Annotated in this window: 92 protein-coding genes (2 of these 92 running past the window's edge); 61 read left to right on the forward strand and 31 right to left on the reverse strand. The window is 71.0% G+C overall.

What is annotated here, in order from left to right:
• Both AC07C1_RS16550 and AC07C1_RS16555 read left to right on the forward strand, forming a co-directional pair.
• Positions 1-370, forward strand: the 3' portion of a protein-coding gene (locus tag AC07C1_RS16550) for a hypothetical protein (RefSeq protein WP_478939569.1). Its footprint begins 212 nt before the window's first position; the window shows 370 of its 582 coding nt (coding positions 213-582); the start codon falls outside the window, past its left edge; the stop codon is at positions 368-370.
• Between the two features lie 7 nt (positions 371-377).
• A complete protein-coding gene (locus AC07C1_RS16555) occupies positions 378-1,010 on the forward strand; it encodes an OmpA family protein (protein WP_478939571.1) in 633 nt (210 codons plus the stop codon).
• An 88-nt stretch (positions 1,011-1,098) separates the two neighbouring features.
• Here the strand turns inward: AC07C1_RS16555 and AC07C1_RS16560 are convergent, their stop codons facing one another.
• The gene (locus AC07C1_RS16560; protein ID WP_478939573.1) at positions 1,099-1,488 is read right to left on the reverse strand and encodes a DUF192 domain-containing protein; all 390 of its coding nucleotides are present in this window, start codon (positions 1,486-1,488) and stop codon (positions 1,099-1,101) included.
• 101 nt (positions 1,489-1,589) lie between these two features.
• Between AC07C1_RS16560 and AC07C1_RS16565 the strand changes: the two genes are divergently transcribed.
• Positions 1,590-2,477, forward strand: a complete 888-nt coding sequence (locus tag AC07C1_RS16565) for an LLM class flavin-dependent oxidoreductase (protein WP_478939575.1) — start codon at positions 1,590-1,592, stop codon at positions 2,475-2,477.
• A gap of 95 nt (positions 2,478-2,572) precedes the next feature.
• On the opposite strand, the gene AC07C1_RS16570 is transcribed toward AC07C1_RS16565, so the two are convergent.
• A complete protein-coding gene (locus tag AC07C1_RS16570) occupies positions 2,573-3,115 on the reverse strand; it encodes a DinB family protein (RefSeq protein WP_478939945.1) in 543 nt (180 codons plus the stop codon).
• A gap of 7 nt (positions 3,116-3,122) precedes the next feature.
• Here AC07C1_RS16570 and AC07C1_RS16575 point away from each other — a divergent pair, with 7 nt between their 5' ends.
• The 5 genes from AC07C1_RS16575 to AC07C1_RS16595 all read left to right on the forward strand — a co-directional run bounded on the left by AC07C1_RS16575 (position 3,123) and on the right by AC07C1_RS16595 (position 9,598).
• Positions 3,123-3,908 (forward strand): class I SAM-dependent methyltransferase, encoded by a 786-nt coding sequence (locus tag AC07C1_RS16575; protein ID WP_478939576.1) that lies wholly within the window; start codon positions 3,123-3,125, stop codon positions 3,906-3,908.
• A 660-nt stretch (positions 3,909-4,568) separates the two neighbouring features.
• Positions 4,569-5,342 (forward strand): isoprenyl transferase, encoded by a 774-nt coding sequence (locus AC07C1_RS16580; protein WP_478939578.1) that lies wholly within the window; start codon positions 4,569-4,571, stop codon positions 5,340-5,342.
• Between the two features lie 374 nt (positions 5,343-5,716).
• Positions 5,717-7,042 (forward strand): PhoH family protein, encoded by a 1,326-nt coding sequence (locus tag AC07C1_RS16585; protein ID WP_478939579.1) that lies wholly within the window; start codon positions 5,717-5,719, stop codon positions 7,040-7,042.
• Between the two features lie 377 nt (positions 7,043-7,419).
• On the forward strand, positions 7,420-8,145 hold the full coding sequence (locus tag AC07C1_RS16590) for an aggregation-promoting factor C-terminal-like domain-containing protein (RefSeq protein ID WP_478939581.1): 726 nt from the start codon (positions 7,420-7,422) through the stop codon (positions 8,143-8,145).
• Positions 8,146-8,284: 139 nt separating this feature from the next.
• A complete protein-coding gene (locus AC07C1_RS16595; protein WP_478939583.1) occupies positions 8,285-9,598 on the forward strand; it encodes an AI-2E family transporter in 1,314 nt (437 codons plus the stop codon).
• 21 nt (positions 9,599-9,619) lie between these two features.
• On the opposite strand, the gene AC07C1_RS16600 is transcribed toward AC07C1_RS16595, so the two are convergent.
• Entirely contained in the window at positions 9,620-10,153 is a 534-nt protein-coding gene (locus tag AC07C1_RS16600) for an alkyl hydroperoxide reductase (protein WP_478939584.1), read from the reverse strand.
• A gap of 3 nt (positions 10,154-10,156) precedes the next feature.
• Positions 10,157-10,711, reverse strand: coding sequence for a peroxiredoxin (locus tag AC07C1_RS16605; protein WP_478939586.1), 555 nt, complete (start codon positions 10,709-10,711; stop codon positions 10,157-10,159).
• A gap of 133 nt (positions 10,712-10,844) precedes the next feature.
• Here AC07C1_RS16605 and AC07C1_RS16610 point away from each other — a divergent pair, with 133 nt between their 5' ends.
• A complete protein-coding gene (locus AC07C1_RS16610; RefSeq protein ID WP_478939588.1) occupies positions 10,845-11,798 on the forward strand; it encodes a LysR substrate-binding domain-containing protein in 954 nt (317 codons plus the stop codon).
• 80 nt (positions 11,799-11,878) lie between these two features.
• On the opposite strand, the gene AC07C1_RS16615 is transcribed toward AC07C1_RS16610, so the two are convergent.
• The 5 genes from AC07C1_RS16615 to AC07C1_RS16635 form a co-directional block, all read right to left on the reverse strand.
• Positions 11,879-14,212, reverse strand: a complete 2,334-nt coding sequence (locus AC07C1_RS16615) for an ABC transporter permease (RefSeq protein ID WP_478939590.1) — start codon at positions 14,210-14,212, stop codon at positions 11,879-11,881.
• Positions 14,209-14,904: an ABC transporter ATP-binding protein gene (locus AC07C1_RS16620; RefSeq protein WP_478939591.1), complete on the reverse strand. Its 696-nt coding sequence runs from the start codon at positions 14,902-14,904 to the stop codon at positions 14,209-14,211. Before AC07C1_RS16620 ends, AC07C1_RS16615 begins: the two co-directional genes overlap by 4 nt.
• On the reverse strand, positions 14,901-15,425 hold the full coding sequence (locus AC07C1_RS16625; protein WP_478939593.1) for a PadR family transcriptional regulator: 525 nt from the start codon (positions 15,423-15,425) through the stop codon (positions 14,901-14,903). The genes AC07C1_RS16620 and AC07C1_RS16625 overlap by 4 nt, the downstream gene beginning before the upstream one ends.
• A 94-nt stretch (positions 15,426-15,519) precedes the next feature.
• Positions 15,520-15,753 carry a type II toxin-antitoxin system antitoxin gene (locus AC07C1_RS16630; RefSeq protein ID WP_478939595.1) on the reverse strand — a complete coding sequence of 78 codons (234 nt, stop codon included), beginning with the start codon at positions 15,751-15,753 and terminating at the stop codon, positions 15,520-15,522.
• Complete coding sequence (locus AC07C1_RS16635) at positions 15,750-16,709, reverse strand: SPFH domain-containing protein (RefSeq protein ID WP_478939597.1); 960 nt, start codon at positions 16,707-16,709, stop codon at positions 15,750-15,752. The genes AC07C1_RS16630 and AC07C1_RS16635 overlap by 4 nt, the downstream gene beginning before the upstream one ends.
• A gap of 229 nt (positions 16,710-16,938) precedes the next feature.
• Here AC07C1_RS16635 and AC07C1_RS16640 point away from each other — a divergent pair, with 229 nt between their 5' ends.
• Positions 16,939-19,353 carry a transglycosylase domain-containing protein gene (locus AC07C1_RS16640; RefSeq protein WP_478939599.1) on the forward strand — a complete coding sequence of 805 codons (2,415 nt, stop codon included), beginning with the start codon at positions 16,939-16,941 and terminating at the stop codon, positions 19,351-19,353.
• Between the two features lie 65 nt (positions 19,354-19,418).
• On the opposite strand, the gene AC07C1_RS16645 is transcribed toward AC07C1_RS16640, so the two are convergent.
• The 4 genes from AC07C1_RS16645 to AC07C1_RS16660 form a co-directional block, all read right to left on the reverse strand.
• Positions 19,419-21,512, reverse strand: a complete 2,094-nt coding sequence (locus tag AC07C1_RS16645; protein WP_478939601.1) for a SpoIIE family protein phosphatase — start codon at positions 21,510-21,512, stop codon at positions 19,419-19,421.
• A gap of 295 nt (positions 21,513-21,807) precedes the next feature.
• On the reverse strand, positions 21,808-22,497 hold the full coding sequence (fomD, locus tag AC07C1_RS16650) for a cytidylyl-2-hydroxypropylphosphonate hydrolase (protein WP_478939603.1): 690 nt from the start codon (positions 22,495-22,497) through the stop codon (positions 21,808-21,810).
• An 84-nt stretch (positions 22,498-22,581) separates the two neighbouring features.
• Positions 22,582-23,979 (reverse strand): class II fumarate hydratase, encoded by a 1,398-nt coding sequence (locus AC07C1_RS16655; RefSeq protein ID WP_478939605.1) that lies wholly within the window; start codon positions 23,977-23,979, stop codon positions 22,582-22,584.
• A 224-nt stretch (positions 23,980-24,203) separates the two neighbouring features.
• The gene (locus AC07C1_RS16660; protein WP_478939607.1) at positions 24,204-25,874 is read right to left on the reverse strand and encodes a fumarate hydratase; all 1,671 of its coding nucleotides are present in this window, start codon (positions 25,872-25,874) and stop codon (positions 24,204-24,206) included.
• A 167-nt stretch (positions 25,875-26,041) separates the two neighbouring features.
• On the opposite strand from AC07C1_RS16660, the gene AC07C1_RS16665 reads away from it, so the two are divergent.
• Positions 26,042-26,743 (forward strand): DUF1707 SHOCT-like domain-containing protein, encoded by a 702-nt coding sequence (locus AC07C1_RS16665; RefSeq protein WP_478939609.1) that lies wholly within the window; start codon positions 26,042-26,044, stop codon positions 26,741-26,743.
• Between the two features lie 174 nt (positions 26,744-26,917).
• Positions 26,918-27,292: a WhiB family transcriptional regulator gene (locus AC07C1_RS16670; RefSeq protein ID WP_478939611.1), complete on the forward strand. Its 375-nt coding sequence runs from the start codon at positions 26,918-26,920 to the stop codon at positions 27,290-27,292.
• Positions 27,293-27,450: 158 nt separating this feature from the next.
• Here AC07C1_RS16670 and glpX read toward each other — a convergent pair whose 3' ends face one another.
• Positions 27,451-28,485, reverse strand: a complete 1,035-nt coding sequence (glpX, locus tag AC07C1_RS16675; RefSeq protein WP_478939612.1) for a class II fructose-bisphosphatase — start codon at positions 28,483-28,485, stop codon at positions 27,451-27,453.
• A gap of 128 nt (positions 28,486-28,613) precedes the next feature.
• Between glpX and AC07C1_RS16680 the strand changes: the two genes are divergently transcribed.
• A complete protein-coding gene (locus AC07C1_RS16680; protein WP_478939614.1) occupies positions 28,614-29,141 on the forward strand; it encodes a DUF4245 domain-containing protein in 528 nt (175 codons plus the stop codon).
• Positions 29,142-29,215: 74 nt separating this feature from the next.
• Here the strand turns inward: AC07C1_RS16680 and AC07C1_RS16685 are convergent, their stop codons facing one another.
• The 3 genes from AC07C1_RS16685 to xseA form a co-directional block, all read right to left on the reverse strand.
• Positions 29,216-29,806, reverse strand: coding sequence for a malonic semialdehyde reductase (locus tag AC07C1_RS16685; RefSeq protein WP_478939615.1), 591 nt, complete (start codon positions 29,804-29,806; stop codon positions 29,216-29,218).
• 136 nt (positions 29,807-29,942) lie between these two features.
• Complete coding sequence (locus tag AC07C1_RS16690) at positions 29,943-30,167, reverse strand: exodeoxyribonuclease VII small subunit (RefSeq protein ID WP_478939617.1); 225 nt, start codon at positions 30,165-30,167, stop codon at positions 29,943-29,945.
• The gene (xseA, locus tag AC07C1_RS16695) at positions 30,164-31,372 is read right to left on the reverse strand and encodes an exodeoxyribonuclease VII large subunit (protein ID WP_478939619.1); all 1,209 of its coding nucleotides are present in this window, start codon (positions 31,370-31,372) and stop codon (positions 30,164-30,166) included. The genes AC07C1_RS16690 and xseA overlap by 4 nt, the downstream gene beginning before the upstream one ends.
• Before the next feature lie 370 nt (positions 31,373-31,742).
• Here xseA and AC07C1_RS16700 point away from each other — a divergent pair, with 370 nt between their 5' ends.
• Positions 31,743-32,759 (forward strand): 4-hydroxy-3-methylbut-2-enyl diphosphate reductase, encoded by a 1,017-nt coding sequence (locus AC07C1_RS16700; RefSeq protein WP_478939621.1) that lies wholly within the window; start codon positions 31,743-31,745, stop codon positions 32,757-32,759.
• A gap of 46 nt (positions 32,760-32,805) precedes the next feature.
• Entirely contained in the window at positions 32,806-33,552 is a 747-nt protein-coding gene (ppgK, locus tag AC07C1_RS16705; protein ID WP_478939623.1) for a polyphosphate--glucose phosphotransferase, read from the forward strand.
• A gap of 4 nt (positions 33,553-33,556) precedes the next feature.
• Here ppgK and AC07C1_RS16710 read toward each other — a convergent pair whose 3' ends face one another.
• Positions 33,557-33,955, reverse strand: a complete 399-nt coding sequence (locus AC07C1_RS16710; RefSeq protein WP_478939624.1) for a DUF6542 domain-containing protein — start codon at positions 33,953-33,955, stop codon at positions 33,557-33,559.
• 333 nt (positions 33,956-34,288) lie between these two features.
• Between AC07C1_RS16710 and ychF the strand changes: the two genes are divergently transcribed.
• On the forward strand, positions 34,289-35,377 hold the full coding sequence (ychF, locus tag AC07C1_RS16715; RefSeq protein ID WP_478939626.1) for a redox-regulated ATPase YchF: 1,089 nt from the start codon (positions 34,289-34,291) through the stop codon (positions 35,375-35,377).
• Positions 35,378-35,899: 522 nt separating this feature from the next.
• Complete coding sequence (locus AC07C1_RS16720; protein WP_478939628.1) at positions 35,900-36,466, forward strand: hypothetical protein; 567 nt, start codon at positions 35,900-35,902, stop codon at positions 36,464-36,466.
• A gap of 151 nt (positions 36,467-36,617) precedes the next feature.
• Here the strand turns inward: AC07C1_RS16720 and AC07C1_RS16725 are convergent, their stop codons facing one another.
• The 3 genes from AC07C1_RS16725 to AC07C1_RS16735 all read right to left on the reverse strand — a co-directional run bounded on the left by AC07C1_RS16725 (position 36,618) and on the right by AC07C1_RS16735 (position 39,131).
• Entirely contained in the window at positions 36,618-37,514 is an 897-nt protein-coding gene (locus tag AC07C1_RS16725; RefSeq protein WP_478939629.1) for a helix-turn-helix transcriptional regulator, read from the reverse strand.
• Between the two features lie 264 nt (positions 37,515-37,778).
• Positions 37,779-38,264 (reverse strand): hypothetical protein, encoded by a 486-nt coding sequence (locus tag AC07C1_RS16730; RefSeq protein WP_478939631.1) that lies wholly within the window; start codon positions 38,262-38,264, stop codon positions 37,779-37,781.
• Positions 38,265-38,417: 153 nt separating this feature from the next.
• Positions 38,418-39,131 (reverse strand): TetR/AcrR family transcriptional regulator, encoded by a 714-nt coding sequence (locus AC07C1_RS16735; protein WP_478939633.1) that lies wholly within the window; start codon positions 39,129-39,131, stop codon positions 38,418-38,420.
• 217 nt (positions 39,132-39,348) lie between these two features.
• Here AC07C1_RS16735 and AC07C1_RS16740 point away from each other — a divergent pair, with 217 nt between their 5' ends.
• From AC07C1_RS16740 to AC07C1_RS16825, 18 genes are all read left to right on the forward strand, one after another.
• Entirely contained in the window at positions 39,349-40,752 is a 1,404-nt protein-coding gene (locus AC07C1_RS16740) for an MFS transporter (RefSeq protein WP_478939635.1), read from the forward strand.
• 360 nt (positions 40,753-41,112) lie between these two features.
• Positions 41,113-43,281: a YcaO-like family protein gene (locus AC07C1_RS16745; RefSeq protein WP_478939637.1), complete on the forward strand. Its 2,169-nt coding sequence runs from the start codon at positions 41,113-41,115 to the stop codon at positions 43,279-43,281.
• Between the two features lie 8 nt (positions 43,282-43,289).
• Positions 43,290-44,552 carry an MDR family MFS transporter gene (locus tag AC07C1_RS16750; RefSeq protein ID WP_478939639.1) on the forward strand — a complete coding sequence of 421 codons (1,263 nt, stop codon included), beginning with the start codon at positions 43,290-43,292 and terminating at the stop codon, positions 44,550-44,552.
• On the forward strand, positions 44,545-45,069 hold the full coding sequence (locus AC07C1_RS16755) for a GNAT family N-acetyltransferase (RefSeq protein WP_478939640.1): 525 nt from the start codon (positions 44,545-44,547) through the stop codon (positions 45,067-45,069). The genes AC07C1_RS16750 and AC07C1_RS16755 overlap by 8 nt, the downstream gene beginning before the upstream one ends.
• A 312-nt stretch (positions 45,070-45,381) precedes the next feature.
• Positions 45,382-46,980: a (2,3-dihydroxybenzoyl)adenylate synthase gene (locus tag AC07C1_RS16760; RefSeq protein ID WP_478939642.1), complete on the forward strand. Its 1,599-nt coding sequence runs from the start codon at positions 45,382-45,384 to the stop codon at positions 46,978-46,980.
• 149 nt (positions 46,981-47,129) lie between these two features.
• A complete protein-coding gene (locus tag AC07C1_RS16765) occupies positions 47,130-47,735 on the forward strand; it encodes a response regulator transcription factor (protein ID WP_478939644.1) in 606 nt (201 codons plus the stop codon).
• Positions 47,736-48,126: 391 nt separating this feature from the next.
• A complete protein-coding gene (locus tag AC07C1_RS16770) occupies positions 48,127-49,071 on the forward strand; it encodes a hypothetical protein (protein WP_478939646.1) in 945 nt (314 codons plus the stop codon).
• Between the two features lie 42 nt (positions 49,072-49,113).
• Positions 49,114-49,992 carry a diiron oxygenase gene (locus AC07C1_RS16775; protein WP_478939648.1) on the forward strand — a complete coding sequence of 293 codons (879 nt, stop codon included), beginning with the start codon at positions 49,114-49,116 and terminating at the stop codon, positions 49,990-49,992.
• Positions 49,989-50,234 carry an acyl carrier protein gene (locus tag AC07C1_RS16780; RefSeq protein ID WP_478939650.1) on the forward strand — a complete coding sequence of 82 codons (246 nt, stop codon included), beginning with the start codon at positions 49,989-49,991 and terminating at the stop codon, positions 50,232-50,234. The genes AC07C1_RS16775 and AC07C1_RS16780 overlap by 4 nt, the downstream gene beginning before the upstream one ends.
• Positions 50,231-51,058: a class-II aminoacyl-tRNA synthetase family protein gene (locus tag AC07C1_RS16785; protein ID WP_478939652.1), complete on the forward strand. Its 828-nt coding sequence runs from the start codon at positions 50,231-50,233 to the stop codon at positions 51,056-51,058. Before AC07C1_RS16780 ends, AC07C1_RS16785 begins: the two co-directional genes overlap by 4 nt.
• On the forward strand, positions 51,058-52,059 hold the full coding sequence (locus AC07C1_RS16790) for an NAD(P)H-dependent flavin oxidoreductase (protein ID WP_478939654.1): 1,002 nt from the start codon (positions 51,058-51,060) through the stop codon (positions 52,057-52,059). Before AC07C1_RS16785 ends, AC07C1_RS16790 begins: the two co-directional genes overlap by 1 nt.
• Complete coding sequence (locus AC07C1_RS16795; RefSeq protein ID WP_478939655.1) at positions 52,049-52,912, forward strand: alpha/beta fold hydrolase; 864 nt, start codon at positions 52,049-52,051, stop codon at positions 52,910-52,912. The genes AC07C1_RS16790 and AC07C1_RS16795 overlap by 11 nt, the downstream gene beginning before the upstream one ends.
• Entirely contained in the window at positions 52,905-53,159 is a 255-nt protein-coding gene (locus tag AC07C1_RS16800) for a phosphopantetheine-binding protein (RefSeq protein ID WP_478939657.1), read from the forward strand. Before AC07C1_RS16795 ends, AC07C1_RS16800 begins: the two co-directional genes overlap by 8 nt.
• 10 nt (positions 53,160-53,169) lie before the next feature.
• Positions 53,170-53,736, forward strand: coding sequence for a 4'-phosphopantetheinyl transferase superfamily protein (locus tag AC07C1_RS16805; RefSeq protein ID WP_478939659.1), 567 nt, complete (start codon positions 53,170-53,172; stop codon positions 53,734-53,736).
• Between the two features lie 34 nt (positions 53,737-53,770).
• Positions 53,771-54,031, forward strand: a complete 261-nt coding sequence (locus AC07C1_RS16810) for an acyl carrier protein (RefSeq protein ID WP_478939661.1) — start codon at positions 53,771-53,773, stop codon at positions 54,029-54,031.
• Positions 54,028-56,763, forward strand: a complete 2,736-nt coding sequence (locus AC07C1_RS16815; protein WP_478939662.1) for an aminotransferase class III-fold pyridoxal phosphate-dependent enzyme — start codon at positions 54,028-54,030, stop codon at positions 56,761-56,763. Before AC07C1_RS16810 ends, AC07C1_RS16815 begins: the two co-directional genes overlap by 4 nt.
• Positions 56,760-58,466, forward strand: coding sequence for a fatty acyl-AMP ligase (locus AC07C1_RS16820; protein ID WP_478939664.1), 1,707 nt, complete (start codon positions 56,760-56,762; stop codon positions 58,464-58,466). The genes AC07C1_RS16815 and AC07C1_RS16820 overlap by 4 nt, the downstream gene beginning before the upstream one ends.
• Positions 58,467-58,631: 165 nt before the next feature.
• Positions 58,632-60,383 carry a fatty acyl-AMP ligase gene (locus AC07C1_RS16825; RefSeq protein ID WP_478939666.1) on the forward strand — a complete coding sequence of 584 codons (1,752 nt, stop codon included), beginning with the start codon at positions 58,632-58,634 and terminating at the stop codon, positions 60,381-60,383.
• 58 nt (positions 60,384-60,441) lie between these two features.
• Here the strand turns inward: AC07C1_RS16825 and AC07C1_RS16830 are convergent, their stop codons facing one another.
• Complete coding sequence (locus AC07C1_RS16830; RefSeq protein ID WP_478939668.1) at positions 60,442-61,422, reverse strand: alpha/beta hydrolase; 981 nt, start codon at positions 61,420-61,422, stop codon at positions 60,442-60,444.
• Between the two features lie 359 nt (positions 61,423-61,781).
• On the opposite strand from AC07C1_RS16830, the gene AC07C1_RS16835 reads away from it, so the two are divergent.
• The 10 genes from AC07C1_RS16835 to AC07C1_RS16880 all read left to right on the forward strand — a co-directional run bounded on the left by AC07C1_RS16835 (position 61,782) and on the right by AC07C1_RS16880 (position 82,940).
• The gene (locus AC07C1_RS16835) at positions 61,782-63,581 is read left to right on the forward strand and encodes a carbamoyltransferase family protein (RefSeq protein WP_478939670.1); all 1,800 of its coding nucleotides are present in this window, start codon (positions 61,782-61,784) and stop codon (positions 63,579-63,581) included.
• A 72-nt stretch (positions 63,582-63,653) separates the two neighbouring features.
• Positions 63,654-63,953, forward strand: a complete 300-nt coding sequence (locus AC07C1_RS16840) for a hypothetical protein (protein ID WP_478939671.1) — start codon at positions 63,654-63,656, stop codon at positions 63,951-63,953.
• A gap of 281 nt (positions 63,954-64,234) precedes the next feature.
• Positions 64,235-68,803: a non-ribosomal peptide synthetase gene (locus tag AC07C1_RS16845; RefSeq protein WP_478939673.1), complete on the forward strand. Its 4,569-nt coding sequence runs from the start codon at positions 64,235-64,237 to the stop codon at positions 68,801-68,803.
• Complete coding sequence (locus AC07C1_RS16850) at positions 68,800-74,328, forward strand: non-ribosomal peptide synthetase (RefSeq protein ID WP_478939675.1); 5,529 nt, start codon at positions 68,800-68,802, stop codon at positions 74,326-74,328. Before AC07C1_RS16845 ends, AC07C1_RS16850 begins: the two co-directional genes overlap by 4 nt.
• On the forward strand, positions 74,325-75,389 hold the full coding sequence (locus AC07C1_RS16855) for a Gfo/Idh/MocA family oxidoreductase (RefSeq protein ID WP_478939677.1): 1,065 nt from the start codon (positions 74,325-74,327) through the stop codon (positions 75,387-75,389). Before AC07C1_RS16850 ends, AC07C1_RS16855 begins: the two co-directional genes overlap by 4 nt.
• Before the next feature lie 70 nt (positions 75,390-75,459).
• Positions 75,460-76,923 (forward strand): MFS transporter, encoded by a 1,464-nt coding sequence (locus tag AC07C1_RS16860; protein ID WP_478939679.1) that lies wholly within the window; start codon positions 75,460-75,462, stop codon positions 76,921-76,923.
• On the forward strand, positions 76,920-78,713 hold the full coding sequence (locus tag AC07C1_RS16865) for an ABC transporter ATP-binding protein (protein WP_478939680.1): 1,794 nt from the start codon (positions 76,920-76,922) through the stop codon (positions 78,711-78,713). Before AC07C1_RS16860 ends, AC07C1_RS16865 begins: the two co-directional genes overlap by 4 nt.
• On the forward strand, positions 78,710-80,425 hold the full coding sequence (locus AC07C1_RS16870; RefSeq protein ID WP_478939682.1) for an ABC transporter ATP-binding protein: 1,716 nt from the start codon (positions 78,710-78,712) through the stop codon (positions 80,423-80,425). Before AC07C1_RS16865 ends, AC07C1_RS16870 begins: the two co-directional genes overlap by 4 nt.
• A 7-nt stretch (positions 80,426-80,432) precedes the next feature.
• Complete coding sequence (locus tag AC07C1_RS16875; protein ID WP_478939683.1) at positions 80,433-81,239, forward strand: thioesterase II family protein; 807 nt, start codon at positions 80,433-80,435, stop codon at positions 81,237-81,239.
• 87 nt (positions 81,240-81,326) lie between these two features.
• Entirely contained in the window at positions 81,327-82,940 is a 1,614-nt protein-coding gene (locus tag AC07C1_RS16880; protein ID WP_478939685.1) for a (2,3-dihydroxybenzoyl)adenylate synthase, read from the forward strand.
• Between the two features lie 78 nt (positions 82,941-83,018).
• Here AC07C1_RS16880 and AC07C1_RS16885 read toward each other — a convergent pair whose 3' ends face one another.
• Both AC07C1_RS16885 and AC07C1_RS16890 read right to left on the reverse strand, forming a co-directional pair.
• A complete protein-coding gene (locus tag AC07C1_RS16885) occupies positions 83,019-83,684 on the reverse strand; it encodes a TetR/AcrR family transcriptional regulator (protein WP_478939687.1) in 666 nt (221 codons plus the stop codon).
• Positions 83,685-84,112: 428 nt separating this feature from the next.
• Positions 84,113-85,807: a DUF885 domain-containing protein gene (locus AC07C1_RS16890; RefSeq protein WP_478939688.1), complete on the reverse strand. Its 1,695-nt coding sequence runs from the start codon at positions 85,805-85,807 to the stop codon at positions 84,113-84,115.
• An 897-nt stretch (positions 85,808-86,704) separates the two neighbouring features.
• Here AC07C1_RS16890 and AC07C1_RS16895 point away from each other — a divergent pair.
• Together AC07C1_RS16895 and AC07C1_RS16900 are read left to right on the forward strand one after the other, a co-directional pair.
• A complete protein-coding gene (locus AC07C1_RS16895; protein ID WP_478939690.1) occupies positions 86,705-88,078 on the forward strand; it encodes a salicylate synthase in 1,374 nt (457 codons plus the stop codon).
• A 54-nt stretch (positions 88,079-88,132) separates the two neighbouring features.
• Positions 88,133-90,244 (forward strand): AfsR/SARP family transcriptional regulator, encoded by a 2,112-nt coding sequence (locus tag AC07C1_RS16900; protein WP_478939692.1) that lies wholly within the window; start codon positions 88,133-88,135, stop codon positions 90,242-90,244.
• Positions 90,245-90,284: 40 nt separating this feature from the next.
• Here AC07C1_RS16900 and AC07C1_RS16905 read toward each other — a convergent pair whose 3' ends face one another.
• The gene (locus AC07C1_RS16905; RefSeq protein ID WP_478939694.1) at positions 90,285-91,271 is read right to left on the reverse strand and encodes an SMP-30/gluconolactonase/LRE family protein; all 987 of its coding nucleotides are present in this window, start codon (positions 91,269-91,271) and stop codon (positions 90,285-90,287) included.
• A gap of 143 nt (positions 91,272-91,414) precedes the next feature.
• Between AC07C1_RS16905 and AC07C1_RS16910 the strand changes: the two genes are divergently transcribed.
• Together AC07C1_RS16910 and AC07C1_RS16915 are read left to right on the forward strand one after the other, a co-directional pair.
• Complete coding sequence (locus AC07C1_RS16910) at positions 91,415-91,849, forward strand: MarR family winged helix-turn-helix transcriptional regulator (protein ID WP_478939946.1); 435 nt, start codon at positions 91,415-91,417, stop codon at positions 91,847-91,849.
• 42 nt (positions 91,850-91,891) lie between these two features.
• Positions 91,892-92,425 (forward strand): hypothetical protein, encoded by a 534-nt coding sequence (locus AC07C1_RS16915; RefSeq protein WP_478939695.1) that lies wholly within the window; start codon positions 91,892-91,894, stop codon positions 92,423-92,425.
• On the opposite strand, the gene AC07C1_RS16920 is transcribed toward AC07C1_RS16915, so the two are convergent.
• Complete coding sequence (locus AC07C1_RS16920; protein ID WP_478939697.1) at positions 92,419-93,693, reverse strand: serpin family protein; 1,275 nt, start codon at positions 93,691-93,693, stop codon at positions 92,419-92,421. The genes AC07C1_RS16915 and AC07C1_RS16920 overlap by 7 nt on opposite strands.
• A 111-nt stretch (positions 93,694-93,804) precedes the next feature.
• Between AC07C1_RS16920 and AC07C1_RS16925 the strand changes: the two genes are divergently transcribed.
• The 6 genes from AC07C1_RS16925 to AC07C1_RS16950 all read left to right on the forward strand — a co-directional run bounded on the left by AC07C1_RS16925 (position 93,805) and on the right by AC07C1_RS16950 (position 100,422).
• A complete protein-coding gene (locus AC07C1_RS16925) occupies positions 93,805-94,995 on the forward strand; it encodes a DUF4190 domain-containing protein (protein ID WP_478939698.1) in 1,191 nt (396 codons plus the stop codon).
• A 163-nt stretch (positions 94,996-95,158) separates the two neighbouring features.
• Positions 95,159-95,911, forward strand: coding sequence for a GntR family transcriptional regulator (locus AC07C1_RS16930; RefSeq protein WP_478939700.1), 753 nt, complete (start codon positions 95,159-95,161; stop codon positions 95,909-95,911).
• A 417-nt stretch (positions 95,912-96,328) separates the two neighbouring features.
• Complete coding sequence (locus AC07C1_RS16935) at positions 96,329-96,514, forward strand: SPOR domain-containing protein (protein ID WP_478939702.1); 186 nt, start codon at positions 96,329-96,331, stop codon at positions 96,512-96,514.
• A 30-nt stretch (positions 96,515-96,544) separates the two neighbouring features.
• A complete protein-coding gene (locus AC07C1_RS16940) occupies positions 96,545-96,955 on the forward strand; it encodes a (deoxy)nucleoside triphosphate pyrophosphohydrolase (RefSeq protein ID WP_478939704.1) in 411 nt (136 codons plus the stop codon).
• Positions 96,956-97,130: 175 nt separating this feature from the next.
• Positions 97,131-97,559 (forward strand): ATP-binding protein, encoded by a 429-nt coding sequence (locus AC07C1_RS16945; RefSeq protein WP_478939706.1) that lies wholly within the window; start codon positions 97,131-97,133, stop codon positions 97,557-97,559.
• 274 nt (positions 97,560-97,833) lie between these two features.
• Positions 97,834-100,422, forward strand: coding sequence for a SpoIIE family protein phosphatase (locus AC07C1_RS16950; protein WP_478939707.1), 2,589 nt, complete (start codon positions 97,834-97,836; stop codon positions 100,420-100,422).
• Positions 100,423-100,457: 35 nt separating this feature from the next.
• On the opposite strand, the gene AC07C1_RS16955 is transcribed toward AC07C1_RS16950, so the two are convergent.
• Positions 100,458-102,047 carry a hypothetical protein gene (locus AC07C1_RS16955; protein ID WP_478939709.1) on the reverse strand — a complete coding sequence of 530 codons (1,590 nt, stop codon included), beginning with the start codon at positions 102,045-102,047 and terminating at the stop codon, positions 100,458-100,460.
• A gap of 80 nt (positions 102,048-102,127) precedes the next feature.
• Between AC07C1_RS16955 and AC07C1_RS16960 the strand changes: the two genes are divergently transcribed.
• A complete protein-coding gene (locus AC07C1_RS16960; RefSeq protein ID WP_478939711.1) occupies positions 102,128-103,315 on the forward strand; it encodes a hypothetical protein in 1,188 nt (395 codons plus the stop codon).
• Positions 103,316-103,384: 69 nt separating this feature from the next.
• A complete protein-coding gene (locus tag AC07C1_RS16965; protein WP_478939712.1) occupies positions 103,385-103,690 on the forward strand; it encodes a hypothetical protein in 306 nt (101 codons plus the stop codon).
• Here the strand turns inward: AC07C1_RS16965 and AC07C1_RS16970 are convergent.
• The 4 genes from AC07C1_RS16970 to AC07C1_RS16985 are packed head-to-tail and all read right to left on the reverse strand — an operon-like array spanning position 103,671 to position 107,531.
• Positions 103,671-104,441, reverse strand: a complete 771-nt coding sequence (locus AC07C1_RS16970; RefSeq protein WP_478939714.1) for a succinate dehydrogenase/fumarate reductase iron-sulfur subunit — start codon at positions 104,439-104,441, stop codon at positions 103,671-103,673. The two genes, AC07C1_RS16965 and AC07C1_RS16970, sit on opposite strands and share 20 nt — an antisense overlap.
• Positions 104,438-106,369 carry a fumarate reductase/succinate dehydrogenase flavoprotein subunit gene (locus AC07C1_RS16975; RefSeq protein ID WP_478939716.1) on the reverse strand — a complete coding sequence of 644 codons (1,932 nt, stop codon included), beginning with the start codon at positions 106,367-106,369 and terminating at the stop codon, positions 104,438-104,440. The genes AC07C1_RS16970 and AC07C1_RS16975 overlap by 4 nt, the downstream gene beginning before the upstream one ends.
• A gap of 23 nt (positions 106,370-106,392) precedes the next feature.
• Complete coding sequence (locus tag AC07C1_RS16980; RefSeq protein WP_478939718.1) at positions 106,393-107,214, reverse strand: hypothetical protein; 822 nt, start codon at positions 107,212-107,214, stop codon at positions 106,393-106,395.
• Positions 107,215-107,240: 26 nt separating this feature from the next.
• Positions 107,241-107,531 (reverse strand): hypothetical protein, encoded by a 291-nt coding sequence (locus AC07C1_RS16985; RefSeq protein ID WP_478939720.1) that lies wholly within the window; start codon positions 107,529-107,531, stop codon positions 107,241-107,243.
• Between the two features lie 326 nt (positions 107,532-107,857).
• Between AC07C1_RS16985 and AC07C1_RS16990 the strand changes: the two genes are divergently transcribed.
• The 4 genes from AC07C1_RS16990 to AC07C1_RS17005 all read left to right on the forward strand — a co-directional run.
• Entirely contained in the window at positions 107,858-110,017 is a 2,160-nt protein-coding gene (locus AC07C1_RS16990; RefSeq protein WP_478939722.1) for an ABC transporter family substrate-binding protein, read from the forward strand.
• 256 nt (positions 110,018-110,273) lie between these two features.
• Positions 110,274-112,190, forward strand: coding sequence for a translational GTPase TypA (gene typA, locus AC07C1_RS16995; protein ID WP_478939723.1), 1,917 nt, complete (start codon positions 110,274-110,276; stop codon positions 112,188-112,190).
• A gap of 565 nt (positions 112,191-112,755) precedes the next feature.
• Positions 112,756-113,790 (forward strand): ABC transporter permease, encoded by a 1,035-nt coding sequence (locus AC07C1_RS17000; protein WP_478939725.1) that lies wholly within the window; start codon positions 112,756-112,758, stop codon positions 113,788-113,790.
• Positions 113,791-113,913: 123 nt separating this feature from the next.
• Positions 113,914-115,343: the 5' portion of an ABC transporter substrate-binding protein gene (locus AC07C1_RS17005; RefSeq protein WP_478939727.1), read on the forward strand. The gene runs 379 nt beyond the window's last position; only the first 1,430 of its 1,809 coding nucleotides appear in the window; it begins with the start codon at positions 113,914-113,916; its stop codon lies off the right edge, out of view.

Consider the following 115,343-nt stretch of genomic DNA (forward strand, 5'->3'; position numbering starts at 1 on the left):
TGGCCTGCTTCTGCAGATCACCTCCGCACAGCGCGACTCCGGTGGCTTCGTCACTGTGAACGGCACGCTGAAGAACGACGGGTCCAAGAGTCTCCTCATCCCGTCCGCCCTGAGCGGCAACGAAACCGAGATCATCCGGAACGGCACGTCCCTGGGTGGAGCCACCCTGGTCGACCCGCAGGGCAAGAAGCGGTACTACGTGCTGCGGGACACGGAGGGCCGTCCGCTGACGACCACTGGCTTCTCGACGCTCAAGGCCGGTGACAGCCTGGCCGTCTTCATGCAGTTCCCGGCCCCCCCCGGAAACACGAGCGACGTGGACATCCAGCTGCCCACGTTCTCCAGTGCCGGCATTCAGATCTCCGGGTGAGGCCCAAGTGACCACCACGCCCCGTCTCACCGTCACCCTCGCGGCCGCCGGCCTCCTGTTCGCCGCCGGTCTGCACGGCGCCCCCGCAGCCCGCGCCGGCGACACCGGCCCCAGTGAGCCCCCCGGCAGCGAACCGTCCGCCACCGCGCCGGTGAGGGTCGACCCCACCGACCCGGATCTGAAGCTGCCCGAGGGCGCCACCCTGGCGGACCCCAAGGTGCTGGACATCAAGTCGGTCGTGGAGGACCAGAGCGGCGACGAGCGCAGGGAGGACACCAACGCCGACGTGACCTTCGCCCTGCAGGCCGAGGTGCTGTTCGGCAAGGACAGCGCCGAGCTTGGCGCGGAGGCGAAGGCCCGCATCGCGGTCATCGCCCAGGAGATCAAGAAGCAGAACGCGGCCCAGGTCCGCGTCTTCGGCTTCACCGACAACCTCGGCTCCTCCGCCCACGGCGACATCCTGTCCAAGCAGCGCGCCAACGCCGTCCAGGCCGTTCTGAACCAGGACCTGAACGACCCGGCTGTCACCTTCGAGGTCCGCGGCTACGGCGAGCAGTACCCGATCGCCGACAACTCCACCGAGGCCGGACGGAAGAAGAACCGCCGGGTGGAGGTCTCCTTCCCCCGAACCCAGGAGTGAGACGGGGCCCGAACCCGAGCCCGGAGACCGGGCGAACAGCTCAGTCGGCCCCACGGCCAGTACCGCGCCACACCCACGCCCGAAAACTTCAGGCCGGCACCTCCGCCCGCACCTCCACCCGCGCTCCCACCCGCACCCCCCACCCCGCCATCACGCCCGCCTGCGCCTCGAGCACATGCCGGGCCCGCCACCGGGGCAGGCCCAGCCGGCCCGGCTTCACGGTGTGGACGGCGACGACGGTCAGCCGACGGTCCAGGTAGGCGACGTCGATCGGCATCCGCATCCGGAAGGTGTGCACTCCGCTCGCCGGTGACAGCAGCATCGCCCCGTCGATCGAGTCCCGGCCCAGCAGCCCTCGGGTGCGGGCCCGGTAGGACGTCGAGATCTCCAAGGGGACGGTGACGACCGCCGCGTCCCCGGAGGACCCCCGCACGATCAGCTTTCCCCGTCCGTCCGGCCAGCGCCCTCGTCGTCGCATTCCCCGTCCTCCCACTCCACCGAAACCGCCACCGGAACCGCCAACACACCGGATGGGTAAACATGTTGTCTCATCGCGTCCTCCCCACTAGGAAGGGCGACATGACTCGACTCGGCGCCGTGTTCCGCCCCCAGCTTCCTCCCGAGCGGCTGCGGGCCGTCGCCCGGACGGCGGACGAAGCGGGGCTCGAAGAGCTGTGGCTGTGGGAGGACTGTTTCCGGGAGGGCGGCATCGCGACGGCCGCGGCGGCGCTCGCCTGGACCGAGCGGCTGCGGGTCGGTGTGGGGCTGCTGCCCGTACCCCTTCGGAACGTGGCCCTCACCGCGATGGAGGCCGCGTCCCTGCACCGGATGTTCCCCGGCCGCGCGACACTCGTCGTCGGACACGGCGTGCAGGACTGGATGGGACAGGTCGGCGCCCGCGCCGCCTCCCCGCTCACCCTCCTCGGTGAGCACCTCGACTGCCTGCGCGCGCTGTTGCGCGGGGAACGGCTCACCGCCCGGGGCCGGTACGTGACCCTGGACGACGTCGGCCTCGACTGGCCACCGCATCGTACGGAGGGGGCCGGAGCCGTGGACGTGCTCGCCGGTGCCACCGGGCCCCGGACGCTGCGCCTCTCCGGCGCCAAGGCCGACGGCACCGTCCTCACCGCCTCCACCTCGCCGGACGGCGTACGACAGGCCCGGCAGCTCATCGACGAAGGGCGGCGGGAGGCGGGCCGCACCGAGCCGCACACGGTGGTCGTGTACCTGCTCGCCGCGACGGGGGCCGACACCGAGGCCCGGCTGCGCGCGGAACTCGCCGCCGAGGGGCTGGAGTCGGTGCCGGACGTGGGGGTCGCCGGAGACGCGGGTGCCGTGGCCGAGGCCGTGCGGCGGCTGGCGGAGGCCGGTGCGGACACGGTCGTCCTCCAGCCGACCGGGGACGACCCCGACCCGGAGGGCTTCGTGCGCTTCGCCGCGCAGGAGGTACGGCCTCTGGTGCCGTAGCGACCGGCTTCGAGCCGTTGTCGGTGCCGACTGCCGCACTTCTCCGCATGACCGAGCACGATCCGGACGCCCTTCGGCGGTCGAGGCTCACCCGCTCACCCCGTCCCCCCGCCCCGCGGACGGTCGCCGGTCGACCCGTCGATCAGCTCGCGCAGGATGTCCATGTGCCCGGCGTGCCGTGCGGTCTCCTCGACCATGTGGACCAGGGTCCAGCGCAGCGAGACGCGGTCGTCCCGCCAGGACGGACGGCCCTCCGCGTCCAGGGGCAGCGCGGCGATTGTGCGGTCGGCGGCGGCGCGGGCGCGGCCGTAGAAGGCGACGATCCGTTCCGTCGTCTCGTCGGGGGTGACCCGCATGTCGTCGTGCGGATCGAACCAGAACGGCTCCGCCTCGCCGCCGAACGTCTCCACGAACCAGCCGTACTCGACCGAGGCCAGGTGCTTGACCAGGCCCAGCAGATTGGTGCCGGTCGGTGTCATCGGGCGGCGCAGCTGCTCGTCGTCGAGGCCGGCCAGCTTCCAGAGCACGGCGTCCCGGTGCCGGTCCAGGCTCGCGTGCAGCGTGTCCTTCTCGCCGGCGAAGTAAGTCGTCATGCGGGCGGAAACTAGCAGCAGCCACTGACGCCGCCCTGCGATCATGAGTGTCATGACAGGGAACCGAACCTTCGAAGCCCTCGTGGCGGAGGGCGCCGCCGTGCCCACCGGGGGATGGGACTTCTCCTGGTTCGACGGGCGGGCCACCGAGGCGCGGCCCTCCTGGGGGTACGCCCGGTCGGCGGGGGAGCGGCTGACCGGTGCCGAGGCCGCGCTCGACATCCAGACCGGCGGCGGTGAGGTGCTGGACGCCGCGCTGAGCAGGGCGGAGCCGGCCCGGCCGCTGTCGATCGCCGCCACGGAGGGATGGCCGCCGAACGTCGCCAAGGCCACCGCGCTGCTGCGGCCCCGCGGTGTGGTGGTGGTCGCCGCGCCGGACGACGCGCCGTTGCCGTTCGCCGACGCGGCGTTCGACCTGGTCCTCAGCCGGCACCCGGTGCGTCCGCACTGGGACGAGATCGCCCGGGTGCTGCGGCCCGGCGGCACGTATTTCGCTCAGCACGTCGGCCCGGCCAGTGTCTTCGAGCTGGTCGAGTACTTCCTCGGACCGCAGCCGGACGAGGTGCGCGGGGCCCGGGACCCCGAGCGTGAGCGGGCCGACGCCGAGGCGGCGGGTCTGGAGGCGGTCGATCTGCGGGCGGAGCGGCTGCGGATGGAGTTCCACGACGTCGGCGCGGTCGTCCACTTCCTGCGCAAGGTCGTCTGGATGGTCCCCGGTTTCACGGTCGAGGCGTACGAGCCCCGGCTCCGCGCGCTGCACGAGCGGATCGAGCGGGAGGGGCCGTTCGTCGCCCACAGCAGCCGGCACCTCTTCGACGCTCGCAAGCAGGGCGGCTGACGAACCGGGCAGAGCAGGGGGAAACGGTCGCTGTTCACCCCGGGTTTCCCCGTGGTTTTCACATTGTTATCGAAGGTGCGGTTCACATCTGTCTCACTGGCCACGTAGGTTCAGACCAAGGTAATTCGCGCCAGCAAAGCTGTGCGGGCGGCGCCGCGCAGCGGAGGGGGCTGCGCGGCGCCGTGGGCCGAGGTAATCCATCCGGCGCCCCGTAGTGGAATCGTCAAGTCCACCGTTCGCCGGCCGGGTAGCCCATCGGGGGGACCCTCGGACAACTCGCCAAGGTGCCCCGAAGGTGGCGTAAAACCCCAGGATTCATTCGTATCCGGCCGCATTTCCCTGGGATTCCGCTGTGAATCGGCCACGAAACGTCCCTGAATCAAGCCTTCCGTCACCACCGTGGCGTCGCCGGGTGATTCCGGAGAGTAGTTGTGTCGCGCCAATGCACCCGCGATCCCTCACGAAGGGTTATGGTGGAAACCCCCCCTCGGGCCGGTCCGTCTCCCCCCCACGGACCGGCCCGTTTTTTTGTCGGCAGCACCGGGACGGTCTCCCTGTCCAGGGGCGGGGACCGTGCCCGGCTTGCGGTTGCCGCCGCGTCGCAGCGGTAGGCTCGACGGCTCCGGCACCCGACCCCGCGCCATATCCCCGGAGGGCCACGTGAACCTGCGCGACAAGCTGCGCGGCCTGCTCGTCAGGCTCTACGCACGCCGGGTGGAAGGTCACCTGGATCCCGCTCAGGTGCCCAAGCACATCGGCGTCATCATGGACGGCAACCGCCGCTGGGCGAAGGCGTCCGGCTCCACCACCGTCCACGGCCACCGCGCCGGTGCCGAAAAGATCGAGGAATTCCTCGGCTGGTGCACCGAGATCGACGTCGAGGTCGTCACCCTGTGGCTGCTGTCCACGGACAATTTCGAGCGCCCGCAGGAGGAGCTGGTCCCCCTGCTCGGCATCGTCGAGGACGTCGTCCGCACCCTCGGCGCCGACGGCCGCTGGCGTGTGCACCACGTCGGCACGCGCGACCTGCTGCCGTCCCGGTTGCAGACGGCGCTGAAGGAGGCCGAGGAGGGCACCGCTCACGTCGACGGGATACTCGTCAACGTGGCCATCGGCTACGGAGGCCGCCAGGAGATCGCCGACGCCGTGCGCTCCATGCTGTTCGACGCCCACGACAAGGGGGTGCCGATGGCGGAACTCGCCGAATCCGTCGACATCGACATGATCGGGCGTCACCTCTACACCGGCGACCAGCCCGACCCGGACCTCGTGATCCGCACCAGCGGCGAACAGCGGTTGTCCGGATTCATGCTCTGGCAGACCGCGCACGCCGAGTACTACTTCTGCGAAGTCTTCTGGCCGGCCTTCCGCAAAGTCGACTTCCTGCGCGCCCTGCGCGACTACGCCGCACGTCACCGCCGCTACGGCGGCTGACCGCATGTCACACCGCCCCGTCGCCACCCGGTGACGGGGCGGTTCCCGTATACCCCGGTTCGGGCGGAAGTAACAAGGAGTTCACCGGTGCGCCGTTGGCTGCTTCTGCATGGCGGCGCGAGTTAGAGGGCATAAGGCAAGCAGGTCGACACCCGAACCACGGGTGTCGGATCTCAGCGGGCGGCAGGGGTCGTCCGCCCGGGAGGCCCTTTGCACCAGCCCGACCGTGCGGTCACCGCACGGAAGCAGCCGCGGAGGGCCGGTATCCGGCCCGCCCTGCGCGGGGGCCGGGGACCGGCCGCAATGCTCCCGCCCTCCCGGCCCGGCTTCCACCTCGTCGCTCCCCGACCTCATCCGAGGGGGTACGTCCTTCCGTGGTGACCAGCGCAAAGCGCCACAAGCCAGACCGGCGCACCTATGTTCTCGACACCAGCGTCCTGCTGGCCGATCCGAACGCCCTGACCCGCTTCGACGAGCACGAGGTCGTGCTCCCCATCGTCGTGGTCACGGAACTGGAGGCCAAGCGGCACCATCCGGAACTCGGCTACTTCGCCCGACAGGCCCTGCGCCTGCTGGACGACTACCGGGTGAAGAACGGTCGCCTCGACGCCCCCATCCCGATCGGGGAACTCGGCGGAACGGTCCGTGTCGAGCTCAACCACTCGGACCCCAGCGTGCTGCCCAGTGGCTACCGCCTGGGGGACAACGACTCCCGCATCCTCGCGGTGGCCCGCAATCTGCAGGCCGAGGGGTTCGACGTCACCGTCGTGTCGAAGGACCTGCCCCTGCGGATCAAGGCATCGTCCGTGGGCCTGCTGGCCGAGGAGTACCGGGCCGAACTGGCCATCACGGAGAACTCCGGCTGGACCGGGATGTCCGAACTGGTGCTCTCCGGGGAGCAGGTGGACCTCCTCTTCGAGGAAGGGCACGTGCACGTCCCGGAGGTCTCCGACCTCCCCGTGCACACCGGCCTGACCATCCAGTCCGAGCGCGGCAAGGCGCTCGGCCGGATCTCCGCCGAGGGCAATGTCCGCCTGGTGCGCGGCGACCGGGAGGCGTTCGGCATCAAGGGCCGCAGCGCCGAACAGCGCATCGCGCTCGACCTGCTGCTCGACCCGGACATCGGCATCGTCTCGATGGGCGGCCGGGCCGGCACCGGCAAGTCGGCGCTGGCGCTGTGCGCGGGCCTGGAGGCGGTCCTGGAGCGCCGCCAGCACCAGAAGGTGATGGTCTTCCGGCCGCTGTACGCGGTCGGCGGGCAGGAGTTGGGCTATCTGCCGGGCAGTGAGGCGGAGAAGATGAGCCCGTGGGCGCAGGCCGTCTTCGACACCCTCTCGGCGGTCACCAGCCGGGAGGTCATCGAGGAGGTCACCTCGCGCGGGATGCTGGAGGTGCTCCCGCTCACGCACATCCGCGGCCGCTCGCTGCACGACGCGTTCGTGATCGTGGACGAGGCGCAGTCCCTCGAGCGGAATGTCCTGCTGACCGTTCTGTCCCGCATCGGCGCCAATTCACGGGTCGTTCTGACCCATGACGTGGCACAGCGGGACAATCTGCGCGTCGGGCGCTACGACGGTGTGGTGGCCGTCGTGGAGAAGCTGAAGGGGCACCCGCTCTTCGCGCACGTCACGCTGACTCGGTCCGAGAGGTCCCAGATCGCCGCCCTTGTGACCGAAATGCTTGAGGAAGGGCATATCTGAGCTGAATCAGCGCAGTTGGCGCCGTCCGGCAAAGGCCATGAGCCTAGCGGGGCGGCGCCTTCGCGTGTGCCGGTTTCCTGAAATCACGCGGGCGAAACGGGATGTGAGCTTTCACACGTGACTCAGAATTGCCACCGCCGTCCGGTTACGGCAGAGTCTCAGTCCTGTCAGGCCCCGCATACGGCACACGTGTACCCCCAGCGGTACGGCACCACAGCAGCATCACCAACTCCATAGCGCCGCCGTATGCCGCCCGAGCACCACGCGGCGCTCCCCTCGGGGGAGTTGCCCACCGGGCCCGTGCCTCCCGTGACCCCGCAGTTGGGAGGCCAGTGCCAGGGGCACGATTGCGTCCGCCAGGGTCACCGAAGCGGGCGATGCTGGAAGGAAACCGTGTGAGCCGGATTTCGGTCCGGGGATTCGCAGTGGCCTCGGCCACCGCGGTCACCGCTGTCGGAAGCGTCGTCGGTGTTGCCTCGGGCAGCACCGCGCAGCCCAACGACGCCGAGGCGACGGCAGCCGACACCACGCTTCTCGCGGACATACCCGCGGGTCAGCAGGCGCAGGTACAGACCGCGTCCCTGACGCAGCAGGCCGACGCACAGGCCATCGCCGCGGACACGAGCGCCAAGAAGGACGCCGAGGCAGCAGCCCGCAAGGCCGCCGCCGAGACTGCGATCGCGAAGAAGGACGCCGCTGAGAAGGCGGCGGCCAAGGCGGCCGAGGCGGCCAAGGAGCGCGCCGAGACGAAGGCAGCGGCCAGCCGCGACGACGTCCGCGACTCCTCCAGCTTCCCGGCCCAGGGCAGCTACACCGTGGCGCAGATCCAGGCGATGGCGCGTCAGATGGTGGGCGCCGGCCAGTTCCAGTGCTTCAGCAACATCGTGGACCACGAGTCCAGCTGGAACTACCACGCGGTCAACGCCTCCTCCGGCGCCTACGGCCTCTTCCAGGCCCTGCCTGGTTCCAAGATGTCCTCCGCCGGTGCCGACTGGCAGACCAACCCGGCGACCCAGATCAAGTGGGGCCTCAGCTACATGAACAGCCGCTACGGCAGCCCCTGCCAGGCGTGGTCGTTCTGGCAGGCCAACCACTGGTACTAGGCAGCTCGGTTCCGCTCGATCTTGCGCAGCCCCTCCCCGTTCCCAGGGGAGGGGCTTTCGCCCTGTACGGTCGTATCCGAACGGCTCCCCGGGGGGAGTGGTGGCCAGCACCCGGGGACGCGGGGGAAGAGGACGGATCATGTCGCGAGTGCCAGGGTGGCTCGGTCGGCTCGGGGCCGGCCTCACCGAGATGAGTGAGCGCCTGAACGAGCGCCGTGCCGAGGTGGCGAAGGAGCACGCCGAGTCCGAACCGGCCGACGCGCCTGCGGCCGCCGCCCCGGCGCCGCCGGCCCGACGGCCCGCGCCGCCGGCCGGTCCCCGCCCCGACCCCGCCGAGGCCGTGCCCTGGGGTGTCCGGGTCGCGGCCGAGGCCGGCTGGCGCCTGCTGGTCCTCGCCGGCACCGTGTGGGTTCTGATGCGGGTCATCAGCGCCGTCCAGCTGGTGGTGTTCACCTTCGTCATCGCCCTGCTGGTCACCGCGCTGCTGCAGCCGACGGTCGCCCGGCTCACCCGCCGGGGGGTGCCGCGGGGCCCGGCCACCGCGCTCACCGCCATCAGCGGGTTCGTCGTCATCGGCCTGATGGGCTGGTTCGTGACCTGGCAGGTCATGGAGAACATCGACACGCTCTCCAGCCAGATCCAGAACGGCATCGACGACCTGCGCAACTGGCTGCTGAAGAGCCCCTTCCACGTCACCGACAAGCAGATCAACCAGATCGCCAAGAACCTCCGCGAGGCGATCGGCGCCAACGCCGACCAGATAACGTCCGCGGGCCTGGAGGGCGTTCAGGTCATCGTCGAGGCCCTGACCGGCATCCTGCTGGTGTTCTTCTCGACGCTGTTCCTGCTCTACGACGGTGAGCGCATCTGGCAGTGGTTCCTGCGGCTGGTGCCCTCCGCCGCCCGCCCGGGCGTGGCCGGCGCCGGCCCGCGTGCCTGGCGCACCCTGACCGCCTACGTCCGCGGCACGGTCCTGGTCGCCCTCATCGACGCGATCTTCATCGGCATCGGCATCTACTTCCTCGACGTGCCGATGGCCGTCCCGCTGGCCGTCTTCATCTTCCTGTTCTCCTTCATCCCCCTGGTCGGCGCGGTCGCCTCGGGTGCGCTGGCGGTGATCGTGGCGCTCGTCACCCAGGGCGTCTTCACGGCGGTCATGACCCTCTTGGTCGTCCTCGCGGTCCAGCAGATCGAGGGCCACGTCCTGCAGCCGTTCATCCTCGGCCGCGCGGTCCGCGTCCACCCGCTGGCGGTCGTACTGACGGTGGCGGCCGGCGGCATGGTGGCCGGCATCGGCGGCGCGGTGGTGGCCGTACCGCTGGTGGCGGTGACGAACACGGTGGTGGGGTATCTGCGGCAGTACTCGCTGGGTATCCAGGAGCAGCACAGCTCGGCGGAGCCCGCGGACGAGGCCGGGCCGGAGAACGCGGAAGACCCCGCCCACCAGGAGTGAGCGGGGTCCCGGCGAAACGGCCTACTCGGCCAGCACGGCCTCGGCGTCGAGGGTGACGCCGACCGCCTGAACCACAGAGGCGATCTTGAACGCCTCCTGGATCACCTCGCGCTCCACGCCGGCCTTGCGCAGCACCTGCTCGTGCGAGTCAAGGCACATGCCACAGCCGTTGATCGCGGAGACCGCGAAGGACCACAGCTCGAAGTCGGCCTTGTCCACGCCCGGGTTGCCGATGACGTTCATCCGCAGACCCGCGCGCAGGGTGCCGTACTCGTGGTCGGACAGCAGGTGCCGGGTGCGGTAGAAGACGTTGTTCATCGCCATCACCGCGGCGGCGGCCTTGGCGGCCGTGTACGCCTCCGGCGTCAGGTTCGCCTTCGCCTCCGGCTCCAGCTCACGCAGCACGATCGGGGACCGGGAGGCGATCGCGGTCGCCAGCACCGTGCCCCACAGCTGCTGCGCCGGCAGCTCGGAGTTGCCGATGACCGAGCCCAGGTTGAGCTTCAGGTCCTTGGCGTAGTCCGGGACGCGGGACTTCAGGGAGTCGAGCGACATGGGTCACTCACCAGCCAGCAGCGCGACCGGGTCGAGGGTGTCCTCACCCTTGCTCCAGTTGCACGGGCACAGCTCGTCGGTCTGCAGGGCGTCCAGGACCCGCAGGACCTCCTTGGGGTTACGGCCCACGGAACCGGCGGTGACCATGGTGAACTGGATCTCACGGTTCGGGTCGACGACGAAGACGGCGCGCTGCGCGAAGCCGTCCTCCCCCTCGATGCCGAGGTCGCGCATCAGCTCGTGCTTGGAGTCGGCCATCATCGGGAAGGGCAGGTCGGTCAGGTCCGGGTGGTCCTTGCGCCAGGCGTGGTGGACGAACTCGGAGTCACCGGAGAAGCCGAGGATCTGGGCGTCGCGGTCGGCGAACTCGTCGTTCAGCTTCCCGAACGCGGCGATCTCGGTCGGGCAGACGAAGGTGAAGTCCTTCGGCCATGCGAACACGACCAGCCACTTGCCCTCGTAGGACTTGTGGTGGATCTGCTCGAACTCCTGGCCCTTCTCCAGCGAGACGCAGGCGGTCAGTTCGAACTCGGGGAACTTGTCACCGACAGTGAGCACAGGCTCTCCTTGCAGCGAAGAAACACCCCTTTTGAGGGTCTTTCCCATGGGTTGGACGTTGACGATGTTGGCACAGGGTGGATTGATTAGGGAAATAGCTACACTCGGTCATGTTGATCGGAGGTAGTTATCAGTGACCATCAGTAACGGCAAGCGGAGGCAGCCGAGCCTCGCGCAGCTGCGTGCCTTCGCCGCCGTCGCCGAGCATCTGCACTTCCGGGACGCGGCCGCCGCCATCGGCATGAGCCAGCCCGCCCTGTCCGGCGCGGTCTCGGCGCTGGAGGAGACCCTCGGGGTGACCCTCCTCGAGCGTACGACCCGCAAGGTGCTGCTCTCGCCCGCGGGGGAGCGCCTCGCCGTCCGGGCGAAGGCGGTGCTGGAGGCGGTCGGGGCACTGCTGGAGGAGGCCGAGGCGGTCCGGGCGCCCTTCACGGGGGCGCTGCGGCTCGGGGTCATCCCGACCGTCGCGCCGTATCTGCTGCCCACCGTGCTGCGGCTGGTGCACGAACGGTACCCGCACCTCGACCTGCAGGTGCACGAGGAGCAGACCGCCAACCTGATCGACGGCCTGAACTCCGGCCGGCTCGACCTGTTGTTGCTGGCGGTGCCGCTGGGTGTGCCGGGAATCGTGGAACTCCCCCTGTTCGACGAGGACTTCGTGCTCGTCACCCCGCTCGACCACTGGCTCGGCGGCCGCGAGGGCATCCCGCGCGAGGCACTGAAGGAACTCAACCTGCTGCTCCTGGACGAGGGACACTGCCTGCGCGACCAGGCCCTGGACATCTGCCGGGAGGCCGGCCGGGAGGACGCGCCGGTCACCACCACGGCCGCCGGCCTGTCCACACTGGTCCAGCTCGTCGCGGGCGGTCTCGGCTGCACCCTGCTCCCGCGCACCGCAATGAAGTTGGAGACCACCCGCAGCAGTCAGCTCCTCACCGGCTACTTCGCCGAGCCCGCGCCCAGTCGCCGTGTCGCCCTGGCGATGCGGGCGGGAGCGGCGCGCGGCGCGGAGTACGAAGAGCTGGCGGCGGCCCTGCGCGAGGCCCTGCGTTCACTGCCGGTGCGGGTGCTGGAGCAGGACGCCTGAAGGGCCCCTCCCGGCGGGAAGGGCCCCTCCCGGCGGGAAGGGCCCCTCCCGGCGGGAAGGGCCCCTGGCGCACCACGCCGTTACTCCGTACGCAGCCCCTCCGGCCGCATCATCCGCAGCAGGGGCGGCAGGCTGAGCAGGGTGACGGTGAGGACCACCGCCGCGCCGGCGCCGGTCATGGACAGCACGCTCGCCCAGTCGACGGTCACCGGGGTGGCCGCCATCTTCAGCAGCACCGCGCCGAGGGCGAGGCCCACCGCCGAGGCCAGCAGCAGGCCGAGGGTGATCGGGACGGCCGTCTGCCAGAGCACCGACAGGCCCAGCGTGCGGCGCCGGGTGCCGAAGGCGACCAGCGCCGACAGCAGCTTGCGCCGCTCCCGCAACTGCTCCAGCTGGGAGACCAGCAGGCTCGCCCCGATCAGCGCCAGTACCCCGATCGCGCCGACGAACAGGCCGGTGCGCAGGGAGGTGTACCTGGAGAACTGTTCGGTCGACGCCCAGTTCCAGGCGTTGGAGAGCGGGTCGATCCGCGCGGCCGTGTTCCGCACATACTCCTCCGCGTCCGGCACCGACGGGTCGAGGCGGACGTAGACCTGGCTGTACAGCGTCGGCACGGCCTGCGTGGGCAGTACGGACGGGGTGACCAGCAGACCGCTGATGGAACCCTGCAGCGAGTCCTTGCGGGGGGTCGCCCGGCGCGTGCCGGCCGGTACCGTCCAGGGCAGCTCCCGGCCGTGGTTGGCAGCCGAGTAGGTCGGGTCGAGGAAGGCGTGCCGGCCCGGTCGCAGCAGCGCGCGCAGGGCGGGGTTGTCGTCCTCGCCGGACACCACGAACGCGTCGCCGTCCCGGCAGGACGGCAGATGGGCCAGCTCACGCAGCGCGGCGCAGTCACCGGCGACGACACTCGCCGTCGTGTCCGGGTCGCGGCGCTTGTCGCCGAGCGACCCGGTGGACGTCGCCACCACCGCCCGTACGCCCTTGGTGCCGGCGAAGTCCCGGCCCACGAGCGACATACGGGGCTGGTCGGGCAGGTCGATCTCCATCTGCGCCCGGTGGGGGTCCCGGCCGGTGTCCTTGGTGTACTGGCTCTCCACGCCCGCGAACAGCATCTGCAGCGCGATCGCCCCGGCCACCGCCACCGCGATGCCGTTGACCATGCGGGCCGCTGTACCGCTGCTCAACTGCAGCCGTCGCACAGCCAGTTGCCAGGACACCGCACCGGCTCCGAGCCGGACGACGACTGCCTCCACGAGCCACGGCAGCAGCGCGGTCACACCGACCAGCAGCAGCATCACACCGCCGACGACCAGGTACTGGTTGAAGTCGCCGTGCGAGCGGCCGTTGCCGATCATCGGGTACAGCATCGCCAGGCCCGCCAACGGCAGCAGCAGCCGCCACCACAGGCGGCGCCGGGCCTGCTTGGCCGCGCGCACCACCCCGAGGGGTTCGACGACCACCCCCCGCATGGCGAACAGCGTCACCAGCACGGCGGCCGACGGGACCGCCACCGCGACCAGGGCCACCAGCGCAGGGGAGGGGTTCAGATAGCTGGGGAAGAAACTCTCGCCCAGCACCTCGACGGAGCCGGCCGCCTGCCGCCCGATCAGGAAGAACACGGTACCCACGACCAGCCCGAGCAGCGCCCCGGCCAGCGCCTCGCCCGCCGCGATCCGCCGGGTCATCCGGCTGTCGGAACCCACCAGTCGCAGCGCGGCCAGCCGGCGGTCGCGCCGCTCGCCGCCGAACCGTACGGCCGCGGCGATGAAGACGGCGACCGGCATCAGCAGCGCGACGAAGACGACCAGCATCATCAGGATCAGCACCGGGTCGGCCCGTTCGGTCGTCGGGTGCGGATCACCGAACGCGGTCAGCCGCACCACACGCGTGCTGTCCGGCGTCGCCTTCAGCCCCCTCTTACCGGCGTAGTAGACGAGTTCGTGCGAGCCGATCAGCCCGGCCTCGCCGATCGTCCCGGTGATCCGGTAAGCGAGACGCTCGCGCAGCAGCTTCGCCCCGTCCGAGGAGAGCAACTCCTTCAGCGCGGGTGAGACGACCATCTCGCCGTCCGCCGGGAAGCGGCCCACACCGGGCGGCAGCGGCGCACGCGGCCCCTCGGGGTCAAGGAGCCGGCCACGGATGTCCTTGGAATGCCACAGAGTGTCGGCCGAACCGACCAGCACCGTGTTGTCGCCCTTCCGCGGCATGGCCGCGCCGAACGTGACGTCCTGACGAGCCTCCTCGCGCTGGTGCCGCACGCTCAGCACATGGGGCAGCGCCGTCGTCAGCAGCAACAGGGCCACGCCCAGGCCGACGCCGACCGCCGTCAGCAGCATCCGGACCCAGCCCTCGCGCCCGCCCGTGACGGCGAACCGGACCCCCATGCCCAGATCCCTGGACCACTGCCGCAGGTTCATATCGCCCGCTCCATGTCCCGGGACCTGCCGTCGCGTACGACGATCTCCCGGTCGGAGTAGGCGGCCACCCGGGCCTCGTGCGTGACCAGCACGACGGCCGCGTTGGTGGAGCGGGCCGCGTCGGTCAGCAGCTCCATCACGCGCTCGCCGTTGAGGGAGTCCAGCGCGCCGGTCGGCTCGTCGGCGAACAGCACCCGCGGCCCGGTGACCAGCGCCCGCGCCACCGCGACGCGCTGCCCCTGGCCGCCGGAGACCTCGCCGGGCCGCTTGCCCTTGAGGTCGTCCACCTCCAGGCGCTCCATCCAGCCGAGCGCGGCCCGCTCGGCCTCCTTGCGGGAGGTGCCGTTCAGCCTGAGCGGCAGGGCCACGTTCTCCACGCAGGTCAGCTCGGGGACGAGCTGGCCGAACTGGAAGACGAACCCGAACTCGCTGCGGCGCAGCGCGCTGCGCTCGGCGTCGCGCATGGTCGCCAGCTCGCGGCCGGCGTAGGTGATCGAGCCGGAGTCGGGCGGCACGATGCCGGCGAGGCAGTGCAGCAGCGTCGACTTGCCGGAGCCGGAGGGGCCCATCACGGCGACGACCTCACCGGGGTGGATGGAGAACCCGGCGCCGTCGAGGGCGACCGTCGGGCCGTAGGCCTTGCGCAGGTTCTCGGCGGTGAGCAGGGAGCCGGGAGGGGGAACGCTGGTCATTCGGTCACCGCCGTACGGAGCTTGTCCAGGCGCGCCGCGGTCAGTTCCAGCCAGCGCACGTCGGCCTCCAGGTGGAACAGGGCGTGGTCGCAGATCAGCTGGTCTGCGAGATCGCCCTTGCGCTTGCGGTCGGTCAGGATCCGCATGCTGCGCAGGTGTTCGGCGCGCTGGGTGTCCAGGATGTCGGCCGCGTTCCGGTGGGTGAGGAGCGCGAGGACGACCTTGGTGTAGAGGGTCGACTGGAGGTACTCCTCCGGCTTCTCCGGGGTGGCGAGCCAGCGCTCCACATCGGTGACGCCGGCGTCGGTGATGGCGTACCGCTTGCGCTCGGGGCCGCCGCCCGCCTCGATCCCGTCGACTTCCACGAGGCCGTGCTTCAGCAGCCGGGACATCGTGGAGTAGACCTGGCCGTAGTGCAGCGGCCGGTCGTGACCGAACTTCTCGTCGAAGGCCCGCTTGAGGTCGTAGCCGTGGCGCGGGCCGGACTCCAGGAGTCCTAGGAGGGTGTGACCGATGGACATGCCGACCACACTACACACGGTGTATACGCGGGGTGTATACGCCGAGTGTGGAGATCATGGCAGGGCGTACACTCTCGCAGGTGGAGGCCTATTGTCACTGTTCCGATACAGGCGGCCGTCCCCTGCGGGGCAGCGGTCCGGTGTCCTTCGGCAGGCGTCCCGCCTCGGCCAGCGCCCTGCGCAGCAGGAACTCGATCTGTGCGTTTGCCGACCGCAGTTCGTCCCCGGCCCACCGGGCGAGCGCCTCGTACACCGACGGGTCCAGCCGCAGCAGCACCTGCTTGCGCTGCTGCGGTCGGCGCTTCGGAGCCTCCGGAGAGTCCGTCACTGGTAAAGCGTCCCGGTGTTGAGGACCGGCTGCGGGGCCCGGTCACCGCACAGCACCACCATCAGGTTCGACACCATCGCCGCCTTCCGTTCCTCGTCCAGCTCCACGATGTCCCGCTCGGCGATCCGGGCGAGTGCCGCCTCGACCATTCCGACGGCACCGTCCACGATCTGCCGGCGGGCCGCGACGACCGCCCCCGCCTGCTGCCGCTGGAGCATTGCCGAGGCGATCTCGGGAGCGTACGCGAGGTGCGTGAAGCGTGACTCGACGATCCGTACCCCGGCCGCCTCCACCCGCGCCTGCAGTTCGACGGCCAGCTTCTCGGTGATCTCCTCGGCGTTGCCACGCAGCGACAGGCCGTCCTCGTCGTGCGCGTCGTACGGGTACTCGATCGCGATGTGCCGTACGGCCGTCTCGGTCTGCGTGGCGACGAACTCGACGTAGTCGTCCACCTCGAAGACCGCCTGGGCGGTGTCCTGGACCTTCCAGACCACGACCGCGGCCAGCTCGATCGGGTTGCCGTAGGCGTCGTTGACCTTGAGGACGGCGGTCTCGTGGTTGCGCACCCGGGTGGAGATCTTCGTCCGGGAGGTGAAGGGGTTCACCCAGCGCAGGCCGTCCTGCCGGATCGTGCCCCGGTAGCGCCCGAAGAGCTGCACGACCCGCGCCTCGCCGGGGGCGACGGTGTTCAGGCCGCGCATCCCCATGACCGCGGCGAGGAAGACGAGCACGCCGGCTATGACCAGCCCGGCCTTGGCGCCGGCGACGGAGATCGCGGCGGCGGCGGCGAACAGCGCGCCGGCGGCGCCGAGGCCGATCAGTCCGAGCAGCAGGGCGAGCCCGCCGCCGATGCTGTGCGCGGGGAACTCCCGCACTCGCGGGGCGGGCATCTCGGGCACGTCGGCGGTGGCGGCCGCCTCCTGGGCGGGGTCGGGCGCGGGGTCGGGTGCGGACATGGGTGATCCCCCGTTCTCGGTGGCGCCCATCCGGAGCGCCTAGCTTCGTTCTAGCTAAGAGATATCACTTTAATCTGTCAAGCAACCTTACGGCGCTCATATCCGTCGGTTCCCTTGGGGCGGGTGCTGATTGTCACGTCCGTAAAAGAGCGGATCGGACGCCCTTTGTCATATAGACGGGTGTTAGCTTTCGGAGCTGACCCCCAGACGGAAGCGAGCGTAGGGACCCATGGGACGAGCGGAAGAAAGACGAGCGCGGCAGCGCGGTGGCCACCGCGCGGCGCCCAAGCGCCGCCGCTCCGCACCCACGGCCGGCAGCGCACCCACCGCGGCCGGTACCGCGTCCACCGCGGCCGGTACCGCGTCCACCGCGGCCGGTACCGCGTCCACCGCGGCCGGCGGCAAGCCCGCCAAGAGCCTCATACGCCGGATATTCAGCTGGAAGAAGATCCTCGGGACCTTCTTCGGGGTGTGCCTGCTGGGCATAGCGGCCTTCATCGGCCTCTACCTGTACGTGGACGTCCCCGAGGGCAACGCCGCCGCACAACGGCAGAGCAACGTCTACAAGTTCAGCGACGGAACGGTCCTGGCCCGCGACGGCAAGGTCAACCGGGAGATCGTCGACCTGTCCAGGGTGCCGCGCGAGGTCCAGCTGACCTTCGTCGCGGCGGAGAACAAGAGCTTCTACCACGACGCCGGAGTCGACTTCAAAGGCACCGCCCGCGGCCTGCTCAACACGCTGGCCGGCAAGGGCAAGCAGGGCGGTTCGACGATCACCCAGCAGTACGTCAAGAACTACTACCTCAACCAGGACCAGACCGTCACGCGCAAGCTGAAGGAACTGGTCATCTCGTTGAAGGTGGACCGCGAGAAGTCCAAGGACGACATCCTCGCCGGCTACATCAACACCAGCTACTACGGCCGCAACGCCTACGGCATCCAGGCCGCCGCGCAGGCCTACTACCACGTCGACGCCGAAAAGCTCTCGGTCCAGCAGGGCGCCTACCTGGCCTCCCTGCTGCAGGCGCCCAGCCAGTACGACTGGGCGGTCGCCACGCCCACCGGCAAGCGGCTGGTCCAGGAACGCTGGAACTACGTCCTGAACAACATGGTCGAGGAGCACTGGCTGCCCAAGGCGAAGCGCGACGAGATGAAGTTCCCGAAGCCCAAGGAGCCCAAGGGCGCCCCGGGCCTCGGCGGGCAGAAGGGCTACCTCGTCGAGCTGGCCAACCAGCAGCTGGAGCGGCAGCTGATGGACCAGGAGGGGCTGAGCCAGGGCCAGGCGGAGAACGCGGTCATCGGCCAGGGCTGGACCATCACCCTCAATGTCGACCGCAAGAAGCAGGCCGCCCTGGAGCAGGCCGTCAAGTCGGAGCTGACGAGCAGGCTCGACAAGAAGAAGCGCAAGGTCGACCGCGACGTCCAGGCCGGTGCCGTCTCCGTCGATCCCAAGACGGGCAAGATCCTCGCGCTGTACGGCGGCGTGGACTATTACAAGCACTACTACAGCAACGCCACCCGCACGGACTACCAGCCGGCCTCGACGTTCAAGCCGGTCATCCTCGCCGCCGCGCTGGAGCAGGACGCCACCACGCAGGACGGCAAGCCGATCACCGCCGACACGATCTACGACGGCACCAGCCGCCGCCAGGTGCTGGACCACGGCTCCAGGGTCGGCTTCGCCCCGCCGAACGAGGACAACCAGGACTACGACAAGATCACCGTCCAGAACGCGATGAACGCGTCCGTGAACTCCGTCTTCGCGCAGATGGGCGTGGACGTCGGCATGGACAAGGTCATGGGCACGGCGAACAAGCTCGGCATGGACACCAAGGGCATGCAGGCCGTACCGGCGCAGACGCTGGGCTCCATGGGCGCCAGCCCGCTGGAGATGGCCGGGATCTACGCCACCCTCGACAACCACGGCTACAAGGTCACCCCGACCCTCATCAAGTCCGCCGAGACCAAGGGCCGTTCCGTGCACATGCCGGACCCCGTCGGCGGTTCGGTGCTCAGCAGGACGGCCGCCGACACGGTGACCTCCGTGCTCACCGGCGTGGTCGACGACGGCACGGCCAAGATCTCGGTGGCGAGCAACCCGCTGCGCAACGGCCGGCAGGTGGCGGGCAAGACGGGTACGTCCGACTGCAACCGCTCGGCCTGGTTCACCGGATACACGCCCGACCTGGTCACCTCCGTCGGTCTGTTCGGCGAGGCGGACAAGGCCGGCGGCACCGGCTGTGACGGCGTACCGATCAAGAAGGGCGCCCATGTGTCGCTGAAGGGCGCGATGGGCGGCGGCCGAGTGAACGGTGGCGGACCCCCGGCGAAGATCTGGGCCGCGTACACCTTCGGCGTGACGGACAAGTCCAGGTTCGATCTGAACACCACCCAGGGCGCGGCCGTCGAGCCGACCCCGAGCTGGACGAAGCCGTCCTCCCCCACGCCGTCCCCGACGCCGTCGCAGACGCCGAGCAGCGAGCCGCCGACATCCCAGTCGGCGTCGCCGACGCCGTCCCAGACCCCGTCGCAGACGCCGTCGCAGACCCCGTCGCAGACGCCGTCCCCCACTCCCACCACCGGGCCGCCGACGGCTCCCGTCACGGAGGACCCGCTCGATCCCCAGAGCGACTTCAACCAGTAGACGCGCGCAAGAAGGGGCGCCCGGATTCCTCCGGGCGCCCCTTCGCCGTCGTCACGCGGCGGGACTCAGCCCCGGTTCAGCTCGAACCAGACCACCTTGCCGGTGCTCAGCCGGGTCGCGCCCCAGCGCCGGGCCAGCCTGTTGACCAGATACAGACCCCGCCCGCCCTCGTCCGTGGCCCGAGCCTGCCGCAGACGCGGCAGCTGCGGCACGTCGTCGCCGACCTCGCAGCGCAGCACGTCCGTGCGCAGCAGGCGCAGCGTCACCGGCCGGGACGCGTACCGTACGGCGTTCGTCACGACCTCGCTGACCAGCAGCTCCACCGAGTCCGTCAGGTCCTCCAGGTCCCAGCGGGCGAGCGCGCGCCGGGCCAGCCGACGGGCCTGGCCGGGGGCGGAGTCCTCGGGCTCCAGCGTCCAGTACGCGACATCGCTCGGCGCGATCCCGTCGAAGCGAGCCGCGAGCAGCGCGATGTCGTCGTCCCGGTCGCCCGGGCCCAGCATGTCCAGCACCTCGTCGCACAGCGCTTCCAGCGGCGGTGGATGGTCCGGCCCGGTCAGCTGCGCGGTCGCGGCGAGCTTCTCCCGCAACTGCTCTATCCCGGTCCACACGTCCCGCAGCCGGGACTCCACCAGCCCGTCCGTGTACAGGAGCAGGGTGGCCCCGGCCGGCGCGTCCAGCTCGACCGCCTCGAAGTCGACCCCGCCGACCCCGATCGGCGCGCCCGGCGGCACCCGCAGCACCTCGGCCCGCCCGCCCAGGTGCAGCAGCACGGGCGGCGGATGGCCGGCGTTGGCGATGGTGATGCGGTGCGTGACCGGGTCGTAGACCGCGTACAGGCAGGTCGCCATGCGGTCGGTGCCCAGGCGCTGCGCCTGCTCGTCCAGGTGGTGCAGCACCTCCTGCGGCGGCAGGTCGAGCCCGGCCAGCGTCTGGGCCGTCGTACGCAGCTGGCCCATGATCGCCGCCGACGTCATGGAGTGGCCCATGACGTCACCGACCACCAGCGCGACCCGGCTGCCGGGCAGCGGGATCGCGTCGTACCAGTCGCCGCCGACCCGCGCGGTCTCCGCGGCCGGCAGATACCGGGAGGCCAGCCGCACACCCGTCGGGCGGGGCAGGGTCTCGGGCAGCATGGTGCGCTGCAGCTCGTCCGCGATGTAGGCCTCCCGGCCGTACAGCACCGCCTTGTCGATGCCGAGCGCGCTGTGCGTGGCCAGCTGCGCGGCCACCAGCAGATCGTCCGCCTCGAACGCCGGCCGCTCCGGGCGGCGCAGGAACAGGGCCGCGCCGATCACCCGGCGCCGGCCGCGCAGCGGCGCGAGGATCGCGTGCCGCCCCTCCGGTACGACCGCCTCGCCGCCCTCGCCGAGCAGCTCGGGCAACGCGGCCCGGGCGGCGGGCGCGTCGGCGAACACCGGCCGCACCCCGCGCAGCACCTCGTTCAGGGCACCGCCGGGACGCACCTCGCACAGCTCGGTCGTCAGCGCGGACAGATCCGCCAGCGCGGTCGGCTCCGGCTCCGGCTCGAAGGCCGCCGGCAGCAGCACCCCGTCGGTGTCCCGCTCCTCCGGTATGCGGTCGGTCCGGCGCAGCCGCAGCACCACCGGTCCGGTGGGCCGCTCGTCACCGACCGGCAGCGGGTCGCGCAGATAGACCAGGATCGCGTCCGAGAAGGTCGGCACGGTGGCCCGGCACAGCCCCATCACGATCTCGTCCAGGTCGAGCCCGCGGGCGATCCGCCGGGTGGCCGCGCCGACGAAACGCAGCCGGTCACCGTCACGCCGCATGGGCATCGGCCGCCCAGGTGGCAACCCCCGCCCGGTACGGCGTTCCGGACCGCCCGGCGCCCGCTCCTGCTCGGCACCGGGCTGGGGCGGAATGGCCTCCGGCGCCGGGCGCGGGCGGTGTGCGCCGGGTTCGGCGGTGGCGGGCTGGGAGTGCTCGGGGCCGTCGACTGGGGGCTCCTTTCCCTTGCCGTCCTTTCCCTTGCCACAGGGCGTGGCCGTCCCCGGGCCGGAGGGCGTCCCGTCGGCCCGGGCCTGCACCGGTAACCCCGAGCTGCCGGGCGGTTTCGGGGTACGCAAGAGCGCCCCGCGGGCCTCCGCGGGGTCGCCGCCCGGCTGGGGGCGCTCGAAGGAGGTGGGCTGCTCCGTCACGCGTGTCGCATCCATCCGTCCGGGGCTGCGCGCCGGGCGCGCAGTCGGTCCCGCAGAAATCCCGATACCCGCAATACGTGCCCCAGGAACGGAATTCCCGCATGCTCAGCGGTTGTCGCCGTGCCACCGGCGGGGCCGTGGCGGCCGGCGGTGGTGTTCCCCTGGTACCCCTCGCTCACGTCCTGCCGCCCCTCGGTGACGATCGGTCAAGCCCGGCGCATGCTCCGGGAGTTGCACTAACGCGCCCTTGCGGAGGACGATCCTACGTTTCTTGCCTGGGGGCGCATCAAGGGTCTCATGAGGACACGTGCGCGGGGGTACGGTCCCAGTCATCGGGAAGTGACGGTACCGCCCAGGACGGGTCCGGGCGCCAGCGCGGCCAGCCGTCCGGGAACGGCGACTCCCAGGCCTCGATGACCGCCACCGCGTCACGCCCGGCCGCACGCACCCGCTCGGCGGTCGCCTCGTCCATCAGCCCGTCCCGCTGGGCCTGCGCGAACTCGTCCTCGTCCCGCCAGTGCCATGTGCGGTCCGGGTGCACGGAGATGTCCAGGAAGTAGTCCTCGGAGTCCACCCCGCCCGACCAACGGGACAGGGGCTGCTCGAGGTTGACGTACCAGTTCTTGAACCGCCAGCCCGGCTCCCAGAACAGCCACACCGACCAGGGCCGGCCGGGCTCGGCGAGCTTCAGCACACCCGTGCCGAACCACCGGTCCCGCTGGACCGCGCGCGGCTTGGTGTAGCGGGACTCCAGCGGCTCCAGGTGCACGGGGGTGCCGTCGGCCAGGACCGGCCGCAGGCACTCGGTGCCGGGCGCCAGCCACACCGCGAGCAGCTCCGCGTCGTCGCGTACGACGGTGACGGGCCGGGCGATGTGGACGTGCTCGCCGGCGTTCTCCCGGTAGCGCCACAGGATCTGCGTTCCGGGGGTCCAGTACGTGGCAGGTCCCGCTTCCACTCGTGTCACCGCTCCGTCGTCCGTCATGCACAGATATTAGGTGCCGTAGGCATACGACGCTGCGGTGCGTGTCACGGTTGTACAGCGGTGGCCGGAAAGGTTCGCTCGCGGTTACGGGCGTGTCATCCGCAGGACATCCAGGGCCTCGTCGAGCTGCTCCAGCGTCAGATCGCCGCGCTCCACGTACCCGCTCTCCAGGACGACCTCGCGGATCGTCCTGCGCTCCGCGAGGGACTTCTTGGCGACCTTCGCGGCCTCCTCGTAGCCGATGTACTTGTTGAGCGGGGTGACCACGGAGGGGGAGGACTCGGCGTACTCGCGGGCGCGTTCGCGGTCCGCGGTGATGCCGTCGACGGTCCGGTCGGCCAGCAGCCGCGAGGCGTTGGCGAGCAGCCGCACGGATTCCAGCACGTTCTTGGCGATGACCGGAAGCATCACGTTCAGTTCGAAGTTCCCGGCGGCACCGGCGGTGGTGATGGTGGCGTCGTTGCCGATGACCTGCGCGGCGACCATCAGCACGGCCTCGGGGACGACCGGGTTGACCTTGCCCGGCATGATCGACGAGCCGGGCTGGAGGTCGGGCAGCCGGATCTCGGCGAGACCGGTGCGCGGCCCGGAGGACATCCAGCGCAGATCGTTGGCGATCTTCGTCAGGCCGACGGCGATGGTCTTGAGCTGGCCGCTGGCCTCCACGATCCCGTCCCGGGCGCCCTGCGCCTCGAAGTGGTCGCGGGCCTCGGTGAGCGGCAGCCCGGTGGTCCGGGCGACCTCCTCGATGACGGCGGCGGAGAACCCCGGCGGGGTGTTGATGCCGGTACCGACCGCCGTGCCGCCGAGCGGCAGCTCCGCCAGCCGGGGCAGCGAGGCGCGCAACCGCTCTACGCCGTACCGCACCTGGGCCGCATACCCGCCGAACTCCTGCCCGAGCGTCACCGGCGTCGCGTCCATCAGATGCGTCCGGCCGGACTTCACCACGTCGGCGAACTCCCCGGACTTGCGCTCGAGGGAGGCGGCGAGGTGCTCGAGTGCCGGGACCAGGTCATGGGTGACCGCGGCGGTGGCCGCGATGTGGATGGAGGACGGGAAGACGTCGTTGGACGACTGCGAGGCGTTGACGTGGTCGTTGGGGTGCACGTCCCGGCCGAGCCGCTCGGTGGCGAGGGTGGCGATGACCTCGTTGGCGTTCATGTTGGAGGAGGTCCCCGAGCCCGTCTGGAACACGTCCACCGGGAAGTGCTCGTCCCACTTCCCCGCGGCGACCTCGCCGGCCGCCTCCTGGATCGCCTCCGCGACCTCCTTGTCCAGCACCCCGAGTTCGGCGTTCACCTTCGCCGCGGCCGCCTTGACGCGCGCCAGCGCCTCGATGTGGGCCCGCTCGATCCGCTGCCCGGAGACGGGGAAGTTCTCGACGGCACGCTGGGTCTGCGCCCGCCACTTGGCATGGGCCGGGACCCGGACCTCGCCCATCGAGTCGTGCTCGATCCGGTACTGCGGCTCTTCGGTCGTCATCGTCGTACCTCCGAAAACGTGAGCACTTGTCGTGGCGCCCGTATTCCCATCTAACTACCCGCCAGTACACACCGGCGGTGACACCCGCTCCGGGGAGGCGTCACGCAACGCGCCGGATCCAGGATCGGATGCACGGCCGTCGCCGTCGCGGCAGCCGCCACCGTGAGACGACGAGAGCCCCCGGCCGCTCGGGCCAGGGGCTCTGCACGGGTACCGCTACCGGGTCAGCCGAGGCCGGGCCCGCGCACCGGGATCGACGTGAACGTCGGCTGTGGGGCGGGGTCCTGGAAGAAGTCGTTGCCCTTGTCGTCCACCACGATGAACGCCGGGAAGTCCTCGACCTCGATCTTCCAGACGGCCTCCATGCCCAGCTCCTCGTACTCGAGGACCTCGACCTTCTTGATGCAGTCCTGGGCGAGGCGGGCGGCCGGGCCGCCGATGGAGCCGAGGTAGAAGCCGCCGTGGGCGTCGCACGCGTCGGTGACCTGCTTGCTGCGGTTGCCCTTGGCGAGCATCACCTTCGAGCCGCCCGCCGCCTGGAACTGCTCGACGTAGGAGTCCATGCGGCCGGCCGTCGTCGGGCCGAAGGAGCCGGAGGCGTAGCCCTCGGGGGTCTTCGCCGGGCCCGCGTAGTACACCGGGTGGTCCTTCAGGTACTGCGGCATCTCCTCGCCCGCGTCCAGCCGCTCCTTGATCTTGGCGTGCGCGATGTCACGCGCCACCACCAGCGGGCCGGTCAGGGACAGGCGGGTCTTCACCGGGTACTTCGTCAGCTCGGCGAGGATCGTGTCCATCGGCTGGTTGAGGTCGATCTTCACGACGTCGCCGGCCTCGTCGAGGTGCTCGTCCGTGGTCTCCGGCAGGAAGCGCGCCGGGTCCTTCTCCAGCTGCTCCAGGAAGACGCCCTCGGCGGTGATCTTCGCGACGGCCTGGCGGTCGGCCGAGCAGGACACGGCGATGGCGACCGGGCAGGAGGCACCGTGGCGGGGCAGGCGGATCACGCGGACGTCATGGCAGAAGTACTTGCCGCCGAACTGCGCGCCGATGCCGATCTTCTGCGTCAGCTCGAAGACCTTCTCCTCCAGCTCCTCGTCCCGGAAGCCGTGTCCGAGCGGCGAGCCCTCGGTCGGGGCGTTGTCCAGGTAGTGCGCGGAGGCGTACTTCGCGGTCTTCAGCGCGTACTCGGCGCTCGTGCCGCCGACGACGATCGCCAGGTGGTACGGCGGGCAGGCGGCCGTACCCAGGGAACGGATCTTCTCCTCCAGGAACTTCATCATGGAGGCCTCGTTCAGGACGGCCTTCGTCTCCTGGTACAGGAAGGACTTGTTGGCCGAGCCGCCGCCCTTCGCCATGAACAGGAACTTGTACGCGCCGCCGTCGGTCGCGTACAGCTCGACCTGGGCCGGCAGGTTGGAGCCGGTGTTCTTCTCCTCCCACATGGTGAGCGGGGCCATCTGCGAGTAGCGCAGGTTCAGCTTGGTGTAGGCGTCGTAGATGCCGTGCGAGAGGTGCTTCTCGTCCTCGCCCTCGGTGAGGACGTTCTGCCCGCGCTTGCCCATGACGATCGCCGTGCCGGTGTCCTGGCACATCGGCAGCACACCGGCCGCCGCGATGTTGGCGTTCTTCAGCAGGTCCAGGGCGACGAACTTGTCGTTGCCCGAGGCCTCGGGGTCGTCGATGATGCGGCGCAGCTGCGCCAGGTGGGCCGGGCGCAGGTAGTGCTGGATGTCGTGGATGGCCTCCTCGGCCAGCTTGCGCAGCGCCTCCGGCTCCACCTTGAGGAACGTCCGCCCGTCCGGTCCCTCGACGGTGGACACACCCTCCGAGGTCACCAGCCGGTAGGGGGTGGTGTCCTCGCCCTGGGGGAGCAGATCGGTGTACGCGAACTCAGGCATCGCAGCCCATTCCTCACTCTGACGGACGGCGCCCGCCGACGCTGGCGGGCCTCACCAGCCTAGAACCTGCCGTCGGCACGGAAGCTGTGAGGTAAGGCTCAGTTCGACACGCCCGGGGTTCTCCACACCCCTAGTCGCGATCTATCGCGTTTCGGTACGCTGCTGCGGTGGACCTTCAGAAGCCCGCCCCCATCCAGGACGCCGGACCGCGCGTCTCCGAACTGCGCGCCTCGGACGCCGACCGCGACCGGGTCGCCGACATCCTCCGTGAGGCCCTCGCCGAGGGCCGGCTGACCGCCGACGAGCACGCCGAGCGCGTCGAGGGAGTGCTGCACGCCAAGACGGTGGGGGAGCTGGAGGTCTTCATCCGTGACCTGCCCGCCGCCCACCGGCAGTCCGCCGCCCCCGCCTACGCGCCGGTACCACCGCGCCCCGCTCCGGGCGTGATACCGGCCGAGGCGGATGCCAGCGTGGTGGCCGTGTTCAGCAGCGCCGTGCGCCGGGGCCGCTGGCGCGCCGGCCGCCGCCTGCACGCGTACGCGGTCTTCGGCAGTGTCGAGATCGACCTCAGTGAGGCGGTCTTCGAGTACCAGCAGGTCGTGATCAAGGCCGTCTCGGTCTTCGGCGACGTACAGATCCGCGTCCCGGAGAACGTCTCGCTGCGCGGCACCGGTGGCGGGGTGCTGGGCAACTTCGAGGTGAGTCCGCTGGACTCGGCCGAGTCCGACGCCCCGGTCGTCTACGTCGACGGCTGGGCCGTCCTCGGCAACGTGGAGGCGCGGCCCAAGCGCGGCAAGCTGGTCGCCGACATCCTGGAGCGCGTGCAGGACAAGGTGGACCGGAAACTGCGCAAGCACCTGGACCTGTGACGGTCGCGGACCCGCCGGTGACCGGACGGGCCCGGTCCGTTCGGGGCACCGGCGCGGGGGCGTGAACGAGCCGCCGCGCGCCCGCGGTTGGAAACGCAGTGCATAGGCGTGCGCACAGCGGGTAGGCCTTGCTGCATCGTCTCTCGCTCGCGAAGCCGTCGTCAGGAGTAGACCGTGCTGCAACCGCCGCATTCGTCCCTGCAGGTAGCTGCTGTGCCGGCCCAGCGGGTGTCAGCGCGGGACAGGGACCAAGACGCCCCATGGCACACCGAGGCGGTGTGCCGGCGTGACGAGGCCGGCCTGTTCTTCGCCCCGTCGAAGGAGCCGACGGCCGCCCGGCTGTCCCGTGAGGAGGCGGCGAAGCGCGTCTGCGCCCGCTGCCCGGTCATGGTCGAGTGCCGCGAACACGCTCTCCTCCAGCCCGAGCCCTACGGCGTCTGGGGCGGCCTCACGGCAGCGGAACGCCGCGTGGTCCTGGCGAGGCGCCGCCGCCGGGAGATGGAACTGAAGAAGACGGCGAGGGCGACGGCGAACCGTATAGCCGGTTGAGCGGGTGAGGGGCGCCCTCTCCGCACAGAGGGCGCGTCCCTGCCCGAGGAGGCCCGAAGAGGCGCGGGGCTGTGTCTGACACGCGGCTCCGCCGCCTGGGCGCGTCCAGCCACGAATGACCTGCACGCGCCGACGATCCCGCGCCCCCCGTTCGGGCGCTACTTGGCCTTGTCGAAGTCGATCGCGCTGTAGGCCCGCAGCTTGCGCAGCCGGTGCTCGGAGTCGATCCGCCGTACCGTCCCCGACTTGGACCGCATCACGATCGACTCGGTCAGCGCGGTCTCGGAGCGGTACCGCACCCCGCGCAGCAGCTCACCGTCGGTGATGCCGGTCGCGACGAAGAAGACGTTCTCACCGGAGATCAGGTCGTCGGTGGTGAGCACCCGGTCCAGATCGTGCCCGGCGTCGATCGCCCGCTGCCGCTCCTCGTCGTCCTTCGGCCACAGCTTGCCCTGGATGGTGCCGCCCAGGCACTTCACGGCGCAGGCCGAGATGATGCCCTCGGGCGTGCCGCCGATGCCGAGCAGCAGGTCGACGCCGGTGCCCTCGCGCAGCGCGTACACCGAGCCGGCGACATCGCCGTCGGAGATCAGCTTGATGCGGGCGCCGGCCTCCCGGACCTCCCGGATCAGGCCCTCGTGCCGCGGCCGGTCCAGGATGACGACGGTGACGTCCTCCGGAGCGGACCGCTTGGCCTTGGCGATCCGGCGGATGTTCACCTCCACCGGCGCGTTGATGTCGACGAAGTCAGCGGCCTCGGGGCCGGTGACCAGCTTGTCCATGTAGAACACGGCGGACGGGTCGAACATGGCGCCGCGCTCGGCGGCGGCGAGGACGGCGATCGCGTTCGGCATGCCCTTGGCGGTCAGCGTGGTGCCGTCGATCGGGTCGACGGCGATGTCCACCTCGGGACCGGTGCCGTCGCCCACGTGCTCTCCGTTGAAGAGCATCGGGGCCTCGTCCTTCTCGCCCTCCCCGATGACGACGACACCGTTCATCGACACGGTGGAGACAAGGGTCCGCATGGCACGTACCGCGGCACCGTCGGCGCCGTTCTTGTCGCCGCGCCCCACCCAGCGGCCCGCTGCCATCGCGGCGGCTTCGGTCACCCGGACGAGTTCCAGGGCGAGGTTGCGGTCGGGAGCCTCGGAGGGAACATCGAGTTCGGACGGCAGGTGATGATTTTCGGTCATCGGAGCGCACCTTTCTGATACGACGACGGCCGGATGAGGGTCTTGGCCACCGACTCTATCGTTAGGCAGTCAAAATGAGCAGGGGGCCCCACGGATGAGCACATGGGGCACCTGCGACGATAGGGGGCGTGGCAGGTTCGAACGGTAAGCAGAAGACGGCCCGGGACATGATCCTCTCCCTGGTCCTCATCGGGATTGCGGCTGCGGTCGTCTACTTCCTCACTATCCCGCACGACGATCACGCTCCCGACCTCAAGCGGGTCGACTACCGGGTCGAGCTGCTCACGACGCGGCGCGCGGTGAGCTATCCGGTGGCCGCACCCGAAGGCCTGCCGAGTACCTGGAAGGCGACCTCCGTACGCTTCCAGGGCGAGAATCACGACCGCTGGCACCTGGGCTTCCAGACCCCGGACGGCGAGTACGTGCAGGTCGAGCAGTCCACGCAGAAGCCCGCCGAGCTCATCGACGATGCCAGCCAGGGCGCGTCGGCGACGAAGCGGACCGAGAAGATCGGCGACCGTACCTGGACCCGCTACACCGGCGGCCGCTACGACGCCCTCGTCCTGCGGGACACGCCCGGCTCCACGACGGTGGTGGCCGGCACGGCGTCCTTCGCCGAGCTGACGAAGATGGCGGCGGCGCTGAAGATGCAGTGAGAACCGCGTACGACAGAGACCCCCGGCGGCGCCGGGGGCCTCTTCGTGTGTCCGCGGTGGGTGTCCGCGGTGGCTCAGACGGTGGTGACGACGTCGTCGTACGCCAGTCGCGGCGAGCGCGGGTACCAGGCGTCCGGGCCCGGCTTGCCGATGTTGACGACCATCAGCGGGGTGTGGTCGTCGTCCAGGAACTCCTTGCGGACGCCCTCGAAATCGAAGCCGGTCATCGGGCCGGCGGCCAGGCCGGCGGCGCGGACGCCGACGACGAAGTAGGCGGCCTGCAGGGCGGCGTTCAGTGCCGCGGAGCCCTCACGGGCCGGGCGCTCGGCGAAGAAGACGTCCTTGGCCTGCGGGAAGGCCGGGAACAGGGCCGGCAGTTCCTGGTGGAACTCGTTGTCCGCGGACAGGATCGCGACCAGCGGGGCGGCGGCGGTCTTGGCCTGGTTGCCCTCGGCCATGTGCTGCACCAGGCGCTCGCGGGCCTCGGCGGAGCGGACCAGGGTGATGCGCAGCGGGGTCTGGTTGAAGGCGGTGGGACCGTACTTGACCAGGTCGTAGATCGCCTGGACCTGCTCGTCGGTCACGGGCTCGTCGGTGAAGGTGTTCGCGGTGCGGGCCTCGCGGAACAGCAGGTCCTGGGCGGCGGGGTCAAGAACGAGAGACATGCGTGACTTCCTCGTGTGCGCGTCCGGTCCGGGGCTGCCGGACCGGCTGACGCACCCGACCCTACGCGACATGAAGTTCAACCTTCAACAAAACCGGGGGTGTGGTGATCCGCTTCACAACTCCTAAGTGCCGCGGCTACTCGGCGTCCTCTTCCCCGGCCTCCTCGGCCAGCGCCGCGTCCAGCCGGGCCCGCGCCCCCTCCAGCCAGCGGCGGCACATCTTGGCCAGCTCCTCACCGCGTTCCCACAGCGCCAGGGACTCCTCCAGCGTCGTACCGCCCGCCTCCAGGCGCCGTACGACCTCGATCAACTCGTCCCGCGCCTGCTCGTACGAGAGCGCCTCGTCCACCTTGCTGGTCATTCGCCTGCCTTCACTGTGAATTCGCCACCGGCGACCCGGGCGCGCAGCGCCTCGCCCCGCGCGACCTCCTCCGGGTCCCGGACCACATGCCCGTCGGCCTTCTGCAGGACCGCGTAACCCCGCTTGAGCGTGGCCGCTGGGGAGAGGGCCACCACGCGCGCGTGGGTGTGTGTCAGCTCCGAGTCCGCGCGGTCCAGCAGATGCCCCAGGGTCCGCCGGCTCCGCTCGGTCAGGGACGCCACCTGATCGGCCCGTTCGTCGATCATCCGGTGCGGGTCCTCCATCGAGGGCCGGGCCAGCGCGTGCGCAAGGCCGCGCTCCTCCCGCTCCAGGAACGCGTTCATGCAGCGCCGGGTGCGGTCCCGCAGCATCCGCACCCGCTCGACCTCCTCGCCGACGTCCGGTACGACCTTCTTCGCCGCGTCGGTCGGGGTGGAGGCGCGCAGGTCGGCGACGTGGTCCAGGAGCGGGTTGTCCGGCTCGTGCCCGATCGCGGACACGACGGGCGTACGGCACTGCGCCACCGCCCGCACGAGCTGCTCGTCGGAGAAGGGCAGCAGGTCCTCCACGCTGCCGCCGCCGCGGGCGACGATGATGACGTCCACGTCGTCCATCTCGTCCAGCTCCTTCACCGCCTGGACGACCTGCGGGACGGCGTGCACGCCCTGCACGGGGACGTTGCGCACCTCGAAGCGGACGGCGGGCCAGCGGTGCCGGGCGTTCTCCAGCACGTCCCGCTCCGCGGCGGAGGCCCGCCCGCACACCAGGCCGATCAGCTGCGGCAGGAACGGCAGCGGCTTCTTCCGCTCCGGTGCGAACAGTCCCTCGGCCGCGAGCGCCTTCTTCAGCCGCTCGAGCCGTGCCAGCAGCTCACCGACGCCGACGGGCTTTATCTCGGCGGCTCTGAGTGACAGCTGGCCACGCGGGGCGTACCACTCGGGTTTCGCCAGGACGACGACGCGGGCGCCCTCGCCGACGACGTCCGCGACGGCGTCGAAGACCTGCCGGTAACAGGTCACGCTGACGGAGATGTCGTACGACGGGTCGCGCAGCGTCAGGAACACGACCCCCGCGCCGGGGCGCCGCGACAGCTGGGTGATCTGTCCCTCGACCCACACCGCCCCGAGCCGGTCGATCCAGCCCCCGATCATCCTGGACACCTCGCCGACGGGGAGCGGGGTGTCGGGGGACGTGTTCACAGCCATGCGGCGAGCCTAACGGCCGGTACCGACAGCGAGGCGCCGTTCGCCCGCGGCCCGTCCTCCGGGCGCGGGCACACCGTGGCCGGTCGCGCAGTTCCCCGCGCCCCTGGGGCACCGCGGAGGGCGGCACTCGCATCGCACCGGAGCCGGGGGAGCGCACGCCGTCGTGGCGGGGGGAGTCGCATGCCGCTGTTGCCGGGGGGAGTGGCACGGCTTCGTAGCCGGGGGGCGGTCGCACGGCGTTGTGAGTGCGGGCAGTCGGGCAGTCGGGCAGTCGGGCCGTTGGGCGGTACGGCTGGGCGCAGCGGGCCCCCACGCGGGGCCGCGGCCACGCGATCTCTGCGCCGCTGAACGCGGCCTTACGATGGGACGCATGACCGCTTCGCCTGGCCGCCGTGTCCTGCTCGCCGCACCCCGAGGCTACTGCGCGGGTGTGGACCGCGCCGTGATCGCCGTGGAGAAGGCCCTCGAACAGTACGGGGCCCCGATCTACGTCCGGCACGAGATCGTCCACAACAAGTACGTCGTGCAGACCCTGGAGAAGAAGGGCGCCGTCTTCGTCGAGCGGACGGAGGAGGTACCGCCCGGCAACATCGTCATGTTCTCGGCGCACGGGGTCGCCCCCGTGGTGCACGAGGAGGCCAGGCAGGGCCGTCTCGCCACCATCGACGCCACCTGCCCGCTGGTCACCAAGGTCCACAAGGAAGCCGTCCGCTATGCCGGCGAGGACTACGACATCCTCCTGATCGGGCACGAGGGCCACGAGGAGGTCATCGGCACCTCCGGCGAGGCCCCCGACCACATCCAGCTGGTCGACGGCCCCGAGGACGTCGCCAAGGTCGAGGTCCGTGACCCGTCGAAGGTCGTGTGGCTGTCGCAGACCACCCTCTCCGTCGACGAGACGATGGAGACCGTCGACGCCCTGAAGACGAAGTTCCCGGGGCTCGTCTCCCCACCCAGCGACGACATCTGCTACGCCACGCAGAACCGCCAGCTCGCCGTGAAGCAGATGGGGGCCGAGGCCGAGCTGGTCATCGTGGTCGGCTCGCGCAACTCCTCCAACTCCAAGCGGCTGGTCGAGGTCGCCAAGCTCGCCGGCGCCCGCGAGGCCTACCTCGTCGACTTCGCCGACGAGATCGACGAGGCCTGGCTGGAGGGCGTCACCACGGTCGGCGTCACCTCCGGTGCCTCCGTGCCCGAGGTGCTGGTCGAGCAGGTCCTGGAGTGGCTCGCCGAGCGCGGCTACGGGGACGTGGAGATCGTCAAGGCGGCCGAGGAGTCCATCACCTTCTCGCTGCCCAAGGAGCTGCGCCGTGACCTGCGCGACGAGGCGGTGGCCCTGGTCGCCGAGCGCGGTGGCTCGGGCGCCACGGACACCGCGGTCGAATGACGGGCGGCCGTACGTGACTGTCGGTGGTCCGTCGTAACGTGGTGCCATGCAGATCTTCGGCGTGGACATCGGTGGATCCGGGATCAAGGGCGCCCCTGTGGACCTGGACAGGGGCGACCTGGTGCAGGAGCGCTGCAAGGTGCTCACCCCGCATCCGGCGACGCCCGACGGCGTGGCCGACGGGGTCAAGCAGGTGATCGACCACTTCGGCTGGACCGGCCCGGTCGGGCTGACCTTCCCCGGAGTGGTCACCGGCGGCGCCACCGTCCGGACGGCGGCGAACGTCGACAAGAGCTGGATCGACACGGACGCGCGCGCGTTGTTCAGCGGCAAGCTCGGCGGGCTGCCGGTGACCGTGGTCAACGACGCCGACGCGGCGGGCGTCGCCGAGATGCGGTTCGGCGCCGGACGGGACCGGAAGGGCACGGTCGTCCTGCTCACCTTCGGCACCGGCATCGGCAGCGCCCTCTTCGTGGACGGCGTCCTGGTCCCCAACACGGAGCTGGGCCATCTCGAGCTGAGCGGCCACGACGCGGAGAAGCGCGCCTCCAGCAAGGCAAAGGACGACCACGAGCTGAGCTGGCAGCAGTGGGCGCACCGCGTCCAGACGTACCTGGCCCACGTCGAGATGCTGTTCTCGCCGGAGCTGTTCATCATCGGCGGCGGGGTCAGCCGCAAGGCGGACAAGTTCCTGCACTTCATCGAGGGCATCAGGGCGGAGATCGTGCCCGCGCAGCTGCAGAACAACGCGGGGATCGTGGGAGCGGCGATGCGCGCGACGCAGCAGGGCTAGGCGCTCAGCCCCGTCGCCGGCGCCGCCGTACCGACCGCACCCGGCGGACCAGGACGATGACGCCGGCGGCGAGCGTCCCCCCGTACAGCCAGCCGGCCTGGGTGGCGAGCCCGGTGACCAGCCCCATCAGACGGCCGAGCGGCCCCCCGCTGCCGTCGGTGACGGGGAGCAGCCCCACGGCGAACGCGATCGGTACGACCACCGGCGCGCTCAGCAGGTCCCCTTCGTGCACCCACACCGCGGTCAGGGCGCACATCAGCAGGAACAGCACCCCGTACAGCGTCAGGGACCCGCCGAAGAGGAGCTGGTCCACACAGCCGAGCAGGAACATCACCACCGCGCAGAACACGCCGCTGCCGAGCCCGGTGAGCCGGGGGTTCGGCAGCCGAGGGCCCGGCGGCACCGGCCGGGAGACCCGGACCTGCCGTAAGGCCCGTTCCGAGCCGGGTCCGGACCGGTGTCCGCTGTACCGGCGCCGGGCCTGCGACGGCAGGGAGCCCGACGGCGTGCCGCGTCGTCGTCCGTCGTTCGGGGGTCGCGTCCTGTGTTGCTCCACTGGACCAACTTAGGTCTGTTTATGTGTCGAATCGCTCCTCAGACACGCCGACGAGGAGAGCTTGGCCGGGCGTTCGACGCTCCCGGGAGCCCCCTGCGCGGGACGCCGTAGACTGGTGGATCGGCCAGTGTGTCTGGCCCCTGGCAGCCCCTGGCCCTCTCATCTACGGGAAGTCGCAACGTGTCGCTCACGATCGGAATCGTCGGCCTGCCGAATGTCGGCAAGTCGACCCTGTTCAACGCCCTGACCAAGAACGACGTGCTGGCGGCCAACTACCCGTTCGCCACGATCGAGCCGAACGTCGGCGTCGTCGGCGTCCCCGACGGCCGCCTCGCCAAGCTGGCCTCGATCTTCAGCTCGGAGCGCATCCTTCCGGCCACGGTCGACTTCGTCGACATCGCCGGCATCGTGCGCGGCGCCTCCGAGGGCGAGGGCCTGGGCAACAAGTTCCTCGCGAACATCCGTGAGTCCGATGCGATCTGCCAGGTCATCCGGGCCTTCAAGGACGAGAACGTCGTGCACGTCGACGGCAAGGTCTCGCCGAAGGACGACATCGAGACGATCAACACCGAGCTGATCCTCGCCGATCTCCAGACCATCGAGAAGGTCCTGCCGCGTCTCCAGAAGGAGTCCCGGATCAAGAAGGACATCGCGCCCAAGGTCAAGGCGGTCGAGGAGGCCAAGGAGATCCTGGAGAAGGGCGACACGCTCTTCGCACACGGCATCGTCCAGGGCACCGAACGCAATGAGCTGCTGCACGACCTGCACCTGCTCACCACCAAGCCCTTCCTCTACGTCTTCAACGTCGACGAGGACGAGCTGACCGACGAGGACTTCAAGAACGAGCAGCGCGCCCTCGTCGCCCCCGCCGAGGCGATCTTCCTCAACGCCAAGCTGGAGGCCGACCTCGCCGAGCTGGACGAGGAGGAGGCCCTGGAGCTGCTGGAGTCCGTCGGGCAGCACGAGCCCGGCCTCGCCACCCTGGCCCGCGTCGGCTTCAACACCCTCGGCCTGCAGACCTACCTGACGGCCGGCCCCAAGGAGTCCCGGGCCTGGACCATCAAGAAGGGCGCCACCGCCCCCGAGGCGGCCGGTGTGATCCACACCGACTTCCAGAAGGGCTTCATCAAGGCGGAGGTCATCTCCTTCGCGGACCTGGTCGAGACCGGCTCGGTCGCCGAGGCCCGCGCCAAGGGCAAGGCTCGCATGGAGGGCAAGGACTACGTCATGCAGGACGGGGACGTGGTCGAGTTCCGCTTCAACGTGTAGCGGGCGCTTTGTCACCACGTCGCTGATCTGGCAGACATGCAGGTCACGAGGGGTCCGACCGTTCGAGGTCGGGCCCCTGCCTGTTTCCCGTGCTGGGATGGGTTGGGGGCGGGCGGGGTGGGCGACCCTTCCCCGGCCCTGCGGATGGCGGTGCGGATGGCCATGCACTCCTCGATCATCCGGTTGATCTCGCGCTCTTCCCGCTTGTGGTACTTGCGTAGCACGTCGATCGATCGAATAGTCCCACCGGATGCCGCATAGTTCATCATCTTTTCGCAACCCGGCTTCGGCTATGCGGACCAACGAGATGGGCTGGTCGGGTTGCTCGGGAAGCGTGTATGGCCAATCCGGGCGGTGTGCGGATTGCCTGCAGGTATATGTACTTGCGCCCCAGGCGGTCGGATTCCGAGGCCTGCGGTTCCCTCACCTTGCCATCTCTCCGCTGCTGCGGCTCGGATTCCGCGTCCCAATCGCCCGGGAACGCGGTGGTAGGGGATGGCCGACAGCTCCTCAAGGAGACAAATGATGCAGGAAACCCGACGACGACTGATGGTCGCTTCGCTTCCGGTATTGATGGCGGCCGGGTTGTCGGCCTCACTCGTTGCGCCCGCCCACGCCGATACCGGGCCCTCGCTGACCATCGCCGAGTCCCACCAGCAAGCGTTCGTCGCGGGCGGGACGGGGACCTACACCATCACCGTCGGCAACGCCGGGACCAGCGCGACCGACGGGGCCACCACCAAGGTCACCGGTACCCTGCCCGCGGGCATGACCGCACTCGCCGCCGGCGGAAGTGGCTGGAGCTGCACGACCTCACCCATCCTGGCGTGCACCCGCTCTGACGCCCTGCGACCTCGGCAGGCATACATGCCGATCACCCTGACCGTGGGTATCTCGCCGTCCTTGGCAGGGAAGACCGTCGCGAGCAGCTTCCACGTCGCCAAGGCCGGCCTTGCCGTCTTCAAGGAGCAAAGCTCCGTCACCACCACCGTCACCATCACCAACACCCAGACGCAGACCCAGACCCAGACCCAGACGGTCAACGTGAAGTGCCGGTGTGAGCGTGATAAGCGCGCCGCGGCCCACTGAAGAGGCCCTCGTAGTCACCGGCTGTGAAATGCCGGGACGCTGACTCGGTGGCGGGCAAGAGCCCGCCGCCGAGTTGAACATCGCGGGAAACGAAGTAGATTCGTATGTGGGCGGCCTGCGCACCGGTCCTGTGTGCACCAGAGCAAATCCATCAGTGGTTGTTCCGGTGTCGCCTCGGTTCCGGTTCCAGCGCGCGCTGAGGTGAGTCCTGCACACGGTGGTACAGCCAGGAAAGCGCCGTCAGTTTGTCCTCGGTGCCGGTGCCGGGTTGAGGGATCTCCAGAATGACCCGTCGACCTGAGCGGTCGTCGATAACGAGCGCGGTCTCCTCCAGCATCATGCGTCCGACGAAAGGATGCTTCACTTCCCGGGTGGCGACGCCGCGCCTTGCGATTTCATGCTGCCGCCACCATCTGCGGAAGTCCGGGCTGTTGTGGCTCAGTTCGCGGACGAGTGCCGTGAACCAGGGTTCGTGGACGTAGAGTCCGGTTGCCGCACGGAACTCGGCCAGTACCGAGCGGGCGCTCGGCTCCCAGTTGTGAATCAGTTCGCGCATGTGATCGCTGAAGAAGAGCCATAGTAGATGGCGATGCGCACGGGTTATTTTGGTCAGGTCGCCGTAGACATCGGTGCTTGCCTGGTTCCAGGCGAGAATATCGAACCGGGGGCCGAGGGCGAACGCCGGATGCGGAAGCTGACTGTCCAGGATGCGCTGGAGCGCCGGGGGCGCACCATCCGCGGGTATGTCCGCGCTGGAACGGGCATCCTCGTTCGCCAGGGCCAGAAGGTAGTCGCGCTCTTCGTCGTTGAGACGAAGGGCCCCGGCCAGGGCGTTGAGCACGTGGTCCGAGACCCTGATGTTCCGAGCCTGTTCGAGCTGGGAGTACCAGCATGAGCTGATACCCGCCAGGTCGGCGACGTCTTCCCGTCGCAGGCCGGGCGTTCTCCTGGAAGTTCGTGGCGGAAGGCCGACCTCTTCCGGCTGAAGGGCCAGCCGTCGTGTTCTGAGGAAGTCTGCGAGCTCCGCTCGCCGTAGGTCGTAATTCATCCGTCGTTCCCTCTGCTTGGCGACTGGCGCGGATGGTTACTGCCGGAGACCCCTACTCATAGGATAGTCGGTTTCTTGATGCGTGCCCTGCGCGTGTGAAGCACCTGCTGGAGTGGTGAACCACGTTTCCTGGACTTACAATTCGGTGACTGTGTGAAATCAAGTACTCAGTCCCCGCTCGCCGTTCGGGTCATTTCACCGTCGTCGCCTCTGTCGGGCGACTATTGCGGATGCTATTGCCGGTGACCTCGGCTCCTACGATAGTCAGTTTCTTGTTGCGTCTTGTGCCGCGTGTGAGTCTGTTACCGGAAGCGACGTTCGACCGTTGCGTGGTGCTGACAAGGGGTGCCGGTCATGGACGAACGACTGTCTTTCGTTCCGGTGGTCGAAGGGAGAAAGGTCATGCGTACCAAGCGGTACCTCATGCGGCTCACACTGGCGCTCATCGCTGCTCTGGCGTTCCCAGCGGTTTTCGCCGGGGAAACGTACGGCTCTGCACCCCCAGCCGCTGTGGTGGCATCGGCTCACGCGAAGGCGCCCACGGTCAAGACAGTTGAACCGATGCGCCCGTGCGGGCGGCAGCAGCAGCAGCAGCAACAGCAGCAGCAACAGCAGCAGCAGCAGCAACAGCAACAACAGCAACAGCAGCAGCAACAGCAGCAACAGCAGCAACAGCAGCAGCAGCAGCAACAGCAGCAGCAGCAACAGCAGCAACAGCAGCAACAGCAGCAGCAGCAGCAGCAACAGCAACAGCAGTAGGGCGGCTGAGTCGGCTGGCCGAGCTGTCTGACGGACGCGACGCCATGCCCGATCTCATCGGGCGAGCACGTCAGCGGGCCGGACTCCGTGAGTCCGGCCCACTCTGCGTTGCGTGCCGGCAGTTGATGGACACCGGCACCGCGGTCAGCGGGAGTTGGCCGGTCGTCCCGCCGGCTGCGGGGACGCGGCTTGTGCGAGCAGCCCGTCGACGAACGCGCGGAGTCCCTGGAAGTAGGTGTCTCGCGCGGCCAGTGCCGCCCATTCGTCGCCGATGGCGGCCAGGCACGGCACCCGGGAAGCGTCGAGGCTGCTGAAGGACGTCTCCCTGGTGGTGGGGCGCCCATCGTCGGCCCGCCGGCGGACGGAGTGGGCGCGGACGAGGATCTCGCCGACGGTGTAGTACCAGATGCTGCGGAAGATCTCGACGGCCCGTGCGGGCGTGCATCCGCAGTCCCCGGCCCCCGACACGATGGCCTCGACCATCCACAGCGCCGTTTCGTCCAGGAGACCGACGAACCCGTCCACGGTCAGGATCTCCGCGGCCCACGGCCAGGCCGCGAGCGCGTCGTGCATCGCGGTGGCGGCCGCGACGATGCGGTCCCTCGGCTCACTGGGCAGCCGGGGACGCTCGATCTGGTCGATGTAGTGATTGAGCAGGAGGACCAACAGGTCCTCCTTGTTCTGTATGTGGTGGTACAGGGTCGTCGCCCCGATGCCGAGTTCGGCGGCCAGCCGGCGGATCGTCAGCTTCTCCCAGCCGTCCCGGTCGATGAGCCGACGGGCCGCCACCAGGATCTGCGTGCGTGAGGTCACCGGTGGCCGCCCGGTGCGGCCGTGCGGTGCGGGTGGTCGGGGCATTGCCCCATCATGCCGCGCCGCCGTCCCACCGGGCGAAACGGGTGCGTGTCCGGGCTTCGAGTTCACAGGAGCGGGTCCGTGGTGCTACTTTCGGAACACGTTCCTAAATTGCTCGACGATCTCACCGAGGAGGGAGCCCGCGATGAAGCCCACGATGACGAATGGGACGGGACGGACGGAAAGTACGGGTGCTCGGCCAGGACTCACGCTCGCCGCGGTGGCCGTCGTGCAGTTCATGGTGTCGCTGGACCTGTCGGTCGTGAACGTCGGACTCCCGGAGATCGCCGCCGGTCTCGGCTTCGGCGCGGTGGGTCTGACCTGGGTGATCCACGCCTACGCCCTCACCTTCGGCGGGCTGCTCCTGCTGGGTGGCAAGGCCGCCGACCGCTACGGCCGTAAGCGGGTCCTGCTGTTCGGGCTCGGCCTGTTCGGGCTCGCCTCCCTCATCGGTGGCTTCGCCCAGGAACCGGGCCACCTGGTCGCCGCCCGGGCCGCGCAGGGCATCGGGGCCGCCGCGCTGGCCCCGGCCGCGCTGGCGCTGCTGACCGCGACGTTCCCGACGGGCAAGCCCCGTGTGCGGGCCTTCGGGATCTGGAGCGCGATGAACGCCGCCGGAGGCGCCCTCGGAGTCCTGGCGGGCGGCCTGCTCACCGAGTACGCCGGGTGGCGCTGGGTGATGTTCGTGAACGTACCGATGGCCGCGGTGGCGCTGGCCCTGGCCTGGCGTGGCATCGTCGACAGCCGGCCGGCCTCGCGCGGCGGTCGCCCCGACATGCTCGGAGCCCTCCTGGCCACGGCCGGTCTGATCCTGCTGGTCTTCGGTGTCGTCCGCACCGACCAGTACGCGTGGACCTCGTCGGTCACCCTGACGACCCTGGCGGTCGCCCTCGCGCTGCTGGTCGCGTTCGTCTATGTCGAGCGGACCACCGCCCGCGAACCGCTGGTCCGGCTCGGCCTGTTCACCAACCGTTCGGTCGCCGGCGCCAACGGCTACAACCTGCTCGTCGGTGCGGCCATGGCCTCGGCCTTCTACTTCACCTCCCTCTACCTCCAGCGGGTCCTCGGCGAGGGGGCGGCCATGACCGGGCTCATGTTCCTGCCGTTCGCCCTCGGCGTGGTCGTCGGCTCCGTGCTCGCCATCAAGCTCGGCTACCGGCTCCCTGCCCGCAACCTCATGATCGCCGGTGGTCTCCTCACCGCGGCCGGATTCGCCTGGTTCGGCATGATCAGCCCCGACGGCGCGTTCGCCAGCGACGTCCTCGGGCCCTCGATCGTCGCCAGCGTCGGCTTCGGTCTCTGCCTCGGGCCGGTCGTCTCCACCGCCACCGTCGGCGTCGCCCCCCACGAGACCGGCACTGCTTCGGGTCTGCTCAACAGCTCGCGCCAGATCGGTGCCTCCCTCGGACTCGCCGCCCTCGGTACCGCGGCCGAGCACCGCACCGGCCAGACCGTCACCCCCCAGGCCCTCAACGACGGATACGCCCTCGGCCTGAACCTCAGCGCCGCGCTCCTGGTCGCCGCCGCTCTCATCGCCCTCGTCGTCCTGCGGCGGATCGACGCGCCGGCGGAGGCCCTGGCGAGCACGCGCGCGCCGGGCCCCACCGAGACGGCCGCGAGCTGATTCACGGCCGCAATCCCCCGTAATCCGACCGGGGGGCCGGAATTATCCGTGAATTACTCATGGGCGTTCATGAGTAATTCATCTAGGCCCCGGTGTTGCGCGCCGGTAATGTCATTCACGTCACTGACAGCGAACTGGGAGGTATTTCCATGATTTCGACCGTCAAGACCAACGTGATCTGCGCGGTTGTGCACAACCGGGCCGTCGTGCACAACCGCGCGGTGGTGCACAACCGGGCCGTCGTGCACAACCGCTCGGTCGCCAAGTAAAGCTGACCTGCTGAGGTCGGCCTGCCACGGCCTCGGGACATCCCGAGGCCGTGGCATTGTGCACCAGGAACTCCATTCGACGGGGACTGATATGCCAGCGGACGCCACCTTGGAACTCGAGGACGTGGAGATCTACGACCTCGAGCAGAACCTGTGCTTTCTCGTCACTCCGCACGGCGGGCAGTTCCATATTTCCGCCCCCACCCACGAGTTTCGCGCATGGATGGCTCGCTGCGACGGCACCAGGACCCGCGCCGAATTGCTGGCGGGAATGGCTCCCGAATACGCCGAGGTGGTCGACGTCCTGCAGCGCGACGGCTGCCTGCGCCCGCCCCGGGCCACGGAGGACGCCGCGCGAGCGGTGCTGGCGCGCACGACGGTCCTCATCACGGGCTCCCCGGCGCTCACCGCCCCGCTCGCCCACGCGCTGAGCGCCACCGGTTACGCGCGCGTGGAGCCGGCACCCGAGGACCTCGCCGGCGTCGACGGCCGCGACACCGTGCTCGTCGCCGTCTTCGCCCATCCCGCCTACGCCGAGCTGAGCCGCATCGACGAGCAGTGCGCCGCGCTGGGCCTGCGCTGGCTGCCGCTGCGCCGTGAACACGGCCGGGCGATCCTCGGCCCGGCGATCACTCCCGGCAGCACGGCGGACTTCGCGGACGTGCTGGACCGCCGGCTCGCCGCGGCACATGACCCCCGGGTCATCGAGGCCATGAGGGCCGCGCCGGAGGCGGGCAGCCCCCGGCTCCGCGGCGGCGACGCCCGCTGGATGGCCGCGCAGCTCGGCACGTACCTGGAGCGCTGGGTGACGGGCGAGGCCGCCGTGGACGAGGTCGAACTCGACCCGCGCGAGCTCAGCCACATCCGCCGTACCGTGCTGCCGGTGCCGACCCGGCCCCGGCCCGTGACACGGGGTGACGCGGAGGCGGACCTGCTCGTCGACGACCAGGTCGGCGTGGTCACCGGAGTCCAGGAACTGGCCCCGCTGCCCGGTATGCCGGCTCTGCTGCGGGTGTGCGCGGTCGACGTCGCCGACATGCGGCGCGTCGCGGACTGGCCCAACGACCGGCAGGCGTTCGGCACATCGTGGTCGGACTTCGACGCCGCACGCCGCAGTGCCGTCGGCGAGGCGGTCGAACGCTACTGCGGCAGCAGGCTGCCGCAGGACCGGCTCCGGTTCGGCAGCTACGCCCGGCTCCGCCGGGACGGCGTGCCCGCGCTCGACCCGCGCCGGCTGCACCTGTACTCGCCACGGCAGTACCGCACCGACGGCTTTCCCTTCGCGCCGCTGACCGTGGACGCGGAGTGCGCCTGGGTCGAGGGCCGTTCGTGGACGACCGGTGAGCCGGTGTGGGTGCCCGCCTTCCTGGTCGCCCACGGGGAGCACGACCCGGTCGCCTACTCCGACCCGCTGGTGGCCGGCGTGGCAGCCGGCGTGAGCGAGGAGCACGCCGTCACCTCGGGTCTCGAGGAAGTGATCGAGCGCGACACCACCATGCTGTGGTGGGCCGACGCCGCCGCCGCCCGCCTTCCCCGGCTGCCGATGCCCGACCGGATCCGTGAGCTGGTCGCCGACAGCCTGGACGCCTACGACATCACCCTGATCCACCTGGACAACGAGTTCGGGGTCCCGGTGATCGCCGCGGCCGTGCTCGACCGCACCACCCGCTGGCTGACCATGGGCTTCGCCACCCGGCCCAGCGCGCAGGACGCCGCGGAGAAGGCGCTCGCCGAGGGGTTCACCCTGCACCACACCTGCCACTACCTCGACAACGAGAAGGCGCTGGCGGACGGCCGGGCCGAGCTGCCGCACCTGGGCAACCTCAAGCCGTACCGTGCCGACCGGCGCTATCTCGACTCCTACCGCGCGGACTTCGCCGATGTCCGGGACCTGCTGTGCCAGCAGCAGGTCTACCTCGACCCGCGAGCGGGGGAACGGATCGCGCCCTGGGTCCAGGACCTGCCCAGCCGCTCCTGGGAGGGGTTGCCCGCACTCGCGGAGCGGCGTCTCGCGGCGTATCGCGAACGGGTCGAGGCCCGCGGCTTCGAGGTGATCAGCGTCGACCTGACGACCTGCGACGTCGAAGCGGCGGGGTTCAGCGCCGCGCACACGCTCGTGCCCGGTCTGGTGTCGAACTTCCCCGCCGGCATGCCGATGTGGGGCGACGACCGGATCAGCGGTGCGGGCGTCCGGCTCGGCTGGCGGTCGCAGCCGCTGACCGAAGAGGAGTTCAACGTCTTCCCGCTGCCCCACGCGTAGGGACACCGATGGCTGTCATCGACATACTCGGCCTGCCGAACACCCGAGGACGCGGGCCCCTGATCGTCGCGCAGGTCGTCGACGCCCTGGGCACCGGCCTCTTCCTCCCGTTCGCCGTCGTGTACTTCCACGCGGCCAAGGAGATCGAGCTGACCACCGTCGGCCTCATGCTGTCGGCCGCCGCCCTGCTCTCCCTGCCCGCCGGCCCCCTGGCGGGCCCGCTGATCGACCGGGTCGGGCCGCGGCGGGTGGTGGTCGCGAGCAACCTCACCCGCGTACTGACCTTCACCGGTTATGTGTTCGCCGACGCGCCCTGGCAGCTGATCGCGCTGGTCACGGTCACCCTGTGGAGCGAGAGCCTGTTCCGGCCCGCGGCCGCCGCGCTGGTGGCGCAGGTGGCCGACGACGGGCAGCGGGCGCGCTGGTACGCGATGGAGCGGTCACTGCGCAACGTCGGGATCGGCGCCGGCGGGCTGTTCGGCAGCGTGCTGGTCGGCTGGGGCGGCACCTCGGGCTACACCGCCGTGGCAGCGCTCAACGCGGTGTCGTTCCTCGCCGCGGCCGGGCTGGTCGCGGCCTGGCGCCCGGCCGCCGTCCCGGCCCCCTCCGGCGGCGACCCGGTGCCGGCCGGGGACGACCCGGTCCGGCGGCGCGGCGGGTACCGGGAAGTGCTCGCCGACCGCGCGTTCTTCGGCGTACTGGCGACCGTCTGCGTGTTCGCGCTGTGCGACCTCGCGCTGACCGTGCTGCTGAGCGCCTACGTGATCGAGGCGCGCGGACTGCCGGCGTGGCAGCCGGGGACCCTGTTCGCGGTCAACACCGTGCTGGTGGTGCTGGCGCAGACCGCGGTGGCCAGAGCGGTCGAGCGATACCGCAGACCCAGGGTGCTCCAGGTGGCGGCCGTCCTGTGGATGGTGTCCTTCGCGCTGTTCGCGGTGGTGCCCGGGGAACGCCCCGGGGTGGCGTTCGGCGGGCTCGCCGTGGGGATGGTCGTCTTCACCGTCGCGGAGCTGCTCCAGGCGCCGACCAGCAGCGCGCTGACCGTGGCGATCGCCGCCGAGCATGTGCGGGGCCGCTACCTCGGGCTGGAGGAACTCATGTGGAGTGTGGCCCGGGTGCTGGCGCCGACGGTGTTCACCTGGCTGCTGGCGAAGGGGCCGGGCCTGCCATGGCTCGCGCTCTGCCTCTGCTGTCTCGCGGCGGTCGCGGTGCTGCACCGGCTGAACCGCGTACTGCCCGCCTCCGTCCAGCGGGAGACCGTCGATGGCTGAGCGCGTGTCGACGGTGGAGCGCGCGGCCGAGGTCCGCCGCCCCGAGGAGTTCCGCGACGTCTACCACCGGGTCTACCGGGAGCCGCCGTACCGTGAGGACGCGGCGGCCGCGGACGGGTTCGCCGGACAACTGGCCGAGCACGCGGCACTGCCCGGTTTCTCCGTGACCACCGTGCTCGACGGTGGCGCGCTCGGCGGCTTCGCCTACGGGGTGCGCCGCGAGGACGGGTGGTGGCACCCACGGGCCGCCGCGCCCCCGCCGCGGCGGCTGCGCCGGCCGCTGTTCTACGTGTACGAACTCGCGGTCGTGCCGGAGCTGCGCGGCCGCGGACACGGGCGGGACCTGCTGGAGCTGCTGCTGGCCGACCGCACCGAGCCGTTCGCCGTGCTCGCCGCGTCGAACGAGGCGCCGGCGCACCGGCTGTACCGGCGATGGGGCTGGACGAAGGTCGGCCAACTCTCGGGGCCACCGGACGGCGTGGACCTCCTCGCCCGCCCTTTGACGCCCATGCCCTGACCGCGCCGGGCACCGTGCCCGGCCTTTCCGCGACGCGGAGGCGCACCGCCCCCGCCCTACCATCCGGTATCACCGGCCACCGACCTCCACGGCTCCTAAAGAGCGCGTCCAGAAACTAGCCAGGTTCCGCGTGCCAAGCTGCTCTGCCGCAGGCCCTTGCGACCCTCACGGACAGATGGAGGCGCGGCGATATGCGTGTCGAGGAGCACGTGGGCGAGTGGTGTGCCCTGGGAGTCTCGCGGTACGAGAACCCGGATCGGCCCGGGCACCGGCCCCTGAAGGGCACGGGCACGTCGAGAGTCGGGGCGACCCATGCTTGAGGGGTGCGTGCCATGGCCTGAGCCGTTCGCGGGCGACTACCGGGCCAGGGGGTACTGGACCGACGAGGTCCTCGGCAGCCTGCCCATGTCCCTGCCCGGCGCGGAGAACCGGCCGGCGGTGGTCACGGGCACCCGCACCCTGACCTACGGCGAGCTGGACCGGGCGGCCGGCCGTCTCGCCGCCGGACTGCGCGGCGTCGGCCTCGGCGCCGGCGACCGTGTCGTCGTGCAACTGCCCAACGACGTGGAACTGGTGGTGCTGTGCATCGCCCTCTTCCGGCTGAGGGCGCTGCCGGTGTTCGCGTACCCCGCGCACCGGACCGCGGAGATCGTCCATCTGGTGAACAGCTCCGAAGCGGTGGCGTACGTCTGCGCGGACGAGGTGCCCGACTGCGACTACCGGACCATCGCCAAGGACGTGCTGGCGGGCACGGACAGCCTGCGGCATGTGCTGGTGGCCGGCGACCCGGGCCCCTTCGCGGCGCTTTCGGCGGTGGACGGGGAGCCGGTGGGCCTGCCGGCACCGGACGCCCGGGACGTGGCGTTGTTCCTGCTCTCCGGGGGCACCTCCGGGCCGCCGAAGCTCATTCCGCGCACGCACGCCGACTACACGTACCAGTTGCGCCAGAGTTCACGGCTGTGCGGCTTCAGGGCCGACACCCGCTATCTGTGCGCGCTGCCCATGGGACACAACTTCGCCCTGGCCTGCCCCGGAGTGCTGGGCACGCTGCGCCTGGGCGGCACCGTGGTGCTGGCTCCCGCGCCGACCCCCGAGCTGTGCTTCCCCCTCATCGAGAGCGCCCGGGTGACGGTCACCTCGCTCGCGCCGCCCCTGGTGTCGCTGTGGCTCGACGCCGCCGGGCGGACCGAGCGCGACCTGGCGTCCCTCGAGCTGCTTCAGGTCGGCGAAGCCCGGCTCGATCCGGTGACGGCGAGCAGGGTGCCCGGGCGGCTCGGCTGCATCCTGCAACAGGTGTACGGGATGGCGGAGGGCCTGCTCAACTACACGCGTCTGGACGACCCGGAGAACGTCGTCTTCCACACCCAGGGCCGCCCCCTGGCGCCGGCCGACGAGATACGGGTGATCCGGGACGACGGCCAGGAGGCGGGACCGGGTGAGGAGGGCGAGCTGTTCACCCGGGGGCCGTACACGGTGCGCGGCTACTACCGGGCCGAGGAGAGCAACCGTACGCAGTTCACCGATGCGGGCTTCTTCCGCACCGGTGACGTGGTCCGGCGGACAGCCACGGGCTACCTCGAGGTGGTGGGACGGACCAACGACGTGGTCAACCGGGGCGGTGAGAAGGTGCCGGCCCGGGAGGTCGAGGAGCACCTGCTCGCCGACCCCCGCATCGCGTCCGTCGCGCTGATCGGCCTGCCGCACCCGGAGCTGGGTGAACAGACCTGCGTGTGCGTGGTGCCGCAGGACCCGGAGCAGCCCCCCACGCTGAGTGAGGTGCGGGCCGGGCTCAGGGACCGCGGCATCGCGCCGTACAAACTGCCGGACCGGCTGGTGGTGCTCGGACAGATGCTGCTGACAGCAGTCGGCAAGATCGACAAGCGGGCGCTCAGGGCTCAGCTCCAGGACTGACAGCGGCAGGAATTGAATTTAGCGTTCCCGCTCGGAAAACTTCACCTGCCCTGCCGGATAAACAACACAAACATTCCTGCAAGGCCGCAGAAGGGTCACTTTTCGTACGCGTATGCTATTGTTATGAGACCGAATTGTTGGAGGAGTCGATGGGCATCGATGTAATGGTTTTCGATGATCTGCATCTGTCTCGATCCGCGCTCACGGCATTGCTGGAGCAGCGCCCGGAGATCCGGGTCGCAGGATCGGTGGACAGTAAACTCGCCGCGCTGGAGTTCGCCGAGTTGCATCGACCCGACGTCGTGATCATCAGCTTCGACGGCAGAGACCGGGAAGTGATGGAAACCGCCGAGAAGATAGCGATCCTTCCGGAGTGCCGAACCCTGCTGCTCGCCACCGCGTGCATCCGGTCGGTCGTCCGCAGGGCCTTCACCGGCGGGATCGACGGAATGGTGCGGCGCAGCGCCCCGCCTCGCCGGTTCTTCGAAGCCGTCCATCTGGTGCACCAGGGCGAGCGGGCCTTCGACGCCGAACTCACGGTCGCGGCGGTGGCCAACGGGGACTGCCCGCTGACCCTGCGGCAGCTGTCCGTGCTCGAGCATCTCGACCGCGGCGACACGATGGAGGAGATCGCCGCGCGGCTGTGTCTGTCCGAGGGAACAGTGCGCAACTACATTTCGTCCATGGTCACGAAGATAGGCGCGCGCAACCGTATTGACGCGCTTCGCATCGCCCGGGATCTGCAGTGGATCTGAAAGGGTCGGAAATCGTGGGGGCGGTCAGGCGCGAACCTCGCCGCCGGCTCTGAGCGCCCCACTCCTCCGGTGCCGTCCGGTGTGGCCTGAAGTACATCTCCACGGCGCCGATCCGGCGCCGGCCGCCTCTTCACCGCCGGCCGCGCGGGCGGCCCGAAGCGCCGCCCCGAGGCGGCCCCATGGGTGCAACCCCCGTAGACGTTCACGCCCTGGACGCTCAAGTATTTTTTTTCCATTCCGCACCATGCAAAACGCATGGCGACGAATGTGAAGTGAATCTGTCGCGGTGTGATTGCTGGCTGATAGCGTCCATACCGCTGGTTGGAATCCAGCCAGCGGATTTGACGTCTGGGGGAGGTAGGTCGTGCCGCACCAAGCCACAGTCACGCAGGTGTCCTGGGGGAAAGTCGCGGATTCCATCGAATTCATTCCCGCCGAGTATTCCAGCAGGACCCATCCGGAATCCGTGGCGCGGGAAATGCTCGGCTGCGACGCGGCCGGCATCGACAGTCTGGTCGACGCGGGTCTGCCGTTCGAGGAGCGATCCGGGGTGCGTCACTTCGACGCGAACGACCTGTACAACCTCGGCATGTACTCGAACAAGTCGACGACGCAGCCGGAGCTGGCGTTCCGCATGCTGTTCCGGTTCGCCGGCCGGCCGGTGGACGATCTCCTGCGCGCGAAGACCTGGGACTTCCGGGTCCGGATGGAATGTGCCGACTGCGCCGGCGAGGCGCCGTGGCGCCTCGAGGAACCGGACGTCATCCGTTTCGGTGGCAGCGTCGCCGAGGTGACGAAACCGGTGCCGAGTTCGGGTGCGGCGGAATACGCGGCGACGATCACCACGACCGGCGCGCACACCCCCCTGGTCTCGCCCGTGCTGCGGCAACTCGTCCTCGACTATCTGGACGCCGGTTATCGCTGGCAGATGATCCCCGTGCCCATGCAGGCCGACTACCGGCTGGTGCACTCTCTCGGTGCCACGAGCTGTATCGCGGCGAGCCTGTTCCTGGCCGAGCGTTTCCGTGCGGCCGGATACCGGGCCGAGGCGAAACGGGGCTGGTTCTGCGGCGTGCTCGGCGGTGCCCTCGATCTGCCGCACGCGTGTGTCGAGGTCGAGGACGACGACGGTGCGCTCAGGACCGTCGACATCGCCAAGGCACAGCTGGCCGCGCGGCTGGCGGCGAACACCGAGGCGTTCCAGGAGCTGTGCCTCGGCTCGATCTACAACAAGGTGATCCCTTCCACCGCGTCCGGTAACGCGGACCTCGGCCAGCACGAGTGTGGTTCCCAGCTGCCCATCCAGGTGCGCGCAGACATTCGTGTGGTGCGTTGAAAACGATTCTTTCGGCCACTGCGTCGGGAAAGACGAGTGAAAATGGCGGTACGTGAAATCGAGCCGGTTGTTCTTGAACTGGACCGGCTGGAGCATCTGGCCGAGTCCGGCTACTACAACCCGTACACGATGTTCGACTGGCCCGACGCCATCGAGCCCGACCTGCCGTGGATGAGCGAGAGCCTGACCACGCTGGCCGGAACACCGATGTGGGACGAGCTGACCCGTGAGCAGCAGATCGCGCTGACCAAGTACGAGGCGATCAACTTCTTCAGCCTCAACATCCACGGCATACGCGAACTGATGAGCGAAGTCGTGATGCGCATCCACGAGCGAACCTATGCGGACGTCTCCGAATTCCTCCACCACTTCATCGGTGAGGAAAACGAGCACATGTGGTTCTTCGCGCAGTTCTGCCTCCGTTACGGCGGCAAGCTCTATCCGGCGCAGCCGACGCTGAAGGCGGACTCGGATCAGCACCTCTCCCTGGTGGCCCGCGAGCTGATCGTGTTCGCGCGCATTCTGATCTTCGAGGAGATCGTCGACTACTACAACGCGCACATGGCGACCGATCGGACGCTTCCGCACATCGCCCGTGAGATCAACCGGGTGCACCACCAGGACGAGAGCAGGCATGTCGCCTTCGGCCGGATGATTTTCACCAGCCTGCTCGGCCAGGTGGCCAAGCGCGACCCGGCCGAGGTGCCGCTGGTCGCCGAGTATCTCGAGAACTACCTGCAGTACAGCATCGGCACCCTCTACAACCCGGCGGCCTACCGCGACGCGGGCATCCCGGACGCGCTGGCCCTGCGCCGGCGCGCGCTGCAACACCCCGCCCGGGTGAAGGCGCACGACGAGGTGCTCAAGCGGACCAGAAAGTTCCTTTCCAAGGCAGGCGTCGGCAGGGAAGTCATCAAATGACCGATCCGATACAGACAGTCCGCGAGTTCATCCTGGGACGCAACCCCAAGCTCGGCCAGGTACCCGACGATCTGGACCTGATCGACAGCCGGGCCATCAACTCGCTGGCCTTCGTCGAATTCATCTTCCTGCTCGAGGAGCTGACCGGCGAGTCCATCGACCCGGAAGACGTGGACCTGGACGACTTCCGCACCGTCCATGCCATCGAAGCGCGATTCTTCAAGCAGAAAGCAGCGCGATGACCACAGTGACCGACAACGGCTTGGGCATCCTCGACGGCGGCCAGCTGCGTTTGCTGCGGGCCATCGACACCGTGTTCCGGCGCTTCGCCGACGGCTGGGACGCCCCGGAGTTCCGCTTTCCGTTCCTGATGCGGTGCCAGGACCTCGACCGGTTCGACTACTACGACAACTTCCCGCACCTGGGCCTCACCGCCACCCGCCTCGACCCGGAACGCGTCGGCCCCCTGCTGGCCGAGGCGTCCCGGCCGGTGGAGCGGATCCCGACCCACGTGATGGAGCCGAGCGGCTTCGCACTGCCGTCGGCGGCCTGCTACGCGATCTACGTCGACCTGGCCGGTACGACGCTGCCCGCCGGCGGGACGATGCGTACCACCGTCGGCACGTGTTTCCGCAACGAGAACCACTACGACGGCCTGCAGCGGCTGCTCGGCTTCTCCATGCGGGAGATCGTCTGCATCGGACCCGAGGACGACGCGAAGAACCACATCCTGCGTGCCAAGGACGCCGTGATCGCGCTGTGCGCCGAACTCGGGCTGGACGTCCAGCTCGAGGTGGCCACCGACCCGTTCTTCGACAAGAACAGCGGCAAGGCGAAGATGCAGCGGCTGTTCCCGGTGAAGGAGGAGTTCGTCGTCGACGGCCTGGCCATCGGCTCGGTCAACTACCACCGGAACTTCTTCGGCGAGCGGTGCTCGATCCAGGCCGGCGATGTCACGGCGCACACCAGCTGCCTGGCCTTCGGCCTCGAGCGGTGGGTGCACACGCTGACCCAGCGCTTCGGCAGCACCGCCGCCGCGGTGGCCGCGGTCGAAGGCCTGGGCTGATGCGCGGGACCTTGGCAGAGGTGCTCGGCATCGACGTGAGTCTGCTGCAGTCGGGCATGGGCGGTGTCGCGGGGGCGGAGCTCGCGTGCGCGGTGTCCAACGCCGGCGCGGCGGGTTGTGCCGGCGGTTACAAGCTGGCCGGCGGCGCGCTGTCGGCCATGCTCGCCCGGCTGACCGCGGGGACCGACCGGCCTGTCGGTGTGAACCTGATTCCGGAGGTGGTCGGGCCGGACGAGCTGGACCGTCAGGTGGCGCAGGTGCTCGACGAGACACCGCGGAACGTGCACGTGTCCTTCTTCGGTATGCCCGAGGACGCGGTGCTCGAACGCGTCGGTGCCGCGGGCCGGCCCATGGTGGTCCAGGTCGGGTCCGTCGCCGACGGCGTGCACGCGGCCGAGCGGGGCGCTGTGGTGGTGGCACAGGGTGTCGAGGCCGGCGGTCATCTCCTCGGTACGGCGCGGCGGGACGAGCTGGTCGCCGCGCTGCGCGCACAGCTGCCCGACGCCTGCCTCGTCGCTTCGGGCGGGATCGGCTCGCCCGACGAGGCCGGCCGGGCACTCGCCGCCGGCGCCGACGGCGTGCTGCTGGGCACCGCCTTCGTCGTCGCGCACGAATCACGGGCTCACGCCCACTTCAAGGCGGCGGTCACCGCCGCCGACGAGAGCGACACCGTGATCACCGATGTCTACGAGATCGGGTGGCCGGGCCGACGGCACCGCGTGCTGGCGACAGCCGCGACCGCCGACCCGGGGCAGGCCAGGAAGTTCATCGGCCGCACGGTGGTCGAGGGAAAGCCGTACCTGGTGCCGCGATTCAGCTCAGCGGTGCCGACCGATGCGACCACCGGCCGGATCGAGGAGATGGCGATGTACTGCGGCCGGTCCTGCAGCGCCATTTCCGACGAGGTCTCCGCGGCCGATGTCGTCGCCGAATTCGCACGCGCCCTTCCGGGCGCCGCAACCGTCAGCAACGAGAAAAAGGTGAAGAGCCATGCCAGTTGACGAAGAGCAGGAGCAGGACCTGTCGTACCGCGAGGACGCGCCGCGTGCGCGCACCAGGGACGGCGTCGAGCTCTACTACGAGTCGAGCGGTGAAGGCACCGCCATAACCTGCCTCAACAACTTCTTCCTGACCGCTCCGTTCTGGCGGGACTACACCGCGGACCTCGCGCAGAACCACCGCGTCGTGACGTACGACATGTGCAACCACGGCGCGTCCACGCGGCTCCAGCAGGAGCCGACGTGGGAAGAGCACGCGGCGGACGTGATCGGCCTGCTCGACGCCCTGGAGATCGAGTCGACCTACCTGGTCGGCACGTCGGCCTCCACCCAGCTCGCCCGGGACGTGGCGCTGGCGCACCCGGACCGGGTCAGGGGACTGGTGCTGGCGGGCCCGGTCTTCGGCCTGCGGGGCATGCGGCGGCACCGGCAGCTGAACCGGGCCTGGCTGCTGACGCTGAAGAACGAGGGCCTCGCCGCTCTGTACAACCAGATCTACCCCGAGGTGATCAGCGGGGAGATGAACGAGGAGGGCGGCACCCCGAACTTCCTCGGTCTGCGGGAGAGCTTCATGGCGATGAACAACCCCGAGGATCTCGCCAACGGCCTCACGCTCGTCCAGGAGGGCGACACCTCCCCCGAGTTGCTGTCCCGCATCGCCGCGCCGACCCTCATCGTCCTCGGCGACGACGACATCCTGCTGAGCCCGGGCCGAGGCCACGACCTGGCCGCGCTGTTCCCGAACGGCCGCTGCGAGATCATGCCGAACGCCGGCCACGTGCCCTTCCTCGACGACTCCGACGGCTTCCAGGCGATCATCCGCAAGTTCGTCGAAGAAGCGGAATCGCATGTCTGACGCGGCACTCGAAGCCCGGCAGCGCATTCGCGGGCTCCTGGTCGACCTGTTCGGCAACGACCGCTTCGCCGGCGGTGTGCCGGACGACGTGTCGCTCCGCGAGGCGGGGGTGTCCTCCACCGCACTGGTCAGCCTGCTGGTGGCGATGGAGGACGCGTTCGGCTTCGAATGGGACGACGAGGTCCAGCCGGAAGTGCTCCGCTCGATCGATTCGCTGGCGGGCTACGTCGTGGCCCTGCGCAACTGAAGGACCCGCGGTGGCCGTCGAGCTGGAGGTTCCCGTGGGTGTCGCAGCGGAGACATCGATGGGAATCCACCCGGTGCCCCGGCCGCACGGACCGGCTCAGCAGTCCGCGGCGGGGCGCTGTGCGGCCGCCGCGGCGCTGGCCGCGGCCGGGTCGGCCGATCGGGTCGTGCCCCGTGAACCCGACGGCCGGCCGCGCTTCCCGCGAGGGTTTCCCGGTTCGATCTCCCACACCGAGCGCCTGGCGGTCGCGGTGGTGGTGCCCGGTGCCGAGGCGGTCGGTGTGGACATCGAGGACGCGGCCGTGACCGAGCGCATGGCCAGGTTCGTCTTTCGGGAGCGGGAGCGGCGAACCCTGCTCGCGCCGGCCGGAGAGTACCTCCCGCGCGACCTGTTCGCCGCCAAGGAAGCGGCTTTCAAGGCCTTGAACGGAATCGGCGCACTGGGCGATTTCGTGTTCTGGCGGATCGGACTCAGCCGGCTGGACGGCATGTTGACCGCTTCGTACCGCGGCGAATCGGTACCGGTGTGGGTTCGCTCGCAGGCAGATCTCTCGCTCGCCGTGGCGATACGGCGTTGAACTCAAATTTCGCCTCGAATGGGGAAAGAACGCAATGATTCAGGATGTTTTCGAGGTCGTCGACGAACTGTTCCGCAGCCGACTGCAAGTGCTCGAGCTGAACCCCGACGTCCCGCTGGTGGACTACGGCCTCGACTCCGTTCGGTCCATCGACCTGATCGTCGAGCTGGAGAACAGGTTCGACGTGCGGATCTCGGACGAGCAGGCGGCGTCGATGCTGACACTGCGTGACGTGGCGGACCAGGTCACCGCGTCGCTGACCGTGCGGGTGGGGCAAGGAGAAAACGCCGCATGAACGCCACCTCCGGTTTCGCGCGTTACGCCCGGCCCGAATTCGCCAGGCTCTTCAGGGCACTGCACCTGGATGTGACCTATCTGGCCGGCCAGGGTGACCACCTGATCCAGCAACCGCCGGGCGGAGGGGACCGCTCCGAAGCCGGCGACCGGATACTGGACCTGGTCGGCGGCGCGGGTTCGTCGCTGTTCGGGCACAACCACCCGGCGCTGGTCGAGGTGGCACGGCGGTGTCTCGACGAACAGATCCCCTTCAACGCACAGGGCAGCATCCGTCCGGGAGCTGCCGAGCTGGCGCAGCGGCTGTCGGAGATCGTCGGCGCCACGACCGGTACGAGCTACGTGGTCACCCTCGGCAGCACCGGCGCGGACGCGGTCGAAGGCGCGGTGAAGCACGCGACGGTCGAGCACCGGAGGCGACTCGGCGCCCTGCAGGAGGAGTTCGAACTCTCCCTGCGCCGCGTGCGCCGGGACGGCATCGCGGACGTCCGCTGCGCGAGCGGGCCCGCGGCCGGGCGTCCCTGCGGGGAGTTGCTGAGCGAGGCGCTCGACCGCATCGCCGGCATGCGGCGGACCGATCCGGTCTTCGTCTCGCTGCGCAACGCCTTCCACGGCAAGACGACCGCCGCCGGCACGCTGACGCACGGCGGCAACGTCCCCGAGGATTTGCACGTACCGGGACCGCAGCACCGGCGACTGCACGACTGGACGCCCCGAGAAGTGGTGACCGCGCTCGACTCCGAACGCGTCCCGGTCTACTCGGTCACCGTCGACTCCCGCGGAGTGCCGCACTCCGCCGAACGCCATCTGTCCCCGGTCGCCGCCTGCTTCGCCGAACCCATCCAGGGGGAGTCCGGCGTGCACGAGGTGCCGGCCGAGACCCTCGCCGCCCTGCGCGAGCTGGCCGACCGGCACGGAGCGGCCCTGGTCTTCGACGAGATCCAGTGCGGCATGGGGCGCACGGGCACCTTCCTCGCCTCCGAGAACTCCGGCGTCGTCGCCGACTACTACCTGTTCTCGAAGTCCCTCGGCGGCGGACTGGCGAAGATCTCGGCGCTGCTGATCGCCGACAACCGGTACGTACCGGAATTCGGCCGCCACCACACCTCCACCTTCGCCGACGACGACTTCTCGTCGCGGATCGCGACGGCCGCGCTGGACCTCTCCCTCGCCTACCGCGACCGGATCATCGAAGTGGGCACCCTGCTGCGCGACCGGCTGGCCCAGGTGGCGGCGCGGTGGCCGGACGCCATCACCGAGGTGCGCGGACGCGGACTGCTCCTGGGCGTCGAATTCTCCTTGCCGCGGCCCGAATCGGGCCTCATGCGCGAGGTGTTCGACTCCGAGTCGCTCGGGTACCTCATCGCGGGCCGTCTGCTGCACACGCACCGGATCAGGGTCATCCCCACCCTGTCGGCCCCCACGACCGTCCGGGTGCAGCCGTCGGCGCTGCTCGAGCCGGCCGATGTGGACCGGGTCGCCGACGCGTTCGACGACGTCGCCGGGCTGCTCTCCCGCGGTGAGTACGCGACTCTGCTCGAGCATCTGACCGTACCCGCGGCCGGTGCGTGGCAGCCGCGGCAGCATGTCCCGCTGCCCCGCCGCGACCGCCCGGCCGGCCACAGGAACGGACGCCGGTCCGACGTGCCCCGCGTCGCGTTCCTCGCCAACCTGGACGTCCCGAACAAGCTGTGGTCCATGGCGCCGGAACTGGCGGACTGGTCGGACGAGCAGTGCGCGGCGGCGCTCGACCGGATGCAGGGCGAACTGGACCCGTTCGAGGTCGTCCGGCATCGCATCACCTCCGAGGCACAGGGGGAGGTCGAGGTCGTCATGGTGGCGGTGCCGTTCACCGCTGCCCAGGCCAATGCCGCGCTGCGGGCGGGCCAGGGGCCGTGGCTGCGCCGGACGGTGCTCGACGCGGTGGAGCTGGGCGTCTCGCTCGGCGTCGGGGTCATCGGCCTCGGGGGGCACACCTCGATCGTCACCAATGCCGCACGGGACGTGGTCGAGAGCGACATCAGGGTGACGTCGGGCAATTCGCTGACCGCCGCCTGCGCCTACGATCTGCTCCGCCTGCAGCTGGCCGAGTCCGGTGCCGGGGAGCGTCGGGTCGGGCTCGTCGGCGGCATCGGCAACATCGGCGCCGTGATGGCCGAACTCATCGCCCCGCACTGCGATTCGCTGGTACTGGTCGGCCGGCCCGGCTCGGCGCGGCGTCTCGCGACGGTCGCCGACCGGCTCACCGATGCCGCGGACGTCTCGATAGCCGACGACCTCGACGCGCTGCGGGACTGCCCGATCGTGGTCAGCGCCACCAACTCCTCCGACCCGGTGATCCTGCCGCACCACCTCGCGGGTGACCGGAAGGTACTGGTCTGTGACCTCGCGGTCCCCGGTGACGTGCATCCGGCGGTGGCGGGCCTGTCGAACGTCACTCTGGTCTCCGGCGGCCGCGTTCAGCTGCCCGGCGTGCAGACGCCCCATTTCCCCGGCATCACGCTGCCGCCGGGAATCCTCTACTCCTGCCTGGCCGAGACGATCCTGCTCGGCTTCGAGTCCACGACGCCGAGCCCGTCCTACGGCGGCCTGACCTCGGAAGGCGTGCTGGCCGCCCGGGACCTGGCCATTCGGCACGGGTTCCACCCCGCCCGCATCGTCTCCGACGACATCTCGGTACGGCCGTGGATCGTCGACCAGCTCAGCAGCGCTATCGAGGAGAACATCGGATGACCGCGACAGGCCCGCGTTTCCCGACCATGTGGCACGCATTGCTGGCAGAGGCGGAACGTGGCTCCGACGGATCGGAGGTGACGCTGATCCCGGAACCGGACGTCGAGGAGAGGATCCGTTACGACGTCCTCGTCGAGAACGCCGCGCGGTGTGCGGCGGCCCTCGCCGAGCACGGCGTCGGCCGCGGCGCCCGGGTGCTGCTCTGCCTGCCCACGGGCGCTCAGTTCATGACCGCCTTCTTCGGAACCCAGCTGCGCGGCGCCACGCCGACGGCGATCGCCGTGCCGATCCGTTTCGGGGGAGCGGCGGGGTTCGAAGGCCAGCTGAAGGAACTCGTGGGATATCTGCGGCCGGCCGCGATCATCACCACGGCGGCGGTCATCGGGGCCCTCCCCGAACTCGCCGGCACCACCTTGATCGACGGCGCCGAGCTTCACGCGCGCGCCACCGCGAGCGACGCGCCGACGCATCCCGTCCGCCGGCCGGACGGTGACGATCTGGCGCTGATCCAGTGCACCTCCGGTTCGACCGGCAGGCCCAAGGGCGTCATGATCTCGCACGCCAATCTGGCGGCCAACTGCGAGCAGCTCACCGGCGCCACCGGGTGGACGCGCGCCGACACGACCGTCAGCTGGGCGCCGCTGTACCACGACATGGGGCTGATCACCGGGATCCTGTGCCCGGTCCACGTGGGCGGGAACACGGTGCTCATGCCGCCCACTCGCTTCCTGCGTGCCCCGGCCGAGTGGCTGCGCCACATCAGCACCTACCGCGGCGCCGTCGCGGCCGCGCCGAACTTCGCCTACGGCTACGTCACCTCCCGGGTGCGCGACGAGGAACTCGAGGGGGTGGATCTGTCCTGCTGGCGCATGGCGTTCTGCGGCGCGGAACCCATCCAGCCCGCCACCGTGCGGCGCTTCGTCGACCGCTTCACCCGCTGGGGCCTGCCCTCCAACGCGTTCACACCGGGCTACGGCATGGCCGAGGCCACGCTGGTCCTCACCGCCAAACGGCCGGACGCGCCGTTCACGTTCGACTCCATCGACCGGCAGTCCGCCGTCACCGGGGCGCGTGCGGTCGACGTCGACCCGCGGAGCGCGGAGGCGGTGCAGGTCGTCGACTGCGGTCAGCCGGTGGCCGGCGCGGAGATCCGCATCGTGGACGACAATGGCAACCCGCTGGGGGAGGACCGGATCGGTCACGTCCAGTTCCGCAGCCCCTCGTGCACGTCCGGGTACTTCGACCTTCCGGAGGAGTCCGCCGCGTCCATCGACGCGCCGGACTGGTGGAAGACCGGTGACGTCGGCTACCTGCGCGACGGCGGCCTGCGGATCACCAGCCGGGCCAAGGACCTGGTCATCATCCGGGGCGCCAACTACTTCCCCTCCGACTTCGAGCAGGCCGCGGAGACCGTGCCCGGTGTCCGCCTGGGTGCCGTGATCGCGGTCGGGCACCGGCCCGAGAACGCCGACTCCGAGGAACTCCACCTGATCGTCGAGACGGAACTCGACAGCGAGCAGCACGCATCGCTGCGCCAGGCCGTCCGGAGCGCGGTCAGCTCCCGGACCGGGGTGGCCCCCGCCGGGATCCACCTGGTCCCCAAGCGGAGCATCCCCAAGACGACCAGCGGAAAGCTCCAGCGGGCCAAGGCCCGGGAGTTGTTCGTGGTCCGGCCCGAACTCGCCGGGCTCGCCGACGCGTGACGGTCCCGACCGGTCGTCGTTCCGGGTCCCGCCCGTACGTCCGGGACCCGGAAAGCACCGTCGCCTGAAAACCAACCACCGCACCAACCAACCCTGACGAGACCCCGAGGGTCCGTCCAGGGAGTATCGGGCCGTGCACGCGGCTGGAAAGAGGAAACCAGGGTCATGGTCGATTTGCCGCACGCCACCAGCGCCGCCGCTGTGCTGCGCGAGCAGGCGCTCTCGACGCCTGAACGCACAGCGGTGATCTTTGTCGACGACGTGGAGCGGGCCGACGGGGCAACCCGGTGGTCGTACGCCCAACTGGACGCCGAGGCCAGAAGGATCGGCGCCTGGCTGCGCGCCCGCTACCCGCTGGGTACCCGGGTACTGCTGCTGTACCCGACCGGATTCGACTTCGCCGCCGCGTACATCGGTTGTCTCTACGCGGGGGCGGCTGCCGTTCCCGCTCCGCTGCCCGGCCGGTACCGCCATGAGCAGGCGCGGGTGAGCGGCATCGCCAGGAACGCCGCGGCTTCCGCGATCCTGACCGACACGGAGAACCTGCCCGCCGTCCTGGCCTGGGCCGAGGCCGAGAAGCTCACCGGTACCAGGGTGCTGGCGACGGACGGCGGCGACCTGGCGGACCCGGGCTCCTGGACGCCGGAAGAGCTGGACCACCGGACGCTCGCGATGCTCCAGTACACGTCCGGCTCGACGGGTGAGCCCAAGGGCGTGATGGTCAGCCACGGCAACCTCCTGCACAACGTGGACAGTCAGCGCCGCGCGTTCGGGCTGACGGCCGACTCCCGGCTGGGCGGATGGATCCCGCACTACCACGACATGGGGCTGCTCGGGCAGCTGCTGCCGGCGCTGATGCTCGGCGGCACCTGCGTCCTGATGCGATCCAGCGCCTTCCTGCAACGGCCGCACCACTGGCTGCGGTTGATCGACACGTACGACATCCACTGGTCCGCGGCCCCGAACTTCGCCTACGAGCTGTGCTGTGCCCGGATCACCGACGAGCAACTGGCCGGGCTGGACCTGTCCCGCTGGCGGGTGGCCTCCAACGGCTCGGAGCGGGTCGACACCGCGACCCTGGACGCCTTCGCGAAACGGTTCGCCCCCGCGGGGCTCCGGGACGACGCGCTGTGCCCCTGCTACGGCATGGCGGAGGCGACGGTTTTCGTGTCCGGCGAGGCACACCGGAAGGCCGTCGTGACGACGGTCGACGCCGACCGGCTGAAGCAGCACCGGTTCACGCCGACCGAGGTCGGCGTCGATCTGGTGAGCTGCGGGACGCCACGCGACTACGACGTGCTGATCGTCGATCCGCGGACCGGTGCGGAGCTGGCGCCCGGAGCCATCGGTGAGATCCTGCTGCGCGGTCCCAGCCTCGCCAGGGAGTACTGGAACAACACCCCCGAGACGGAGCGGGCCTTCCTGCCGGGCGGCTATCTGCGTACGAGCGACCTCGGGGCCGTGTACGACGGTGAGCTGTACGTGACCGGGCGGCTCGACGAACTGCTGACCGTGCACGGCCGTCACCTGTACCCGCAGGACGTCGAGCGGGAGCTGCGGGCAGCGCACGCCGAACTCGCCGGGGCGGGGGCCGTTTTCACGGTGCCGGTCACCGAGGACGGTGCCGAGGAGGTCCTCGTCGTCACGCACGAGGTCCACGGGCGCCCGGCCGAGGACGGCCTGCGGCGTCTCGCCGACGGGATCCGGCGGACGGTGGACCGTGAGTTCGGTGTCCCCCTCGGCGGCGTCGCCCTGTTGCGGCGCGGCGGGGTCCGGCGCACCACCAGCGGGAAGATCCAGCGGGTGGCGATGCGCCGGTTCCTCCTGGACGGCGCACTGAGCCCGATGTACGCGGAGTACGAGCCCGCGTTGTCGGCCGTGCTGCGGCCGGCGGACCCGGAGCCGTCCGGACCGTGACGCGTGCGGACGACGGGCCGCGGCGCCGGCCGGGGAATTCTCACCCGGCGCCGCCGGCTCAGTCCCCCCGGACCGCCTCGGCGTACCGCCCGGACGCGGGCCGGCTCGCGTCACGCGGTGACCGCAGCACCATGTCCAGCTCCCGCAGGACGTGCTCGGCGCGGGTGGCCGCCGCCGGCACGATGTCCTGCATCAGGAAGTAGCCGTGCACAAGACCCGGCCCCGGTACATGGCGGACGGGTACGCCGGCGACGGCCAGCTTGTCGGCCAGTTCGACCCCCTCGTCGTGGAGCGGGTCGAACTCGGCCGTGGCGACCACCGCCGGCGGCAGGTTCCGCAGATCCGCGTTGAGCAGGTCGACGGCGGGATCGAAGCGCCGTCGCGCATCGGGAACGTACAGGTCGTAGTGGTACGCCATGTCGTCGACGGACAACAGGTAGCCCTCGGCGTACGCGCTGGCCGCGGCGAAGAGCAGCCGCGGGTCCACCGGCGGGTACAGCAGCAGTTGGGCGGCGAACCTGATGTCGCCGGTGTCGCGGGCGTCCATGGCGACGCCGACGGCCAGGTTGGCGCCGGCGCTGTCACCGGCGAGGACGTGCTCGTGGCCGGGGAAGGAGCGGTTCGTCCAGCGGGCCGCGGTGATGGCGTCCAGGAGCGGGGTGGGATAGGGGAACTCGGGCGCCCGCCGGTAGTCGGCCGAGACGACGACCGCGCCGAGCGACGCCGCCACGATGCGGCAGGCCTGGTCGTGACTGTCGATGTCGCCCAGCGCCCATCCGCCACCGTGCAGATAGGTGACCACCCGGCCCTCGTCCGTGCCCGGGGTGTAGACCCGGCACCGGAACGCCGACCCGTCCGCGGTGTCGATCGTCCGGTCGACGGCGGTGACGGCGGCGCGGGGGCCGCCCTCCTCCCGGCGAGGGAGCGTCGCGTTGGAGAGGTATCGCTCACGGGCCTGCTCGACGGTCAGGGCACGGACCGGAACCGGCGGGCCGTCGGCGCTCTGCCATTTGATCAGGTTCCGGAGTATGCGGTCCAAGGGCATGGCAGCCCCTCCTCGGAGATCGTGAGATCGTGAAAGGCGCTCCGAACATCAAGGCTCAAGAACTTCCGGCCTCGTTCGCCGCGAAATGCGGCACATAGGATTGCCGTCGGCAATTCATTGGGTCACTGTACTCGATTGGGTATGAGGGCTGCCCGAAGTCCCGGGGGTGTGAAAAATGCATCCAGGGCGGTGTGATTCGCATATTGCAGCGGGCTGATCTGCGCCGGTAGCCTGGCGGCAGAATTCGCTGGTGTTAGTAGGTGCTCGAAGAATTTCGCACCTGGAGATTCCACCCGGATCCGCCGGTCGGCGGGCGGTGCACGCGACGCAGCGCAGCAGAGAAGGAACTTGCCATGATTGTTCTGGGTTGCAACGGGTTCACCCGGGGCGCAGAGGTCTTCGCCGAGCATTTCGGTGCGGTCGGCATCGAGAAGCACTACGTTCTCGGGCACGACTCGGGTGCGGCGCTCCTGGTGGACGGCAAACTGGTCGCCGCCGTCGAGGAGGAACGGCTCAACCGGGAGAAGAAGACCTCGGACTTCCCGTTCCACGCCGTGCAGTGGTGTCTGGACCAGGCCGGCATCGAGTTCTCCGACATCGACCTCATCGCGATTCCGTGGAACTTCACCGCCGAGACCTTCGACGCGATGATGCTCGACCTCGCCTCCGCTCCGCTGGAGCCCGGGGAGAAGGTGGCCCGCCTGGGTCGTATCGGTGAACTCTTCGGAAAGGTCATCGGGCGTGAGGCGATCCTCGCCGACTTCGCCGAGCGCACCGGATTCACCCCCGATCCGGACAAGGTGGTGTTCGTACAGCACCACCTCGCGCACGCGATGACCGGCTACTACATGGCCGGAATGAAGGACACCGCATTCCTCATCAGTGACGGCCGTGCCGAACTGTTCTCCTCGCTGACCGGAGAAATCCGCGACGGCCGGATCCGGGTCTTCGACGAGTCGATCATCAGCGCCAATGACTCGCTGGGCAATCTGTTCGCCTCCATCACCCGATTCCTGGGCTTTGTGCCCAACAATGACGAATACAAGGTCATGGGGCTTTCCGGATTCGCCGATGCCCCCTCGCCGAACCCCTTCCTGGAGCACATCGTCCAGCTGCACGAGGGCGGTCGCTACACCCTCTGCCGGCCGCACGACGTCGAGAACCCCCGTTGCTTCGACGACCTGTTCGAGAAGGGCTTCGGCCCCTTCGAGGACACCGTCGAGTACAAGGCCACTCTCGCCGCCGCGGCGCAGGAGATGCTCACGGTCGTCACGAGCCACCAGCTGCGCGCGCTGGAGGCCAGGACCGACCTGAACCACCTGCTGTTCGAAGGCGGCCTCGCACTGAACTGCGTGAACAACACCATGCTGCTGGAGGGTTCACGGTTCGAGGACATGCAGGTGAGCTTCGGTGCCAGCGACACCGGAGTCGTCATCGGCGCCGCCGTCCACGCCTGGGCCAACCACCCGGACAACACAGCGGAGAAGAAGTACGCGGACTCGGTCACCCCGTACCTCGGACCGGAGTACGACGACGCGACGATCGAGCAGACCCTGCACGAGTTCGGCGATCGCGTGCGATGGAGCCGGCTGGCCGACGACGAGTTCGTCGACCAGATCGCGAAGCTGCTCACCGAGAAGGTCGTCATCGGCTGGTTCCAGGGCCGGCTCGAGCACGGGCCTCGGGCACTGGGCCACCGGAGCATCCTGGCGAACCCGAAGTTCCCCGACATCAAGGACGTCATCAACACCCGGGTCAAGCACCGCGAGCCGTTCCGGCCGTTCGCACCCATCGTGCTCGAGTCGGACGCGCCGAAGATCTTCGAGATGGGCCGCAAGAGCCGTTCGCCCTACATGACGTTCGTGTTCCCGGTGCGGCCGGAGTTCCACAACGTGATCCCGGGCGCGACGCACGTGGACGGCACCTCCAGGGTGCAGACCATCACCGATGAGGACACGCCGTTGCTGGCGTCGCTGTTGCGCCGGTTCACCGCGCTGACCGACGTACCGTGCCTGATCAACACGTCGTTCAACGTGGCGGGCGAGCCGATCGTGTGCGCCCCGGCCGACGCGCTGAACTGCTTCCTGGGCACCGAGATCGACTACCTCGTGATCGGCAACTACCTCGTCACGAAGACCGACCAGTCTGCATGACCGCCGAGGTCCGCCCGCCGGGACACCGCCACCCGGTGTCCCGGCGGGCGGGCAGGCGAAGGGAGTCCTTCTGTGCGTGCTCTGTCGGAGACGACCGATCTCGCAGCGGTCGCTGAAGATCTGGAACGGCTGGCCCTGGAGCTGCGCGACGCGGGCCGGCGGCGCATCCCGGCCGAGGTCAGCGCCGCCAGCGATGCCCTCACCTGCGCGGCCTACCTGCTGCGCGCGCGGCAGGACGTCTCGGACGGCCGCCCCACCCGCACCGATCTCCTGCACGACGCCGTCGCCCTGGCCCGCAGCACCGTGGAGGCGGCGAAGTACGCGTGCCGCGAGCGTATGGGGGCGCGGCGGGGCGCCGCCGGCGGGATCTGAGCAGGTCGGGTACCAGCACAGCGAGTCGACCCCGTGCGGGGTCGCGGGACGGCTCCCGTCGACGACGTCGACGGGAGCCGTCGGCGTGTCACGAACGGGCCGCCCGGGCGCACCGCGCCGGTGACGCCGCCCGCGGCCTCAGGCGGGCCCGAGAAAGCATCCAGATTCTGGCCAGTCGCACGTGTGAGGCTGTGTCGGGCTTCCGGTCGCTCCTGAGTCGGCCCATCGCCGGGGCGGGGCGCAAAGCCGTTCGCATGAGATCGACGAACCGGAGTGAATGGATGTCACAGGAGATGGTGTCGCCCCAGGCCGTGACCACGGCAGCGCTCGTATGGGATCCGGAGACCCTGCGACAGGAGGTCTCCCGGTTGCTGGGCACGGAACTGAGCCCCGCCGACGATGACGTCAACCTCTTCGAAGTCGGCCTGCAGTCCATGCAGTTGATGCGCCTGATCAATCGGCTCAACCGCGCCGGCGCCCGGGTCGACTTCAGACGTCTGTCGGCGGATCCGCGGCTGTCGGCGTGGTGCGAGCTGCTGAAGGGCACGGCCGGTCCGACGCCCCCGCCGGACGGGACCCCGACCCCGGCCCGGGGCGTCCCCGTCGACGAAGGGGGCGGCTTCCCGCTCACCGCCGTGCAGCAGGCGTACTGGATCGGGCGCGGCGACGACCAGCCCCTGGGCGGGGTCGGCTGTCATGCCTACCTGGAGATGGACACCCAGGAGGTCGACCCCGCCCGCCTGGAGACCGCGGTGCGCGCCCTGACGGACCTGCACCCCATGCTGCGGGCGAGTTTCGCGGCCGATGCGACGCAGCGCGTCCTGCCGCGGTCGCCCTGGCCCGGGCTGACCGTGCACGACTTCCGCGCCCGCTCCGAGGAGGCCGCCCACCGCTCGCTGGAGGAGCTGCGCGACCGGCTCTCGCACCGCCGCCTGGAGGTGGCGGCCGGCGAGGTCCTGGACGTGCAGCTGAGCCGGCTGCCCGGGTCCGCCGACCGGCTGCACCTCAACGTCGACCTGCTCGTCGCCGATGTGCACAGCATCCGGCTGCTCCTCGCGGACCTGGCGGCCCTGTACGAAGACCCCGCGTCGGTACCGGAGCTGACGTACACCTTCGGCCAGTACCTCCACGACCGGGCCGGGACCCGCGAGACCGAGCGCGAGACGGCGCGCGCCTACTGGCGGCGACGGCTGCCGGACCTGCCCGGCGGTCCGCGGCTGCCGCTGGCCGTGGAGCCCGCCGACCTCCCGGTCACCCGCTTCGTACGACGCACCCGCGAGCTGGCCCCCGGCGAGTGGCGCGCCCTGCAGCGGCGGGCCGCCCGGGCCGGCGTCACGCCCGCCGTGCTCCTGGCCACGGCCTTCTCCGAGGTCCTCGCCCGCTGGAGCGGCGAGGAGCGGTTCCTGCTCAATCTGCCCCTCTTCGACCGCGACCTGGAGGCGCATCCGCACATCGGGCGCATCGTCGCGGACTTCACCAGCCTCGTGCTGCTGGAGGTCGACCTGACCCGGGGCGACCGCTTCGAGGAACGCGCCCTGGCCGTGCAGAAGCAGCTGCACGAGGACGTGGCGCACGCCGCGTACACCGGCGTGGACGTGCTGCGCGACTTCGTCCGCGCCGACGTCGACGCGCCGCGCAGCGCGCCGGTCGTCTTCGCCTGCAACCTCGACGCCCCACTGGTCCCCGACGCCTTCGCCGAGCGTTTCGGTGAGCTGTCCTGGATGCTCTCCCAGACCCCGCAGGTCTGGCTCGACCACCAGGTCTATGCCACCCGGGACGGGGGGCTGCTGCTCGCCTGGGACACCGTGGACGACCTGTTCCCCGCGGGCATGCCGGCCGCCATGATGGACGCGTACACGACGCTGCTGCACGACCTCGCCGCGAACGGCGAGGGCATCGGCCCGGACCTCGCCCTGCCCGGCGCGCAGCGCCGCCGCCGCGACGAGGTGAACTCCGCGAACCGCGCGCACAGCGGCCGCCTGCTCCACACGGCCTTCTTCGAGCACGCCGGCGAGCGGGCGGCCGAGCCCGCGCTGCTGTGGCACGACAGCGGGCGGCTCACCCACGGCGAACTGGCCGAACGCGCCCTGCGCATCGCGGGAGCCCTGGCCCGGCGGGGCGCGGGACGAGGCGCGTCCGTGGTGGTCACGGCGCCCAAGGGCCCGGACCAGATCGCCGCGGTCCTCGGCGTCCTCGCCGCGGGCGCCGCCTACGTCCCCGTCGGTGTCGACCAGCCGGCCGCGCGACGCGCCCGCATCCTGGACCTCAGCGGCGCCCGGCTCGTCCTGGACGGCGCGGGTGTCCCGCAGCCGCAGACCCCGGGCACCGAGGTGCTCACCCTCGCCGAGGCACTGGCCGAGGAGCCGCTCGAAGCCCCCGTGTCCGCCGCGCCGGAGGACACCGCGTACGTCATCTTCACCTCGGGCTCCACCGGCACGCCCAAGGGTGTCGAGGTGAGCCACCGGGCCGCGGTCAACACCGTCGAGGACATCGATGAGCGGTTCCGCGTCGGCGCGGGGGACCGGGTGCTGGCCGTCTCCGCGCTGGACTTCGACCTCTCGGTGTGGGACATCTTCGGACCGCTGGCCGAGGGCGGCGCCCTGGTCCTGGTGGACGAGTCCGACCGGCGGGACGCGAACCAGTGGCTGACTCTGTGCGCCCGGCACGGGGTGACCGTCTGGAACAGCGTTCCCGCGCTGCTGGACATGCTGCTCACCGCGGCGGACGGGGCCCCACTGCCTCCTTCGCTGCGGCTGGCCATGCTGTCGGGCGACTGGATCGGCCTGGACCTGCCCGGACGGCTGACCGCCGCGACGGACGGGCGATGTCGGCTCGTCGGGCTCGGCGGCGCCACCGAAGCCGCGATCTGGTCCAACGCGTACGAGATCACCGAGGTGCCCGCGCAGTGGGTCTCCGTCCCCTACGGAAAGCCCCTGCGCAACCAGAGGTTCCGGGTCGTCGACGGCCGGGGCCGCGACTGCCCCGACTGGGTGCCGGGCGAGCTGTGGATCGGTGGCGACGGCGTGGCCCTCGGCTACCGGGGGGAGCCGGACCTGACGGCCCAGCGCTTTCCCGTCGTGGCCGGGGAGCGCTGGTACCGCACCGGCGACCTCGGCCGCTACTGGCCCGACGGGAACCTGGAGTTCCTGGGCCGGCTCGACCACCAGGTGAAGATCAACGGCTTCCGGGTCGAACTCGGCGAGATAGAGGCCGGACTGCAGACCCACCCCGAAGTCTCCTCGGCCGTCGTCGTCACGGTCGGCGACCGCCGCCGCGAACTGATGGCCGCCGTCGTGGAGCGCGCCCCGGGCCACGGCCTCGCCCAGGAGAACGGCACCGACGACGCCGAGCCGGCGCAGCACCCGGACGGCCGGCCCGCACACGACACCGAGCTGCTCGAACTGCGGCTCGTCGAGACGGTGCTGGCCGAGCTGATCACCGCCGTCGTGGTCCCCGCCCCCGCCCCCGCCGCGACCATGCCGGTGCGCGAGCAGCAACGCCCCGTCCTGGACGCCTGGCTCGACCAGCTCGCCCGGCTCGACGTCGTACGGCGCGACGGCGGCGCGGTCCGTCCCGGCCCGCGGTGGGCCGAGGTGCGCGCCCCGGAGCGGTTCGGGGTGCTGCGGGAGCGGGCGGCCGGCACCCATCTGGAGCCGGTGGCGAACGCGCTGGCCTGGGCGGTCCCGATGCTGGCCGCCGTCCTCACGGGCGAGGCCCACGCCTCGGTGCTGCTGGACGACCCGGTGCTGTCACCGGAGGGCCTGGCCGACGCCATGCCGGGGACCAGGACCTGCCTCGCGGCCATCGCGGCCGACCTGCGGGCGGACGCGGCGGACGGGCCCGTGACCGTCGCCGACTGGGACGCGGCGAGCGGCCTCGGCGCCGCGCGGCTGCTCGCCGGCCTCGAACCCGGCACCGTCGACTACACGCTGCTCGGTTCGTCCACCACGCTCCTGGCGACGGCCGACGCCCGGCTCGCGGACTCCGGGCACCGGGTGCGCACCGTCCATCAGGGTGCCCTCGTCCTGCCGGCCCCGCAGGTGCACGCCTACGACGCGGTGGTGGCCGCCAACGTCCTGCACCGGATGCCGAACCCCGAGACCGCCGCCGCCACCATGGCGTTGCTGCTCAGGCCCGGAGGCCGGCTCCACATCCTGGAACGCACCCGCCTCACCCCGCTGGCGCTGCTCATCGCCCTGCCGCTCGAGGCGGAGGCCGGCCGGCTCCGGCCGGGCGGGCCGAGCGCGTCCTGGCTGCACTCCGGGCCGCGGTGGGCGAGGGCGTGCGCCGCCGCCGGACTCGTCCACGCACGCGTGGTGCGCACGGAGGCCACCGGAGAGGTCCTCGTGACGGCACAACGACCCGCCGGAACCGGTGGCCTGGACCCGGAGGAACTCCGCCGCTGGCTGGCCGACCGGGTGCCGGCGCACATGGTCCCGGGCCACTTCGCGGCGCTGCCCGTGCTGCCGCTGAGCGCCAACGGCAAGGTCGACCGGCGGGCCGTGCAGAGCATGCTCGCCTCCCTGGCCGTTCAGCCGCGGGAGTCCGCGGAGCCGCCCCGGGGAGCCACGGAGCAGTCCGTCGCCGGGCTGTGGACGAAGCTGCTCGGCGTCCCCTCGGTGGGCCGCGACGAGAACTTCTTCGGGCTCGGCGGCGACAGCCTCCTCGCCACCCGGCTGGTGACCGAGGTCCACCGGGTCCTCGGCGTCGAACTGCCCATGCGGGACGTGATGCGCGCACCGACCGTCGCCGCAATGGGCGCGCTGATCGAGGGGCTGCGCTCCGCGGCCCGGGACATGACGCCGGGGGAGCAGACCCTGGCCGGTGACTTCGAGGAGGGTGTGCTGTGACCGTCGGTGAGCTGATCAGCGAGTTCGAGCGGGCCGGGATCCGGGTCTGGCGGGAGGGGCAGCAGCTGCGGTTCCGTGCGCCGCGGGGCGCCATGACGGACGAACTCCTCGCGGCCCTGCGTGGCCGCAAGGAGCAGCTCCTGTCCGAACTGCCCGACCAGGCCGCGGCCGACGGGGCGTGTACCAACGGCTCGGCCGCCCCCGAGACCGGGTGGCAGGCCGAGCCGGGGGACCGCCACGAGCCCTTCCCGCTGACGGACATCCAGTCCGCCTATCTGCTGGGCCGGGACGAGGCCTTCGACTACGGAGGCGTCTCCTGCCACATCTACCTGGAGTTCCGGCGCCCCGCCGGCCTCGACCCCGAGCAGCTGCAACAGGCCTGGGACAGCCTGGTCGAGCGCCACGACATGCTGCGGTCGGTCATCTCGCAGGACGGCACCCAGCGCATCGCACCGGCCCTCGCCGACACCCGCATCCAGGTCACCGACCTGCGGCAGACCTCCGCCGAGGCCGCGTCCGAAGCGACGGCCGCCGTCCGCGAGGAACTGTCCCACCGGGTGCATCCGGCGGGCGAACGACCCATGTACGAGCTGAGGCTGACGCGGCTCGCGGACCACAGCCTGCTGCACCTGTCGATGGACTTCATGGTGCTGGACTGGATCAGCATCCAGCTGCTGCTGACGGAACTGGACCGCCGCTACGAGGAGCCCGGCTGCCGGCTGCCGCCCATCGACGCCACCTTCCGCGACTACGTCGCCGCGGAACGCCGGCTGCGCGACACCGAGCGCTACGCGCGCGACCGCGCCTACTGGTGGGACCGGGTCGACGACCTGCCCGCCGCGCCGGCCCTGCCCCTGGCCGACGGCCACACCCCGGCCGACACGCCACCCCGGTTCCGCCGGCTGGCCACCTCGCTGACCGCGGACGGCTGGCGGGCGCTGAAGACCAGGGCGGCCGCACACGGCATCACCGCGGCCAATGCCGTGCTCGCCGCGTATGCCGAGACGATCGGCCGCTGGAGCACCGCCGACCGGTTCAGTCTGGGGCTCACCGTCCTGAACCGGATGCCTCTCCATCCGCACGTGGACCGGCTGCTCGGCGACTTCACCTCGGTGAGTCTGCTCGCGGTGGACCAGTCGGAGCGAGCCGCCTTCACCGACCGGGCCCGGAGCCTGGGCGAGCAGTTGTTCGAGGACCTCGACCACCGTCTGTGCGGCGGTGTCGAGGTGCTGCGCGAACTCGCCCGGCGCCGGGGACGCGAAGCCGCCCTGATGCCCGTGGTGTTCACCGGCGGCATCGGCGTCGTGGGCCGGGCCCTCGGGGAGGGAGCCGAGCGGCTCCGGCCGGTGTACGGGATCAGTCAGACACCCCAGGTGTGGATCGACTGCCAGGCCACCGACCAGTTCGGCGGCCTGGAGGTCAACTGGGACATCCGTGAGGGCGTGTTCCCCGACGGCCTGGTGGACGACATGTTCACCGCGTTCGCGCGGCTCCTGCACCGGCTCGCGGAGCAGGACGCGCCCTGGACCGCGGCCGATCCGCTGGGCCTGCCCGAGCGGCAGCGGGCCCGCCGGAACGCCGTCAACGCCACGGCGGCCCCGGAGCCCGGCGGCCTGCTGCACGAGCCGCTGGTGGAGTACGCCAGGAGGTTCCCCGACGAGACCGCGGTCATCGACGCTGCCGGTTCGATGACGTACGGGCAGTGGCTCGGCCGGGCCGCACGGGTGGCCGGGGAACTGCGGGCCGCGGGCTGCCGTCCCGGGGATTTCGTCGCCGTCCTCATCGACAAGGGCCGGGACCAGGTCATCGGCGTCCTGGGCGCCCTGCTCGCGGGCGGGGTGTACGTTCCGGTGGACATCGCGCAGCCGCAGGTGCGCCGGGACCGGATCCTCACCGGCTGCGGGGCCCGGCACGCGGTCGTGTCGGACGCCGCTCTGGCGGGCACGCTGCCGGCGGACTGCCGCCCGGTCGACGTGTCCGCCGCCGCGCCGCTCCCCCTGTCCGACATCCCCGGCGAGCGTCCGGTGGGGCCCGGCGAGCTGGCCTACGTGATCCACACCTCCGGCTCGACCGGTGAGCCCAAGGGCGTGATGATCAGTCACCGGGCCGCCGCGAACACCGTGCACGACATCAACGTGCGCTTCGAGGTCGGTGCCGGCGACCGCGTCCTCGGTCTCGCCGCGCTGGGCTTCGACCTGTCCGTGTACGACCTGTTCGGGCCGACGGCGCTCGGCGCGGCCCTGGTGCTGCCCGACCCCGCCCGCCGCGGCGACCCCTCCCACTGGGCGGACCTGGCGGAACACCACGGGGTCACGCTGTGGAACTCCGTCCCCGCCCAGCTGCAGATGCTCGCCCACTACCTCGACGCCGAACCCCGCGAGCTGAACCGGCTGCGGCTCGCGCTGCTGTCGGGCGACTGGATCCCGCTGGCGCTGCCCGCCCACGCGGGGCGTCACCTGCCCGGCGCCGAACTGGTCAGCCTGGGCGGAGCGACCGAGGCCGCGATCTGGTCGATCCACCACCGCATCCGCCGCATCGAGCCGCACTGGCGCAGCGTCCCCTACGGCACCCCGCTCGCCAACCAGGGTTTCCGGATCCTCGACAGCGCCCTGCGCGACCGCCCCGACCTGGCCGTCGGTGAGCTGTACATCACCGGCGTCGGGCTGGCCGAGGGCTACCTCAACGACCCCGAGCGCACCGCCGAACGGTTCCCGCGGCACCCGGCGACCGGGGAGCGCCTCTACCGCACGGGTGACCTCGGGCGCTATCTGCCGGACGGCGAGATCGAGTTCCTCGGCCGCGCCGACCAGCAGGTCAAGATCCGGGGACACCGCGTCGAACTCGGTGAGATCGACGCGGTCCTCGGCGAGCACCCGGCGGTCGGTTCCAGCGCCGTCCTGGTGGAGGGCACCGAGGCACTCGAGCGTTCTCTCGTCGCCTTCGTGGAACCGGCGGTCCGCGCCGGCACGCCCGACTCCTCGGTGGCCGGTGCCGTCGCGGCCGCGGCCGCCGCCGTGAGCGCCGCGCCACTGGAGGACAGCGCCCCCGACGCCGGGCGGGTCGCCGCGTATGTGGCACACCTGGACCGCGCCTTCCTGCTCTCCATGGCCGATGCGCTGGCCCTCTCCGGGCTCTTCGCGGGGCAGGAGGCCCTCGCCGAGGCGGAACTGATCCGCCGGCTCCGGGTCGACGAACGGCACCACGGACTGCTGCGCCGCTGGCTGCACGCCCTGGAGCGGGCCGGCCTCGTATACGGCGGGCCCGGCGAAGGCACCTGGCGGGGAGGGGCCGCGCCCCACCGCGCCGAGGTCGACCGCGCCTGGGCCGAGCTGGCCGCGCACGCTCCCGCCGAGGTCTGCCCGCCCCCGCTGCTCACGTACTTCCGCGCCCACTCCGACGCCCTGCCCGCCCTGCTGCGCGGCGAGGAGGAGGCCGTACGGCTGTTCTTCCCCGGCGGGAGCCAGGAGGTGGCGCGTGCCTGGTACGCCGACAACCTGGCCGCGCGACGCCTGCTCGCGACGCTCGGGGCCGCCGTCGGCGGCGCGGCGAGCGGGGTGCGGGACCGGCCGCTGCGGGTGCTCGAGGTCGGAGGCGGCATCGGAGCCGCCACCGGGCCCGTCCTGGACGCCCTGGGCGACCGGCCGGTGGACTATCTGTTCACCGATGTCTCGGAGTACTTCCTCGCCGACGCGCGGCAGCGGTTCGGCGGGCGGCCCGGGATGCGCTTCGGCCTGTTCGACATGAACCGGGACCCCCGGTCGCAGGGCCTGCTGCCCAACTCCTTCGACGTCGTCCTGAGCGCCGGTGCCCTCAACAACGCCCGCGACACCGCGCAGGTCATCGACCGGCTGCGGACGCTGCTCGCTCCCCGGGGATGGCTCTGCCTGCTCGAGATGACCAGGGAGCACCCGGAGATCACGGCCACCCAGGCGTTCATGATGGAGGAGCCCGAGGACCTGCGGCGTGAGCAGGGCAACCTGTTCGTCCACGAGGAACAGTGGCGCCGGCTGCTCACCGAGGCGGGCGCCGGGGACGTGCTGACCCTGCCGGGCCCGGACGACCGCTTCGCCGCGCTCGGGCAAGGGGTGTTCGCCGCGTCCTTCAAGCAGGACCGCGCCGAGCTGAACGCCGACGACGTCGGCCGGTGGGTGGCCGGACGGCTGCCCGCCCACATGGTCCCGGCGCACATCCAGGTGGTGGACGCGCTGCCGCTGACCTCCAACGGCAAGGTCGACCGCAAACGGCTGCTCGGCTGGGTGCCGCGGCGCGGTGAACGCGCCGCCGACCGGACGGCCGAGCCGCCGCGCCCCGGGGTGGAGCGGCGCGTGGCCGAACTCTGGGCGGAGCTGCTCGGCGGTGAACTCCCCGACCGGGAGCAGGGGTTCTTCGACGCGGGCGGCGACTCGCTGCTCGCGGCGCGACTGGTGGGTCGGGTGCGCGAGTGCGTGCCCGAGGCGGCGGCCGTCTCCTTCGACGTCCTGCTGCGCGCGCTGCTGCACACCCCGACGGTCGCCGGCCTGGCCGACCGGCTCACGGCCCCGGCGGATTCCGGCACCCGGACGGCCGGCCACCCGTCCGCGCTCGTCGGCCGGCCGTCCGCGCTGGTCGACCTGGGCGGCAGCGGGACCGGTCCGCTGCGGCTGCTGGTGCACGAGGGGCTGGGGACCCTCGCGCCGTACCGCCCGCTGATCAAGGAGCTGACGGCCGACGGCCCCCTGGTGGGACTCGCCGTACCGGACAGCGACGGCTATCTCGAACTCGCCCCGCACCGGCTCGTCGAGGACCTGGCCGCCCGGTACGCACGCGAGGTGCTCGCCGCGGGGCATCGCGAGGTCGAGGTGGTGGGCTACTGCTCCGGAGGGCTGATCGCCGCCGAACTGGCCCGCGCGCTCAGCGAGGGCGGGGCCGCGGTGCGCGGGCTGACCGTGGTGTCCAGCTATCGCATTCCGTACCGGCTGGACGACGAGCTGATGGTCGACTACGCCTTCGCCCGCGTCATGGGCGGAGACCTGGAGGCACTCGGCTGGCCCGCCGACGAGGGCGACATGGGCCGGGCACTCGCCGCGGCGCTGGCCCGTTCCCCGAAGGCGCTCGAACCGGGGATCTTCGCCCAACTCGACGGGGACGACCGGCTGGAGTCCGTCGCCGAACGCTTCCGGCTGCTGGGCCGGCGCTCCCGTGAGGAGCGACGGGAGTCCCTGCACCGGGCGCTGGCCCACACCGAGGCGGGCCTGGGCGACGTCGGCCAGGTGGCCGCGCTGCACCGGGTCTTCGAGCACACCGTCGAGGCCGTCACGCACTACGACCCGCTGCCCTACGCGGGCGACATCACCTTCCTGCGGCCGCTCGCGCCCACGCACTTCATCCCCGGATTCCAGGACGACATGACGCGTTTCTGGCGGGAGCTGTGCCTGGGTGAACTCACGGTCGTCGACGTGCCGGGCGACCACTTCACCTGCGTCCAGCCGCCGCACGTGGCGCGGACCGCCGCGGCGCTCACCCTGCGCTCCGGAGCCGGGCGATGAGCGGCCGGGAACGCGCCCCGCTGCGCGTCGTGGTGTGCGGCACCCGCTTCGGGCAGGTGTACCTGTCGGCGCTGCGCCGGTGCCCGCAGCGCTATCAGCTCGCCGGCATCGTCGCTCGCGGCGGCGCCCGGTCCGTGGCCCTCGCCGAGGAGTACGGCGTGCCGCTGTACTCCTCGGTCGACCAGCTGCCCGGGGACGTGGACGCCGCCTGCGTGGTGGTCTCCAGTTCCGTGGGCGGCGGCCAGGGAGCGGTGCTGGCCCGGCAGTTGATGGAGCGCGGGGTGCATGTCCTGCAGGAGCACCCGGTGCATCCGGCCGAGTTGGCGGACTGTCTGCGCACGGCGCGCGGCACCGGGACGCAGTACCTGCTGAACACGTTCTACCCGCACGTGGAGCCCGTACGGCGCTTCGTCGCCGCGGCACGGCGGCTCGTGGAGCTGCGGACGCCGGTCTTCGTGGACGCGATGTGCGCCGTCCAGGTCTCCTTCGACCTGCTGGACATCCTCGGCGAGATCTTCGGCGGGGTCCGCCCCTGGTCGCTGACGGCGCCCGCCGCGGCCGAGGGCCGCCCGCTCACCTCCGTGGACGCCACCGTCGCCGGGGTCCCGCTGACCCTGCGGGTGGAGAACCGGATGGAGTCCGGTGACGACAGCACCAGCCTCCTCCTGCACCGTGTCACCGTCGGCACGGACGCCGGGAATCTGACCCTGGTCAACACCCACGGCCCCGTGGTCTGGAGCCCCGTACCGCGCACCGTGCCGGACGCCGTGGGCAGGTTCCTGCCCGGCCCGGGCCCCAGTGCCGAGGTGCTCGGGCCCGCCGAGGCGCCGTCCTGGAAGACGGTGCTGGAGGAGGTGTGGCCGGACGGTGTGCTGCACGCCCTGGACGAGCTGGCGGCGCGGATCGCCGAGGGCGGGGATCCGCTGCGCGGCGCCCAGCGGCATCTGACGGTGGCCCAGGCCTGGCAGGACCTCACCGGGGTCCTCGGATATCCGCAGGAGGTCAGTCCCCGGCCGGGCGCCCCGGTGACGGCCGCCGACCTGCTCCCCGCCTCGGGGTGACAAGGGTTTGCGCCCCCGATACAGTTATCGTACGCGTACAAATAATGCGTACGAGAATCATGGAGGAGCAGTGAACGAGAAAGGTCTGAGACGGGGTCGAGTGCTCCTCGCGGTGGCCCTGGCGCAGTTCACGGTCACGATGGTGATGTCGATCGTGAACGTGGCGCTCCCCGCCATCCGCACCGGCCTGGGATTCGACCCGGATCAGCTCTCGTGGGTCATCAACGCGTACTCGCTGGTCTTCGGCGGTCTGCTGCTGCTGGGCGGCCGCGCGGCCGACGTGTACGGACAGCGCCGGCTGCTGGTGCTCGGCGCCGTGGTGTTCGCCGTGGCGTCGCTCGGCGGAACGCTGGCCCAGAACCCCGCCGAGATGATCGTCGCCCGGGTGGTGCAGGGTCTGGGCGCCGCCGCCATGGCGCCCGCCGCCCTCGCCGTGCTCACCACCACCCAGCGGGAAGGAAGGGAACGCACCAGGGCGCTGGGCGTGTACGCCGCGGTGTCCGCCGTCGGCGGTGCGGTGGGCGTGCTCGCCGGCGGGCTGCTCACCGAGTACGGCGGCTGGCGCTGGGTCATGTTCGTCAACGTGCCGCTGGCCCTGTCCGTCGCCTGGCTGGCCATGCGTCACGTACCCGCCGGCACCGCCGCGGGGCCGCGCCGGCTCGACGCCCTCGGCGCCGTCCTCGGCACCGGAGGAATCGGACTGCTCGTCCTGGGCGTCGTCCGCACCAACGAGAACGCCTGGACCTCGGGCACCACCATCGGGACCCTCGCGGGGGCGGCGGCGCTGCTTCTCGCCTTCGTCCTGGTCGAGACGCGGTCGTCGACGACCGACCCGCTGGTCCGGTTCGGGCTGCTGGCCCGGCGCGGCATCGGTGGCGCCAATCTCTTCCTGCTGCTGGTCTGCGCGGGGCAGTTCGCGGGCTTCTACTTCGTCTCGCTCTACCTCCAGCAGGTGCTCGCGCTGAAGCCGGTCGCCACCGGTGCGGCGTTCCTGCCCTTCTGCGCCGGCATGATCGCCGGAAGCGCGGTCTCGACCCGGTTGCTGAGCACCCTCGGAGCCAAGGCCCTGCTCGTGCCGGGCGGTCTCGTGGCGGCCGCCGGCTTCGGCTGGTTCGGTCTGATCAGCCCCTCGGGCAGCTTCATGGCCGACATCCTCGGCCCGTCCCTCGTCGCCGGCTTCGGCATCGGCGTGTGCTTCGTGCCGCCGACCAGCACGGCCACCGACGGGCTGCCGCCGCACGAGGCGGGGATGGCCTCCGCGCTGCTCAACAGTGCCCGGCAGATCGGCGGCGCGCTCGGCCTGGCCGTGCTCGTGACCGTCCAGGTCCAGCACACCGACGGCGCCCTCCGGGCCGGCGACTCACCCAAGGAAGCCATGACCAGCGGGTTCGGCGTGGGGCTCGGCCTGGCCGGCGGAATCCTGGCCGTGGCCGCGCTCGTGGCGGCCGTCGTCCTGCCCTCGCGCGCCCGCAAGGCCGTGCCGGCACAGCCGGCCGGCGGCGTCGGCGCCCCGGCGGCGGAGGTGCGGCAGTGACCACCGAAGCACCCTCCGCCGGGCAGGGGCTCACCGGGCTGCTGCGGCCGCACCGGCTCGGCCTGACCGCCGTCCTGGCGCTGCAGATCGTCAGCGCCCTCGGGGGCCTCGCCCCGCTGATCGCCGTCGTGGAACTGGGACGCGCGCTGCTGCTGCCCGGCCCGGTGGACGAGGGCCACGTGTGGGCCGTCGTCACCGTCGGCGGCATCGGACTGCTCGTCCGCGTCCTGTTCGGCGCCGCGTCCTCGGGGATCGGGCACGTCATCGACGGCGAGCTCCAGCTGTCCCTGCGGCGGGTGCTCGCCGAGCACCTCGGCCGGGTGCCCCTCGGCTGGTACGCGCGTCGCAGCTCCGGCGAACTCGGCCAGGTCGTGCAGAGCGACGTGGGCGATCTGCACCCGCTGACCGCCCACACCCCCGGGGAGATCACCTCGGCGGTCGTCGTGCCGCTGGCCTCCCTGGTCTACCTGTTCGTCATCGACTGGCGGCTCACCCTGGTCGCGCTGGTCCCGGTGCTGCTCGGCCTGGTGCTGAACCTCATGCTCATGTCGGAGGGCCGGCGCCGTGACCAACTCGCCCTGGACGCGGCCATGGGCCGGATCGCCGGCTCCGCCGTCGAGTTCGTCGAGGGAATCTCCGTGGTGAAGGCCTTCGGCGGAAAGGGCCGCGCGCATCGCGCCTTCATCCAGGCGGCGGACGACTTCGCCGACTACTTCCTGGGCTGGGTGCGCGGTGTGGCGGCCCTCGGCGCCCTGGCCTCCCTGGTGCTGTCCCCGCCGTTCGTCCTGGTCGTCGTCCTCACCGGCGGCGCGGTGCTGATCACCGGCGACGCCATGCCGCCCGCCGACCTGCTGCCCTTCCTGCTGCTGGGGCTCGGCCTGACCGCCCCGGTCGCCGCGCTCGGACACGGTCTGGACGACGTGCAGGCGGCCCAGCGGGCGGCCGGCCGGATCCAGGCCCTGCTGCGGGTGGCACCGCTGCCCGAGCCGAGCAGCCCGGTGGCGCCCCGCGGGCACCGGGTGGAGCTGCGCGACGTCGGCTTCTCCTACGAGCCCGGACACGAGGTCCTGCGCGGCATCGACCTCGTCCTCGAACAGGGCACCGTCACCGCCCTGGTGGGCCCCTCCGGCAGCGGCAAGTCCACCCTGGCCCAGCTGTTGCCGCGGTTCTTCGACCCGACACGCGGAACCGTCCTGCTCGGCGGCGTCGACCTGCGGGACATCGCGGCACGGGACCTGTACCGCATGGTCTCCTTCGTCCTCCAGGACGTCCGGCTGCTCCGCGCCAGCGTGGCCGACAACATCTCCCTCGCGGTCCCGCACGCCGACCGCGACGACGTCGTCCGCGCGGCCCGCCTCGCCCGCATCCATGACCGGATCCTCGAACTGCCCCGCGGCTACGACTCCGTGATCGGCGAGGACGCGGGGCTGTCCGGGGGAGAGGCCCAGCGCATCTCCATCGCCCGTGCCCTGCTCACCGACGCCCCGGTGCTGGTGCTCGACGAGGCCACCGCGTTCGCCGACCCCCGTACCGAGCACGACGTGCGGCGCGCCCTGGACACGCTCAGGGAGAACCGCACCCAACTGGTCATCGCCCACCGTTTGGAGACCATCGCCGAGGCCGACACCGTCGTCGTGCTGGAGAACGGAGCCGTGACGGAACGTGGCACCCCCGCCGAACTCCTGGCACGGGACGGCAAGTTCGCGGCGATGTGGGAGGCTCAGCAGGCCTGGCCCGACAGTGCGCCGCAGGACCGAGGAGAAGCCACCGAGGGAGGCGAGTACCGGTGATCCGTCTGTTGCTGCGCGTCCTCGGTGACGAGTACGCCCGTCCACTGCGCCGCACGCTCTCCCTGATGACCGCGACCGCGGTGGCCGAGGGCCTCTCGTACGCCCTGCTGGTCCCGCTGCTCCGTGCCCTCTTCGGCAGTGAGCCGAAGGACGCCTGGCCCTGGCTGGGCTCCTTCGCGGCCGCCGCGGCCGTCTGCGCCGTGCTGCGCTACCGCGCGGACGTGTCCGGCTTCCGTGCCGGGGCCACCCTCTCCCGCGGCCTGCACCACCGGCTGGGTGACCATCTGGCCCGGCTGCCCCTGGGCTGGTTCACCCCGCGCCGCGTGGGGGACGTGACCGTCCTCGCCAGCCGCAGCGTGCTGCAGGCGATGGCTGTTCCGGCCCACCGCCTCCAGCCACTCATCGGTGCCTGCGTGACACCGTTCACCGTGGTCGCCGTGATGCTCTGCTACGACTGGCGGCTGGGCCTGGCCGCCCTCGTGGCCGTACCCGTCGTCGCCGCCACGCTGATCTGGACCGGCCGGGCCACCGCCGCCCAGGACGCGGAACGCGCGCGGCGGGGCGACGAGGCGGCCGGACGCGTCATCGAGTACGTCCGCGCCCAGCCGGTGCTGCGCGTGGGCGGCCGGACCACCGAACGGTTCCGGCTGCTGGACGACGCGCTCGACGGACAGCGACGCGCGGCACGACGCTCCGCGCTGTCGGCGCTGCCCGGCGTACTGGGACTGTCCTTCACCGTGCAGGCCGTGTTCACCGGGCTGCTGGTGCTGGGCACCTGGCTCGCCCTGGGCGGACGGATCCAGCCGGCCGAGGTGCTCGCGCTGCTGGTGCTGGCCGCCCGCTGCGTGGATCCGCTGCTGTCACTGTCCGACCTGAGCGGGCAGATGCGGGCGTCGCGCGGCGAGCTGGAGCGGCTGGACGCCGTGCTCGAGGAGAAACCACTGCCGGAACCCGGGAAACCGGTCGAGCCGCACCACAACGACCTCGCCTTCGACTCGGTCGGCTTCCGCCGCGGTGGCCGCACGGTGCTCGACGGGGTCTCCCTGACCGTGCCCGAGGGCACGCGCCTCGCGGTGGTCGGCCCCTCGGGCGCGGGCAAGACCACGCTGCTGCAACTCCTCGCGCGATTCCACGACGTGGACGCCGGCGCCGTCCGGTTCGGCGGTGTGGACGTACGCGACATCGGCACCGACCACCTGATGAGCCGCGTCTCCGCCGTCTTCCAGAACGTCTACCTGTTCGACGGCACCATCGAGGAGAACGTATGTCTCGGCCGCCCCGGTGCCACCGACGACGAGGTCCGGGCCGCCGCGGCGGCCGCCCGCCTGGACGAGGTCGTGGCCCGGCTCCCGGACGGCTGGTCCACCCGGGTGGGCGAGGGCGGCGCGGTGCTCTCCGGCGGCGAACGCCAGCGTGTCTCCATTGCCCGGGCGTTGCTGAAGGACGCCCCGGTCGTCCTGCTGGACGAGGCGACCTCCGGACTGGACCCGGAGAACGAGCGGGCCGTCCAGGACGGCATCGACCGCCTGCTGACGGGGCGGACGGTCGTCGTGGTCGCCCACCGGCTGCGGACCGTCCGGCAGGCGGACAGCATCGCCTTCCTGGACGACGGACGCATCGTCGAACAGGGCACCCACGACGAGCTGTTGCGTCGACAGGGCCGCTACGCCCAGTTCTGGCAGGTCTCCCTGGCCCCCGTACCGAGTGAGTGAGGCAGACATGTTCACCCAACCCCCGATATCGGCCCGGGGCGGGACGGCGATCCGCCGCCCGGTGCCCCGCATGTGCGCGAGAGCCCGGGTGCTGTGCTTCCCGCACGCCGGCGGCGCCGCGAGCCATTACCGCGGGTGGGCCGCGGACGCCCCCTGGGACGTCGAGTTCGCGGTGATCCAGTACCCGGGCCGCGAGGACCGGTACGAGGAGCCGGCGCCCACCGACATGGCGGCGCTGGCCGGCGCGATCACCGGCGAACTCCTGGCGGACCAGGAGGGAGCACGCCTGCCCACGGTGCTGTTCGGGCACAGCATGGGCGCGGCCGTGGCGTACGAGGTCGCCCGGGGACTGACCGCCGTGGACCGGGCGCCCGCCGCCCTGGTGGTGTCCGGCCGCCCTGCCCCGAGGCTGTCGCGGCCGGGCACGGTGCACCTCGGCAGCGACGACGACCTGCTGGCCGATCTGCGCCGCCTCGGCGGCACCAGCAGCGGCATCCTGGACAACGAGTCCCTGATGACAGCCGTCCTGCCCACCATCCGCCGCGACTACCAGCTCATCGAGACGTACCGGCCGCTGCCCGGCGTCCCGCTGCGTGTCCCGGTCACCGTCCTGTACGGCGACCGGGACCCCGAGATCGACCAGCGGGAGGCCGCGGCGTGGCGCGAGGCCACCGAGGGCCCCTGCGACCTGCACGTCCTCCCGGGGGACCACTTCTACCTCGAGGCGCACCGCCGGCAGGTGCTCGACCACGTCGTGGCGCAGGCCCGTGACGCGGCGGCCGAGTCGCCCGCGGTATGGCCCAGCATGCCGTGACCCGTACGGCTGCGGCGCGCGGCGACGAAGCCGGCACCCGGCCCGGCCCGGGCCGACCGATCCCAGCGAACACTTGGGGGGACCCCGATGAGCGAAGACCTTGTGAGCCCGCCCGCCGCCGTGACCCGGCGGTATCAGCAGCTCGGATACTGGACGGGCGAGACGCTCGGCGAGTGGCCGTCCGGGATGCCCGGCCGCGGCGCCCGGACCGCCCTCGTCACCGCGGAGCGGCACGTCACCTTCGGCGAACTCGATCTGGCCGCCGACCGGATGGCGGCGGGGCTGCGCGCACGCGGACTGCGGGCCGGCGAGCGCGTGGTCGTACAGCTGCCCAACACCCCCGAGTTCGTGGTGCTCTCGCTGGCGCTGTTCCGCCTGGGCGCCCTGCCGGTGTTCGCGCTCCCGGCGCACCGCGAGGCGGAGATCACCCATCTGGTGGACACGGCGGAGGCGACGGTCTACGTCTGCCCCTCCGAGTCCCTGGACGGCGAGTACGGACGGCTCGCCAAAGAGGTGGCGGCCCGCTGCGCCACCTTGCGGGAGGTGCTGGTCGCGGGCGGGTCCGGCTCCTTCCGGGCGCTCGGCGAGGTGGACGCGGAGCCGGCCGAACTGCCCGCGCCCGACCCGCTCGACGTGGCGCTGTTCCTGCTGTCCGGCGGTACCACGGGCCGGCCGAAACTGATACCGCGCACCCACGCCGACTACACGTACCAGATGCGGGAGAGCGCGCGGTTGTGCGGCTTCGGCCCGGACAGCCGGTACCTGGCGGCGCTGCCCGCGGCACACAACTTCGCGCTGGCCTGCCCCGGCGTGCTCGGAGTGCTGCGGCTCGGCGGAACGGCCGTCCTGGCGGCGGCCCCGACCCCGGACGTGTGCTTCCCGCTCATCGAGCAGGCCCGGGCGACGGACACCTCTCTCGTCCCGCCGCTGCTGCCGCTGTGGCTGGAAGCCACGGAGTGGAACGACTGCGACCTCTCCTCGCTGCGGCTGCTCCAGGTCGGCGGCGCCAAGCTCGACGCCGACACGGCACGGCAGGTGCCCGCCGCACTCGGCTGCACGCTGCAGCAGGTCTACGGCATGGCCGAGGGCCTGCTCAACTTCACCCGGCTGGACGACCCCTGGGACGTCGTGTGCCGCACACAGGGGCGCCCGCTGTCACCGGCCGACGAGGTCCTGGTGCTACGGCAGGACGGCCGGCCCGCCGCCCCGGGGGAGCCCGGTGAGCTGCTCACCCGCGGCCCCTACACCCTGCGCGGCTACTACCGGGCGCCCGAGCACAACCGGGTCCGCTTCACCGAGGACGGCTACTACCGGACCGGCGACCTGGTGACCCGCACGGCCGACGGAAACCTCGAAGTGGTCGGCCGCGTCAACGACGTGGTCAACCGGGGCGGTGAAAAGGTGCCGGCGCAGGAACTGGAGGAGCACCTGGGCGCCGACCCCCGCATCGCGGCCGCCGCGGTCATCGCGCTGCCCGACGAACTGATGGGGGAGTGCACGTGCGCGTGCGTCGTGCCCGCGGGCGCCGGTGATCCGCCGACGCTCCGGGAGGTGCAGGCCGCCCTGCGGACCCGCGGCATCGCCGCCTACAAGCTGCCCGACCGTCTGGTGGTGCGGGCCGAACTGCCGCTGACGGCGGTGGGCAAGGTCGACAAGAAGGCGCTGCGGGAGCAGGTGCTCGCCGAGGGCTCGGCCGGCTGAGCCGGACACGAGCCGCATGTGCGCGCGGCCCGTCGGGGGCTCTCCCCCCTGACGGGCCGCGCGGCGCGAGAACCCGGATCAGACGCGGGCGATCAGCCCGTCGATCACCGCTTCCAGGCCCTGACGGTGGGTGTCGCGGGCGGTGAGCTCGGCCCACCGGCCGGCGAGGGACGCGAGCCGGGGGTACGCGTCCGTCGACAGGGCGGCGAACGCCCGGTCCCGGTGCGAGGGCTGCTCGATCTCGGCCTGCCGGCGCGCACGGGTCACACGGATCATCAGCTCGCCCACGGTGTAGTACCAGACGGTGCGGTACGCGTCGACGGCCTGATCCGGGGTGAGGCCGCAGCCGACGGCGGCGTCCACCATCGCTTCGACGATCCACAGCGCGGACGTGGCCATGAGGTCGTCCGAGGCGAGCACCTCGACGATCCAGGGGCAGTCGGCGAGCACGTCGTGCAGCAGCTGGCCCGCGGCGATCATCCGGTCGCGCGGTTCCTCGGGCAGCTCCGGGCGGCGGATGCTCCGAGCGTGCGCCTCCAGCAGGAGCAGCAGCAGCTCGTCCTTGTCGCGCACATGGTGGTAGAGCGCCATCGGGGTGCTGCTGAGCTCTTTCGCCAGGCGTCTCATCGACAGGCTGTCGGCACCTTCCGCCGCCAACAGGTGCTGCGCGGCCGCGATGATCGCCTCTTGCGACAACCGGGGCGGACGGCCGGTTCTGCCAGTGCGCTTGGTTCGGGGCTGCATCCGTCCATCTTCCTTCGCGGCTTGGTGAGCGATCCCGCGGCCGTCACAAAGGGGGGCGCGGCAGGCGACGGCGATCCGGTCGGGAGGGGGCCCGGGCCCCGCAGGTGGTTCGGTGGTCCCAGCCGGCGCTGGAAAGCGGGGCCGTTGCCGCCGGGGAACAGATCGGGCGCCGGATGGGCAGGACCCGCTGCCGGCCGCCCTGACGTCGCAACCTGGCGAGGTGCTCTAACACGCCAGGGAGTACGGAGAACTTCCCCCTCGGGACGCTTGGGCGACACCACCCTAGCATCAGGCCATTCGGCGCACCGGCGGTCTGTCCCCCCCCCGGACGGTGATGGCCGGCCGGGGGACCCGGTGTCACCGCCTGTTCGGTGGCACCGGGGACCCGCTGCACGCGCTCGCGGCCCGCGCCGCGAACCGAGGGGTGCTCAGAGCGCAGAGATCTCGCTCAGCAGGTCGTCCAGGCCCAGTGAGCCCTGCGACAGCGCCGCCATGTGCCAGGCCTTGAGGTCGAAGTCCGCGCCGTGCCGGGCGCGGGCCGCCTCCCGGCCCTCGAGCCAGACCCGCTCGCCGAGCTTGTAGCCGATGGCCTGGCCCGCCATGCCCTGATAACGGATGATCTCGCTCTCCACGTAGTCGGCCGGACGGCTGCTGTGGCCGGCGAGGAACTCCTGGGCCAGGGCGGGCGTCCACCGCTCGCCCGGGTGGAAGGGGGAGTCCGCCGGGATCCGCAGCCGCAGATGCATCCCGATGTCGATGATGACGCGGATGGCACGGTGCATCTGCGCGTCCAGATAGCCCAGCCGCCGTTCGGCGCTGGTCAGGAAGCCCAGCTCGTCCATGAGGCGCTCGGCGTACAGCGCCCAGCCCTCGGCGTTGGCGCTGACGATGCCCACGGTGGTCTGGTACCGGGAGAGGCTGTCGGCGACATGTGCCCACTGGGCCAGCTGGAGGTGATGGCCGGGTACGCCCTCGTGGTACCAGGTGGTGACCAGGTCGTAGGCCGGGAAGCGGGTCTCGCCCATCGTCGGCAGCCAGGTGCGGCCGGGCCGGGAGAAGTCCAGCGACGGCTCGGTGTAGTAGGGGGCGGCGGCGCTGCCCGGTGGAGCGATGCGTGACTCCACCCGGCGCACCCGCTCGGCCAGCTCGAAGTGGGTGCCGTCCAGCGCGTCGATGGCCTCGTCCATCAGCGACTGGAGCCACTGCCGGGTCTCCTCGACGCCCTCGACGGCCTCGCCGTGCTGGTCGCACCAGGCCAGTGCCTCCCAGGGGGTCCGGGCGCCCGGCAGCACCTTCCCGGCCTCGGCCCGCATCTCGGCGAGCAGACGATGGAACTCGGCCCAGCCGTACGCGTAGGCCTCGTCCAGGTCGAGGTCGGTGCCGTTGTAGTAGCGCGCGAGACGGCTGTAGCGTTCCCGGCCGACGACGTCCGGTGCGCCCTCGACGGCCGGGGCGTAGCTGTCCCGGAACCAGTCGCGCAACTCCACCAGGGCGCCGGTGGCGACCGCGGCGGCCGCGGTCAGCTCCTCGCGCAGCCGCTCGGGCCCCGGGTCGGTGAACTGCGCGAACCAGCTACGGTCCGTACCGATCCAGTCGGCCAACTGATCGATGACGGTGGCGACTTGGCGCGGTCCCGCGGGCAGCTCGCGCCGGCGGCCGGCGTCCAGGGAGGCCCGGTACCCCTCCAGCGCGTCCGGCACGGCGCGCAGCCGCCGGGCGATCGCCGCCCAGTCCTCGTCGGTGTCGGTGGGGGTGATCGTGAAGACATCGCGGACCCGGTGCAGCGGTGAGCTGAGGTTGCTGACCGTACGCAGCCCCTCGCCCGCCTCGTGCACCGCGAGTTCGGCGGTGAGCCGCTCGCGCAGCAGCCGGGCGCAGCGCCGCTCGGTGACGCTGTCCGCGCCGGGCGCGGCCTCGGCCGCGGTGAGCCGCTCCAGGGTGGTACGGGCGAGCTGGGCCACGGCTTCCTGGCCCGCCGGCGAGAAGTCGGTGAGCCGGCCGGAACTCTCGGCGACGCCGAGAAAGGTGCCGGTGATCGGGTCCAGGTCGACGAGGGCGTCGACGTGGGCGTCGGCGACCTGGCGGGGCAGCTGACTGCCCCTGGGTGTGGTGGAGTTGGGCATGCGGGCCATCCTCTTACGGACGCGTCTGCCATGTCACCGTCAACACGCTGGGCGCGCCTGTCGCTTTGCCGGTGACAACCGACCGTCCTCCGGCTAGTATTATCGTACGTGTACAACGTACGGGTACGGAAACTCGGGGGAAGTGGGTGTCTCGGGCGGGGCTGAACCGGGCAGGGCGCCGCTGAACCTGTCGATGTGCCGGCCGGTGCTCGAGCGAGATTCCACCATGAGCCGCGACGGCCGGGGTTGCCATCCCCCGTCGGCCCCTGCCGTCGCTTTCCCATTCTGTCTTCGCCGCTTCGGCGTTCTCGCATTTACCGGCCGACGGCCGTTCTGTCCGAATGAAAGATCAACGAATCTTCCGTGGAGTGGCCGCGGGTAAACGTGAAGATTCCTTGTGCGGTGCGTTGAGTAAGTGTGCTTGGCTGGGTATACTCGCCAACTGGTTCGGTCGGTGCGGTAACGGCATCGACATGACGGTCACTGACTCGGGGGAAGCGATGTCTGGTCGACGCGCAGCGAGAATGAATTACCGGTCTTTCACGGTCCGAGCGATCAGTCAATTCCGCAGCGCGTACGGCCCGAGCGGCGAGGTGGCCGCTCTACGCGGGTAAAGCCCCCCGCTCTCCGGCATGAGTCGAGTGGCATCGCATTTTCGTGCATTGACCAAGTGAAGCGCGATCCACTCCCTGTCGAAATCCGCCTTTTGGTGTGCACGGGCGGCGGCGCATTTTCTCGGTCGAGGCATGTGCCGTTTCCCTGCCTGTAATCCAACGTTTCCTGTACCGCCTGCCCGATCTGTCATGGATTTTTCCGCCAGGGCGAGGACTGCGATCGCCGGCGAGCTCAGTCCTGCTCCGCCGGACGCGGCGTCGCCCTCCACTCGGAGGAAGTGAGATGAAAACTCATTACCGCACTGCCGTGATGGAGACCACGCGTGAACCGCTGGACATTGCGGTCGGCCTCGCCGCCTCGGGCCTTTTCGACACATCCATGGTCCACGAGGCCGCGGGTGAATGGTCCATAGCCGGCGGTATCGCTGCCGAGGTGATCGTCGACGCCGAGAGCGTTCGATGTACGAGACTCGGTGTCACCCGCGAGGAACCGTGGTTCGGGGAACCCCTGACCGTGGTGCAGAAATTCCTGGCCGACCTGCCGATCAGCGACTGGACCGCGTACGGCTGGTGCGCCTTCGAACTCTCCCACGCCATCGCCGGTATGACGGTGCAGCAGGGAACGCTGCTCCATCTGGTGGTCCCCGAGACGGAGTTGCGTCTGACCGGGTCCCGGATCCTGCTGCGCAGCCTCGACAGCGCCGCGCTGGCCGCGGCGGAGGACACGGTGGCCCGAGTCGCGGCGGCACCGGCACCGGCCGAGGCGCTGCCCGTCCGGGTGGACCTGGAAAGCGGCGCCGACGACTACCGCCGGAAGGTGGCCTCGCTCGTCGAGGAGATCCGCGCGGGCAAACTGCAAAAGGCCATCCTGTCCCGTGAGATACCCGTCGAATCCGCGGTCGACTTCCCGGCCAGCTACCGCAGGGGCCGCCTGAGCAACTCCCCCGCCCGGTCCTTCCTCCTGGACATGGGCGGACTGCGCAGCTTCGGGTTCAGCCCGGAGACCGTGGTCGAGGTCTCCGCCGACCGCCGGGTGTCCAGTCAGCCGCTGGCCGGCACGCGTGCTCTGACCGGGGATTCCCAGCTGGACCACAAGCTCCGTGAGGACCTTCTCTCCGATCCCAAGGAACTGCACGAGCACGCCATCTCGGTGAAGGTAGCGGTCGACGAACTGGTCGGCCCGTGCAAGCCGGAGTCGGTCGTCGTCGCGGAGTACATGACGGTCAAGGAGCGTGGTTCGGTCCAGCACCTGGCCTCACGCGTGGTGGGGCAGATGCCCGAGGGGACGAGTCCCTGGGAGGCCTTCGCCGCCGTCTTCCCCGCCGTCACGGCGTCCGGGGTACCGAAGCACGCCGCCTACCAGGCCATCCACCGGCACGAGGGGAACCGCCGCGGGCCGTACGCGGGTGCCGTGCTGAAGGTCGCCGAAGACGGCACCATGGACGCCGCTCTGGTGCTGCGCAGCGTGTACGCGCAGGACGGCCGGACCTGGTTGCGGGCCGGGGCCGGCATCGTCGAGCAGTCCCACCCGGACCGGGAACTCGAGGAGACCCGGGAGAAGCTGCGGTGCGTGGCCACGTCGTTGCTGGCGTCCACCGAGGATGCCGGGACCACGACGCCGGGTGCGGCAACCGTCCGCGCCGGGGCGCGCGACTGATCAAGGCACGGCGTTACTGGCGATCAACCGTCCATTCCTGGAGGCAACGGCACCATGCTGACAGCGGCGGAACATCTGTCTGTTCAACTACTGGGTCCCGTACGGGCCTGGACGGGCGACAAGGAGGTCGTCCTTGGCCCGCCGAAGCAGCGTGCCGTCCTCGCGCTGCTGGCCAGCCGGGCCGGTGACGTCCTGGGGATCGAGCACATCATCGACGCCGTCTGGGGAAGCGACGTCCCGCAGACCGCCGCCAACGGTGTGCACACCTATGTGGCCGGGCTGCGCCGCGTGCTGGAGCCCGGCCGCAGCAGGCGGGGCACGAGCTCCGTACTCGCCTCGGCGGCCGGCGGCTACTGTCTGCGCATCAGCCCCGAGGCGGTGGACGTCACCCGGTTCGCACAGCGCCACGCGCAGGCTCGCAGGGCACACGCGGGCCGTGACGCCAAAGCGGCCCTGGAGCTGTACCGGGACGCCCTGGCCCTGTGGCACGGCGAGGCCTTCGCGGGCATTCCCGGGCCGTTCGCGGCCATGGAGCGGACTCGGCTGCAGGACCTGAGGATGACGGCCATAGAGGAATGGGCGTCGGACATGCTGAGGGCCGGCCGGCACGGCGAGGTGGTCGCCGACCTGTCCACGGCGGTGGCCGAGGAGCCCCTGCGGGAGAAGCTGCGCTGGTTGCTGATGCTCGCCCTGTACCGCTGCGGCAGGCAGGCCGACGCCCTCACCGTGTACACCGAGACCCAGCGGCTGCTCAGCCGGGAGCTGGGCATCAAACCAGGCGCGGAGCTGGCCGGTCTGCACCAGGACATACTGGCCGGGCGCGCGGTCACCGCCTGCCAGGACCGGTCCCCGGCGCCGGCGGCGGCCCGTGACCTCGCGGACAGTGTCTCGCCTGACACCCCGCGCCCCGCCCAGCTGCCGCCGCTGGCCCGGGGATTCGTCGGCCGTGCGGCGGAACTGGCCGCACTGGAAAGGGTGCTGGCCGAGGACGGGTCACGGTCCAGCGCCAGCACACCCGTGGCCGTGCTGGACGGCCTGGCGGGCGTGGGCAAGACGGCGGTCGCCCTGGAGCTGGCGCACCGGCTCACCGACCGCTTCCCGGACGGCCAGCTCTTCGTCGACCTCGGCGGCACGGGACTGCAGGGCGAACCGCTCACGGCGGCCGAGGCGCTCGCCCAACTGCTGCGCAGTCTCGGCGTGGACGACGCGCGAATACCCGGCGACCTGGCCGGGCGGGTCAGCCTCTACCGCAGTCTGCTGCACGGGCGGCGGATGCTGGTGGTGCTCGATGACGCGCTCAGCGCCGAGCAGGTCCGTCCGCTGATCCCCGGGGGCGCGTCGTCCGTGCTTGCCACCAGCCGGCAGCGGCTCGCCGGACTCGCGATCCGCGACGGGGCCCACCTGATCAGGGTCGGACCGCTGACCGAACGCGAGTCGGTCGAGCTGCTCACCTACCTGGGCGGGAAGCGGCTGAGTGAGGAGAAGGCGGTCATGATGCGCCTGGTGCGCATCTGCGAGGGGCTGCCGCTGGCACTGCGCAGCGCGGCCGAAGGGCTGAACGCGGCCCGTGACGTGCCGCCGACCGCGGCAGTGGTGCGCTACGCCGACAGACGCGGGCTGCTGGACCGTCTCACCGTGGAGGGCGACGCGGCCGCGAACCTGCGCGCGGTGTTCGAGTCGTCGTATCAGGCGTTGCCGGCGGAGGCCGCCCGGATGTTCCGCTACCTGGGCCTGCACCCCGCCAGCCCGATCACCGTCCAGCAGGCCGCGACCCTGGCCGGTACGAGCCGTGCGACGGCCCGGCGCCTGCTCGATCTGCTCGTCGACCGTCACCTGGTGGAAAGGGTGTCCAAGCACTACTACCGATTCCACGGCCTGATCGGGATCTACGCGGCAGAGTGCGCCGAACGGGAACCGAAGGCCGGCCGTGACCTGGCGCTGATGCGGCTGCTCGGGCGGGAGCGGAGCTTCGCGCCGCGCCGCACGGCGGCACTGGAGCAGGAGCAGGACGCCGCACGTCAGCGTGAGACGACCGGCCGGCGCCCAAGGAGCGGGGTTGCCGCGGCCTCGGCCCCGGCACTCAGAAGTCGCCCGCTCACCGACCAACGCGCGCGTCCGGTGGAACAGGGGTCCTGTTCGGGTGATCCCACCGTGGTCGGTGCCTGACGGTGGGACCCGCGGCCCGGGGCCGTCGCGCCGGCCGGTGTCACAGTCCCGTCACCCGGGCCACCGTGAACGGCGTCCGCGGGGTCCCCGGGCCCATCGGGCCGCCCTTGTCGAACTGGGAGCGGACGACCAGCAGGCCGTGGCGGTCGTGGGCCAGGGTGGTGGGGATCTGGAGGGCGGGGCCGGTCAGGCTGCGCGTGAGGCGGGCCGTGCTGCCGTCGGGGGACAGCTGCCAGCGGGTGAGGGTGTTGCCGGCGTTGTGGGCGGCCCACAGCGTGCCGTGCGCCAGCTCCAGGCCGTCGCCGTGTACCAAGTCGCCGCCGGCCAGGGTGACCTGGCGTATCGAGCCGTCGGCCACGGCCACCCGGTACAGGCCGCCTCCGGTCATGTCGACGACGAACAGCAGGCGTCCGGCGCGGTCGGCGGTGATGCCGTTCAGGGCGTAGGCCGAGGGTGCGTGCGGGGGCAGGACGCCGCTCAGGTCGTAGTGTGCGGTGAGGGGCGCCCGGCCGCCGCGGGCGCGGGCCACCTCGGCCGGGGTGACGCGGTAGATCAGCGGACGCACGCTGTCGGTGGCGTACGCCGTGCCGTCGTCGGTGATCACGAGGTCGTTCACGAAGCGCGCATCGCCGTCCGGCACCTCGAACCGGGCCACCAGGGAGCGGTCGCGCAGGTCGTACACATCGATCCCCGTGGTCGAGTCGATCACCCACAGGCGGCCCGCACGGTCGACCTTCAGGCCGTTGGCCGTGGTCCGGCCGTCGGCGCCCGCCGCCAGGAAGACCCGGGCGGTGCGGCTTCCGGCGGCGGCGCGATAGACCGCGCCGGTGGTGTACGAGCCGACGTACGCGTCACCCGTGCGCGGGTCGAGGGCGATGCCCTCGGGGTAGGCGCGCTCGCCGGGGAGGGTGAAGGCCGTGGAGATACGGGGTCCGGTGGCCGCCTGGGCGGATCCGGGTGCGGTGACGGCCAGGGCGGCGGCCGCGGTGGCGGTCAGGAACGTACGGCGGTGGATCGAAGGGGACACGGTGCCGGTGCCTCTCGGATTCGGTCGAGCCATCAGTAGTACGACCACGAAGCTAAGTTAGAACTCTAATGGTCGTCAAGGTATTAACATCCGCGAGAGGGTGAACGTTTGTATGTGCCCGCTATCATGCGCGAGTGACCTCCATGCCCGCGTCCGAGCGCCTCGGCTCCCACCTCAAGCGGGCCGAGCAGGCCCTCAATGCGACCAAGACCGCGGTGCTGAAGCCGGCGGGTGTGACGGTCGCGCAGTACGCCGCGCTGCTCCACCTCTCCGGCAAGCCCGGCATCTCCGCGGCCGCCCTGGCCCGGCTGTGCGGAGTCACACCGCCCACCATGACCACGGTCCTGAAGAACCTGCGGGACCGTGGCCTGATCGCGCGCACTCCGCATGAGTGGCACAAGAACGTCCTGGAGACCCGCCTCACGGACGAGGGCCGTGCCGTGCTGGCCGACGCCGACGCCCGCGCGGTGCGCGTCGAGCGGGCCCTCGCCGCCGAGTTCACCGACGGGGAGCGGGACGCGCTGGCCGGGCTCCTGGCCCGCTGTGTCAGGGTCCTCCAGGAGCAGCGCCCGCAGTGATGGATCGACGGAAGAGGTAAGAGCGTGCGCGATCGTTCACCCGTGCCCGGACGCCGACGGCCGGCTCGCGGCGCCGTACTGGCGCTGCTGCTGATCCTCACGGCCGGGTGCGCGGGGTCCGACGCCTCCTCGGGCCCGGACTACGCGACCGACTACGCCGGCCACGAGCCGCTGCGCGTCTACGGCTACCCGTCCACGGGCTCGCTGCGGGTGGTGCAGGAGGTCGTGTGGCGGATCGCCGACGGCGACACGGCGCGCCTGACGGACCTGGCCACCGGCGACAGCACCGATGCCGAGGCGGAGAAGACCGCCGCCAACTGGATCGACGGGTTCCGCAAGGGGGCCCGCGGTAAGGTCGCGGCCGACTTCTACGACGAGGGCTCCGAACGCCAGACCGTGCTGCTGTACTTCCAGGGCACCAAGCAGGTCAAGGAACTGGACGTGCGCCTCGACGGCAACGCCGGCGACGACGGATGGCGCGTACTGATGGACGAGACCGACGCGAAGGAGGCCACCGGCGCTCCCTCATGGGCGCCCAGGCAGCCGGGCGGACTCGGCTCCGAGCGAGGTCACTGAGTCCCGCCGGGCGTCGGCTCGCCGGTCAGGCCGGCGGAGGTGGAGCGGCCCCCCAGGTGCCTCACCGGATACGGCGCCGGGTCGCTCACCCAGCCCCCCACCAGCACCAGCCGGGACTCCCGGTCGACGGCGAGGAAGCCGAAGGGCCGGTCGAAGGCGACGCGGACGACCGTGGTCTCGTGGCGGTACCGGGGCGGCCCGCTGCCCGCCACCGGCATGACCGCCGTCACCGCCGCGGCACGGAAGCCCAGCGGGCCGAACTGCGCGAGCGCCGACTGGCGGCCGGCACCGACGGCGAGCGGGAAGGCGCTGATGCCGGGAAAATGGCCGTGCCGCGTGTCCGTCGCCGCCGCCAGCCCGAACAGGCCCGCCAGGGCGGGCAGATCGTGGTCGGCCCGCACCTCGAACGCCACCGTCCGCACGTCCAGCGTCGTCGGCGCCGGCTCGACGGCCGGCTGCTGCTCCACGTGCAGGCCCGGGCCGACGTGCCCGTACGGCAGCCGGCCGCCACCGGTGAGCGGCAAGGTGCGCTCCACGACCCCCACCGCGGCGGTCAGCACCTGACCCGGTGTCATGCGCTCCTCGCCGAGCACCAGATGGACGTCGACGCCGTTGTCACCGGGCACCGTCAGGGCGGTGACGAAGCCGTCCGGGGAGCCCGTCACACCCACCCGGTCCGGCCGTACGCTCCACCGGTGCAGCCCGCGAAGTGTACGGCCCTGCCACGGACCGGTGTCCGGCCGCAACGGCAGCTCCCGGAAGGGCTGTCGCCAGGTCGTGCCCAGCGCGAGGGCACTGGCCAGGACCATCCGCGCCTCCCGGTCCAGCGTCACCGGCATGCGCTCGACCAGCCCGCCGGTCCGCTCGGCGGCCCAGGCGTCCAGCCGCTCCTGGGCGGTGACGAGGTCGTCTCCGAACACCCCGTGGGTCCCGGCCGGCAGCCCGGCCCGCCACTCCTCGCGCAGGGTCAGCCCGTGGTGCGTCCACAGACCGAGCGCCGCGTCCAGACCGGGCACCGACCGCAGGGCCGCCAGCAACTCCCGTGCGGCGCCGGCCGCCTGCTCGGCGGGCACACCCAGCGCCCCCGCCAGCTCCGCCCGCGCCGGGCCCGCCGCACCGTCGGCCAGGAAGGCGAGCAGCGGCCAGACGCCGGCCGCCGAGAAGACCGTGCCGCCCGGCGTGGTCGCCGCCCACCGGGCGGTGAGCCCGTTCACCGCCCGGACGACCTCGTCGCCCGCCCGGCTCCCCACCGGTGTCCCCACCCTCATTCCGCCCCCCGCGCGCCCCCGCTTACCATGCGGCCAGTCGTACGTCAGTCCAGTCGGCGGGCCGGCCGCCGGTGCTGCGCTGCCGCCGCCCGACCCAGGAGCACGGTACCGGTGTCCATACCCCCGCCCCCCGGCCCCCACGAGCCACAACGGCCGTACCAGCCGCCTCGGCCGCATCCGCGGGGGTCGTACGCGCCGCCGCCGTACCCGCAACAGCCGGGCGGGCCGCACGGGTTGCCGTACCAGCCGTGGGCGCAGGGCTACCGCCCCTACAACCACCCGGCCCCCGTCAACGGCCTCGCCATCGTCGCCCTCGTGCTCGGCGTGCTGTGCTTCCTGCCCGGTGTGGGGCTGGTGCTCGGGCTCGTCGCGCTGCGGCAGATCCGCCGGCGCGGGGAGCGCGGCAAGGGGTTGGCCGTCGGCGGCGCGGTGCTCTCCGGGATCGGACTCGCGCTGTGGGCGCTGCTGTTCGCCACGGGTGGCGCGTCCGGCCTCTGGCAGGGGCTCGAGGACGGCGTGCACGACGGCGCGAGCATCTCGCTGGTCGAGGGCGAGTGCTTCGACGCGCCCGGCGGCGCGCTGAGCGGCGATACCTACGACGTCGACAAGGTGCCCTGCACCGGCGAACACGACGGCGAGGTGTTCGCGTCCGTCCGGCTGACCGGTGGCGGCTACCCCGGGGACGACACGGTCACCGACACCGCCGACGAACGCTGCTGGGGCCTGCGGGACGGCTACGCGATGGACGGCTGGGCGGTCCCGGGCGACGTCGACGTGTACTACCTCACCCCGACCGAGGACAGCTGGGCGGCGGGGGACCGCGAGGTCACGTGCGTGTTCGGCAGCACCACCGAGGGCGGCGACCTGACCGGTTCGCTGCGCAACGACGAGACCGTCCTGGACGCCGACCAGGTCGCCTATCTGAAGGCCGCTCACGTCCTCAACGCGGCCCTGGACACGGTCCCGGAAGCGGATTACGTGGAGGACGACCTGCCCGGGCACCAGGCGTGGGCGGGGCGCGTGTCGGCCGCGCTGGGCGAACAGGCGCGGATGCTGCGGGCGCACCACTGGCCCGCCGGGTCCCGGAGGCCGGTCACGGACCTGGCCGCCGCTCTGGACACGGCGCGCGCGGAGTGGGCGAAGGCCGCGAAGGCCGGTGACGCGGACGCCTTCTACGCGCACTACGACACCGGTCTCGACCTCATCCGGCCGCGCCGGGCGGTCACCGCGCGGAAGGCCCTGGGGCTGGCCACCACCCCGCCGATGGGCGACGACGGCGCCGACACCGGCATCCAGGTGTGAGCAGGCCCGCGTCTGAGCACCCCTATACGCGGAAGAAAGTCCCTGGGTAAAGCCCTCCCGGCCGCGATGTCATCACATCGAGTGATTCTCTGGCCTTTGCTTGCACGGCACAACCCACGGTTGCCACGCTGTTGCTGTCTGTACAACCTGATGGGAGCGGCCAGTGACTTTCGGTGAGCAGCCGGCCTACCTGCGCGTCGCGGGTGATCTCCGCAAGAAGATCGTCGACGGTTCACTGCCGCCCCACACCCGGCTCCCCTCCCAGGCCCGCATCCGCGAGGAGTACGGCGTCTCGGACACGGTCGCGCTCGAGGCCCGCAAGGTGCTCATGGCCGAGGGACTGGTCGAGGGCCGCTCCGGCTCGGGGACGTACGTGCGCGAACGGCCGGTGCCCCGCCGGGTGGCCCGCTCCGGGTACCGGCCGGCCGGCGGCGCGACGCCCTTCCGGCAGGAGCAGGCCGACGCGGCGGCGCGCGGCAGCTGGGAGTCCAGCAGCCAGCAGGCCGAGGCCGGGGCCGCCATCGCCGAGCGGCTCGCGATCCAGGTGGGCGACCGGGTCATGCGCACCCGGTACCTGTTCCGGGAGGCCGGTGAGCCGATGATGCTCTCCACCTCCTGGGAGCCCCTCGCCGTCACCGGCCGCACGCCGGTGATGCTTCCCGAGGAGGGACCGCTCGGCGGCATGGGCGTGGTCGAGCGCATGCGCGCCATCGACGTCATCGTGGACAACGTCACCGAGGAGGTCGGCGCCCGCCCCGGCCTCGCCGAGGAACTGCATGTGCTCGGCGGTGTCCCCGGCCATGTCGTCCTGGTCGTCCAGCGCACCTACTTCGCCTCCGGCCGCCCGGTGGAGACCGCCGACGTGGTGATCCCGGCGGACCGCTACCAGGTCGCGTACCACCTGCCCGTGAAGTGACGTTCCGCGACGCTCCCGGTGCCCGCGCGAGGCATCGGCCGGGATGCCGCGCGCTCCTTCGAGTGAGGTAGCGCACACCCTCGGCACCCCGAGCGGACGGATGTCCCGGCCACCGGAGCGCGGCCGGTGCCGACGCACGCCACGATCCGGCCGTTCTCCCAGGTGACCCCTCCTTCCGCCGCCAGGCCCCCGACCCCATGCGGCGCGCTGCGCGACGGCGCATTCGGTCCCGTGCGCCCCCGGCGTTCTGGCTGGTTGCGTACCTCTTTGTGAAAAGCCGTATTCGCTGCGTAAAGGTTGGGCGTACGCTCGGGCATATGCGGATCGCGGTTTCCTTAGACGGGGCACGGCGGGGGCCCGGGACGGGACGGGGAGGGTGGGGCGGTGCGAGATGGACTGACCGGGGCGGTGGGAGCCATGACTGAGGGCACGGTCGCCTGGATCGTGATACGGCAGGACGACAACGGCAATCGCTACCGCGTCGGCCGGTACGCGACCCGGGCCGAGGCCCAGAAGATCGCCGACAGCCTCGACGACCGAGGGCACAAGCAGCTCTACTGGGTCGAGCGCATCGGCGAGAACGGGGACGGCAGCCACAACTGACCGGCCGCGCGCTCCCGTAGGCTCCGCCCCATGACGCCCAAGACGGAACGGATCGTGGTGGTCGGGGCCGCCCTGCTCGACGGCGGCCGGCTGCTCGCCGCCCGGCGCAGCGCGCCCCCCGAACTGGCCGGACGCTGGGAGTTGCCCGGCGGCAAGGTCGAGGCGGGCGAACGGCCCGAGGACGCCCTGGTGCGGGAACTGCGCGAGGAACTGGGCATCGACGCCGAGCCGGTCGAACGCGTGCCGGGGGAGTGGCCGCTGCGAGCGCCGTACGTCCTGCGGGTGTGGACCGCCCGCCTGCTGCCCGGCTCCCGGACGCCCGAACCCCTCGAGGACCATGACGAGCTGCGCTGGCTGGCTCCGGCCGAGGTCTGGGACGTGGCGTGGCTGGACCAGGACGTGGCGGCGGTGCGGCAGATCGAATCCCTGGCCCCCTTCTGACCCGGCGCGCGGCCTCGACCGCCGCTCGCACCGCCTCGGCGCTCGCCGCGCTGGGCGCTCGTCTCAGGCATGTGCAGTGCCTCGTACGCCGTTCGTGCCACAGTGCGCCCTCCTGCGCGGTACTGCCCGCCCGATATCGGGTATGTGCCCATTAACCCCACGAAACCGGACATGGGTGGGCTCGCTGGCCTGGGAAGTGATCGGCGTGATCGACACCGAAGGCGACTGCGCCGAGTGGTCCTTTCCCGCGGAACCGGGCGCCGTGCGCACCGCCCGGGCCGCGGTGCGCGGCCAGTTGCACGGCTGGGGCCTCGACTGCCTCGCCGACCTGGCCGCGTTGCTGGTCAGCGAGCTGGTCACCAACTCGATGCGGCACGCCACCGGGCCCATCGGCGTACGGCTGGTTCGCCCCGCCAGGCTCGGCGACGCGCTGCTGGTGGAGGTTTCCGACCCGCTCCCGGACCCACCGCGCGAGCGTGTCGCCCAGCCCGGGGACGAGAGCGGACGCGGCCTGCAACTGGTCGCCGGCTCCTCGCGCCGCTGGGGCACCCGGCCCGGCGCGGGCGGCAAGACCGTCTGGTTCGAACTGGCGGTGCCCGGGTGAGGCGGAAGGTCCGGCGGGGCTGAAACAGGGGGTGTACGTCCGCCGGTGTGCGTGCGCCGTGCGCGACGTGCCGCGACCGGTCCCGGGGTGTGGGGTTCGCGGGCGTGTTCCCTGGTTAGAAGAGTGAAGGTGTTGTCACGGACCGGTCCGAAAAACACCTGGACCGAGCTGTGATCGTGAACACCGTGTCGTGCGGCGCCGTAGTGCTGGATACTGCGGGCAGCCGCCCCCGGTGACCGGTGCCGGACGCGGTGAGCTGGAGGGGACGGTTCGCGTGAGCGAGATACCAGCGAAGGCCACGGAGTCGGAGGACCCGTCGGGCGGCGCGGGGAAGCAGGCCGCGGAGGGTGCCGCGGCGCCCGGCGACGCCATGTGGCAGAGCAGTCCGCCCGGTTCGATCTACGACTACATCAAGGTCGCGTCCTTCTCCATCAGCCCCGGCGGACTGGTCGACCAGTGGAGCCTGCGTGCCGAGCAACTCTTCGGTATCCCCGCCGAACGCGCCGTCGGCATGGACCCCATAGAGGCCTTCGTCGACTCCGACCTGCGCGCGCGCGGCCAGCGCAAGATGGCCGAGATCCTCGACGGACGCGAGTGGACCGGGGTGGTCCCCTTCCGGATGCCGGACGAGGCGGACGGCACGCGCGGCGAGGAGGGCCTGGCCGAGGTCTATGTCATGCCCACCCGTACCGCCGAGGGTGACAAGGCGGCGGTGTGCATCGTCGTGGACGTCCGCACCCTGCGCAGCATCGAGACCGACCTCGCCGCCTCGCAGGCGATATTCGGCCAATCGCCGTTCGGATTCCTGCTGATCGACATCGATCTGAGGGTCCGTCGGGCCAACGAGCGATTCGCCTCCATCTTCGGCGGAACCCCGGACGACCACCGGGGCAAGGGAGTTCACGACTATCTGCCGCGCGCCGAGGCCGAACGGGTTTCGGCCACCCTGCGGCGGGTGCTGGAGACCGGCGAGTCCATCACCGACATGCACGTCACGGGTTTCGTCCCGGACTCCGAGGAACGCCGGCACTGGTCCGTCAACCTCTACCGCGTGCAGAGCGGCAGCGGCCGGCCCATCGGGATCGCCTGGCTCGGCACCGACATCACGTCTCGCCGCGCCGCCGCCCGCGAGGCCGCCGCCGCCCGGCGCAACCTCGCCCTGCTCAACGAGGCCGGCGCCCGCATAGGGAACTCCCTCGACCTGGAGACCACGGCGCGCGAACTCCTCGACGTGGTCGTCCCCGGCTTCTGCGACCTCGCCACCGTCGACCTCTACCAAGGCCTGCTGGCCGGCGACGAGGCCCCGCCCGGGCTCGCCGACGGCAGCGCCGAACTGCGCCGCGTCGCCTTCGCCAGCGCCGTCTCCGACGCCCCCTTCGCCGGCTCCGCCGAGCCCGTCGCACTCGGCGCGGTCCACCACTTCCCCTTCAACTCGCCCTGCGCCGACGCCCTGCGCACCGCCCGCCCGCAGGCCGTGCCCGGGGAGGAGGGCGGTCTCGTGCAGTCCACGCTGGCCGTGCCGATGGTCGCCCACGACACGGTCGTGGGCCTCGCCCAGTTCGCACGGACCAAGGGCAGCGAGCCGTTCGGCGAACGTGACCGGGATCTGGCGGTGGAGCTGGCCGCGCGTGCCGCGGTCTGCATCGACAACGCGCGCCTGTACCGCCGCGAGCACGAGCGCGCGTTGATACTGCAACGGTCCCTGCTCCCGCCCGGCGACCCGGAGGCGTCCGGGCTGGACATCGCCTGCCGCTATCTGCCCGGCAACGCGGCGACGGAGGTCGGCGGCGACTGGTTCGACGTCATCGAACTGCCGGGTCACCGCACGGCGTTGGTGGTCGGCGATGTCATGGGGCGGGGCCTGCGCGCGGCCGTGGCCATGGGTGAACTCCGTACGGCCGTCCGTACGCTGGCCCTGCTGGACCTGGAACCGGCCGAAGTCCTGTCGGCGTTGGACGAGATCGCGCGGGGCCTCGGCACCCCGGGCGGCGTCCAGCAGGCCACCCGCACGGCCCGGCAGCCCCGCGACGCCGACCTCTCCGAGGTGTACCTCGCGACCTGCGTCTACGCCGTCTACGACTCGGTGACCAGGCGCTGTACGTTCGCCAACGCAGGCCATCTGCCCCCGGTCCTGGTGGAGCCCGGTGAGGCGGCCCTGATGCTCGACGTGCCGCCCGGCATGCCGCTCGGTGTGGGCGGCGAGCCCTTCGAGGAGGTGGAGGTCGAACTCCCCGAGGGCGCGCTGCTCGCGCTCTACACGGATGGACTGGTCGAGTCCCGCGACCACCCCCTGGACGAGGGCCTCCAGGCCTTCGTGGGCGCGCTCACGGACCCCTCCCGCCCGTTGGAGGACGTCTGTGACCACGTCCTCAACACCCTGGACACCCACCACGGCGAGGACGACATCGCTCTGCTGATGGCCCGGGTCCAGGGACTGCCCGCCGAATCCGTCGGCGACTGGACGCTGCCGCGCGAGCCGCGCAGTGTGGGCCGGGCCCGGGAGTACGCCCGCGCTCAGCTGGTCGGCTGGGACCTGGAGCCGCTGGTCGACACCGCGGAACTCCTGGTGAGTGAGCTGGTGACGAACGCGCTGCGGTACGGCGAGGGCGAGATCCGGCTGCGGCTGCTGCTGGACCGGACGCTGGTGTGCGAGGTGTGGGACTCCGGGCTGGTCCAGCCTCGGCGGCGGCGCGCCCGCGACACGGACGAGGGTGGCCGGGGGCTCCAGCTGGTCGGATTGCTGAGCGCGGCGTGGGGATCGCGGCGGACGCCTCGGGGCAAGACGGTCTGGTTCGAACTGCCGTTGCCCGGCGGGGAGCACGGGCTCACCGACCCGGCGGAGGCGCTGCTCAGCCTCTTCTGAGCCGGTGGGGTGCCGGGGCGGGCGGCCCCGGGTGGTTATGAGGGTGCCGGGAACCGGTGCCGGCCCCGGGTCTCCGGTCCGCCGAACCCGGCCGGGGGGCCGCCGTCCGGGTCCTCGGCCAGAAGGATCCCGCCGAGCACGGCACCGGCCAGGCCCGCCGAGTCGCCGTCGGCGCCGGCGTACGGGTTGCCGTGTGCCCGCACATCCCGTTCGGCCAGTTCGCGGGCCTGACGGGACATGGTGTCGGCCCCCTCGGCATCCCCCGCGGCGAGCGACCGCACCGCCTCCGCCAGCCGGGCCCGCGCCTGCGCGTCCACCGCACCCCGGTGCACCGCCACGAACTCCTCCGCCCCGGCGACGGAACTCCGTGCCACGAGCAGGGCGGCATGATCCAGCACCCCCGACCGTCCCGCCCCCAGCCGCGCCACGGCCCGCGTGATCCGGCGCAACGCGTCCATCGGGTCGAACGGCCCCCCGGTCAACTCGGCGCGCACGGCGGCCAGCACGCCGTCCGCATGAGCGAGCCGGGCCTGCAATTCACCGACGGCCAGAGACGCCCCCGCATCCCCGTCCGGCGCCACCTCTCCCTTCCGTATCACCGTGAGCTTCGCTTCCGCATCGGTCAGCGCGGGGGCTATCAGGCCGGTTGCCTGCCGTAACTCGGCCGTGAGCCGTTCCACCGCGCCCACCAGGGCACCGGCCTGTGCGATGGCGCCCTCGGCGGCGCGCAGGTGTCCCGCCGCACGCTCGCCGTCACCGGAGTCGTCGGCCTGGCGGGCCCGGTTGAGGTGGGCGGTGGCGAACACCAGCCGGTCCTTCGCCTGCTCGACGTACCCGGTAACGGATGCGGCGGCCACGGGCGGATACCGCTCGTGCAGTGCGGTGAGCGTGCCGTGTGCGGCCGCCGTCCGTACCGTCAGCTCCCGGAAGCGTCCCTCGGCGACCTCCAGTGCCCCGCCCACCCCCTCCTCCAGCCCCCGCAGCCGGTCCAGGGCCGGCGCCTCGGTGTCCAGCCGCCGCCCCGCCTCCGCGCACCGCCCGATCACTCCCACCAGTGCCTGCCGCCGCGCGTCGGCTTCCGTCGGCACCCCGTCCTCGTACCGCCGCCAGATCGCGAACGCGGCCGAAAGCTCGGTCTCGGCCGCCCGCAGGGCATGCGCGCACGGCTCGGCCTCCGCCTCGCCGAACCGCTCGTGCACGAAGGACAGTTCCTCCCGGCTGGTGCGCACGCAGTCGTCGGCCAGCACCAGCGCCGCACGTGCCTGGCGTTCGGAGTCGGCCGGTGCGGGCGTGGGCGGCCGCACCGAGACGATTCCCGGCGTCGTCCGGGAGCGGGCCCGCCGGGTGCGGCGCAGGTAGCCGTAGCCGGCCAGTACGACGGCCGCGCCGCCTACGACCAGCGGCAGTACGAGATCGGTGGTGGACGTCTCGTCCTGCTGCGGCGCGGCGGCGCTCGCGACGGGCCCGGAGAGGGCCACGGGAACCGGACCCCGGGCGGCGACCGTCATCACCGGCAACACCAGCCACCCGGCGCCGATCAGGGCACCCAGCACGGCATGCCCCACTCGCGCCCGTATCTGTGCCTTGGCGTGCCGGGGCCGGCCCCGGATCAGGGAGGACGTCACATTTTGGAGCGTATGGGCAGGTAGGCGGCTTCGCGAGTGGGGTGGATACGGGTGGGGGACGAGGCGGACAGGGGGACGGGATGGACACCGAGGACACGGCGGGGCCGGGGGCGGGGGAAGCCGAGGACACGGCGGGGCCGGGGGCGGGGGAAGCCGAGGACACGGCGGGGCCGGGGGCGGGGGAAGCCGACGACATGACCCACCCGGATGCACGGAGCGTCGACGACCAGCCGGTGCGGCGGGCGGCCGGGCGTAAGCGGCGGCGCGTGCTGCGCTGGGCCCTCACCGCACTCGCCCTGCTCCTCCTCCCCCTTCTCACCGCCGAGACCGCCCTGCGTCTCAGCTACACCGGTGACCCGGCACCGGGCACCCGCACGCGCCACCAGGACGCCCTCTGGCTCGGCCACGCCTGGGTGGACGGCCGTAAGAGCGGCAAGGACGTCGAGGCGCTCGCGGCGCGTCTGCGCGGCAGTGGGATCCGTGACCTGTACGTCCACTCCGGACCGCTCGAGCACGACGGCACCCTGCCCGACTCCGCCTACCGCAGGGCCAGGTGGCTGATCGCGGCCGTCCACCGTGAGCTGCCCGGTGTCCGGGTCCAGGCCTGGCTCGGCGACAGGCTGGCCACCGAGAGCCCCGACGGTCTGCGCCTGGACCGCCCCGGGACCCGCGCCGCGATCCTCGCCTCCACCCGCCGTGTCCTCGGCGCCGGCTTCGAAGGCGCCCACTTCGACCTGGAACCCCTGCACTCCGGCGACCGCGACTACCTGACGCTCCTGGACGACCTGCGGGATCTCACCCGCGCCCGGCACGCGCTGCTCTCCGTGGCCGCCCACCAGATCGACCCGCTGCCCGCGTTCCACTCCCTCGCCGGTGCGGTCACCGGGCACCCCAAGTGGTGGTCGCAGGCGTACTTCGGGCAGGTGGCCCGCCGGGTCGACCAGATCGCCGTGATGTCGTACGACACCGCGCAGCCGTTGCCCAGCCTGTACGGCGGTTATGTGGCCGAGCAGACCAGCCTCGCCCTCGAGGTCACCCCGGAGACGACCGACCTCCTGATGGGCCTGCCCTTTTACCACACGGACAAGCCGGGCCACTGGGCGCACGCCGAGACCGTGCCGGCCGCCGTGCGCGGCGTCCGCCTGGGCCTGTCCCGCACCGACGCCGACCGCACCCGCTTCGGCGTGGCCCTCTACGTGGACTTCGCGGCGACAGCGGCGGACTGGCGGACGTACCGGGAGGACTGGGTGGGCCGGCCTCCCTCTTGACGGGATCCATACGGGGCATCGCGAACCGGAGCCTGGCGCCGCCCCCGGTCCGCTGGGACGATGTTGGTCATGCACATGTACTTGGTGGCGGCGGCCGTGCTCGCCGTGGTCCTGCTCGCGGCGGGCGGCCTCGCGGCCGTCGTGGCGGAGTGGGTCCCGCCGCCGGCCCGGCGCCGGGTGCTGCGGCCGCGGCTGTGGGGCTACGGGACGCTGCTGAACGCGCTCGGGCTGGGCCTGTTCATGTTTCTGGGACCGTTCGCCGACGCGGGGCTGAGCGCCGTTCCCCTCGTCGGGTGGTTCCTGTTCATGGGCGGGACGATCGTCCAGTTCCTCGCCCAGCGCCCCGGCCGCGGTGCTACGAGGACCGCCTCCTGATCTTCGAGCCCAGCCACACCAGAGGGGCGTACTTGCGGTCGACGGCCCGTTCCTTCAAGGGGATCAGGGCGTTGTCCGTGATCTTGATGCCCTCGGGGCAGACCTCCGTGCAGCACTTGGTGATGTTGCAGTAGCCGAGCCCGTGTTCGTCCTGGGCCGTGCGTCCCCGGTCCAGGCCCGTCCCGGCGGCCGCGTCCAGCGGGTGCATGTCCAGTTCGGCGACGCGCATCAGGAAGCGGGGGCCGGCGAAGGCCGTCTTGTTCTCCTCGTGGTCGCGCACCACATGGCAGGTGTCCTGGCACAGGAAGCACTCGATGCACTTGCGGAACTCCTGCGAGCGGTCCACGTCCTCCTGGAACATGCGGTACTCGCCGGGGGCGAGCCCGGCCGGCGGGACGAACGCCGGCACCTCCCTCGCCTTCTGGTAGTTGAAGCCGACGTCGGTCACCAGGTCCCGGATCACCGGGAACGCGCGCAGCGGTGTGACGGTGATGGTCTCCTCGCGGTCGAACACCGACATCCGGGTCATGCACAACAGCCGCGGGCGGCCGTTGATCTCCGCCGAGCACGAACCGCACTTGCCCGCCTTGCAGTTCCAGCGCACGGCGAGGTCGGGCGCCTGGGTGGCCTGGAGCCGGTGGACGATGTCGAGCACCACCTCGCCGTCGTTGACCTCGACCTTGAAGTCCTCCAGGTCACCGCCCTGCACATCGCCCCGCCACACCTTGAAGTGGGCCTCGTAGCTGCTCATTCGTACAGCTCCTCCTCGGCGAGGTACTTGACCAGCTCCTCCTTCTCGAAGAGGGCGAGCAGGTCGGGGCGGACGGGGTCGGTGGTCTCGCGGGCCAGGCGGATCTGGCCGCGTGCGGGGTCGGTCGCCGCGAGGCCGCCGGTGGGGTCGGCGAGGGTGCACAGGAGATTCACGTTGCGCCAGGCGCGGTCCATCGCCGGATGGTCCTCGCGCGTGTGCCCGCCGCGCGACTCGGTGCGCTCCAGCGCGGCCCGCGCCACGCACTCGCTGACCAGCAGCATGTTCCTGAGGTCCAGGGCCAGGTGCCAGCCGGGGTTGAACTGGCGATGGCCCTCCACCCCGGCCCGGCGCGCCCGTAGCCGCAGCTCGGCCAGCTTGTGCAGGGCCTGCTCCATCTCGCCCTCCCGGCGGATGATGCCGACCAGGTCGTTCATGGTCTGCTGGAGTTCCTGGTGCAGGGTGTACGGGTTCTCCGGCGGCCCCGCCTCGCCCTCCGACTCCGCCGAGAAGGGCCGCAGGGCCTCCGCGGCCGCCGTGTCGACCTGGACGTCGTCCACCGGCGGGCGCCGGTACGAGAGCCCCTGCGCGTACTCGGCCGCGTGCCAGCCCGCCCGGCGCCCGAACACCAGCAGGTCGGACAGCGAGTTTCCGCCGAGCCGGTTGGAGCCGTGCATGCCGCCCGCGACCTCACCGGCCGCGAACAGCCCCGGCACCCCGCGCGCGGCCGCCGTGTCCGACTCGACGGCGACGCCGCCCATGACGTAGTGGCAGGTCGGGCCGACCTCCATCGCCTCCGCCGTGATGTCGACGTCGGCCAGCTCCTTGAACTGGTGGTACATGGAGGGCAGCCGGCGCCGGATGACCTCCGCCGGCATACGCGTCGAGACGTCCAGGAAGACCCCGCCGTGCGGGGAGCCGCGGCCCGCCTTCACCTCGGCGTTGATCGCGCGGGCCACCTCGTCGCGGGGGAGCAGCTCGGGGGGACGGCGGTTGTGGTCGGGGTCCTCGTACCACCGGTCGGCCTCGTCCTCCGACTCGGCGTACTTCTCCTTGAACACGTCCGGGATGTAGTCGAACATGAACCGCTTGCCGTCGGAGTCCCTGAGCACCCCGCCGTCCCCGCGCACCGACTCGGTGACGAGGATCCCCTTCACCGACGGCGGCCAGACCATGCCCGTCGGGTGGAACTGCACGAACTCCATGTTCAGCAGTGGCGCGCCCGCGAGCAGCGCGAGGGCATGCCCGTCACCGGTGTACTCCCACGAGTTCGACGTCACCTTGAACGACTTGCCGATGCCGCCGGTAGCGATCACCACCGCGGGGGCCTCGAGGACGAGGAAACGGCCGGTCTCGCGCTCGTACGCGAAGACGCCCGAGACCCGGTTGCCGTCCTTCAGGATCCGGGTGACCGTGCACTCCTGGAAGACCTTCAGCCGGGATTCGTAGTCCCCGCTCTCGCGATGGTCCTCCTGCTGGAGGGCGACGATCTTCTGCTGGAGGGTGCGGATCAGCTCCAGACCGGTACGGTCGCCGACGTGCGCGAGACGCGGGTACTCGTGGCCGCCGAAGTTCCGCTGGGAGATCCGGCCGTCCTTCGTACGGTCGAACAGCGCCCCCCAGGTCTCCAGCTCCCACACCCGGTCCGGGGCCTCCTGGGCGTGCAGCTCGGCCATGCGCCACTGGTTGAGGAACTTGCCGCCGCGCATGGTGTCGCGGAAGTGGACCTGCCAGTTGTCGTGCTCGTTGGCGTTGGCCATGGCCGCCGCGATACCGCCCTCGGCCATCACCGTGTGTGCCTTGCCGAACAAGGACTTGCAGATCACCGCCGTACGGGCGCCCCGCTCGCGGGCCTCGATCGCGGCTCGCAGCCCGGCGCCGCCGGCACCGACCACGACGACGTCCCACTCCTGCCGGTCCACCACGGACATCAGTCAGTCCCTCACTGGAATCTCTAGAAGAAGCGCGGATCGTCGAAGACCCCGGACGCGACCAGATAGACGTAGAAGTCGGCGAGGGCCACGCTCACCAGGGACGCCCAGGCGAGCAGCATGTGCCGGGCGTTGAGCTTCCCGACGAACTGCCACGTCCGGTAGCGCACGGGGTGCCTGGAGAAGTGTTTGAGCTTGCCGCCGACGATGTGCCGGCAGGAGTGGCAGGAGAGGGTGTACGCCCAGATCAGCACGATGTTGACGAGGAAGACCAGGGTGCCGAGGCCCATGTGGCCCCAGCGGTAGTGCGTGTCCCGGAAGGACAGCACCGTGTCGTAGGTCAGCACGCCGGCGACCAGCAGAGCGGCGTAGAAGAAGTACCGGTGGACGTTCTGCAGGATCAGCGGGAAGCGGGTCTCACCGGTGTACTTCCGGTGCGGCTCGGCCACCGCGCAGGCGGGCGGGGACGCCCAGAAGCTGCGGTAGTACGCCTTGCGGTAGTAGTAGCAGGTCAGCCGGAAGCCGAGCGGGAAGATCAGGATGATGACGGCGGGGGAGATGCCCCACCAGCTCCCGAGGACGTCGGCGTTCGGCCCGCCGTGCATGGTCCCGCAGTTCTGCGCCAGGCAGGGCGAGTAGAACGGCGAGACGTAGGGCGCCGCGTAGTAGTGCGCGTTCGCGAAGGCCCGCCAGGTCGAGTAGACGACGAAGGCGAACAGACCGGCCGCGGTGACGGCGGGCGCCAGCCACCAGCGGTCGGTCCGCAGATGCGGTGCGGCGATCGCGGCGCGCGTACCGGTGCGTACGCCGCCGCCGTTCTGCTGGGGTTCCGTACCAGTGGCCAAAGGGGACTCCGGTCGGTTCGGGGATGTCAGGGGGCGCGACGGTCGCGGGCACCCAGGCCCTCGTCGTCCGAGTCCGTCCACAGGCTGATGTCGTAGGGGGTGTCGGAGATGGTGACGAGGTCGGGCCGGCGGGACGCGTCCGGGGCGGCCGCCGCCTCCCGCAGCAGCGCGACGCTCTCGCGCAGATGGTCGGCGTCCAGCCGGACCCGGCGCATTTCCAGGCCGCCACTGCCGAGATGGTGCTCCAGGCGTCCCAACGACCGGTACAGATCGTCGAGGGAGCGCTGGACCGAGGTGATGTCGTCGTGCACGGTCATGACTTGCCCCTCACTTCCATGGGTCCGGCGGGACCTGGGCGGCAACGTTCATGCGCCTTGGAGTGTTGCGCGTCACACGTGCCGGTGTGAAGGCATGTGCAGCGATTGGCGGAGGCGCGCGGGTGCATCTCCGGGTGGGTTGCGCCGCACGGGTGGGGTTACCGCCCGTCGTCGTCGTGTCGCCCGCTGTGGCCGGATCCTTTCCTCTTCAGTGGCCGCATAGATCTGATCAGCTCCATATACCGCCAAAAGTGATCAGCTCCAGACCGGCTCCATATACCGACAAAAGTGAGCATAAAGCCCGCGGCTTCCTGGAGGTAGCAGAGATGTCCTACGACGGCGTCGGCTCGCGCGCGGTCATGCGCTCGGTCGCCTTCCTCACCGCGGGGGCGCTCGTGGTGCCCCTCCTCGCCGGGTGCGGCTCCGATGACGAGATCGCCGGCCCGCTCGCGCCGCAGGACATCGCCCTCGTCGCCCGCGACCAGGTCGCCGACGGCGGTACCGCCAAGTGGGCGGTGGACGCCGTACCGGAGAACCTGAACACCTTCCAGGCCGATGCCGACGCCGGCACCACCCGGGTCGCCCAGGCCGTGCTGCCCTCGATGTTCCGGCTCGACGCGAACGGCCGGCCCGTGGCGAATCCCGCCTATCTGGAGTCGGCCAAGGTCATCGAGACCGAGCCGCGCCAGGTCGTGCTGTACAAGCTGAACCAGCAGGCCGTCTGGAGCGACGGCCGGGAGATCGGGGCCGCCGACTTCGTCGCCCAGTGGCGCGCCCTCTCCGGCAAGGACAGCGCCTACTGGACCGCCCGCAACGCCGGCTACGACCGCATCGCCAAGATCGAGCGCGGCGCCAACGACCTCCAGGTCCGGGTCACCTTCTCCCGCCCCTACGCCGACTGGCGGTCGCTGTTCTCCCCGCTGTACCCGAAGGACGTCATGGGCACCCCGGACGCCTTCAACGACGGGGCCCGCCGCAAGCTGAAGGTCACCGCCGGCCCGTTCAAGCTGGAGAAGGTCGACACCGCCGCGAAGGACGTGGTCCTCACCCGCAACCCGCGCTGGTGGGGCAAGCCCGCGAAGCTCAACGAGATCGTGCTGCACGCCGTACCCCGTGACAAGCGGGCCGCCGCGCTCGCCGACGGCAGCGTGGACCTCGCCGAGATCGACGCCGCCGACGCCCAGCGGATCAGCCTCGCCACCCGCCGGAAGGGCACCGGGACCCCGTTGCAGGGCGGCGGGAAGACCTCCGTGAAGAAGCTGCGCTCCTGGGCGCTCGCGCACGGCTTCGACTCCGACGAGGTGAAGGCCGGCAAGAAGAAGCTGCGCAAGGCCATCTCCGAGTACCTGGAGCAGCAGCAGGCCTTGCGCGCCTTCGACGTCCGCAAGTCCCTGGAGCCCGCCTACACCCAGCTCGCCCTCAACGGCTCCGAGGGCCCCCTCACCGACGAACGGGTCCGGCGGGCCGTCGCCCGCGCCCTGGACCGCGAGGAACTGGCCAAGCTGGTCCTCACCCCGCTGGGGCTGCCCGCCGTCCCGGTCGGCAGCCACCTCGCCCTGTCCGGGCAGGCCGCCTACGCCGACAGCAGCGGTGCCATCGGCGGCCAGGACACCAAGGAGGCGCAGGCGCTGCTCGCCGACGCCGGCTGGGTCCCCGGCGGCCCCGTCAAGGAGCAGAAGAAGGGGGAGAAGGCGGCCGGCGCCGAGAGCGGGCAGAGCGGCAAGGAAGACAAGGAAGACAGGTCCGACGGCGGCAGGGACGGCGAGTACATCGTCGGCGAGGACGACAAGAGCGGGGAGGACAAGGGCAGGCACGGCGAGGACGGCGGCCGGCACCTCGCGCAGGAGGGCAAGCCCGGCGGCGCGCCCGGTGCCTACGCCCCCAAGGGCACGGCCGCTCCGGCGGCCGCGTCGGCCGGACTGCTCGCCAAGGACGGCAAGCCGCTCGCACTCCGCTTCGTGCTGCCCTCCGGCGCCGGCTCCGAGACCCTGAACACGGTCGCCGAGCGGATCACGGCGATGCTGGAGCGGCTCGGCATCCGGACGACGATCACCAAGGTCCCGGACGAGAGCTACTTCAAGGACCACATCGCCTCCGGCGACTACGACCTCGCCCTCTACTCCTGGCCGTCCTCCGCCTTCCCCGCGACCGACGCCCGGCCCATCTACGCCAAGCCGGTGCCGGCGGCCGACGGCTCGGTGAACGTCGAGCAGAACTACACGAGGGTCGGCACCGACCAGGTCGACCAGCTCTTCGACCAGGCGGCGGCCACGCTCGACGAGGACGAGGCGCGTTCGCTGATCCGCAAGGCCGACGCCCGGATCTGGGCGGCGGCGGGCTCCATCCCGCTCTATCAGCGGCCTCAGCTGGTGGGCGTGCGCAAGGAACTGGTCAACGCCGGGGCGTTCGGCTTCCAGACGCCGGTCTACGAGGACATGGGCTTCCTGAAGAAGGGGGCGAAGATCTCGCCGGGCCCGAAGAAGTAGCCGCCGCGGGCAGCCGTTCCGCGGGGCGACGGGGGTGCCCCCGCTCGAGGCGAGCCGAGGGCGGGGAGGGTGGGCGCGGCCCGCGGCGCCGGGCGGGTGGGAAGCGGCTTGTACTGCGCCGACACAGCCCGGCGAGCCCCAACCACGGCGGACCCGTACCATGGGGTGAGGCCGTGGCGTGTTCAAGCCCGGCAGGCCCGCGTCACACGGACGTACACATCAGGGCCTTCTCACCACTCTGGGAGTACGCCGCACTATGGCTGTGACCGCAACGCGTCACGACATCCGCAACGTCGCCATCGTCGCCCACGTCGACCACGGCAAGACCACCATCGTCGACGGCATGCTGAAGCAGGCCGGCGCGTTCGCCGCCCACCAGCTCGAAGGCGTCGACGACCGCATGATGGACTCGAACGACCTGGAGCGTGAGAAGGGCATCACGATCCTCGCCAAGAACACGGCGGTCAAGTACCACCCGAAGGCCGGCGGGGACCCGATCACGATCAACATCATCGACACCCCCGGCCACGCCGACTTCGGTGGCGAGGTCGAGCGCGGTCTGTCGATGGTCGACGGTGTCGTGCTGCTGGTGGACGCCTCCGAGGGCCCACTGCCGCAGACCCGTTTCGTGCTGCGCAAGGCGCTGCAGGCCCGGCTCCCCGTCATCCTGTGCATCAACAAGACGGACCGCCCGGACGCCCGGATCGACGAGGTCGTCAACGAGACCTACGACCTCTTCCTCGACCTGGACGCCGACGAGGAGCAGATCGAGTTCCCGATCGTCTACGCCTGCGGCCGTGACGGCATCGCCTCGCTGACCAAGCCGGACAACGGCACGGTCCCGGCCGACAGCGACAGCCTGGAGCCGTTCTTCTCCACGATCCTGGAGCACATCCCGGCCCCGACGTACGACGAGGAGGCCCCGCTCCAGGCCCACGTCACCAACCTCGACGCCGACAACTTCCTCGGCCGTATCGCGCTGCTCCGCGTCGAGCAGGGCGAGCTGCGCAAGGGCCAGACGGTCGCCTGGATCAAGCGTGACGGCTCGATCAGCAACGTCCGCATCAGCGAGCTGATGATGACCGAGGCGCTCACCCGCAAGCCCGCCGAGAAGGCCGGCCCGGGTGACATCTGCGCGGTCGCCGGTATCCCGGACATCATGATCGGCGAGACCCTCGCCGACACCGAGAACCCGATCCCGCTGCCGCTGATCACGGTCGACGAGCCCGCGATCTCGATGACGATCGGTACGAACACCTCGCCGCTGGTCGGCCGCGGCGGCACCGGCAAGGGCGCCGATGCCAAGGCTGCCGTGAAGGACCGCAAGGTCACCGCCCGCCAGGTCAAGGACCGGCTGGACCGCGAACTGATCGGCAACGTCTCCCTGCGGGTCCTCGACACCGAGCGCCCGGACGCCTGGGAGGTGCAGGGCCGTGGTGAGCTGGCGCTGGCCATCCTGGTCGAGCAGATGCGCCGCGAGGGCTACGAGCTGACCGTCGGCAAGCCGCAGGTCGTCACCAAGGACGTCGACGGCAAGGTCTACGAGCCGGTCGAGCGCATGACGATCGACGTGCCCGAGGAGCACATGGGCGCGGTCACGCAGCTCATGGGTGTCCGCAAGGGCCGCATGGACAACATGTCCAACCACGGCTCGGGCTGGGTCCGCATGGAGTTCGTGGTCCCCTCGCGCGGCCTCATCGGCTTCCGCACCGAGTTCCTGACCCAGACCCGGGGCACGGGTATCGGCCACTCCATCCACGAGGGCTTCGAGCCCTGGTTCGGCAACCTGACGACCCGCAACAACGGCTCCCTGGTCGCCGACCGCGCCGGTGCCGTCACCGCGTTCGCGATGACGAACCTGCAGGAGCGCGGCGTGCTGTTCGTGGAGCCGGGCACCGAGGTGTACGAGGGCATGATCGTCGGCGAGAACTCCCGCTCCGACGACATGGACGTCAACATCACCAAGGAGAAGAAGCTCACGAACATGCGGTCGTCGTCGGCCGACTCGTTCGAGGCGATCGTGCCGCCGCGCAAGCTGTCGCTGGAGCAGTCGCTGGAGTTCTGCCGTGACGACGAGTGCGTCGAGGTGACCCCGGAGGCCGTTCGCATCCGCAAGGTGAACCTGGACGCCCGCGAGCGGGCCCGCGCCGCGAGCCGCGCCAAGCACGGCTGATCCGAGGGCACTTGAGCCCGGGTCTCCCCATGTTGGGGGGACCCGGGCTTTTTGCAACCCGTTTTCCGGCGGCCGGTGATCGGTTACCCGCGCCCGCTGTCCGAAATGCGGAGATCGCCGACCGATAGCCATGTAACACGTCCGTTTCGCGGCCTTCTCCCCTCGAACAGTTTGTCCAGTTTTTGGAAGTTCTAGGCGGCAGCTGTGACTGAATTGAGATTTAAAGACAGTGGTCGCCACCTGACTCATGGCAGATAGTTAGCCGCGTAGCGCTCGGGTCAATGGGTCTCGCGCTGTGGGGACAGCGCCGACTCACGAGCACCAGGGGGTGTCTGACCCTCCGTCAGGGGTGTCGGAGGGAAGACGGTAACCCTCTCCTGTTGGTGAACACGTGAAGTCATGAGGAGGAACCCCCATGCGCGGTGTCACAAACACCAAGTGGGTCAGTTCGTCGCTTCCAGCGGTGTGATTCGGCTGTAGAACTACGCGCGTCCGACTGCGGATTTCGCGCGTTCTCGGAGTACCCGGACACCTCTCACACTCATATCTGTGAAACGGACGAACCGTGACAAGTCCTATCGACATTGAGGGCGGCGGAACTTCGGTCGTCGTCGACGGCGAACCTGGGCCGGAGACGAAGAGCGAAGCCGTCAAGCTCGAAGGCCGGTCCCCCGGCCAGCTGATGTGGATGCGCTTCAAGCGCGACCGCACCGGCGTGATCTCGGCCTACGTCGTGGGCTTTTTCTTCCTGATCGGCCTGCTCGCCCCGCTGATCTCCAAGCTGTACGGCAAGGACCCGTACACGGTCTACGCGGACGAGCGCCCCGAACTCTTCGACAGCGCCGGCGTGCCGGTCCAGCCCAACGGCGGCATCAGCGGCGAGTTCTGGTTCGGCCTCGAACCCGGCAACGGCTACGACGTCTTCACCAAGCTGGTCTACGGCATCCGCACCTCGCTGATGATCTCGGTCGCCGTCACCCTCGCGGTCGTCGTGACCGGCATCCTGCTCGGCGTCACCGCCGGCTACATCGGTGGCAGGACCGACTACTTCATCGGCCGGGTCATCGACTTCCTGCTCGCCTTCCCGGCACAGCTGTTCTTCATCGCGAGCATGCCGGTCGTGGTCTCCCTGTTCGTCAGCCCGCGCGACGAGACGCCCACCTACGTCCGGGTGGTGGCACTGATCCTCGTGCAGTGGTTCCTCGGCTGGATGGGGCTCGGCCGTCTGCTGCGCGGCACCGCACTCGCCCTGCGCGAACGGGAGTTCATCGAGGCGGCCAAGGTCAGCGGGGCCTCGCCGTGGCGGATCATCCGCAAGGAGATGCTGCCCAACATCGTCACCCCGCTGCTGGTGCAGTCGACGTACCTGCTGCCCGGTTTCGTGACCGCCGAGGCCGGTCTGTCCTACCTGGGCGTGGGCATCGTCGAACCGACGCCGGACTGGGGGCAGATGTTCTCCAAGGCGTCCACCGAACTGGTGATGCAGAACGACATCACCTACATGTTCTTCCCCGGCATCTCGATGATCATTTTCGTCGTCGCGTTCAACCTGCTCGGGGATTCGGTCAGAGACGCATTCGATCCCAAGACCGCGCGCTGACCTCAGCACCTCAACCACACGGAACGTCAGTTCCGCGGCACCTCACTGCATTTCAGCAGTTCTTTTCGCACTGGTGACACACAGAACTCACTGGTGACACACAGATGGGTGGGAATCTTCGTGATGAGTAGGGGCGGACGCCACGCATACGGCGCACTCTCCGTGCTCGCGGCCGGAGCTCTTGTGCTCACCGGTTGCAGCAAGGGCGGCAGCGACAGCGGCGACGACGGCAAGAAGCAGGAGGGGAACGCCAAACGCCAGCAGGCGTCCATCAAGTTCGGTGACGCGGCCGCCTCCACGGGTCCGGCCGCGGCCGTGCCCGGTGCCAAGTCCGGCGGCACGATGGAGGTGCTGCAGCGCGACAGCTACGCCCACCTCGACCCGGCCCAGATCTACGTCTCCGACGAGGGCTCCCTCGCCTCGCTGCTCCACCGCGGCCTGACGGGCTACAAGGCCACCAGCGACGACGGCAGCAAGCACGAGGTGGTCGGCGACCTCGCCACCGACTCGGGCACCACCACCGACGGCGGCAAGACCTGGAAGTACACGCTCAAGGACGGCATCAAGTTCCAGGACGGTTCCCCGATCACGTCCAAGGACGTCCGGCACAGCGTCGAGCGGCTCTTCGCGCCGTTCATCAACCAGGGCCCGACCTACCTCCAGCAGTGGCTGGCCGACAAGCCGGGCACCGAGTACCGCAAGCTCCTCAAGGGCGGCCCCTACAAGGGCAAGCACCTGCCCGCCTCCGTCCTGGAGACGCCGGACGACAAGACCGTCGTCTTCCACTTCAAGACCCCGCACCCCGACCTGCCCTACGCGATGGCGATGGCGGGCTACGCGGTGGTCTCGCAGAAGGGCGACACCAAGGAGCGGTACGACAAGGCTCCGGTGGTGACCGGCCCGTACAAGGTCCAGTCGTTCAAGTCCGGCAAGTCGATGGTGCTCGTCAAGAACACCAACTGGGACCCGAAGACGGACCCGATCCGCCACCAGTACGTGGACCAGTTCAACTTCACGTTCAACCAGCAGTACGAGACCTCCACCAAGGCCCTGCTCGCCGACAGCGGTGCGGACCGGGCCGGCGTCAGCTTCAACAACCAGGTGGACGCGGGCAACCTGTCCCAGGTGCTGCGTGACCCGAAGATGAAGGCCCGCACGGTCTCCGGCTACCAGCCGTACGTGGGCCAGATGAACATCAACATGAGCCACAAGGCCCTGCAGGACAAGACGGTCCGCGAGGCCATCGCCTACGCCCTGCCGATCACCCCGTTCGTGCGCGCCTACGGCGGCACCGACGCCATGGAGGTCGCGGGCGGCCTGATCTCCCCGACCGTCTCCGGCTACGACGCCGCGTTCGACCCGTGGGGCAAGAAGAAGAAGCCCGCCGGTGACCCGGACAAGGCCAAGGAGCTGCTGAAGAAGGCCGGCAAGCTCAACATGAAGCTGACCTTCGGCTACATCAACACCCCCGAGGGCCAGCAGTACTCCACCGCCATGGCGGCGGGCCTGAAGAAGGCCGGCTTCAACGTCCAGCGCCAGGAGATCCCGGCCGA

It is taken from the genome of Streptomyces sp. NPDC045022 (assembly GCF_056432605.1).

Coding starts and splice junctions, on each gene's coding strand:
- AC07C1_RS16985 (WP_478939720.1), bottom strand. CDS start 107,531: ATGACCGTGCACGACGACATCACCTCGGTCCAGCGCTCCCTCGACGAT.
- AC07C1_RS16835 (WP_478939670.1), top strand. CDS start 61,782: ATGATTGTTCTGGGTTGCAACGGGTTCACCCGGGGCGCAGAGGTCTTC.
- AC07C1_RS16725 (WP_478939629.1), bottom strand. CDS start 37,514: ATGAATTACGACCTACGGCGAGCGGAGCTCGCAGACTTCCTCAGAACA.
- AC07C1_RS16640 (WP_478939599.1), top strand. CDS start 16,939: ATGGGACGAGCGGAAGAAAGACGAGCGCGGCAGCGCGGTGGCCACCGC.
- AC07C1_RS16765 (WP_478939644.1), top strand. CDS start 47,130: ATGGGCATCGATGTAATGGTTTTCGATGATCTGCATCTGTCTCGATCC.
- AC07C1_RS16780 (WP_478939650.1), top strand. CDS start 49,989: ATGACCGATCCGATACAGACAGTCCGCGAGTTCATCCTGGGACGCAAC.
- AC07C1_RS16700 (WP_478939621.1), top strand. CDS start 31,743: ATGACCGCTTCGCCTGGCCGCCGTGTCCTGCTCGCCGCACCCCGAGGC.
- AC07C1_RS16625 (WP_478939593.1), bottom strand. CDS start 15,425: ATGTCCATCGGTCACACCCTCCTAGGACTCCTGGAGTCCGGCCCGCGC.
- AC07C1_RS16615 (WP_478939590.1), bottom strand. CDS start 14,212: ATGAACCTGCGGCAGTGGTCCAGGGATCTGGGCATGGGGGTCCGGTTC.
- AC07C1_RS16960 (WP_478939711.1), top strand. CDS start 102,128: ATGGACACCGAGGACACGGCGGGGCCGGGGGCGGGGGAAGCCGAGGAC.
- AC07C1_RS16900 (WP_478939692.1), top strand. CDS start 88,133: ATGCTGACAGCGGCGGAACATCTGTCTGTTCAACTACTGGGTCCCGTA.
- AC07C1_RS16825 (WP_478939666.1), top strand. CDS start 58,632: ATGGTCGATTTGCCGCACGCCACCAGCGCCGCCGCTGTGCTGCGCGAG.
- AC07C1_RS16970 (WP_478939714.1), bottom strand. CDS start 104,441: ATGAGCAGCTACGAGGCCCACTTCAAGGTGTGGCGGGGCGATGTGCAG.
- fomD (WP_478939603.1), bottom strand. CDS start 22,497: ATGACGGACGACGGAGCGGTGACACGAGTGGAAGCGGGACCTGCCACG.
- AC07C1_RS16795 (WP_478939655.1), top strand. CDS start 52,049: ATGCCAGTTGACGAAGAGCAGGAGCAGGACCTGTCGTACCGCGAGGAC.
- AC07C1_RS16815 (WP_478939662.1), top strand. CDS start 54,028: ATGAACGCCACCTCCGGTTTCGCGCGTTACGCCCGGCCCGAATTCGCC.
- AC07C1_RS16965 (WP_478939712.1), top strand. CDS start 103,385: ATGCACATGTACTTGGTGGCGGCGGCCGTGCTCGCCGTGGTCCTGCTC.
- AC07C1_RS16565 (WP_478939575.1), top strand. CDS start 1,590: ATGACTCGACTCGGCGCCGTGTTCCGCCCCCAGCTTCCTCCCGAGCGG.
- glpX (WP_478939612.1), bottom strand. CDS start 28,485: ATGACCGAAAATCATCACCTGCCGTCCGAACTCGATGTTCCCTCCGAG.
- AC07C1_RS16855 (WP_478939677.1), top strand. CDS start 74,325: ATGAGCGGCCGGGAACGCGCCCCGCTGCGCGTCGTGGTGTGCGGCACC.
- AC07C1_RS16760 (WP_478939642.1), top strand. CDS start 45,382: ATGCTTGAGGGGTGCGTGCCATGGCCTGAGCCGTTCGCGGGCGACTAC.
- AC07C1_RS16810 (WP_478939661.1), top strand. CDS start 53,771: ATGATTCAGGATGTTTTCGAGGTCGTCGACGAACTGTTCCGCAGCCGA.
- AC07C1_RS16570 (WP_478939945.1), bottom strand. CDS start 3,115: ATGATCGCAGGGCGGCGTCAGTGGCTGCTGCTAGTTTCCGCCCGCATG.
- AC07C1_RS16885 (WP_478939687.1), bottom strand. CDS start 83,684: ATGCAGCCCCGAACCAAGCGCACTGGCAGAACCGGCCGTCCGCCCCGG.
- AC07C1_RS16620 (WP_478939591.1), bottom strand. CDS start 14,904: ATGACCAGCGTTCCCCCTCCCGGCTCCCTGCTCACCGCCGAGAACCTG.
- AC07C1_RS16845 (WP_478939673.1), top strand. CDS start 64,235: ATGTCACAGGAGATGGTGTCGCCCCAGGCCGTGACCACGGCAGCGCTC.
- AC07C1_RS16685 (WP_478939615.1), bottom strand. CDS start 29,806: ATGTCTCTCGTTCTTGACCCCGCCGCCCAGGACCTGCTGTTCCGCGAG.
- AC07C1_RS16875 (WP_478939683.1), top strand. CDS start 80,433: ATGTTCACCCAACCCCCGATATCGGCCCGGGGCGGGACGGCGATCCGC.
- AC07C1_RS16895 (WP_478939690.1), top strand. CDS start 86,705: ATGAAAACTCATTACCGCACTGCCGTGATGGAGACCACGCGTGAACCG.
- AC07C1_RS16655 (WP_478939605.1), bottom strand. CDS start 23,979: ATGACGACCGAAGAGCCGCAGTACCGGATCGAGCACGACTCGATGGGC.
- AC07C1_RS16690 (WP_478939617.1), bottom strand. CDS start 30,167: ATGACCAGCAAGGTGGACGAGGCGCTCTCGTACGAGCAGGCGCGGGAC.
- AC07C1_RS16600 (WP_478939584.1), bottom strand. CDS start 10,153: ATGTCGCTCGACTCCCTGAAGTCCCGCGTCCCGGACTACGCCAAGGAC.
- xseA (WP_478939619.1), bottom strand. CDS start 31,372: ATGGCTGTGAACACGTCCCCCGACACCCCGCTCCCCGTCGGCGAGGTG.
- AC07C1_RS16595 (WP_478939583.1), top strand. CDS start 8,285: ATGTCGCGAGTGCCAGGGTGGCTCGGTCGGCTCGGGGCCGGCCTCACC.
- AC07C1_RS16635 (WP_478939597.1), bottom strand. CDS start 16,709: ATGTCCGCACCCGACCCCGCGCCCGACCCCGCCCAGGAGGCGGCCGCC.
- AC07C1_RS16975 (WP_478939716.1), bottom strand. CDS start 106,369: ATGTCCGTGGTGGACCGGCAGGAGTGGGACGTCGTCGTGGTCGGTGCC.
- AC07C1_RS16940 (WP_478939704.1), top strand. CDS start 96,545: ATGACGCCCAAGACGGAACGGATCGTGGTGGTCGGGGCCGCCCTGCTC.
- AC07C1_RS16560 (WP_478939573.1), bottom strand. CDS start 1,488: ATGCGACGACGAGGGCGCTGGCCGGACGGACGGGGAAAGCTGATCGTG.
- ppgK (WP_478939623.1), top strand. CDS start 32,806: ATGCAGATCTTCGGCGTGGACATCGGTGGATCCGGGATCAAGGGCGCC.
- AC07C1_RS16785 (WP_478939652.1), top strand. CDS start 50,231: ATGACCACAGTGACCGACAACGGCTTGGGCATCCTCGACGGCGGCCAG.
- AC07C1_RS16990 (WP_478939722.1), top strand. CDS start 107,858: ATGTCCTACGACGGCGTCGGCTCGCGCGCGGTCATGCGCTCGGTCGCC.
- AC07C1_RS16590 (WP_478939581.1), top strand. CDS start 7,420: ATGCTGGAAGGAAACCGTGTGAGCCGGATTTCGGTCCGGGGATTCGCA.
- AC07C1_RS16790 (WP_478939654.1), top strand. CDS start 51,058: ATGCGCGGGACCTTGGCAGAGGTGCTCGGCATCGACGTGAGTCTGCTG.
- AC07C1_RS16575 (WP_478939576.1), top strand. CDS start 3,123: ATGACAGGGAACCGAACCTTCGAAGCCCTCGTGGCGGAGGGCGCCGCC.
- AC07C1_RS16720 (WP_478939628.1), top strand. CDS start 35,900: ATGATGCAGGAAACCCGACGACGACTGATGGTCGCTTCGCTTCCGGTA.
- AC07C1_RS16890 (WP_478939688.1), bottom strand. CDS start 85,807: ATGCCCAACTCCACCACACCCAGGGGCAGTCAGCTGCCCCGCCAGGTC.
- AC07C1_RS16880 (WP_478939685.1), top strand. CDS start 81,327: ATGAGCGAAGACCTTGTGAGCCCGCCCGCCGCCGTGACCCGGCGGTAT.
- AC07C1_RS16935 (WP_478939702.1), top strand. CDS start 96,329: ATGACTGAGGGCACGGTCGCCTGGATCGTGATACGGCAGGACGACAAC.
- AC07C1_RS16750 (WP_478939639.1), top strand. CDS start 43,290: ATGGCTGTCATCGACATACTCGGCCTGCCGAACACCCGAGGACGCGGG.
- AC07C1_RS16910 (WP_478939946.1), top strand. CDS start 91,415: ATGCCCGCGTCCGAGCGCCTCGGCTCCCACCTCAAGCGGGCCGAGCAG.
- AC07C1_RS16920 (WP_478939697.1), bottom strand. CDS start 93,693: ATGAGGGTGGGGACACCGGTGGGGAGCCGGGCGGGCGACGAGGTCGTC.
- AC07C1_RS16745 (WP_478939637.1), top strand. CDS start 41,113: ATGCCAGCGGACGCCACCTTGGAACTCGAGGACGTGGAGATCTACGAC.
- AC07C1_RS16755 (WP_478939640.1), top strand. CDS start 44,545: ATGGCTGAGCGCGTGTCGACGGTGGAGCGCGCGGCCGAGGTCCGCCGC.
- typA (WP_478939723.1), top strand. CDS start 110,274: ATGGCTGTGACCGCAACGCGTCACGACATCCGCAACGTCGCCATCGTC.
- AC07C1_RS16820 (WP_478939664.1), top strand. CDS start 56,760: ATGACCGCGACAGGCCCGCGTTTCCCGACCATGTGGCACGCATTGCTG.
- AC07C1_RS16800 (WP_478939657.1), top strand. CDS start 52,905: ATGTCTGACGCGGCACTCGAAGCCCGGCAGCGCATTCGCGGGCTCCTG.
- AC07C1_RS16660 (WP_478939607.1), bottom strand. CDS start 25,874: ATGCCTGAGTTCGCGTACACCGATCTGCTCCCCCAGGGCGAGGACACC.
- AC07C1_RS16735 (WP_478939633.1), bottom strand. CDS start 39,131: ATGCCCCGACCACCCGCACCGCACGGCCGCACCGGGCGGCCACCGGTG.
- AC07C1_RS16775 (WP_478939648.1), top strand. CDS start 49,114: ATGGCGGTACGTGAAATCGAGCCGGTTGTTCTTGAACTGGACCGGCTG.